109 protein-coding genes, 3 tRNA genes and 1 pseudogene (2 of these 113 running past the window's edge) are annotated in these 113019 nt (G+C 54.4%); 48 read left to right on the top strand and 65 right to left on the bottom strand.

The annotated features are described in order from the left end of the window. The 3 genes in view from MKZ79_RS09550 to MKZ79_RS09540 are tightly spaced (at most 52 nt apart) and all read right to left on the bottom strand, a layout consistent with a single transcriptional unit that may run on beyond the window. Positions 1-1007 carry the 5' portion of an N-acyl-D-amino-acid deacylase family protein gene (locus tag MKZ79_RS09550; RefSeq protein ID WP_336141542.1) on the bottom strand. The gene continues 427 nt to the left of window position 1, outside the view, so only the first 1007 of its 1434 coding nucleotides appear in the window; it begins with the start codon at positions 1005-1007; its stop codon lies off the left edge, out of view. Further along, a complete protein-coding gene (locus MKZ79_RS09545; protein ID WP_336141541.1) occupies positions 1004-1630 on the bottom strand; it encodes a 2-dehydro-3-deoxy-6-phosphogalactonate aldolase in 627 nt (208 codons plus the stop codon). Before MKZ79_RS09545 ends, MKZ79_RS09550 begins: the two co-directional genes overlap by 4 nt. 52 nt (positions 1631-1682) lie before the next feature. Continuing rightward, positions 1683-2669, bottom strand: coding sequence for a 2-dehydro-3-deoxygalactonokinase (locus tag MKZ79_RS09540; RefSeq protein WP_336141540.1), 987 nt, complete (start codon positions 2667-2669; stop codon positions 1683-1685). Positions 2670-2896: 227 nt separating this feature from the next. On the opposite strand from MKZ79_RS09540, the gene MKZ79_RS09535 reads away from it, so the two are divergent. Continuing rightward, a complete protein-coding gene (locus MKZ79_RS09535; RefSeq protein WP_336141539.1) occupies positions 2897-3694 on the top strand; it encodes an IclR family transcriptional regulator in 798 nt (265 codons plus the stop codon). 502 nt (positions 3695-4196) lie between these two features. Then, positions 4197-4505, top strand: a complete 309-nt coding sequence (locus MKZ79_RS09530; protein WP_336141538.1) for a SymE family type I addiction module toxin — start codon at positions 4197-4199, stop codon at positions 4503-4505. A 569-nt stretch (positions 4506-5074) separates the two neighbouring features. Here the strand turns inward: MKZ79_RS09530 and MKZ79_RS09525 are convergent. From MKZ79_RS09525 to MKZ79_RS09510, 4 genes are all read right to left on the bottom strand, one after another. After that, a complete protein-coding gene (locus tag MKZ79_RS09525; RefSeq protein ID WP_336141537.1) occupies positions 5075-5281 on the bottom strand; it encodes a hypothetical protein in 207 nt (68 codons plus the stop codon). Positions 5282-5449: 168 nt separating this feature from the next. Beyond that, positions 5450-7081, bottom strand: coding sequence for a hypothetical protein (locus MKZ79_RS09520; RefSeq protein WP_336141536.1), 1632 nt, complete (start codon positions 7079-7081; stop codon positions 5450-5452). 23 nt (positions 7082-7104) lie between these two features. Continuing rightward, on the bottom strand, positions 7105-7902 hold the full coding sequence (locus MKZ79_RS09515; protein ID WP_336141535.1) for a nucleotidyltransferase domain-containing protein: 798 nt from the start codon (positions 7900-7902) through the stop codon (positions 7105-7107). A gap of 4 nt (positions 7903-7906) precedes the next feature. Continuing rightward, positions 7907-9127 carry an RtcB family protein gene (locus MKZ79_RS09510; RefSeq protein ID WP_336141534.1) on the bottom strand — a complete coding sequence of 407 codons (1221 nt, stop codon included), beginning with the start codon at positions 9125-9127 and terminating at the stop codon, positions 7907-7909. A gap of 184 nt (positions 9128-9311) precedes the next feature. On the opposite strand from MKZ79_RS09510, the gene rtcR reads away from it, so the two are divergent. Then, positions 9312-10898, top strand: coding sequence for an RNA repair transcriptional activator RtcR (rtcR, locus tag MKZ79_RS09505; protein WP_336141533.1), 1587 nt, complete (start codon positions 9312-9314; stop codon positions 10896-10898). Positions 10899-10963: 65 nt separating this feature from the next. Here the strand turns inward: rtcR and MKZ79_RS09500 are convergent, their stop codons facing one another. After that, the gene (locus MKZ79_RS09500; RefSeq protein ID WP_336141532.1) at positions 10964-12685 is read right to left on the bottom strand and encodes a DUF4153 domain-containing protein; all 1722 of its coding nucleotides are present in this window, start codon (positions 12683-12685) and stop codon (positions 10964-10966) included. An 80-nt stretch (positions 12686-12765) separates the two neighbouring features. Then, positions 12766-13011, bottom strand: coding sequence for a hypothetical protein (locus tag MKZ79_RS09495; RefSeq protein ID WP_336141531.1), 246 nt, complete (start codon positions 13009-13011; stop codon positions 12766-12768). A 301-nt stretch (positions 13012-13312) separates the two neighbouring features. Here MKZ79_RS09495 and MKZ79_RS09490 point away from each other — a divergent pair, with 301 nt between their 5' ends. The 7 genes from MKZ79_RS09490 to MKZ79_RS09460 all read left to right on the top strand — a co-directional run bounded on the left by MKZ79_RS09490 (position 13313) and on the right by MKZ79_RS09460 (position 18107). After that, the gene (locus MKZ79_RS09490; protein WP_336141530.1) at positions 13313-14326 is read left to right on the top strand and encodes an HNH endonuclease; all 1014 of its coding nucleotides are present in this window, start codon (positions 13313-13315) and stop codon (positions 14324-14326) included. Next, positions 14326-14976 carry a class I SAM-dependent methyltransferase gene (locus MKZ79_RS09485; RefSeq protein ID WP_336141529.1) on the top strand — a complete coding sequence of 217 codons (651 nt, stop codon included), beginning with the start codon at positions 14326-14328 and terminating at the stop codon, positions 14974-14976. Before MKZ79_RS09490 ends, MKZ79_RS09485 begins: the two co-directional genes overlap by 1 nt. A gap of 219 nt (positions 14977-15195) precedes the next feature. Continuing rightward, positions 15196-15534 (top strand): endoribonuclease SymE, encoded by a 339-nt coding sequence (symE, locus tag MKZ79_RS09480; RefSeq protein ID WP_336141528.1) that lies wholly within the window; start codon positions 15196-15198, stop codon positions 15532-15534. 327 nt (positions 15535-15861) lie between these two features. After that, a complete protein-coding gene (locus MKZ79_RS09475; RefSeq protein WP_336141527.1) occupies positions 15862-16323 on the top strand; it encodes a hypothetical protein in 462 nt (153 codons plus the stop codon). A 10-nt stretch (positions 16324-16333) separates the two neighbouring features. Beyond that, the gene (locus MKZ79_RS09470; protein ID WP_336141526.1) at positions 16334-17467 is read left to right on the top strand and encodes a PAAR domain-containing protein; all 1134 of its coding nucleotides are present in this window, start codon (positions 16334-16336) and stop codon (positions 17465-17467) included. After that, positions 17457-17720: a hypothetical protein gene (locus MKZ79_RS09465; protein ID WP_336141525.1), complete on the top strand. Its 264-nt coding sequence runs from the start codon at positions 17457-17459 to the stop codon at positions 17718-17720. The genes MKZ79_RS09470 and MKZ79_RS09465 overlap by 11 nt, the downstream gene beginning before the upstream one ends. A 93-nt stretch (positions 17721-17813) precedes the next feature. Beyond that, a complete protein-coding gene (locus MKZ79_RS09460; protein WP_336141524.1) occupies positions 17814-18107 on the top strand; it encodes a hypothetical protein in 294 nt (97 codons plus the stop codon). Positions 18108-18452: 345 nt separating this feature from the next. On the opposite strand, the gene MKZ79_RS09455 is transcribed toward MKZ79_RS09460, so the two are convergent. The 7 genes from MKZ79_RS09455 to MKZ79_RS09425 form a co-directional block, all read right to left on the bottom strand. Continuing rightward, positions 18453-21704 (bottom strand): type I restriction endonuclease subunit R, encoded by a 3252-nt coding sequence (locus MKZ79_RS09455; RefSeq protein WP_336141523.1) that lies wholly within the window; start codon positions 21702-21704, stop codon positions 18453-18455. Next, positions 21701-23056, bottom strand: a complete 1356-nt coding sequence (locus MKZ79_RS09450; protein WP_336141522.1) for a restriction endonuclease subunit S — start codon at positions 23054-23056, stop codon at positions 21701-21703. The genes MKZ79_RS09455 and MKZ79_RS09450 overlap by 4 nt, the downstream gene beginning before the upstream one ends. Continuing rightward, a complete protein-coding gene (locus tag MKZ79_RS09445; protein WP_336141521.1) occupies positions 23056-25422 on the bottom strand; it encodes a type I restriction-modification system subunit M in 2367 nt (788 codons plus the stop codon). The genes MKZ79_RS09450 and MKZ79_RS09445 overlap by 1 nt, the downstream gene beginning before the upstream one ends. 192 nt (positions 25423-25614) lie before the next feature. Beyond that, positions 25615-26535, bottom strand: a complete 921-nt coding sequence (locus MKZ79_RS09440; RefSeq protein WP_336141520.1) for a COG2958 family protein — start codon at positions 26533-26535, stop codon at positions 25615-25617. Positions 26536-26646: 111 nt separating this feature from the next. Further along, positions 26647-26970, bottom strand: coding sequence for a helix-turn-helix domain-containing protein (locus tag MKZ79_RS09435; RefSeq protein WP_336141519.1), 324 nt, complete (start codon positions 26968-26970; stop codon positions 26647-26649). Beyond that, the gene (locus MKZ79_RS09430) at positions 26954-27313 is read right to left on the bottom strand and encodes a type II toxin-antitoxin system RelE/ParE family toxin (protein ID WP_336141518.1); all 360 of its coding nucleotides are present in this window, start codon (positions 27311-27313) and stop codon (positions 26954-26956) included. Before MKZ79_RS09430 ends, MKZ79_RS09435 begins: the two co-directional genes overlap by 17 nt. Positions 27314-27941: 628 nt before the next feature. Continuing rightward, a tRNA-Leu gene (locus MKZ79_RS09425) sits at positions 27942-28026 on the bottom strand. A gap of 432 nt (positions 28027-28458) precedes the next feature. On the opposite strand from MKZ79_RS09425, the gene MKZ79_RS09420 reads away from it, so the two are divergent. After that, a complete protein-coding gene (locus MKZ79_RS09420) occupies positions 28459-28968 on the top strand; it encodes a DUF2501 domain-containing protein (protein ID WP_336141517.1) in 510 nt (169 codons plus the stop codon). A 291-nt stretch (positions 28969-29259) separates the two neighbouring features. Here the strand turns inward: MKZ79_RS09420 and MKZ79_RS09415 are convergent, their stop codons facing one another. Further along, complete coding sequence (locus MKZ79_RS09415; RefSeq protein WP_336141516.1) at positions 29260-29883, bottom strand: LysE family translocator; 624 nt, start codon at positions 29881-29883, stop codon at positions 29260-29262. Between the two features lie 163 nt (positions 29884-30046). Here MKZ79_RS09415 and MKZ79_RS09410 point away from each other — a divergent pair, with 163 nt between their 5' ends. From MKZ79_RS09410 to MKZ79_RS09390, 4 genes and pseudogenes are all read left to right on the top strand, one after another. Then, positions 30047-31579, top strand: coding sequence for a hypothetical protein (locus MKZ79_RS09410; RefSeq protein WP_336141515.1), 1533 nt, complete (start codon positions 30047-30049; stop codon positions 31577-31579). A 63-nt stretch (positions 31580-31642) separates the two neighbouring features. Next, a complete protein-coding gene (locus MKZ79_RS09405; protein WP_336141514.1) occupies positions 31643-32920 on the top strand; it encodes a DUF445 domain-containing protein in 1278 nt (425 codons plus the stop codon). A 182-nt stretch (positions 32921-33102) separates the two neighbouring features. Beyond that, positions 33103-33937: pseudogene (locus MKZ79_RS21240) on the top strand (DUF3289 family protein). Next, entirely contained in the window at positions 33927-34397 is a 471-nt protein-coding gene (locus tag MKZ79_RS09390; protein WP_336141511.1) for a DUF943 family protein, read from the top strand. The pseudogene MKZ79_RS21240 and the gene MKZ79_RS09390 overlap by 11 nt, the downstream one beginning before the upstream one ends. Positions 34398-34593: 196 nt before the next feature. On the opposite strand, the gene MKZ79_RS09385 is transcribed toward MKZ79_RS09390, so the two are convergent. The 4 genes from MKZ79_RS09385 to lptF form a co-directional block, all read right to left on the bottom strand. Further along, entirely contained in the window at positions 34594-35661 is a 1068-nt protein-coding gene (locus tag MKZ79_RS09385; protein ID WP_336141510.1) for a YsnF/AvaK domain-containing protein, read from the bottom strand. A 22-nt stretch (positions 35662-35683) separates the two neighbouring features. Further along, positions 35684-36091 carry a YsnF/AvaK domain-containing protein gene (locus tag MKZ79_RS09380; protein ID WP_336141509.1) on the bottom strand — a complete coding sequence of 136 codons (408 nt, stop codon included), beginning with the start codon at positions 36089-36091 and terminating at the stop codon, positions 35684-35686. Positions 36092-36564: 473 nt separating this feature from the next. After that, on the bottom strand, positions 36565-37641 hold the full coding sequence (gene lptG / locus MKZ79_RS09375) for an LPS export ABC transporter permease LptG (RefSeq protein ID WP_336141508.1): 1077 nt from the start codon (positions 37639-37641) through the stop codon (positions 36565-36567). After that, the gene (gene lptF / locus MKZ79_RS09370; protein ID WP_336141507.1) at positions 37641-38741 is read right to left on the bottom strand and encodes an LPS export ABC transporter permease LptF; all 1101 of its coding nucleotides are present in this window, start codon (positions 38739-38741) and stop codon (positions 37641-37643) included. Before lptF ends, lptG begins: the two co-directional genes overlap by 1 nt. A gap of 288 nt (positions 38742-39029) precedes the next feature. Here lptF and pepA point away from each other — a divergent pair, with 288 nt between their 5' ends. From pepA to MKZ79_RS09345, 5 genes are all read left to right on the top strand, one after another. Then, positions 39030-40541, top strand: a complete 1512-nt coding sequence (gene pepA, locus MKZ79_RS09365) for a leucyl aminopeptidase (protein ID WP_336141506.1) — start codon at positions 39030-39032, stop codon at positions 40539-40541. Between the two features lie 3 nt (positions 40542-40544). Beyond that, on the top strand, positions 40545-41003 hold the full coding sequence (locus MKZ79_RS09360; RefSeq protein WP_336141505.1) for a DNA polymerase III subunit chi: 459 nt from the start codon (positions 40545-40547) through the stop codon (positions 41001-41003). A gap of 5 nt (positions 41004-41008) precedes the next feature. Beyond that, positions 41009-43864, top strand: coding sequence for a valine--tRNA ligase (locus MKZ79_RS09355; protein ID WP_336141504.1), 2856 nt, complete (start codon positions 41009-41011; stop codon positions 43862-43864). Positions 43865-44015: 151 nt separating this feature from the next. Then, entirely contained in the window at positions 44016-44555 is a 540-nt protein-coding gene (gene cybB / locus MKZ79_RS09350; protein WP_336141503.1) for a cytochrome b561, read from the top strand. Positions 44556-44704: 149 nt separating this feature from the next. Further along, on the top strand, positions 44705-45208 hold the full coding sequence (locus MKZ79_RS09345) for a GNAT family N-acetyltransferase (RefSeq protein WP_336141502.1): 504 nt from the start codon (positions 44705-44707) through the stop codon (positions 45206-45208). On the opposite strand, the gene MKZ79_RS09340 is transcribed toward MKZ79_RS09345, so the two are convergent. The 4 genes from MKZ79_RS09340 to rraB form a co-directional block, all read right to left on the bottom strand. Then, positions 45203-45952, bottom strand: coding sequence for a histidine phosphatase family protein (locus MKZ79_RS09340; protein WP_336141501.1), 750 nt, complete (start codon positions 45950-45952; stop codon positions 45203-45205). The genes MKZ79_RS09345 and MKZ79_RS09340 overlap by 6 nt on opposite strands. Positions 45953-45967: 15 nt before the next feature. Then, positions 45968-47272 carry a hypothetical protein gene (locus MKZ79_RS09335; protein WP_336141500.1) on the bottom strand — a complete coding sequence of 435 codons (1305 nt, stop codon included), beginning with the start codon at positions 47270-47272 and terminating at the stop codon, positions 45968-45970. A 335-nt stretch (positions 47273-47607) separates the two neighbouring features. Then, positions 47608-48372 (bottom strand): tRNA isopentenyl-2-thiomethyl-A-37 hydroxylase MiaE, encoded by a 765-nt coding sequence (gene miaE / locus MKZ79_RS09330; RefSeq protein WP_336141499.1) that lies wholly within the window; start codon positions 48370-48372, stop codon positions 47608-47610. A gap of 59 nt (positions 48373-48431) precedes the next feature. Further along, complete coding sequence (gene rraB, locus MKZ79_RS09325; protein WP_336141498.1) at positions 48432-48854, bottom strand: ribonuclease E inhibitor RraB; 423 nt, start codon at positions 48852-48854, stop codon at positions 48432-48434. Positions 48855-49011: 157 nt separating this feature from the next. On the opposite strand from rraB, the gene argF reads away from it, so the two are divergent. From argF to treC, 5 genes are all read left to right on the top strand, one after another. Further along, complete coding sequence (gene argF / locus MKZ79_RS09320) at positions 49012-50022, top strand: ornithine carbamoyltransferase (RefSeq protein WP_336141497.1); 1011 nt, start codon at positions 49012-49014, stop codon at positions 50020-50022. A 239-nt stretch (positions 50023-50261) separates the two neighbouring features. Further along, positions 50262-51197, top strand: coding sequence for an aspartate carbamoyltransferase (gene pyrB, locus MKZ79_RS09315; RefSeq protein ID WP_336141496.1), 936 nt, complete (start codon positions 50262-50264; stop codon positions 51195-51197). Between the two features lie 12 nt (positions 51198-51209). Beyond that, positions 51210-51674, top strand: a complete 465-nt coding sequence (pyrI, locus tag MKZ79_RS09310; protein ID WP_336141495.1) for an aspartate carbamoyltransferase regulatory subunit — start codon at positions 51210-51212, stop codon at positions 51672-51674. A gap of 67 nt (positions 51675-51741) precedes the next feature. After that, positions 51742-52128: a 2-iminobutanoate/2-iminopropanoate deaminase gene (gene ridA / locus MKZ79_RS09305; RefSeq protein WP_336141494.1), complete on the top strand. Its 387-nt coding sequence runs from the start codon at positions 51742-51744 to the stop codon at positions 52126-52128. Between the two features lie 207 nt (positions 52129-52335). Beyond that, positions 52336-54036 (top strand): alpha,alpha-phosphotrehalase, encoded by a 1701-nt coding sequence (gene treC, locus MKZ79_RS09300; protein ID WP_336141493.1) that lies wholly within the window; start codon positions 52336-52338, stop codon positions 54034-54036. 47 nt (positions 54037-54083) lie between these two features. Here treC and MKZ79_RS09295 read toward each other — a convergent pair whose 3' ends face one another. Then, positions 54084-54533, bottom strand: a complete 450-nt coding sequence (locus MKZ79_RS09295) for a hypothetical protein (RefSeq protein ID WP_336141492.1) — start codon at positions 54531-54533, stop codon at positions 54084-54086. Further along, a complete protein-coding gene (locus MKZ79_RS09290) occupies positions 54530-54898 on the bottom strand; it encodes a tlde1 domain-containing protein (protein WP_336141491.1) in 369 nt (122 codons plus the stop codon). The genes MKZ79_RS09295 and MKZ79_RS09290 overlap by 4 nt, the downstream gene beginning before the upstream one ends. 297 nt (positions 54899-55195) lie before the next feature. Here MKZ79_RS09290 and MKZ79_RS09285 point away from each other — a divergent pair, with 297 nt between their 5' ends. After that, a complete protein-coding gene (locus tag MKZ79_RS09285) occupies positions 55196-56281 on the top strand; it encodes an alpha/beta hydrolase family protein (RefSeq protein WP_336141490.1) in 1086 nt (361 codons plus the stop codon). Here the strand turns inward: MKZ79_RS09285 and MKZ79_RS09280 are convergent. Then, on the bottom strand, positions 56187-57227 hold the full coding sequence (locus MKZ79_RS09280) for a helix-turn-helix domain-containing protein (RefSeq protein ID WP_336141489.1): 1041 nt from the start codon (positions 57225-57227) through the stop codon (positions 56187-56189). The genes MKZ79_RS09285 and MKZ79_RS09280 overlap by 95 nt on opposite strands. A gap of 11 nt (positions 57228-57238) precedes the next feature. After that, a complete protein-coding gene (locus MKZ79_RS09275; protein WP_336141488.1) occupies positions 57239-59812 on the bottom strand; it encodes a DEAD/DEAH box helicase in 2574 nt (857 codons plus the stop codon). 319 nt (positions 59813-60131) lie between these two features. On the opposite strand from MKZ79_RS09275, the gene nrdD reads away from it, so the two are divergent. Together nrdD and nrdG are read left to right on the top strand one after the other, a co-directional pair. Further along, positions 60132-62267 (top strand): anaerobic ribonucleoside-triphosphate reductase, encoded by a 2136-nt coding sequence (gene nrdD, locus MKZ79_RS09270; RefSeq protein WP_336141487.1) that lies wholly within the window; start codon positions 60132-60134, stop codon positions 62265-62267. Next, positions 62264-62728 (top strand): anaerobic ribonucleoside-triphosphate reductase-activating protein, encoded by a 465-nt coding sequence (nrdG, locus tag MKZ79_RS09265; RefSeq protein WP_336141485.1) that lies wholly within the window; start codon positions 62264-62266, stop codon positions 62726-62728. The genes nrdD and nrdG overlap by 4 nt, the downstream gene beginning before the upstream one ends. Here nrdG and MKZ79_RS09260 read toward each other — a convergent pair. After that, complete coding sequence (locus MKZ79_RS09260) at positions 62716-63357, bottom strand: NAD-dependent epimerase/dehydratase family protein (protein WP_336141484.1); 642 nt, start codon at positions 63355-63357, stop codon at positions 62716-62718. The genes nrdG and MKZ79_RS09260 overlap by 13 nt on opposite strands. Positions 63358-63517: 160 nt before the next feature. Between MKZ79_RS09260 and MKZ79_RS09255 the strand changes: the two genes are divergently transcribed. After that, complete coding sequence (locus MKZ79_RS09255) at positions 63518-64039, top strand: type 1 glutamine amidotransferase domain-containing protein (protein ID WP_336141483.1); 522 nt, start codon at positions 63518-63520, stop codon at positions 64037-64039. Positions 64040-64081: 42 nt separating this feature from the next. Here the strand turns inward: MKZ79_RS09255 and MKZ79_RS09250 are convergent, their stop codons facing one another. Continuing rightward, the gene (locus MKZ79_RS09250) at positions 64082-64522 is read right to left on the bottom strand and encodes a YhbP family protein (RefSeq protein WP_336141482.1); all 441 of its coding nucleotides are present in this window, start codon (positions 64520-64522) and stop codon (positions 64082-64084) included. 94 nt (positions 64523-64616) lie between these two features. Here MKZ79_RS09250 and MKZ79_RS09245 point away from each other — a divergent pair, with 94 nt between their 5' ends. After that, positions 64617-64913: a GIY-YIG nuclease family protein gene (locus MKZ79_RS09245; RefSeq protein ID WP_336141480.1), complete on the top strand. Its 297-nt coding sequence runs from the start codon at positions 64617-64619 to the stop codon at positions 64911-64913. Here the strand turns inward: MKZ79_RS09245 and MKZ79_RS09240 are convergent. Further along, positions 64900-65403, bottom strand: a complete 504-nt coding sequence (locus MKZ79_RS09240) for a GNAT family N-acetyltransferase (RefSeq protein ID WP_336141479.1) — start codon at positions 65401-65403, stop codon at positions 64900-64902. The genes MKZ79_RS09245 and MKZ79_RS09240 overlap by 14 nt on opposite strands. Continuing rightward, the gene (gene ubiT / locus MKZ79_RS09235; protein WP_336141478.1) at positions 65397-65921 is read right to left on the bottom strand and encodes a ubiquinone anaerobic biosynthesis accessory factor UbiT; all 525 of its coding nucleotides are present in this window, start codon (positions 65919-65921) and stop codon (positions 65397-65399) included. Before ubiT ends, MKZ79_RS09240 begins: the two co-directional genes overlap by 7 nt. A gap of 203 nt (positions 65922-66124) precedes the next feature. Between ubiT and ubiU the strand changes: the two genes are divergently transcribed. The 3 genes from ubiU to MKZ79_RS09220 all read left to right on the top strand — a co-directional run bounded on the left by ubiU (position 66125) and on the right by MKZ79_RS09220 (position 69213). Beyond that, a complete protein-coding gene (gene ubiU, locus MKZ79_RS09230) occupies positions 66125-67120 on the top strand; it encodes a ubiquinone anaerobic biosynthesis protein UbiU (RefSeq protein ID WP_336141477.1) in 996 nt (331 codons plus the stop codon). 8 nt (positions 67121-67128) lie between these two features. Beyond that, complete coding sequence (locus MKZ79_RS09225; RefSeq protein ID WP_336141476.1) at positions 67129-68007, top strand: U32 family peptidase; 879 nt, start codon at positions 67129-67131, stop codon at positions 68005-68007. A 198-nt stretch (positions 68008-68205) separates the two neighbouring features. Next, a complete protein-coding gene (locus MKZ79_RS09220) occupies positions 68206-69213 on the top strand; it encodes a luciferase-like monooxygenase (RefSeq protein WP_336141475.1) in 1008 nt (335 codons plus the stop codon). Positions 69214-69282: 69 nt separating this feature from the next. On the opposite strand, the gene MKZ79_RS09215 is transcribed toward MKZ79_RS09220, so the two are convergent. The 17 genes from MKZ79_RS09215 to rlmE form a co-directional block, all read right to left on the bottom strand. Continuing rightward, on the bottom strand, positions 69283-71172 hold the full coding sequence (locus MKZ79_RS09215) for a DEAD/DEAH family ATP-dependent RNA helicase (RefSeq protein WP_336141474.1): 1890 nt from the start codon (positions 71170-71172) through the stop codon (positions 69283-69285). A 16-nt stretch (positions 71173-71188) separates the two neighbouring features. Next, complete coding sequence (gene yrbN / locus MKZ79_RS21235; protein WP_106382000.1) at positions 71189-71245, bottom strand: protein YrbN; 57 nt, start codon at positions 71243-71245, stop codon at positions 71189-71191. A gap of 104 nt (positions 71246-71349) precedes the next feature. Further along, entirely contained in the window at positions 71350-72234 is an 885-nt protein-coding gene (gene nlpI / locus MKZ79_RS09210; protein ID WP_336141473.1) for a lipoprotein NlpI, read from the bottom strand. Positions 72235-72358: 124 nt separating this feature from the next. Further along, positions 72359-74485, bottom strand: coding sequence for a polyribonucleotide nucleotidyltransferase (gene pnp, locus MKZ79_RS09205; RefSeq protein ID WP_336141472.1), 2127 nt, complete (start codon positions 74483-74485; stop codon positions 72359-72361). Between the two features lie 301 nt (positions 74486-74786). Next, positions 74787-75056, bottom strand: coding sequence for a 30S ribosomal protein S15 (rpsO, locus tag MKZ79_RS09200; protein WP_158782091.1), 270 nt, complete (start codon positions 75054-75056; stop codon positions 74787-74789). Positions 75057-75139: 83 nt separating this feature from the next. Continuing rightward, positions 75140-76108: a tRNA pseudouridine(55) synthase TruB gene (gene truB / locus MKZ79_RS09195; RefSeq protein WP_336141471.1), complete on the bottom strand. Its 969-nt coding sequence runs from the start codon at positions 76106-76108 to the stop codon at positions 75140-75142. Continuing rightward, positions 76108-76509 carry a 30S ribosome-binding factor RbfA gene (gene rbfA / locus MKZ79_RS09190; RefSeq protein WP_336141470.1) on the bottom strand — a complete coding sequence of 134 codons (402 nt, stop codon included), beginning with the start codon at positions 76507-76509 and terminating at the stop codon, positions 76108-76110. Before rbfA ends, truB begins: the two co-directional genes overlap by 1 nt. 65 nt (positions 76510-76574) lie before the next feature. Further along, the gene (infB, locus tag MKZ79_RS09185) at positions 76575-79262 is read right to left on the bottom strand and encodes a translation initiation factor IF-2 (RefSeq protein ID WP_336141469.1); all 2688 of its coding nucleotides are present in this window, start codon (positions 79260-79262) and stop codon (positions 76575-76577) included. A 24-nt stretch (positions 79263-79286) separates the two neighbouring features. Beyond that, positions 79287-80774 carry a transcription termination factor NusA gene (gene nusA, locus MKZ79_RS09180; protein WP_336141468.1) on the bottom strand — a complete coding sequence of 496 codons (1488 nt, stop codon included), beginning with the start codon at positions 80772-80774 and terminating at the stop codon, positions 79287-79289. 24 nt (positions 80775-80798) lie between these two features. Next, on the bottom strand, positions 80799-81251 hold the full coding sequence (rimP, locus tag MKZ79_RS09175) for a ribosome maturation factor RimP (RefSeq protein WP_336141467.1): 453 nt from the start codon (positions 81249-81251) through the stop codon (positions 80799-80801). Between the two features lie 211 nt (positions 81252-81462). Further along, a tRNA-Met gene (locus MKZ79_RS09170) sits at positions 81463-81539 on the bottom strand. 59 nt (positions 81540-81598) lie between these two features. Beyond that, positions 81599-81685, bottom strand: a tRNA-Leu gene (locus MKZ79_RS09165). Positions 81686-81724: 39 nt separating this feature from the next. After that, entirely contained in the window at positions 81725-82054 is a 330-nt protein-coding gene (gene secG / locus MKZ79_RS09160; protein WP_336141466.1) for a preprotein translocase subunit SecG, read from the bottom strand. Between the two features lie 224 nt (positions 82055-82278). After that, positions 82279-83613, bottom strand: coding sequence for a phosphoglucosamine mutase (gene glmM, locus MKZ79_RS09155; protein WP_336141465.1), 1335 nt, complete (start codon positions 83611-83613; stop codon positions 82279-82281). 1 nt (position 83614) lies between these two features. Next, a complete protein-coding gene (gene folP / locus MKZ79_RS09150; RefSeq protein ID WP_336141463.1) occupies positions 83615-84451 on the bottom strand; it encodes a dihydropteroate synthase in 837 nt (278 codons plus the stop codon). Between the two features lie 85 nt (positions 84452-84536). Beyond that, entirely contained in the window at positions 84537-86444 is a 1908-nt protein-coding gene (ftsH, locus tag MKZ79_RS09145; RefSeq protein ID WP_336141462.1) for an ATP-dependent zinc metalloprotease FtsH, read from the bottom strand. 55 nt (positions 86445-86499) lie between these two features. Beyond that, on the bottom strand, positions 86500-87129 hold the full coding sequence (rlmE, locus tag MKZ79_RS09140; protein WP_336141461.1) for a 23S rRNA (uridine(2552)-2'-O)-methyltransferase RlmE: 630 nt from the start codon (positions 87127-87129) through the stop codon (positions 86500-86502). Between the two features lie 127 nt (positions 87130-87256). Here rlmE and yhbY point away from each other — a divergent pair, with 127 nt between their 5' ends. After that, complete coding sequence (gene yhbY, locus MKZ79_RS09135) at positions 87257-87550, top strand: ribosome assembly RNA-binding protein YhbY (RefSeq protein ID WP_336141460.1); 294 nt, start codon at positions 87257-87259, stop codon at positions 87548-87550. A 104-nt stretch (positions 87551-87654) separates the two neighbouring features. Here the strand turns inward: yhbY and greA are convergent, their stop codons facing one another. Beyond that, positions 87655-88131 (bottom strand): transcription elongation factor GreA, encoded by a 477-nt coding sequence (greA, locus tag MKZ79_RS09130; protein WP_336141459.1) that lies wholly within the window; start codon positions 88129-88131, stop codon positions 87655-87657. A 247-nt stretch (positions 88132-88378) separates the two neighbouring features. Here greA and dacB point away from each other — a divergent pair, with 247 nt between their 5' ends. Next, on the top strand, positions 88379-89812 hold the full coding sequence (gene dacB / locus MKZ79_RS09125; protein WP_336141458.1) for a serine-type D-Ala-D-Ala carboxypeptidase: 1434 nt from the start codon (positions 88379-88381) through the stop codon (positions 89810-89812). Positions 89813-90553: 741 nt separating this feature from the next. Here dacB and MKZ79_RS09120 read toward each other — a convergent pair. The 5 genes from MKZ79_RS09120 to rplU all read right to left on the bottom strand — a co-directional run bounded on the left by MKZ79_RS09120 (position 90554) and on the right by rplU (position 96242). Continuing rightward, positions 90554-92812 (bottom strand): TonB-dependent siderophore receptor, encoded by a 2259-nt coding sequence (locus MKZ79_RS09120; RefSeq protein WP_336141457.1) that lies wholly within the window; start codon positions 92810-92812, stop codon positions 90554-90556. 274 nt (positions 92813-93086) lie between these two features. Continuing rightward, positions 93087-94055, bottom strand: a complete 969-nt coding sequence (gene fepB / locus MKZ79_RS09115; protein WP_336141456.1) for a Fe2+-enterobactin ABC transporter substrate-binding protein — start codon at positions 94053-94055, stop codon at positions 93087-93089. 153 nt (positions 94056-94208) lie between these two features. Then, positions 94209-95387, bottom strand: a complete 1179-nt coding sequence (gene cgtA, locus MKZ79_RS09110; protein ID WP_336141455.1) for an Obg family GTPase CgtA — start codon at positions 95385-95387, stop codon at positions 94209-94211. A gap of 270 nt (positions 95388-95657) precedes the next feature. After that, positions 95658-95915 (bottom strand): 50S ribosomal protein L27, encoded by a 258-nt coding sequence (rpmA, locus tag MKZ79_RS09105; protein ID WP_012666719.1) that lies wholly within the window; start codon positions 95913-95915, stop codon positions 95658-95660. Between the two features lie 15 nt (positions 95916-95930). After that, positions 95931-96242 (bottom strand): 50S ribosomal protein L21, encoded by a 312-nt coding sequence (gene rplU, locus MKZ79_RS09100; protein ID WP_336141453.1) that lies wholly within the window; start codon positions 96240-96242, stop codon positions 95931-95933. 254 nt (positions 96243-96496) lie between these two features. Here rplU and ispB point away from each other — a divergent pair, with 254 nt between their 5' ends. Together ispB and MKZ79_RS09090 are read left to right on the top strand one after the other, a co-directional pair. Then, the gene (ispB, locus tag MKZ79_RS09095; protein WP_336141452.1) at positions 96497-97468 is read left to right on the top strand and encodes an octaprenyl diphosphate synthase; all 972 of its coding nucleotides are present in this window, start codon (positions 96497-96499) and stop codon (positions 97466-97468) included. A 426-nt stretch (positions 97469-97894) separates the two neighbouring features. Then, positions 97895-98155: a helix-turn-helix domain-containing protein gene (locus MKZ79_RS09090; RefSeq protein WP_336141451.1), complete on the top strand. Its 261-nt coding sequence runs from the start codon at positions 97895-97897 to the stop codon at positions 98153-98155. A 40-nt stretch (positions 98156-98195) separates the two neighbouring features. On the opposite strand, the gene murA is transcribed toward MKZ79_RS09090, so the two are convergent. The 7 genes from murA to mlaF all read right to left on the bottom strand — a co-directional run bounded on the left by murA (position 98196) and on the right by mlaF (position 102992). After that, complete coding sequence (gene murA, locus MKZ79_RS09085) at positions 98196-99458, bottom strand: UDP-N-acetylglucosamine 1-carboxyvinyltransferase (protein WP_336141450.1); 1263 nt, start codon at positions 99456-99458, stop codon at positions 98196-98198. A gap of 70 nt (positions 99459-99528) precedes the next feature. Then, the gene (gene ibaG / locus MKZ79_RS09080; RefSeq protein ID WP_125287098.1) at positions 99529-99783 is read right to left on the bottom strand and encodes a BolA family iron metabolism protein IbaG; all 255 of its coding nucleotides are present in this window, start codon (positions 99781-99783) and stop codon (positions 99529-99531) included. 125 nt (positions 99784-99908) lie between these two features. Further along, positions 99909-100202, bottom strand: a complete 294-nt coding sequence (gene mlaB, locus MKZ79_RS09075) for a lipid asymmetry maintenance protein MlaB (protein ID WP_336141449.1) — start codon at positions 100200-100202, stop codon at positions 99909-99911. Continuing rightward, positions 100202-100837 carry a phospholipid-binding protein MlaC gene (gene mlaC, locus MKZ79_RS09070; RefSeq protein WP_336141448.1) on the bottom strand — a complete coding sequence of 212 codons (636 nt, stop codon included), beginning with the start codon at positions 100835-100837 and terminating at the stop codon, positions 100202-100204. Before mlaC ends, mlaB begins: the two co-directional genes overlap by 1 nt. A gap of 11 nt (positions 100838-100848) precedes the next feature. Continuing rightward, a complete protein-coding gene (gene mlaD, locus MKZ79_RS09065; RefSeq protein WP_336141446.1) occupies positions 100849-101388 on the bottom strand; it encodes an outer membrane lipid asymmetry maintenance protein MlaD in 540 nt (179 codons plus the stop codon). 4 nt (positions 101389-101392) lie between these two features. Continuing rightward, a complete protein-coding gene (gene mlaE / locus MKZ79_RS09060) occupies positions 101393-102175 on the bottom strand; it encodes a lipid asymmetry maintenance ABC transporter permease subunit MlaE (RefSeq protein WP_336141444.1) in 783 nt (260 codons plus the stop codon). Between the two features lie 4 nt (positions 102176-102179). Next, positions 102180-102992 carry a phospholipid ABC transporter ATP-binding protein MlaF gene (mlaF, locus tag MKZ79_RS09055; protein ID WP_336141443.1) on the bottom strand — a complete coding sequence of 271 codons (813 nt, stop codon included), beginning with the start codon at positions 102990-102992 and terminating at the stop codon, positions 102180-102182. Positions 102993-103224: 232 nt separating this feature from the next. Here mlaF and MKZ79_RS09050 point away from each other — a divergent pair, with 232 nt between their 5' ends. The 11 genes from MKZ79_RS09050 to npr all read left to right on the top strand — a co-directional run bounded on the left by MKZ79_RS09050 (position 103225) and on the right by npr (position 111250). Continuing rightward, the gene (locus tag MKZ79_RS09050; RefSeq protein ID WP_336141442.1) at positions 103225-104205 is read left to right on the top strand and encodes a calcium/sodium antiporter; all 981 of its coding nucleotides are present in this window, start codon (positions 103225-103227) and stop codon (positions 104203-104205) included. Between the two features lie 14 nt (positions 104206-104219). Next, complete coding sequence (gene kdsD / locus MKZ79_RS09045) at positions 104220-105206, top strand: arabinose-5-phosphate isomerase KdsD (protein ID WP_336141441.1); 987 nt, start codon at positions 104220-104222, stop codon at positions 105204-105206. Positions 105207-105219: 13 nt separating this feature from the next. Next, on the top strand, positions 105220-105783 hold the full coding sequence (gene kdsC / locus MKZ79_RS09040; RefSeq protein ID WP_336141440.1) for a 3-deoxy-manno-octulosonate-8-phosphatase KdsC: 564 nt from the start codon (positions 105220-105222) through the stop codon (positions 105781-105783). After that, a complete protein-coding gene (lptC, locus tag MKZ79_RS09035; protein WP_336141439.1) occupies positions 105780-106352 on the top strand; it encodes an LPS export ABC transporter periplasmic protein LptC in 573 nt (190 codons plus the stop codon). Before kdsC ends, lptC begins: the two co-directional genes overlap by 4 nt. Beyond that, positions 106324-106866, top strand: coding sequence for a lipopolysaccharide ABC transporter substrate-binding protein LptA (gene lptA / locus MKZ79_RS09030; RefSeq protein ID WP_336141438.1), 543 nt, complete (start codon positions 106324-106326; stop codon positions 106864-106866). Before lptC ends, lptA begins: the two co-directional genes overlap by 29 nt. A gap of 3 nt (positions 106867-106869) precedes the next feature. Next, on the top strand, positions 106870-107595 hold the full coding sequence (gene lptB / locus MKZ79_RS09025) for an LPS export ABC transporter ATP-binding protein (RefSeq protein ID WP_336141437.1): 726 nt from the start codon (positions 106870-106872) through the stop codon (positions 107593-107595). 48 nt (positions 107596-107643) lie between these two features. Continuing rightward, positions 107644-109077, top strand: a complete 1434-nt coding sequence (gene rpoN / locus MKZ79_RS09020; RefSeq protein ID WP_336141436.1) for an RNA polymerase factor sigma-54 — start codon at positions 107644-107646, stop codon at positions 109075-109077. 22 nt (positions 109078-109099) lie between these two features. Then, complete coding sequence (gene hpf, locus MKZ79_RS09015; RefSeq protein WP_336141435.1) at positions 109100-109387, top strand: ribosome hibernation promoting factor; 288 nt, start codon at positions 109100-109102, stop codon at positions 109385-109387. A gap of 193 nt (positions 109388-109580) precedes the next feature. Beyond that, entirely contained in the window at positions 109581-110063 is a 483-nt protein-coding gene (ptsN, locus tag MKZ79_RS09010; RefSeq protein ID WP_336142166.1) for a PTS IIA-like nitrogen regulatory protein PtsN, read from the top strand. 63 nt (positions 110064-110126) lie between these two features. Then, positions 110127-110981 (top strand): RNase adapter RapZ, encoded by an 855-nt coding sequence (gene rapZ, locus MKZ79_RS09005; RefSeq protein ID WP_125287083.1) that lies wholly within the window; start codon positions 110127-110129, stop codon positions 110979-110981. Beyond that, on the top strand, positions 110978-111250 hold the full coding sequence (npr, locus tag MKZ79_RS09000) for a PTS phosphocarrier protein NPr (RefSeq protein WP_336141434.1): 273 nt from the start codon (positions 110978-110980) through the stop codon (positions 111248-111250). The genes rapZ and npr overlap by 4 nt, the downstream gene beginning before the upstream one ends. A 142-nt stretch (positions 111251-111392) precedes the next feature. On the opposite strand, the gene mtgA is transcribed toward npr, so the two are convergent. After that, positions 111393-112112, bottom strand: a complete 720-nt coding sequence (gene mtgA, locus MKZ79_RS08995; protein WP_336141433.1) for a monofunctional biosynthetic peptidoglycan transglycosylase — start codon at positions 112110-112112, stop codon at positions 111393-111395. A gap of 874 nt (positions 112113-112986) precedes the next feature. Beyond that, positions 112987-113019 carry the 3' end of an aerobic respiration two-component sensor histidine kinase ArcB gene (gene arcB / locus MKZ79_RS08990; protein ID WP_336141432.1) on the bottom strand. It continues 2301 nt past the right edge of the window, so 33 of the gene's 2334 nt are visible here — the last part of the coding sequence; the start codon falls outside the window, past its right edge — the gene reads right to left on this strand; it ends in the stop codon at positions 112987-112989.

Genomic DNA, 113019 nt, shown 5'->3' with positions numbered 1-113019 from the left:
GCGGGCAGCAGTCGTGCTGCCGCCTGATGCACGTCCGTATCCCAGCGCGCGGCGATCTCCAGCAGGGTTTTGCCTGCCATCTCCGGATGCGGTGCAGACCAGCTGATCAGAATGTCGTAATCGGTAGTGACCTGCTTCAAATCCAGGTTGGAAGAGCCGGCGCGATACGGGTAAACATCGCAGCTGATATCCTGCTGCTGCTGATATTTTTCGATCAGCCGCAGGGTTTCCGTGGTGCGGCCCCAGTTGGCCGCGCCCGCGCATTTATGGTGGGAGATCTGCACCGGCACCTGTGCCTCGCGGCCAACACGAAAGGCCTCGTGCATCGCCTCAATAATGCCGTCATATTCGGTGCGCATATGGGTGGTATAGATGCCCTGATATGCCGGCAGCAGCGCCGCCAGCGCGCAGATCTCCTCGGTGGAGGCATTGACCGCGTTGCCGTATGAAAGACCTGTGCTTAGTCCCAGCGCGCCCTGCTCCAGCGCCTCGCGCAGCAGGCGGCACATCGCTTTCGTGCTGTCGGCGTCCGCAGGTTCGGCCAGCGAGGCGACGCAGCTATTGCGCAGCGTGGTATGCCCAATCAGCGAGGCGACGTTGACTGAGGGCGCCAGCGCGTCGATGCGGGCACGATAGCTGGCCAGCGTGGGAAAAACGAACTCCTCCCGCTCGCCCAGCAAATTGAGCGGATCGGGCACCTCCTCTTGCAGCACCGCGCAGGCGGCGCTGATACCGCAGTTGCCCACAATCAGGCTGGTGACGCCCTGCGAAGTTTTCTCCGTGTAAGCGGGCCGTTTGATGACCGCCAGATCGTCATGGGTATGCACGTCGATAAAGCCCGGCGCGAGCGCCAAACCACGGCACTCAATAACCCTGTCCGCTTTTTCGCGTATAGCTGGCGCGATACGTATGATGCGGTCGCCGCAGACCGCGACGTCGGCCTGATAATCGGCCTGGCCGGAACCGTCAATGACTCTGGCCTGTTTAAACAGGATGTCGGCTTTCATACCGCCTCCTTTTGATGCCGCCGCCAGGCCTGAACAAAAGCGGCGGCGCGCGCGGCTGTCTGCGTTGCGCTCTGGCCGGCGCGATAGAGATCGCTGCCCAGCCCGACACCTGTGCAGCCGGCCTGCAAAAAGGCCGCCATATTCTCCGGCGTAACGCCGCCCACGGCCCAGATAGCGATATCAGCGGGCAGCACCGACTTCAGCGCCCGTATATAGCCCGGCCCAAAAAGCGCGGCGGGGAAAAGTTTAATTTGGTTTGCGCCTGTTCTGACGGCGGCAAAAACCTCGGTCGCCGTGAAGCAGCCCGGCAATGCCTGCATGTTGTGCCGCAGCGCGGCGCGGATCACTTCCGGACAACAGTTGGGGCTGACAATCAGCCGACAGCCAAGCCCGGCCAGCTTCTCAACTTCGCCGGGATCGATTACCGTGCCGCCGCCGATAATGGCCTTGTTGCCATAGCTGGCGACAGCCCGCGCCAGGCTGAGCGGCCATTGCGGCGAGTTAAGTGGAATTTCGATAGCTTCAAACCCGGCCTCCAGCAGTGGCGGAATATGGCTGTCGATTTCTTCGGCAGTAATGCCACGGAGAATAGCCACAAGCGGCATCTTTATTGACTGGTGCATACAACTTTTCCTTGTTGAACAACGCGTCTTTACGGCGGCGGCTAAAGCGCTCTTAGCGCCGCTTTTCCATGACGGTAAGGGCGCCAAAACCGGCCAACGGTTTTAATTCGCTCTCCGTCGTCAGCGTGACGGAACCGGTAAACCAGGGATCGGCCGCCAGAAGCGTGGCCAGTCCCTTGCTGAAAAGCGGCTGGCCGCTGATAAAAACAGCAAGCTCAGGCTCCAGCCGCAGCGCCCTGCTGCGCCTGATGGCGTGTAGATCGCTCTGCAAAACGATGCCCAGCAGAAAGCTGGCTTTCTGGTCGTGCGTCGCGCCAGCGAAGAGATCGAGCAGGCGTACAGCAAAGCAGCTGCGGGAGAAGCCTACATGCCGGCACAGGGCCGCGCCTTTATGCAGGAAATCGACATCGAGCCGCCCGGCAAATCCTTCCGTCAGTGAACTGGCGAGTAGCGTCTGATGCGTAAGAGCGTCCAGCAGCTCGCCGGCCAGCGTGGTGCAGCTGCTGACAATGCGCTGGCGTTCATCAACGCGAATAAATTTAGAGTGGGAGCCAGGCAGGACGATTAAGGCGGGGCCGCGTATATCCAGCTGCGCAAGCAGACCAAAAGTTTCAACTTCTTCGCCGCGCATCATATCCATTTGATCAAGGTCATCAGGCGTTACTCCGGCGACATTATTCTTTACGCCGGGGATAAACCAGATCGGTTGATTGCTGATGGCCGGCACGGCGAGGCTGCGCGCCGCCCGGGCGAGATCGTCCAGCGCGACAGGCGTGGCAAGATGGGGAATCGGACAGAGCCCGGTATCGGCCGTGATCATACCTGAGGCCACAATCAGGCAGTTTTCAAGGCTGCAGTCAGGCACTTCCGCAAGCGCGCTCTCCAGCATTGCTCTGACGCCGGAGGTTAATATTTTATGGCCTGCGGCGGCTAAATCCCGTAAGCCTACGGCGCGGGATCGACCGGCGGCAAAACTGCCGTTTCGCCATATCTGGACCCTGGTGTTGGTCGTGCCTGAATCGATGGTGATGGTAAACATGCTCTGTCCCTGAGTATGAAAATGGAACTCCGTTCCGGTAGCAACAGAGTTGCAGGCTAAAAACGGAATGTCATTCCGTTTTTTTCACAAACTCGATCCTGTTCACAATTCGAACAGCAGCAAGAACTTACCCGGACGAAGGTGATGTAGCGTAAGCACCTGATAAAAAATCGGTTTTAACCTGTGAACACTCACGCTGATCTAAAAAAATTTACGAGGAAAAAGGGATGCCAAACCCCGGTGATAACAGAAACGCGTCAGGTATTGATAAAGCGCTGACTTTGCTTGAAACAATCAGCGATCATGCCGATGGCATCAGCCTGGCCGAGCTGGTCAAGCAGACCGGTATGGCGAAAACCACGCTGTTCCGAATGCTGGAAGTGCTGAAAGCGCGACAGTATGTGATGCTGGACGACGCCACCGATCGCTATCATCTCGATCTGAAAAGCTTTGAGTTAAGCGTTAAGGGCATGATGAATCTCAGCCTGGTGGAGGTTGCTATTCCCTTTCTTAAAAAGCTCTCGGCGCTGACGCAGGAAACCTGCTTTCTGGGCGTCTACCGCAGCGGCGAGGTAGTCTATCTCTATAAAAGCGAAGGCACGCTGGCCATTCAGACTCACGCTCAGCTTGGTTCGCGCCTGCCCGCGTGGTGTACCGGCGTCGGCAAAGCGCTACTGGCCTTTCAACCTGCGGAAGAGATCGACAGAGTTGTGAGCGAACCGCGCCAGGCATTTACGGAAAAGACGCTGGTCGATCGCGTCGCGCTGTATGACGAACTGGCGCAGATTCGCCTGCGCGGCTTTGCGCTCGACAACGAGGAAAATGAAGAAGGCTTAACCTGCATCGCCCGGCCGATTTTCAACTATTCCGACGGCGTAACCGGCGCGATCAGCGTCGCCGGGCCGACGCATCGTATGCAGCGCAAGCTGAAGGTCGTCGACCTGGCATTGGCGGAGATCGCGCTGACTGTTTCCCGCCGCCTGGGCTATATCGCACCGCTGCGTAACCCCTCAGATCGCTCCTGATTTATCAGGTAAATTTGCGAAATGCAGTGCAGGTTGCCGTATTTATTGGCGATAAGGGCGAAAAGCTATGCGGCAGCTGTAAGGACGTTCACTCTTCGCCTGTTGCCTTCCCGTTACGCTGCCTCCCGATACGATTTTTGCGAGGTAAACAGCATGGAAGCCGGTTAAAGCATCGTTGAGTTTCCTGATAAGGAAAAACTGTAGACGCTGTGAGCACCTTAACGCCACGCCAGTGCTGCTGTTAACGCAGCGCTGGCGATCTTATTGTTTAGCGTGGCGACGATTTATTCAGCCAGAAATAATAAGCGATGGAATCAACAACAACTTTTTCTTTAATCCATTCTCCTTCGTTACATTATTTTTCCGAGCCGCATTCCGTTTTTTAATTTTGCTATTTAAAACAGCTAGCTGACTTATTGAGCCGCACTATAATGGCGCCAGAAGCGAATAATCGCGGCGCTAATTTTAGCTGCCGCTGGCCACAACAATAAAGGAGGTGGTTATGATAGCGATGAAAAATTCTTCTGCGGAAAGCGACTCTACAGAAAGAATCGAGCCCGCTATACGTTATTTAACGGTAAGCGGTGCTGGTAATCCGCCGGAACAGGAGCGCATACCGACGCTGATATTAAGGGGGAAATGGCTGGAAGAAGCAGGTTTTCCCATCGGAACAATGGTGGACGTCTGGGTTCGCTACGGCAGCCTGGTGCTGACCGCCAGAAAGGTACACGAGCAGGAGCTGGAAAAGCTGGCGGCACTGGCGGAGCTGGATGCGTTGGCTTCTGAGGAGCGCGTGCTGATGGTGGAATAGGCTGCAGATGTTTGCGCCATAACGGCGGGCGCGGGAGGCGTTATCTCGCGCCTGCAGGAGGTGTTATCTCGCGCCTGCAGGAGCTTTTTTAGGCGAAGTAGCGCAAAACCAGTAACGTAACCTTTGTTACAAACTGCGCGCCAGTACGGCTGCCGATAGTAAGAAATGTCGATCGTTCAGCGGTGTAAGCATAACCCTGTGGTTATCAGAGCGACGCTTTACTCTGTCGCAAAAGCCTTTCGCACATATCATCATGACGATGAACGGTTGCCAGCAGACGAGATTTCAAAGTGGCTATTTCCGCTATGCTCAAAGGATGGGGTTCACCGCCGCTGGTTTTCGCCGCCTGAATAACCGGCACGGCATGGCCCGGGCAACTTCTGAACATGCTAATCCACGTGTTCTTTTCCCGAGGCGCTTCTTTTGCCTCGTAGCTTTACCAACACCTCATGTAACTTGCCGACCGAAAGATCGCAGACAACAGGATGAGGAGTACCATTTAACCATCGGCAAAAATATCCAATGCCGAAAAAATCAAAACCTTCGCCATTGAAGAGATATTCATTATCCTACAGCGAGAAGAGCGAACGGAAATTCTCCTCTTCTGTCTCAAAGCTGATGCCGAATACTTTTTCCGCCTCCTCCAGCAGCTCTACGCCATCATCGCCGGTAATATGTAAATCTTCCTCTAACAAGGTGTATTTATCGATTTTCTTATTACGCCAGCCCGAAAAGTCGCGCACAAAATCGATAACTTCTTCCAATGTTGGATCCATGTTTATCTCTCCCGCTAAGGCCGCTTATTCTACAGCCTGAGAAAACTTATTTCCCGCATCCCTACTAATGGGTTCGCCGCCTGGAGTGCAGTCGGAAAACCCAATAATTACACCGGCGGCTATAAATATAGCGGCAGCCGACAAGCGCCTGGTTCCTTGAGTTGGCAATCAGCCGCCAGGGTAAACATCGCTGTCAGTGACTGTCTCGGGCTGTTCCGCCAACCGCTCAAGTAGCTGCACTAACCTTTTTTCCACCTCTTCTTCCGGTTCCTGTCTTCTGGCCTGTTCCAGCAGCGCGACGGTTTCCAGCGGCAGCGAAGCTGCGGGCCAGGCTTCTAAAGCATTCAGCGCTATATGACGATTGCGCGTAACCGGGCTTTGTAAACCGGCCTGAATAAGCTCCCAGCCCAATCCTGGAAAACGTTTTAAGTCCTGCAACACGGAATCGAGCGCGTCGTGCTGACGGTATTGCGGCCCCATACCCAGCGATTTTCCCGGCCCGGAGGCGATGGCGGTCAAATCCAGCTCGTTTTCTGCCAGCTCGACGACCTGCGCTATATAGTCCGCGTTGTCGGTCTGCATCATCTGATACCAGAGCCAGTTTTCAGGCTGCGCGCGATAGCGTTGATAAACCGCAGGCCAGGGATCGCCGCCCTGCTCCCGGCAAAGCCTTAAGGCGTGATCGAAGATCGCTACGTCTTCTTCGTACAGGCCAGCCTTGATTAATGCCGGCCATTCCGGCCGCGCCTGAATAGTTGCGCAGAGCGCTTTTAATTTCTGCCGTTCTGCTTCTGTCGCGAACGACTCTTCATCGGCCAGCCGGGCGATCTCGTTGACCACCTGATAGTGCTGCAGATCGCCGGTCGTCGCCGGAATAACATGGGCAAGATAGCGCTCGCAGGCCAGCGCGGCAAAAGCATATTCATCAATACCCGGGCCTGGCTGACCATTGATCATCCCTCGCAAGATTTCCGCTGCGCCCGCAAGCAGTTCCGCATCGACTTCGCCATCCAGCGCTTCGTGCAGGCGGCCATGTTCCGCGCAGTGCCAGGCGGTATATTCCACCATCACGTCATTAGCGTAGCCCGCTCTTAACAGCCACTGACGGAGAGTTTCATCCGGCTCTTCCGGCAGCCGTTCGATCAGCTGGATACGTCCCCAGCCGGTCACGCGCTTGGCCAGTGCCAGCCACTCCTGCTGATACTCCTCCGGCGGCAGAATGGCGCGCATCGCGACCACCGCGTAAAGCGTAAACTCATCGTGGCCTCCCAGCGTCCGCAGGATATTAATGCTTTGCTGATAAGGGAAGAAAGCCTGCAGCGCCATCGCGCATTTTACTACCTGGCGATCCGGCGCTCCTGTCGCCAGAAACAGCGTCAGTGCCCGCAGTCGTCGCGCATCGATAGCGCCGGACTGGCTCAGCCCGCTGAGCAAATCATCAATATAATTAAGCGGCGTCTCTTCGCTCAGCAGCTGATACAACACCCGCATGTTTTTCCTGCTGCTGTGGCGCAGGACGTTGACTATCGCCTGCGTAATCTGAGCCGCTTTTTCTTTGCCGTCGCCGCGCGCCACATGATGGCCAAAAGCGCCATCCAGTGCGCCGGGCGCCCAGCGCAGGCGGTTCTCATCCTCCGCTAAGGCCAACTCGTCCGGCAGCGTCTGCGCCTCTTCCGGTAAGACTTCATCCTGCGGCCACTGCATCAGCCAGTGATAAATGGCCTTCTGCTCTGTCGGCCAGACCACCGGAAAAAGCTGCTCGTCCGGATGGCGGAAAATATTGGCTAGCCACTCTTTCATGATTCTCTCCCTGTTGTGGTTTGCTATGCCGCGTTCATGACGGTGTTCAACAACAGCCTGTCCAGATCGCTACAGTCGCGCCTTTTGCTGTCCGGCAGGCTTTCACTGAGGCGGCTCTCGTCCAGCTGCTGATGGATAAAAGCATGGATATGTTCCAGACGTTCGCCATATTCCGCTTCGCCCGCAAGCTGCTTGCGAGCCAGCAGCCAGTCGATCTCTTCCAGCAGCACGGGATCCGTAACCGTACCCGCCAGCAGATCTTCAAAACGCATCGGCGGCGCGCCTTTGCCCGCTTCTATCCACTGCACCGCCAGCAGCGGCCGCAGCACGTAGAAGTATTTCTTCAGCCGCACGCTGTCGCCCTGTAAGTAGCCGCGAAAATTCTTTTTCGCCATCGACAGATAGTGCCAGCGCGCCCGCAAAGGCGAGAACCAGTCCGGCACGCTTTCACGCAGAGCGGCAATCGCCGCATCCTGCTGCTGATAGACTATCGGCGAGTCCAGCCACTCGATCAGCGTCGGATTGGCCCGCTTCAGCAGGCCCAGCGTTTTGCGCCACTCCCAGCCGCAAACGTCCAGCGTGTCGTCGATCGGCAGCTCTATCACATCCCGCTGCGGCTCTACGCGCAGATACCATTCCGGCTTGTGAACATAGATAAAGCGCACGTCGTAATCGCTGTCCGGCGAGGCGAAGCCCCAACCACGGCTGCCTGATTCACAGGCGTACAGCACTTTTACATCGTGCTTTTCTTCCAGCTGGCGCAGCACTTCACGCACGCGAGCGCGCATTGCGCTGTCCACGCCGTTTAATCCCGTTTTCATTCTTTTATCCTTTTACGCAAACTACCTGCGACAACGTGTGTACCACTTCCACCAGCGACGACTGCGCGGCCATCACGGCGTCGATGTCTTTATAAGCCATGGGAATTTCGTCAATAACGTCTTTATCTTTACGGCACTCGACGTGCGCCGTGGCGCGTTTTTGATCTTCAACGGTAAAGCGGGCTTTTGCCGCTGTCCGACTCATTACGCGTCCGGCGCCGTGGCTACAGGAGCAGAAGCTCTCTTCATTCCCCAAACCTCGCACGATAAAACTTTTCGCGCCCATCGAGCCGGGAATGATGCCCATCTGCCCTTTTTGCGCCGAAACCGCGCCTTTACGTGTTACCAGCACCGACTCGCCAAAGTGGGTTTCGCGCTCCACGTAGTTGTGGTGGCAGTTCACCGCTTCCAGATGCGTGGTGAAAGGCTTGCTGATAACTTTCGCCATCGCCGCCAGCACGCGTTCCATCATCGCCTCGCGGTTATGACGGGCGTAATCCTGCGCCCAGCTCACCGCTTCCACATAGTCATTGAAGTGCTTACTGCCTTCGGCGAAGTAAGCCAGGTTACGATCCGGCAGGTTCGCGATATGCTGCTGCATATCTTTCTGCGCCAGGGTAATAAACAGGTTGCCGATAGCGTTGCCGACGCCGCGAGATCCGCTGTGCAGCATGACCCAGACCTGCTGGCGCTCGTCCAGACAGATTTCGATAAAATGGTTGCCTGTGCCCAGCGTCCCCAGATGCTGATAGTTGTTGGTTTTCAGCAGCGCCGGATACTTGCTGGTTAGTGCCTTAAAGCGCGGCGCCAGTCCTGCCCAGTGACGATCCACTTCCTGCGGCGGCGATTGCCAGGCGCCTTTATCACGGCCAGAACGGTTGTTGGTACGCCCGTGCGGCACGGCCTGTTCGATAGCGCTGCGAATGCCCGTCAGGTTATCGGGCAGATCGCGCGCCATGAGCGAAGTGCGCACCGCAATCATGCCGCAGCCGATATCCACGCCGACCGCCGCCGGAATAATCGCGCCTTTGGTCGGAATAACGGTGCCGATGGTGGAGCCTTTACCCAGATGCACATCCGGCATCACCGCCAGATGACGAAAAATAAACGGCATCTTCGCCGTGTTCAGCAGCTGCTCGCGCGCTTCCGGCTCGACGGGAACGCCTTCCGTCCACATTTTTATCGCCGCACCGTTCTGCTGAAGCGTCTGATAGTGTTTAGTCATTTTTATTCTCCTGTTGCTGTGCCATAACTATTGCGAACGGCGTGCCAGTTTGGCTGTTCACGGGAAAAATAATTTTATTTATTTGATTCAATTAAATTTAATTTTATGCGCTGCGAATAAGACTTGCTCCGTCTTTCCGGCCAAATTATTTTTACAGATAAATTATTTATCTTGCAGGATAAGCATGAAAAAGAACGTGGTGATCGGTGTACTGGGAACAGTACTGGACAGGCGCGGTAAACGCGAGAAGCGCTGGAACAGATGGCGGCCTACCGTCGCGCTTTGCCAGCAGGAAAATATGCGGGTCGACAGGCTGGAGCTGCTACACCAGCCGCAGAGCTTCACGATGGCTCAGCAGGTCGCGGAAGATATCCGCCAGGTTTCGCCGCAGACCGAAGTGGTGCTGCATAGCGTAGCGCAGAACGATCCCTGGGATTTTGAAGAGGTTTACGGCAGCTTTCTCGATTTTGTCAGCCGCTATCCTTTCGATACCGACAGCGAAGAGTATCTGGTGCATATCACCACCGGCACGCACGTAGCGCAGATTTGCTGGTTCCTGCTGACCGAAGCTCGCTATTTGCCTGCCCGTATTCTGCAAACTTCTCCGGCAGGCAAATCACCGGACGCGCCCGGCGCGCTGGGCCACTATTCCATTATCGATCTGGATTTAAGCCGCTACGCGACCCTGACCAGCCGCTTTCAGCGCGAGCAGCAGCACTCCACCTCGTTTTTAAAATCCGGCATCGAGACGCGCAATCCCGGCTTCAACAGCCTGATCGAGCAGATTGAGCGAGTCGCGCTGCGCTCAAATGCGCCGATGCTGCTGACCGGCCCAACCGGCGCGGGCAAATCCTTTCTGGCTGAACGTATCTATCAGCTACGCCATACGCGGCACCGCCTGGCGGGCAAGTTTGTGGCGGTAAACTGCGCCACGCTGCGCGGAGATAACGCCATGTCCACGCTGTTCGGCCATGTGAAAGGCGCTTTTACCGGCGCTCAGCAGGCGCGAAGCGGGCTGCTGCGGGAAGCTGACGGCGGCATGCTGTTTCTGGACGAGATTGCCGAACTGGGACTGGACGAACAGGCAATGCTGCTGCGCGCCATTGAGGAAAAACGCTTCTTTCCTTACGGTTCGGATAAAGAGGTGAGCAGCGATTTCCAGCTGATCGCCGGAACGCACAGGGATATGCCGCAGTGGGTCGCCGAAGGCCGCTTTCGCGAGGATCTGTTCGCCCGAATCAATATGTGGACTTTTCATCTGCCGGGCCTGGCCGAACGCCGCGAAGATATTGAGCCTAACCTGGATTTTGAACTGGCACGCTACGCGCGGGAGCAGCAAACCCAGGTGCGCTTTGATAAAGAAGCCAGAAGCTATTTTCTGCGCTTTGCCTGCTCGCCGGAAGCAAGCTGGCGCGGCAATTTCCGCGAGCTGGGCGCTTCCGTCACGCGTATGGCGACGCTGGCGGATCAGGGCCGGATTTCGCTGGCGCTGGCAGAAGAAGAGATCGGGCGTTTACGTGCCGGCTGGCGAACATCAGCAGCGCCGCAGCCGTCTGCAACAGAGCTGCCTGAAGCAGCGCAGTACGATCTTTTTGATCACTGCCAGCTACAGACGGTGCTGAGCGTTTGCCGCGCGTCGGATTCGCTTTCCGAAGCGGGCCGCAGGCTGTTTGCCGTTTCGCGCCAGAGTAAAAAGCAGCCCAACGACGCCGATCGCCTGCGCAAGTATCTGGCGCGGTTTGGGCTGAGCTGGGAAGAGATTAAAGGATAATGTCACAGATACAGGCGGTCGATGGATGACCGCCTGTGCTCGCCTCGCTTCAAACAAAAAGCGCGCTACTGCCCTTCATAGCCGTAATAGTGCACCGGGAGCTGCTGGCCGTTTACTTCCAGATCGCGCCAGGGCTTCACGGCGGTTGTCGGCATTTTTTCCCGGATAGCCCGATCCAGCCTTTCCGACAGCGTTACGTTGCCAACCTCATTCCAGCCGATGGCCTGATGGGCATAGATAGTGATGCCTGGCTGGCTACGGTCATAGAGCAGCACTTCCGGCGTGCCGTCGTTATTGAGATCCTGCATCCAAACCAGGCAGGAGTCAGCGTTGACCAGACAGGTGCCCGACGCCCGCTCCATATTTTGTGCCTGAGCCTGCCACCAGCTTTCCGGCGGGGCTTCGCTGCCTGCGCGCAACGGAATGCTGCGCTGAAGATCGGCGACTGTTGGCTTTGCCGCTTTCTCCGTGTAGCGCCCAGCCAGGATCTGCGCCAGCATGGCTTTACCCTGGGCAGGCTCGGCGAGCCACTGCGGATGCTCGTTCAACTCCAGCAGCGCCTTTTCGCCACGGCGGCCCGCATGGTTGAGACTGTAAAGATCCATCGTGTCCGCTTTGGCTTTGCCCTGGGCAAAGCGAGCAAGCTGATCTTTGATGGCGATGCGCCACGGATCAACCGTCGGCGTATGCAGTAAAAACCAGCCGCAGGCCATCAGCCCCAGCATCAGGGCAGTAAAAGTATTCATGCTGCGAGCGCCCTGCCTCCAGGCGTGGCGCTGATACCACAGCAGTAGCAGCGAGCCGATAAAGGCAATCAGCGCGATGGCAACGCCGTAAATCCGCTCCACCGTCCAGCCATATTCGGCAATTCGCAGCCAGAGCGCCCAGCCAGCCAGCGCGGCCAACAGCGGCGTAAACGCCTGGGCCACCAGCACCAGCCGGGTCGTGCCTCGCTGCCAGGGCGATTCGCCAGGCGCTTTTTCCCCGATGATGGCGCTAAATATCAGCATCAGCCAGGTCATGGTCAGCAGCAGCGTCGCGGCAGAGAGTGACTTCGGGATAATAGCCAGCCCGGTAAAAGGCAAACAGGCCAGAAACAGCAGCGAGGCGACGGCGTGCAGCGGCAACAGTACGCCAACAGCCAGCGTAATCAGATGGCGATACAGCCCAACAGCGCCTGGCAGACGTCGGCAAAACACAATACCTGCGGCGATAACTGCGCCGGTCGCCATAGCCGGAAAGTAGGCGTTATCGAAAAAGAGCTGCTCAAACAGCAAAATGCCGATGGTGCTGAAGAGTTTGCTCCACAGCAGCAGCACCAGCCAGAACAGCACGGTCATCACGCCGGTAACGGCCAGGGTAAAACTATTGCGCCACAGCGTTTCGGTGACCTGTCTGATCCATGAAGTTTCGCCCTGCAGCCGCAATGCGTGGCAAAAAGCGATCAAAAACGGCAGACTCAGGTTGAGCATAACTATCACGGCGCAGATATTTTTAAAGTGAAACTCACCGAGCGGCTGCAAAGGGAAATTCCAGCGCTGCCAGCCGGTCATGAGCGCGATAAAGGGCAAAGACAGTAATGCACAGAGCCAGGGCCTGATGCTGTTAAGACGATAAAGCGTAAAGGCTAATATGCTGGCCGCGCCCAGCGAAAGCGGCGGCAGATAAAGCGAGTAGCGATCGTGCAGATTGAGAGCATCCGGTAAAGTCCAGAACAGCCCGGCCAGCATACCGATCGCGATAATGGCCCATTTGGTACTGCGGGGGAAAACGTCTTTTTGCAACATAGCGGCTCCTTGCTATTGAAGTAAGTGGAAGCGGTAAAATCTTTATCGTTCTTTGCCGATATCCCGAGGGCAAGCGGCCATTATTTGCCGCGTTTGTGCTTTTTCTCCGCTTTAATTTTGGCTTTTTCCTCGCGGGCGCGCACTTTAATAATTTTTCTCATGCGGAAGGCCAGCTTCATCAGGCGCAGCTCAGTGACCACCGACAGGTTACGCTGTTTCGCATGCCCCACAGCGAGCCTGCAGAGATCACTATGGTGATAACCAGAGGAATTAAAACTCCAATCGGAGTGCTGCCACAAGCATAAAGAGCAGAATGCCTGCGACAAGGATAACAAAGCCTTTCAGGCTGGTGCTGTCCCCCGCCATTTGCGTAATGGCCTCTGGCAGATCGACACCAGCGGTCAGACCGGGATGGTAACGGTTTTTGACGATCTGCATATTGGTTTTAAAAGCGCTGTAATCCCTGCGCGTAGAATTATTTTACTATCAGCTTAGTTGGACATCAGTTCTCATTTTTTATCGCCATTCTCCCTGCCACCAATCTTTTCCGGTTTACAGCTACCCGCTTTTGTTATGTGATCCTGTTACATTAAGTTTTACGAGCTGCCTCACAAAACAGGATTCTGCATGCGTTTTTATCAGGCCGATCCTAAGCCGGAGCAGTACTGGCGTGGGATCATCCTTTTTGGCAATAACTCCGCCTCTTACAAGTTTGCGTTAGCTCAGGCGCTATACGACCTGCGCCAGCCGGATAACGATCTCGTTTCGCTGGAAGCGCTGGCCGTTCCCTTTGTGCGCAATCTCTGCGCGCATCTGAAGCTGGCGCCGCGCCAGGGAACCAGCCCGAGCAGTAAGTTTCTGACTGCGTGCCAACAGTTCAACGATGGCGAAATTACCGAGACGCAGCTGATTGCGATAACGGTAAAACTTGGCTTTTCAGCGGTGATTGACGCTTTTCACCGGGTAAATAAGGCTGAGCTGGATACGCGATTTTTTATCGATGAGCGTAAGGCCAACGGCGGCATTCGGCTTACTGAAACCTTCTATCAGCTCACCGAAAACGCCCAGTTTGCGAACCTGATTCAGGAAACTGATGCCCGCTGGCGTCTGGTGGAGGAAGCCTGGGGGCTGAACCTGCCGACAAAGCTGCTGAATATAGAATATGATGACGATAATCAGCTGCTGTTTACCCGCCAGCGTGATCGGCGTATTAACATCACCAGCTGCCGCAACAGCCTGAATGGTTACCAGAAAGGCTTCTGCTTTTATTGCTTTCGGCCGATCAGCGTAATTAGCGGTGCAGAGGATCTGGCCGATGTGGATCATTTCCTGCCGCTGCGCCTGCATCAGCAAATCAATAACCTGAACGGCGTCTGGAATCTGGTACTGGCCTGCCAGCACTGCAATCGCGGCGTGCTGGGCAAATCTTCGCATATCCCTTCCGCCGATCTGCTGCTGCGCCTGTATAATCGCAACGAGTATTTTATTAACAGCCATCTGCCGCTGCGCGAAACGCTGCTCCGCCAGACGGGCGATACGCCTGCGCAGCGCCATAATTTTTTGAAAAGCAGTTGGGAAACAGCAAGGAATAACCTGTTTCATTTATGGCAGCCAATAGCGCAGGGAGACAGCCTTTTCTAATGAATGAAGCCTATTATCGCCAGCACGCACAGCGTTTCTACGACGAAACGGTAAACGTGGATATGTCCGCGCTGTACCAGCCTTTTGTCACCTGTTTGCCGCCAGGCGCGTGCATTCTGGATGCCGGTTGTGGTTCGGGACGTGACGCTAAGGCTTTCAGCGAAATGGGGTTTGTTGTTGATGCTTTTGATGCTTCGGCAGAACTGGCGGCCCTCGCCCGGCAGCTAACGGGGAAGCCTGTGGAGCAGAGGCGCTTTGAGGATGTTGTCGCGGTTGGGAAGTATGACGGCATCTGGTGCTGCGCTTCGCTGCTGCACGTCCCCGAAGCCGAATTGCCTGAAGTCATGGCAAAGTTGGCAGCAGCGCTGAAGCCTGGCGGCGTATGGTATCTGTCGTTTAAATACGGCAGCGGCGAGCGGGAAAAAGAGGGGCGCAGGTTTACTAATATGGATGAAGCTGGTTTGCGGGAGATTGTGGATGAGCTTAACGAGTCTTTTGCACAGAACTCTATTTTAAAAAAATATGGCAACAGGCCGGAAGAGAATATAGAAATAAAAGAAATATGGCAGACCGGCGATTTACGTAGCGGAAGAGGTGATGAACCTTGGCTAAATACGATTATTAGCAAAACCCGAACTGATATGAGCTGATAATAAAAAATTAGTTATCGATTTAATATAGCGCTAATGAAAGCATGTAACAGGTTACATTATTTATTTGAGGCGAATTCCATTTTTTAATTTAACAGTAAAACAGAGAAAGACAGAGAGCGGTTAAAAGATATAATATCTGGGTAATTTATAGCGCAGGCTGAATGTGCGGGAACACATTCAGCCTGCTGACCACAACAACTAACAGGACTAGTTATCATGGCTGGACAAGATTGTAATGCAGTTGCCGCTGCAAAAGAAGTGACTGAAGCCACGCTGCGCCACTATACGGTGAGTTATGCGAGCACCTTTCCGGATTACGAACGGATTCCGCTGCTCGCCTTCAAGGGCAAATGGCTTGAGGCAGCAGGTTTTGCGACTGGCACACCAGTAGATGTGCGTGTAATGCCGGGCTGTCTGGTGATCACAGCCCGCGAACCAGAGCCGCAGGAATCGTCGCTGATGCAATCGCTGCGCAAGGTCTGCAAATTTTCTGCCCGTAAGCAGAGGCTGGTGATTGATTTTATTGCGACTATTTCGGGTAAGCGGGGTCGTTAAAGTAGTGTCGATGATTAGTACATCCTGATACCAGTGATGTCTTCATGAGCCACATGAGGACATCCTAATGAAGTAATGTTTTTTCCGATCAGCAGTATTCTTCGCGGATTACTCACATTCCATTCTGATTATCAGATGTGGTTTGAGTTTGCGGCCAGCATGAGAAAAAACGATCTTGAGAGCGAAGGATCTGGCATTACTCACTGAGCGCTGCATCTGACACTGGGTCAAGTTACTAGCTTTATTTGCCTCTAATACTTGTTGCTCGCATGGTTATTGTTTGTAAAATAGCCGACGGGACTATTCCCACAACACGTAGAGGGATCTATGAAACAATACACGAATGACCTTACCGCCGACATGCTGACAGCATTTGACCAGTCGCCATTCACAGCTGAACAACTTGCCAAAATGGATACGCAGGCACAGGCACTTATCGCTGAAAGAAATGCCTGGAATCTTGCTCATCCTGTTACAGCCGCTTATTTAATAGCTACCGAAGGTAGCTTAACCCGTAACGGAGGAACGGTATTTAGTAAATATAATGGGCGGCAGATAGAGCTTGAGGACGGTACGCGGCTAAATGTGTCTCTTGTGGGTGATGAGGTTCGTTATCCAGATGGCACCACCGCGAAGATTAGCACTGGTGCCGGGAATACTTCAAAAAAATCAGTCGCGCTTGTTGGAAGTTCACTCGACAACGGCGACAAAATAATCAGTAGCCCTCAAGGCAATATGAGGAGAGTAGTCCGAGCCGGAGAATCGTTACCCGTCAACTTTTTAAAGTAAGGTGGTTGCTATGGTATCGGTAAACAGAGGCTGCACTGTTCACGGTAAGAATGTTGGTCTGAATGGGGATAAGACCTCAACAGGTTCAGAATGTATAGCCAGCCGTCCCGGTTTTACGATTATGGGTAAGCTGAAACTTTATATTGGTGATAAAACCACTCCTTGTCCGAAATGTGGGAAAGTGGGAGTCATTGTTACTGGAGATCACCGACAAACTAACGGTGAAGCTGTCGCCGTAGACGGATCAATTATACAGTGCGGCTGTCCAGTTGGTTCGAACTTTCTCATTGCCCCCGCAACAGTTGAAGTTAATATTCCTTCCAGAATTACACCCCCTGTAGAATCAGTGCAACAAGCATGGGCAATAAAGAAAAATAATAGTTTTGCTGACACCTGTAAGCCAGAAGATAACCAGCTATTGAAAGGCGTTTATATTTGGACTGAAACGATAAGTGCAGGTCACGCTTTCGTTTCGGTGCATGAGAATAACAATATCTACCTGTACACCTACGGACGCTATGGACGCACTGAGAAAAGTACGTTTACTGGGGATGGGATTTTAAAGTTTTTCCAAGATGAAGATGCGCGTAAGTATTACCGTTACGAAATTTATGAAATGGGGGCTCGCGCCTTCCGCATTGATGATGCTGATCCTAAATTAACCCGTGAATTCTTCGAAAACCTTTGGAATAACGGTGTCACACCAATTCAAACACCAAACATGCAAGAGGGTACAAAGCGAAGAGGCCGCACGATTGATAAATATGATGTAACTGGTAGCAACTGTACCACTCACTCAGTTGAGGGAATTAAGTATGCTGGCTCAAAGTTATTCGAACACAGTTACACATCAATGACAACGCAGCTATCGATCGATGTCGAGGAGGATTTTACCATTCCAGTATCATTGCAAAGTTATCTTGAATCAAAGAGTGCGGACTACTCTTCAATGCTCGTTATCGAGATGACAAGTACGTTTAAAAAGCAGTATCCAAATATTGAGAGCAAAAACCTTCAACCAATGGGAGGAAGTGCGAAAATTCAACAAGCGGCTGCTAATTCTGCCGCTATTGCTGGCTCAGCCCCTCCATACTCAGGCGGTACAAAAGGTGGATCATTGGGAAGCACTTACGATGATGAATAAGAAATTCTGGCTCAGGTGGATAAGTATTACGCTAATCTGTGTTGCGCATTACGTTATAGTGTTTTACTTCGATCTTGTCTTCGCTCTTAACTTTTCAGAGACAATAAGCCAGGGTGGAGAATTTACACCTTCTCAATGCATTTGGTTTGCTAAAGAGCTATCGCAAAATCACAACGATTCAGCGTTAGCCTCTATCATGGGTTTCGCTGTCTGTATACCTCTGGTTTTACTAATCTTTAAGAAAGTGCGGTGAGTTTTAAAAGCTGGAGAGATCCAGCTTTTTGAAATAGTAACGTTTTAGCTTTTCCCGTTACAGTTGACAGTATTTGAGCATGGTTATATATCAATGACGACGCAACTATGCATAGAAGCCGAGGAAGATTTTACCGTTCCGATATCTTTGCAAAGATTTCTCGCCGCAAAGAGTAGCGACATGTCCTCAATGCTTGTGATTGAGATGACAAGCGTTTTCAAAGAAAAATATCCCAATTCAGGCAATTTGCAACCATTTGAGGAAACTCGCGGCGGAATGGTTCAGCATGCTGCAGCGGAAAGTGCAGCTACTGGAGATTCATTATCTCCCTATTCCGGCGATACTGTGGGCGGCGTATTAGGTGGATCTTATGAAAATAACGAATAGAGCCAGAACCCTTCTTCGATGGGGCGGAATTGGTATTGTATCGCTATGCTACTTTATCGCACTGGTGCTATCGTCTCTCTCGTTTTCCGCCTTTAGCGAAAATGAAAGTATGCGCTTTACTGGTCCAGTTTCGTTAAAAGAGTATCAGGCATCGATTAATTCGCTTATGCAAGCTACTGATAATGTTTTTAATGTCGCCCTCTTTGGCTTTGCGATCTGCGTCTCTCTAACCCTGCTTATTTTTAAGAAAGTGCGATGATATCCTAAAAACTGGTTAATTAAATAATTTATTTATACGCTTAGAAAATATACTTTATTACGGGGCTGTTACCAGCCCCGTATGATTCAGGCGCCCTTCAACATATCAAACACTACGCGTGCAAAACCTCTGGCAAGCTCAGGATTCGACAGGTACTGCATCATCATCTCCTGATGCGCATCATTGCTGTCCATTACTGCATCATCAATGGCTTTAGGGAAATCTCCTAACATTGCCTGCTCGCGAGTATTGTTCGCAATCTGCGTCATTACTGCTTTATTTTCAGTAAGTTTGTCTCTTACGGTAAAAGCGTAGTTGATCATATCCTTATCGCTAAGATTGTCAGTGATAAACAAATCATTCAGCCGTGCCAGAATATTTGAAAGAAATTCTTCTTTTTTATCTTTTGGTTTTGCCGTACCAATATCGTTACCCGGTGTGATTTTGTAATCCCCGGCATCCTCTTGCAGCTTGAGATGCTGTTCATGAAGTTTTGATAAACGATAATGGCTCATTTCCACGTTACTAAGATCAACTTCATCTTCCGCAATACGCTGTTCATGCAGCATAGGACGCAGGTGCCGGGCAAACAGGCTTAGCTTTTCCAGATCCTTGTCATCATAGTCAACAATCTGCGACATAAACTCATAGAAGCGGACAAAGCTGCCGAGATCCTTTTTGAAGATATCCAGCTTGTCTTTTTCCTGCTTACAGGTTTTGAAGGTATTTTCTGCGTTAGTCAAAAGCACTACTTCATTGGTGCTTTTTTTGGTCAGCTCAAATATCTTTTTAGCCTGCACATAAGCATCAATCGCTGAGATATAACGCTGTTTCCAGCGTTCTACCGCAGGCTTGCAGATATTACTGATCGCCGCGCTGGATTTGTTTTTGGTAAAGAACGCTTCGCAAAACTGCTCGACTTCACTCCACAGAAAAATCCCGCTGGTACGCAGCTTATCGAATAGCTCAAACACCAGCTGTGGATCGCTGACATCAGTAAGTTCTGCCGTCTGATAATAGGGCTGGAAAGCATTCAGGATGTCATCTGGCTCGTTCCAGAAGTCGAGCACAAATGTCCCTGACTCAGCTTTACCGGGATAGGTACGGTTAAGGCGGGAAAGCGTCTGTACGCATTCGACCCCGCCCAGTGCCTTATCAACATACATGGCGCAAAGCTTGGGCTGGTCAAAACCGGTCTGGAATTTGTTTGCCACCAGCATCACCTGATAATCATCGCTATCAAAAGCTTTACGCATATCCCGCCCTTTCAGACCGGGATTCATATTGATTTCAGTGAATTTCTGGTTCAGTAGTGCGAGCGCGTTGTGATCACTTTCGGTAAACTCAACTTCACCGGAGAAGGCGACCATCGCGTTAATTTTCTGGTAATGGTTTTCAGCGATGTATTTATCAAAAGCCAGCTTGTAGCGCACCGCCGCTTTACGTGAGCTGGTGACAACCATCGCTTTCGCCTGTCCGCCCAGCAGATGCATTACGTGCTTGCGATAGTGCTCAACAATGACCTTCACCTTCTGCGAGACATTATGCTCATGCAGCGATACCCACTGCGTCAGCTTTATTTTGGCTTTTTTACTGTCTACTTCGCGGTCCGGATCGTCCAGCTTTTGCAGAAGCTTATAGGCCACCTTGTAGTTAGTATAATTCTTGAGAACATCAAGAATGAAGCCTTCCTCAATGGCCTGGCGCATAGAGTAAACGTGGAATGCTTCCGGATTATTGGTTTTTGAGGCAGGCTCCAGCGGATTAGGACGGCGGCCAAACAGCTCCAGCGTTTTAGCCTTCGGCGTGGCGGTGAATGCATAGTAGTTGAGATTACTACTGCCTTTACGCGCGGCGACGGTAGCATCAAGAATATCTTCTGAAGACATCACGACATCGTCATCCGCTTCTTCAGTCATCAGCACTTCTTTAAGCTGGCGCGCCGTGGATCCACTTTGCGAAGAGTGCGCTTCATCGGCAATCACCGCATATTTACGCTGCTTGAGGCTGACGCTGTTTTCAATCGCCTTCAGGACAAACGGGAAGGTCTGGATGGTGACGATGATTATCGGCTGCGAGTTTTCCAGCGCGCTGGCCAGCTTTTCTGATTTAGAACCGTCGCCTTCTTTGTTATTGATACGCCCGACCACGCCATCCTGATGCTCAAACTGATAGATGGTGTCCTGCAGCTGATCATCCAGCACGGTGCGGTCCGTCACCACAATCACCGAGTGGAACTGCTTCTCGCCATTTTCATCGTACAGGCGGGAAAGCTGGTGGGCCGTCCAGGCGATAGAGTTCGATTTGCCCGACCCCGCGCTGTGCTGAATAAGGTATTTATTACCGGTACCCTCTTCAACCGCAGCCGTGATCAGTTTATTCACCACATCCCACTGGTGATAGCGCGGGAAAATCAGACTCTCTTTTTTATACTTCAGCCCCTGCCAGTCTTCTTTCTCTTCAATTTGTAGATGCACAAAACTGGCAAGAATTTTCAGCAGGTTATCCGGCAGCAGGACTTCATTCCACAGGTAGCTGGTGGCATAGTTATTTTCATTTTCCGGGATATCATTTCCTGCACCACCCTCTTTAGTCCCTTTGTTAAATGGCAGGAAGAAGGTTTTATCGCCGTCAAGCTTAGTCGCCATAAATACTTCATACTGGCTGACGGCAAAATGCACCAGCGCACCGCGCTTGAATGTCAGCAGCGGTTCCGCTTTGTTAGTGCCAGGGTCTTTTGGCAGACGCGTTTTCTTATATTGAGTAATGGCGTTTTGAACTGCCTGCTTGAACTCAGATTTCAGCTCCAGCGTGGCAATGGGCAGACCATTTACAAACAGCACCAGATCGATGCGCCACTTTTTCGCTTTTACGCCTGACTCTTCAAACGCCGCTTTGGAAGCGTGCGGGCTATAGACCAGCTCCGGCACAATACGACAAATGTTTTGTTGGTAGCGCGCCAGCGTGTCCGGGTTAAGGTTATGTTCTGGCTTAAACTGACACAGTGAAAAGCGCGCGCTGTGGCTCTTGATGCCGTGACGCAATACGCCGAGCGTGCCGTAAGTACGCGACAGCATATCGGTGGCGTTGATATCAGCTTTTTTCAGTTGCGCCACCAACGCATCCAGGAAGTGGCGCTCGGTATCGGTGGGATAGATTTTGGCAAACTTCTCCCACTCTCGCGGCTGTGTGGTTTGCACAAAGGTGAGTGCATCCTGCGAGTACAGCGCACGTTCGCGATCGTAGCCGTCGGCTTTGCCACGAACCCAGCCTCTTTCGAGCATCTGAGCGATTATCTCATCCTGAAAAATCAGCTCTTTGGTGCTGTCCATGCTCATGCGGTGCTCTCCTGTGGCTCCTCAACTTCCTGCGTGTCCGGGGCAACCCAATCGCGGACGTCGATTTTTCCGGTGACGGCGGCGGAGATAAGGGCGGTGCGGCGTTCCTGGAGTATGACAATTTCGCGTCGAGATAGATCACTCAGTCTGACAAAAATATCTATCTGATTATTAAAATATTTTATAATTGACTCTGTTTCGTTTTGAGGAGGCAATGCAATTGACATTTCCTTGATTGTATCCTGTCCAATATTTTGCATAGAGTGACTAGCACCGCTCGCAGCCAATTCAATTTGTTGTCGAACTAAAGGTGTCCTCAGAAACTCACAAACAAAATGGGGATTAGCAATCGGCTTAAGCTTCAAACGATATAGTTTGTCGCATATAATTAAATTATCATAATCACTCTCTGCAACAGCTGTACTTCCAACTAGTTCTCTTGTATTTGCTCTTGATATCAACAAATCATTTTTTTTCAATAAATATTGCTTTTGAGGCTCTAAAGTTAAAGGAAGCGCTTTATGTTCAAGAGGATTAAATTTACCAGAGTTAACACAACCTACTTTAAGAACACCGTACTCATTTTTTTCTGCCAGACGCGCTTCACATTGAGGGCTCCAACCTTGCTCAAATGTATTAACAAGATATTTAATTTTAATGATCTGCCAATGCTCTGGCACGTCCCCCAACCACTCAACACCAGAATCTTTCATCGGCACATCAGGGTTTAGCCCTTTGGTGACGGCATGGCTAATCACTGCCTGACGTTTTTCCTTTAGCAGTTCAATGAGTTGTTGTTGCTTCTCGATAAGCTTATCTATTTTTGCAGTTTCGTGATCGAGAAAAGCGGCGATATTATTTTGCTCCGTAAAAGATGGAATTGTAAGCTGAATAATTTTTAATTCATCACCATTTACATGAGGAATGCCCATACCTGTTGCATGTCTGCGCATCTCTGGTTCGATTGTAATACACAAGTACCAGTAGTATTTTATATGTAAAGGATAGTTAAGAGTTGCAGCTGCCATAGTGGACGAGAGAATCCCTTTTCTTCCTAAAATAAACTCTCCCGCATTTGATCCATCCCAAATAATTAATGGCTGACCCTCTACTGAAATACGAACATCAGTAGATACTATTGCATGCTTGTCTACTGAGTTACTCCTCAAACAATCCATCGAAAGATAGGGGAGAGTATTTTCAGCTGGAACATCAAGCAGGACAGCAGGGTTTTTTCCCTTAGTAAAATATGCAATATATTTATGTCGTAGCACTTCCCAATGTTCAGGAATGACTCCCAACCACTCAGCCCCAGATTCCTTATATTCTGGATACGCCTTATACTTAGCCATCAGGAATGCACCTCCTGCAGAAGCTTCAAAATCTCGGCGCTGACAGCATCCAGATCGGCATCAATTTCTTCCAGCGGGCGCGGCGGTTGATAAACGTAGAAATGGCGGTTAAACGGAATCTCATAACCGACAATCCCCACCTCACCATCTTTCGCATCGCGCTTATCAGCATTAATCCACGCATCATCAACATGCGGCAGCACTTCCGCTTTGAAGTAGTTTTCAATCACATCGCTGATAGTAATCTTAGGATTTAGCGGCACATTCTCATTGTCACGCAGCTCGCCATCCTGCTCAAACTCAACCACTTTACCTTTGTACTCAAATGCACCGTATAGCGGCTGAGCATCTTCTTTCAGTACCTTCTTCACTACCGGCTCGGCATCCGGGTTTTTCGTGGTGATGGCATCGATAAACTGCTTGTTCTCTTTCGTATCCAGCTTCACTCCAGCCGTTTTGATGGCCCCTTTCAGGTTCAGCTGGAACTGGTTGAAATCATTGCTCACCAGCGTTTTACCACCCGCCTCAGCACCTAATGCTTGCTGGATTTGCTGTGCTTTATTCATCAACGAGCGTTGCGCCAGCCACAGTTTGCTGTCCAGCAGATCTTTAATCTGCTTCTCTTTCAATTCAGCAAACTCTGCTTTGATAATGACGCGGGCTTCAGCTTCTATCGCTGAAAAATCACCGTAATTATCATCCTGCCACTGTGCAGAAAACTCTTCATATAAACGCTCCATCGGTGCGTTAAACGGCTTTGGTGCAAAGCGCAGAGCGGCAATAGCTTCATCAGTCACCTGCGCAGATAAACGCAGCGGGCGTTCAATGGTCAGGCGGCGATACCCGAAGTCGGTGGTATGAAAGATTTTGCTGGCGAAGGTTTTTGTCGTTTCAGTTTTGGCAGTGGCAGACTGGCGGCCACGGTTGGACTTCTGCTCTGGGGCTTTTTCCATACCAAGCTCTTCCAACGAAGTCGCTTCAACCACCCTAAAATCGCCAAAAGTCTGCGTAATTAGCCGGATATCCTCTTCACTCATCAGGTTGCGCTTGGAGCCCAGCGATTTACGCATTTTACCGCACAGGTTGGTGCCATCAATCAGCTGCACTTTGCCTTTACGTTCTACGGATTTCTTGTTCGACAGGATCCAGACGTAAGTTGCGATACCGGTGTTATAGAACATGTCAGTTGGCAGCGCGACGATGCCTTCCAACAGATCGGCTTCAAGAATATAGCGACGGATTTCACTTTCACCGCTGCCCGCACCGCCAGTAAACAACGGCGAGCCATTGAGGATAATGCCGATGCGTCCGCCGTTGCTTACAGAGCCATCAGCATTATGGATGCCGCGCATTTTGCTAATCAAATGCAGTAAAAACAACAGCGAGCCGTCGGAGACGCGCGGTAGGCCTGGACCAAAACGGCCATTGAAGCCTTTTTGCTGGTGCTCGTCGTTGATCTCACCTTCAATCTTTTTCCAGTCTACACCGAAGGGTGGATTTGACAGCATATAATCGAACTGGTCGGCAGGAAGCTGGTCATTTGATAAGGTATTACCCAGCTTGATGCGGCTGACATCCTGACCTTTGATCAGCATATCCGCTTTACAGATCGCATGAGATTCAGGGTTTAATTCCTGGCCAAAAGCACGCATCACCGCTTCCGGATTGAGGTCGTGTACATACTCCATACCGGAAGACAAAAAGCCGCCGGTTCCGGCGGTGGGATCGTAAATGGTGCGGATGATACCAGGCTTACTTAACGCATCATCGTCTTCCATGAACACTAAGGAGGTAGTCAGACGCACGATGTCACGCGGGGTAAAGTGCTCACCGGCGGTTTCATTTGAGCTTTCCGCGAAGCGGCGAATCAGCTCTTCAAACACTAATCCCATCTCATGGTTAGATATTTTTTTCGGGCTGAGATCGGTGACGGCAAACAACTTAACCACTTTAAACAGCAGATTTGCTTGCTTTAACTCATTTACGTACTCGCTAAATTTGAACTGCTCAAAAATCTGACGCGCATCCGTAGAGAAGCAATCAACATAATTCAGCAGGTTATCTGCAATGTCGTTTTGTCCCATTTTCCCCAGGTCCATGGGAGAAGTATTGAAGAAGGACAGGCCATTGGTTGCACGTAACAAGAATTTTTCCTGTGCTTCCTCTGGCAAGTCTTTAATTGCTTTCAGTTTTTCAGCCTGTGCCAGCACGGCATCTTTGCTCTCTTCAAGCACACACTCCAGCCTGCGCAACAGCGTAAAAGGCAGGATAATACGGCCATAAAGAGATTGCTTGAAATCACCGCGCAGAAGATCGGCTACAGACCAAAGGAATGCAGCGGTTTGAGAAAAGTTATGGTTAGACATAGTTGTTCCAGAAAAACGTTGGACAGTGCATCCATGCCAGCGAGACAACAATCCTGTCAAAACGCAGTAAGCCAAAGATGCAACAAAATAAGTTACGTGAAATCATACCGTCAGTACTCGTAAGCACAAGCGACAAATGCCAGTAACTGAGCACCCTATCGATGGGAAAAGGTAGATTAATAATGAAAAAAACTACCTATTCCACAAAGATTTATGAATCTTTCCGGTCTGATGGTAACCCGTAACAAGCTCGATAAAATATTCAAAATCTCTGTTTTCCACTACCAGCCGGTTAACCGACTGCCAGTCCACGCTGGTACGTTCGCGCGCTGGAATCAACGTCTGGCTATTAGTAAAGTCATACGGATCCAACAAAACGACGCCGATACCATGCAATGCGCATAGCATCTGCAGTTCACGCTCTACGCTACGCTGTTTGTCTTCATTAATTTCAGTGGCAACCAGATAACCGAAATGTGCCCAGCTGGAATTACTGACTGCCTGGAAAAAGCATTCGCGTACGTTGCTACGGTTCAACTGTTTTTTCACTTCAAAAGACCACAGGCGCGTTAAACGTCCTTCACTATGGCGAACGCAGTTTTGCACAACCGCATCCCACTCCTTTCCCAACGGCTCCAGCGCAACAATATCAGGGTAAAGCCAATGGTTACCACCCAATCCTTTATTATTACTGGAACGCTTTTCGTCAATGCGGCGACAGAACAGCCCTTCTTCTTGTGAAAGATACTCGATTAATATCGGATATAAAGAATGTTCGCTAAAGCTGATTGTTTCCACCGTCGGCTCAGGCGTGATATCAATATCTTCATGTTCAACGGCAGGCTCGCCCCAATAAAACAGGCGTGGTCTCGGTTTGTCCCGCGTCATAACCTGAGGGCACAGCATTTTTGCCTGAATAGTTCGACTACCGCCTATTTCAGCCGCGATTTGACTTAAAAAATCTTCATCACTGGTAAATCGAGGATTTTGACGTTTTTCGGCCAGTTCAGCACTATAATGATCAATTATTTTTTGCGCAAGCTGACGGGCCGTAAACTGCTCTTCGGGGTTCGCCTGTAATACATTAATAATCATTTGAGGACGACTGGTCATATTTCTTCTACATGTACGTATATATTGTTATCTCATAACCATACTATGATACACAGGAATTATTGTGAACAATTCCTTTAAAATCATAGGCTATGACGTTTTACTGTTTGGTCAAACCAACACCTTCAACCCATGCTTCTGCACCACGGTAAGCAGTTTCAGCGATAATCCACTTGGACGTTTTACGCCGCTTTCCCATTTCTGCACGGTTGACAAGCTGGTATTCAGATATCGGGCAAAAACCGGCTGACTAATGTTCAGCTTTTCGCGTAATGCTTTAATCTCATTGGGTTGCAAGTCGCTCACGCTATCAAGACAGGTTTCATCAAAACTACGCATCGTCTCCCGTGAGACAGCATTAACGCTAAATAATCCAGAAGCCGCGCTATGGATGGCTTCAAATGCAGGACTTTTGAATTTACTTTTTGCGGTCATGGCAAATCTCCACCAGTTCTTTACTCTTAGTCAGTGCCGTAATCTTTTCATCAGCAAGGGCAGCGTAGTACTTTGCTAACTCGCGGAATCCGGCCAGTTCGCGATTATCAATGTTTGCCATATCCTGTTTGGCATAAAGGAACGTGTAAAACCAGTGCTCCCCACCTTTCGCCAGGATAATGGCGCGATCGCGATTCTGGTTCAGCCGTTTTTTGTAAACGCCCCCACCGAGATCGTCAGCCTTACCTTGCATCGCCGCCTCGATAGCCTGGCATAACTCACTATCTTTAATCGCGTGAGATTTAGCTGCCTTGTTGAACCATTTAGTTTTGAATACGCGCATCAGGCTGACATCCTGTTACCTTAACTATAGCACCTGGTGCTAGGCTACTCCTTTTACTCGCTGATGCAAAGTGCATAAAGCCAACAAAATTTGGCCGTATTTTTAACCGCGCATATCTGCTGTCAACGGACATTCACCAATGTTTCCAGTATCAGGATGATACCAGTGACCTGTGAGAAGCGCCTTCGGGTGGTCACGAGCCAAAGTCATATGGAATGTTTGCGTGTCACGCATGAAAGTGACGCCACAGTACAAAGCTGCCCCAACAGTGGAAGCAAGCAATCTCACTTAGCGACTTATGAATCTGTTACACCAGTTCGGATGCCAAACTGTTCACTTTTACAGAAGATTTGAACCGATACATGGGCAGGCCAGTGGCCTGAGGGGATAATCTGCAATCGCAGTAAGCTGCAAAGAGTGCATTATCGGCGCCCCGCAATACCTCAACAACTGCCCGCTTTGGCGCTCGGGTATCCGTTCAAGACAGGTCAATATGATTATTTCTGTTATTAAGCGTCAGAGAAATGCAGCTCGTTGAAATTGTGAGAGGTTTGCTATGAGTAAATTAAGTCAATGGCAGGCTATGGACATAAAAAAAGCCACCCAAAGGTAGCTTTTGTTGCATACGTGGTGCCGAAGGCCGGAATCGAACCGGCACGCCTTGCGGCGGTTGATTTTGAATCAACTGCGTCTACCGATTTCGCCACTTCGGCACTGAAGGGTATGCGGAAAACGTTGTGGATTATACCTTTACCCCTTGTTTCCGCAACCCCTATCCATAGGCTTAAGTGCAACTGCTGAAAAAACCATCTCTTCCACCGGTATTTACGGCGCTGCCATCGATGCATTCACCGACGGCATTGAGATACTTTGTCGCGTCCATGCACAGCACAACAACTGGCAAAGACGATAAAGAGCCCCACGTGCCCCCTTGTTTCTCCATATGAAAAGCACAAAACCAGCGCCCTGCTACCTTGCTGAAATCCACTCGGCACACCTTCAATCCCAGGACTACTCTTAAAACCGGGTCTGCCGAACCGGGACATCGTCCGGCACGGAACTCCGCATTATTCCCGCAGTCCGACTGTGGAGATCGGCGCGTGTCGGGATTGGGCCGCGCCGGACAATCAATAAAGGGTATAAAAATGAAAGCAGCAACTAAGATAGCTTTGGCATTGACGGTTTCTTCTTCCTTGTTTGCCGGCATGACTTACGCCGCCAGCTGGCAGGATCAGCTGAACAGCGCGGCCAATGCGCTGACACAGAACAACTCCGGCACCTCGACTTCTGGTAACACGCAAGGCAACGCTACTTCGCTTAGCGCGCTGACCGGTCTGCTGAACGGCGGCAACCAGCAGCTCAGCTCTAACAGCATGACCAATGCCGCTGGCGTACTGCAATATTGCGTGAAGAACAACGTGGTGGATAACAACGTCAGTTCGGTGAAAGATCAGCTGCTGAGCAAGCTGGGCCTGACGGATACCACCAAAGCGCAGGAAACCACGGACTACAAACAGGGTCTGATGGGCCTGCTGAATACCGGCAGCGATCAGCAGGTGAATCTGAAAAGCCTGGGCAATACCGAGCTGGGCAAGAAGGTGAAAACCAAAGCCTGCGATCTGGTGCTGAAACAGAGCAAACAGTTTATCTCTTAAAGGTCGGGCGAGGCTGTCCCCTCGCCTGCCTTCCCGCGCCACGGATGGCGCACCTGCCTAATACTCCGCTAGCCCAAATCCTTTTCTGCGCGATAAGTCAAAGTAGCCCACTGGCTTTTCTTACAGGCAATATCAAAAGGAACACGGGCGGTTTAGTAAAGCGGCCTGCGCCATAGACGACACCTTTTGGGTCTTTACGATTCGATCCTGTTTCCGGCACAGACCCCAGACTCACAGAAGAGTTATCCTTTCCCTGCTCTGTTCTCCTGAGCACAGAAGGCTCGCCCTTCCTTACTTCACAATCAGCTTAATCCCCAGCGCGGCCATCACGCTGCCGCCGATCCTGTCGAACGTTGCTTTATAGCGCAGATAGGTATTGCGCGGGCCGCTGGACGAAAGTGCATAAGCTACGAAGGCGTACCACAGGCCGTCCACCAGCATCGACACTATCGGCAGCGCCACGTACATCGCTGGCGTGATAACTTTCGGCAGCAGCGCTGCGAAAATCCCAGCAAAGACCACTGCCGTTTTCGGGTTGCTGATTTGCGTAATAAAGGCGCTTACGAAAGCGCGACGGAAGCTTTTTCCCGTGCCGCCCTTCTTTTCCATCTGCAGCGGTTCTTTCGCATGGCGGAACATTTTAAACGCCATCCACAGCAGATAAAGGCCGCCGCCGGTTTTCAGCACCAGCCACAGCCACGGCACCGCTGCCAGCAGCGTATGCAGGCCCATCAGCGCTATCAGTGAAATAATAATCGAGCCGATACCCATGCCCAGCGCCGCGCCCATACCCGCGCGTCGTGAAGAGGCCACCGCCGTACGCGCTACCAGGATAAAGCTCGGGCCAGGGCTCATCGCGCCCAGCGCCAGCGCGCCGCCAATCGTTGCTACTGCAATAATGCTCGCGTCCATCATTTCCTCGCCGCAAAAATAAATAAACTACAGGATTTTGCGGCGAGCGCCATCTTTGCTGCAATTTGTTATGAGGCTTTCGCCCCGGCTCTGCGGTTTGCATCTTCTCTGGCCAGCCTGCATTATCGTTAGCCGCCGATCCTTCACTTTTCCTTAAGAGAACATCATGCAAATGGATTTAACAACGCTGCTGGCCGAACGTGATGCGCAAAAGCATAAAGCGGAGCTGGAGAAGCTGCGCGAGGAGAATCAACGTTTACTGCAGCAGGTCAGCGACCGTATCGATCTGGCGAAAGCGGAAATTACCGAAAGCGCCATTAATAAGACGATGTCGGTGCTGGATAACACCCGTAAATGGGTTCTGGGCATCATTGTGGTGTTTGCTTCTGTTCTTACGCTGGCGGGCGTGATTGGCATTAGCGGCATGAGCAGCAAAATGACCGAAATCGTTACTGATAAGGTTAACAGCTGGCTGCGTTTTGACGATGGCAGCAGCGGCAGCCATCAGATTATGGATGAGCTGCGCACAAACGCGCTGCTGGATTCGCTAACTCTGCGCTACGCCAGAGACAATGCCAGAGGCGGCGGCAACCAGCCGCATCTTAATACGGCCGAAAAGCAGCGTCTGATGGCGATCATTCTTAATCCGGCTTCCGATAATTTTCAGTTCAGAGACGCGTTAAGTTTGTTAATTGCCAGTCGGGGCGTATTTGGTCTGGTTTATGAGGACGATACCGGTAAAAAAATCGCCGAGATCCTGAGCCGCAACGACTTTAACGATGCAAAGAAAGCCACCGTATGGGAATTAATGGAAAAAGAACGTTCGCTTTACCCGTTCTCTTTGCAGATGCTGAACGATCGCAGCAAAAGCTATGATGAAAATATCCTGATGGACGCCTTCGCTAACGTGCGGCAGTTTGATGAGAATCGGGCACGGCAGTTCGCACAAGCAAACCTTAATACTTTCAAATCAGCTCATAGTCGCGTCGAGCTGGCGAAGTTCCTGATTAATATTGGCGCCGATGGCAAGGATATCGATGCGTTAATGACAGACCTCAGTCAGCAACAGAAGCTACAACAGCAGACTAGCTTTGTCTGGGATGGCTACTATCAGGCGCTGATTTTTGCCCGCATAAAACATGGATTAGCAGCGGCTTCGCCAGATATTCCGGCTTTAACGCAGCTGATCGCTACCCAAATGGATAAGGGTCTACAGCTGACGATTACCAACTTTGGTATCGGCAAGCCCTCGCTCTATTTCTCTCTGGAGAAGAGCAACGATCCCATCTCTCTGCCAGAAAAGCTGCTCGGCAATGCCGCTTTAGTTGATGCCATAGTGAAAGCGCAGCCGCTAACTGCCGATCGCCTGCAAAAAGTCAGCGACTTCTTTCAGACCACAGATCGTGGAACCTGGATTACTACGCTGATGATGACGCCAGCCGCCGAAACCCAACTGACTTTAACCGATGGGCAAAAAGCGCAGGGCGACGAGATCCTTGATTCGGTCTGGCTGCGCGTAGAGGAAAAAGCGGGCCAGCCGACGCTGATGGCAAGCTGGCGCGACAAAACGGGTAAGGTGCACGAAGGGAGTATTGCCGATATCGCCCATGGTCAACAGGCACGCTTCCACGTCGATTTTGACAGCTGGCAGCTGGATACCTATCGCTGGAAACCCGATCTCACTAACCAACTATACTGAAGCCCCGGCGGAGCGACGCCTCGCGCTATTTAGCTGAAATTGACTGGAAGTAGGCAAGCTTTTATGAACAAAGAAACCGAACTGGCGAGAGCCAAACGTCTGCCGCTGCTGCTGCTGTGCGGCGCGGCGCTGCTGTTTATCGCCACCGTACTCTACCCCATCTGGCGGCCAATGAACCTGTGGGTCGGCGCGCTGAAGGCCATCTCGGAAGCTGCGATGGTCGGCGCGCTGGCGGACTGGTTCGCGGTAAGCGCGCTGTTCCGACGCGTGCCGATCCCGCTGGTTGGCCGCCATACCGCCATCGTGCCGCGCAACAAGGATCGCATCGCCGATAATCTGGCGCTGTTCGTACAGGATAAGTTCCTGAATACCGATTCGCTGCTGGCGCTGATCCGCCGTCACGATCCGGCACAGATTATCGCCCGCTGGCTAAGCGAGCCGGCCAATGCCGCGCGCATCAGCGGCTATCTGCTGAAGGTAGTGCGCGGCTTTCTCGATCTGGCCGACGACTCGCGCATTCAGGCGTTTATGCGGCGCGCTATCCATAAGGCGATCGATAAAGTCGATCTCACACAATCCGCGGCGCTGATTCTGGAAAGCCTGACCAAAAATAATCGTCATCAGGCGCTGCTGGATGATGCTATTGCTCAGCTACTGCATCTGATCAACAAGCCGACCACGCACGACTTTATCGCCCAGCAGGTAATGCGCTGGCTGAAGCGCGAACATCCGGTAAAGGAGAAAATTCTGCCTACGGAATGGGTCGGCGAGAAGAGCGCCGAGCTGGCGGCCAACGCGGTGAAGTCGATTCTGAACGATATCGAACAGGACGGCACGCACGAGCTGCGCCAGGGTTTTAATCGTGCGGTGCAGAGGTTGATCGAACGTCTGCGCAACGACCCGGAAATGGAGCTGAAAGCGGAAGAGATCAAAAACTACCTGAAGCAGGATGAAGCGCTGAACAGCTATATCGCGCAGCTATGGGGCGATCTGCGCGGCTGGCTGAAACAGGATCTGGATAAAGAGGACTCCGTGCTGCATGGCAAGGTAAGCGCTTCCGCTCAGTGGTTGGGCGAAACCCTGACGCAGGATGCACAGCTTCGCGCGTCGTTGAACCAGCATATGGAAGAAGCGGCGACGAGCGTGGCGCCGGAGTTCTCAGATTTCTTAAGCCGCCATATCAGCGATACGGTGAAAAGCTGGGACGCAAAGGATATGTCGCATCAGGTGGAACTGAATATCGGCAAGGATTTACAGCGTATCCGCATCAACGGCACCGTGGTTGGCGGCGTCATCGGTCTGATCCTCTGGTTACTGTCACAGTTGCCCGCGCTGCTATAACGTTGTGGATCAAACTAAGGCGTGTGCACAAACTCTGTTTTCACACGCCGGGCCGCCAACACTGAAAACGGTCAGAAATCCGAATTTAAATCAGCGGGCCATGCAGCGTTTACTTTTTGACCTTTCGCTGCGTATTATTTCTGCTGAAGAGCAAAGGACAGTAATACAAGGAATGTATCACGATGGCCGCACTACAGTTTCCCTGCACGATATTTAAAACGCAAAACCGGATGGACGACTACAGCGCCAGCGATATGCGCTGCGGCGATCTAACCGAGTCACAGCTGAAAACCCATTACGGGCTGAATTATATTTCTGATCGAGTCGATCCCTGGAACCTGACCCGGCGCTCCGCCTTTGATAGCCCACGATCCCGGTTTCGCTGTAATACGCGTCCCAATGGTGAGAAAATTACCCGCCAGCAATGCGCCGCTATCCTGTTCGATGAGTTCCGGCAGTTATCGCGTGAGTTCTCACTCTACGGCCCGTATCGACTCACGATCGAAAAGATGATTACCCATATGCAAAATGGTGACGGTTCACCTTTTCGCGATATGACGCTGGACAGAGCATATTCTCAAAGATGATTCTGGAAACAGTAGCTTGTTGCGTATAAAAAATACTATAAGAAGTTATATAGACTGGGAAAATGAAATTTATCCGTCTATTGAGAAGACAAAAATCTACGAGGCCGTATCTGGAGGAAAACTGCCTAAATTTACCAGGTTTAAGGATAACTTAAACGGCCTGGGTATTACTGTTCATGATACCTGGGCAACACATATCATTATAAAATCACTGCATATTAATAATGGTCACTATCGGGCACTATTACATTACAAAGTGCAGGATCACTTTGGGCTGGATGATGAGGATATTTTTAATGGTAAATTCCGGGCCTTTAATTTTTTCCGCATCTGGTTTATTCTCCAGCGGTATAATAAACTTGGGTTTAAGCCATTTATAACGACTATGGAAGCTACAGTAGAGATTACAGGGAGGCGTAATGAAAGTTAAATATAAACGGGTTAGTTTTGCGCTGTTACTGGTTGGCGTAGCCTTAGTGATTTATGTTGTTTGGCTTACTACGCGCCCGGTAGCAATTGTATCGGTTCATCACAGGAGCAGCGGTTTTAGCGATGTTTTAGTAAAATCGTTTCCTCTAACTGATAAAGGTAAAATCAACTGGTGGCTGGAAAATAAAGATACGCTCAGGGGAAACTATCATGTTCCCGCTCCGGATAAAGATGGTTTCTTCTCGGTTACCTTCTGGTCATTCGGAGAAGGCTACAAAGAAACGGATGGCTATGACAGGCTCTGTTTTGACGACAAGAAACCGCCCTTAAACTGCATTGAAAAAGACGCCCTTTTTACCGTAGATAAAAGCCCTAATCTGGGCACCGTATTCACTGTTTATGAAGGTAGCAACTATCGTTTAGACGATAACGGCAACATCGTCGAAATTAAGCGTAATTAACAGAGTTTTCCTTGCACAGAAACATCAGCAGAATCGTCTTTCCTGGCTTATGCCTATGCCGCGCAGGAAATAAGGTGTGGTTTCTGTCGTCAAAATACTCTTCCAGGCCTTTAGTGATATAGCCCATAAAACAAAACCCGCGCCTTTCGGCACGGGTCTGCATGTCTTCCATTAATGCGTTGTCAGAATCAATGGATTACCACTTTTTATCAACATCGGTCAGCTTGTTCGGCGCCACTTTGTCGTCGGTCAGCTCGTTTTCCCGCAGCGCGTTCTCGTTACGAGTCGCGTCGTTTTTCAGGGAATTCGTGCCGGTCAGATCGTTCTGCATACGGTTTTCATTGGTATGCTCAACTTCCACTTCCTGACGACGCACGCTGTCTTTCACGGTTTCTACGCGAGCGGTCTCTTCGCCACGCAGACCAACTTCTTCTTTGATTCGCGCGGTTTTCGACACGGTTGGGATCTCGTGAGATTCCTCAACTTCGATGGTTTTTTCTGACCAGTCTACATCGTTCAGATAGGCTGGCTCATCCACCGCGTGACGGAAAACTTCTGCATGCTGGTCGTACAGGGAAATATCTTCCGATACTTCGTCCTCTACGGTGAAGCGGCGCAGACGCACGGAACCGTCATTTACCTGACGCTTGCCGATATCTACCTGCTCTTCCGCCAGTTTGAGCGAATCGCGGTCAGTTTCTGAAACGGCCAGGTCGGTACGGTCACGGTTAAGCAGAGAATCCTGCTCGTTGCGTAGCGAGTCGCGCTCGTTAATCAGCGTATCGTCTGCCAGCGTGCCGTTTTCCATATCCATAGTGGAGCCGGTGTTATTCAGCGGTGCGGTTGTGGTGTTCATTGCGCCGGTCTGGCTGCCGCTCAGCAGGCTGCGGTCATTGGTTTCCCCGGCGTAATTACGATTAATCGGATCGCGGTCCGTATGGCTCAGTGAAGAGTAGTCAGCAGCAAAGGCGCTCAACTCCTGTTCGATGTGGTCAGCTTCATCTTTCGGTGCGCGAACCGTCAGCAGGACGCCGCCTGAGCGGATCGCTTTGCTGTATTCGCTCGCGTAGTCGTCATCAACGTCATCGCCAAACAGGCGCTGCCAGAAGCTTGGGTGACGGATCTCTTTATCTTCCACGCGTAGCCTTTCACCGGAGATGATATCGATGTTTTTCTCTGCAATACCTTCGACGATCAATTTCTGTTTTGCCGCTTCCGCCTGTGAAACTTCGTTAAATGCGGTGACGATTTTTTCATGTGACATAAATAGATCCTCGTTAATAGGTTTAAAGTTTCTGCTTCGTAATTTTAACTTCCTGATTACGCAGAGTGACTTTCTGCTGAAACTCTTCTTTACTGGTATGCTTATGGATATGAATTTCTTCCTTAAGCACCCGCTTAGTGATTATTTCGACCTGCTCTTCAATCACGGGAATAATAAGCACATCCCCTTCCTGACGAATTTCAGCGGAATAATCATCGGCAACCTGATAATTCTTAGCGACGTGTTCGATATCAACATGCTCATGCGTCAGCTCGGTTTCCAGTAACTTCTCCACCTCCTGGGTAGAGCGAGCCAGACTAATCTTACTGTGAACCTCGCGCTGCTTAGAGATGTTAGCCTGCTCTTCAGCAAGCGGCATCGATACGGCCTCTTTGAATTTTTCAGTAAGCGGCGCGTTTTTATTTCCCATAAAGTTGACCTCTGAGATTTAAAGCCCCACAGACTAAAAAATCTTTATATCCGGCGCCACGTTTTGTTGCACACGCCATTAATAGTAGTAGACTGTTGCAGGACTGCCTCCCCAATTAAGCGGCAAAATGTAACAGATTTTGTAAACGCTTTAATTATATATACATTAAATATTTTTTAATCCCGACGGAACTTTTATAAGTTAATATTGACTTTGGCCGATTAAAGGTAATTTATCTCTGCAACTGTTTAAAAGAAAAAGGAATAAAATCACAGCGAAACGGGTAAGCTTTTTACCGTTTCGCAGTAGCTGATGGCCTTAAAATTTGTCCTGAGAACGTAAAGCGAAACGGGAGCCAGCTCTCTGGCGCTGTATGGCATCACGGTTCACATCGGCTTTGACGCAGAGAGCAGAGAAAGGAACAGCAAGGTGTAGCGGGAATAGCGGCCGCGAGCGAACCCGCGGCCTGGTCGTTAACGGCGCTTCAGCAGCATGTAGACGCTGATCGCCATAAAGGCGGCGCTTGGCAGCAGCGCGCCGAGCACTGGCGGGATATTGTAAACCAGGCTCAGCGGCCCGAAGATCTGATCCAGCACGTAAAACAGGAAGCCAAAGCTGATCCCTGTCACCACGCGCATTCCCATCGAGACGCTACGTAGCGGCCCAAAGATAAACGACAGCGCCATCAGCATCATCACAGCCACCGACAGCGGCTGGAAGATCTTACTCCACATATTCAGCTGGTAGCGGCCGGAAACTTGTCCGCTCTGCTTGAGGTATTTGGTGTAGTTGTAAAGACCGCTAATCGACAGCGCATCCGGGTCCAGCGCCACCACGCCCAGCTTGTCCGGCGTCAGCGAGGTTTTCCACTCGCCGGTCAGCGTCTGGCTGCCTGTCACCTGCTGCGGGTTGGTCAGAATGGACTCGTCCACCTCCGACAGATCCCAAAGCTTTTTCTCGCTGTTGTATTTGGCGGAAGCGGCATAGCGCACCGACTGCAGGCGACGCTCGCCGTTAAAGTTATAGATGCTGATGCCGCCCAGCTCGCTGTTGTCCTTCAGGCGTTCGATAAAGATAAAATTATCGCCATCCTTCGCCCACAGGCCGTTCTGCGTAGAGAGCAGCGAACCGCCTACCAGCTGCTGCGCACGATAGTTACGCGCCATCTGCTCGCCCTGCGGCGCAACAAACTCGCCGATCGCCATCGTCAGCAGCACCAGCGGGATCGCCGTTTTCATTACCGAAGCGGCAATCTGCATACGGGTGAAGCCAGAAGCCTGCATCACCACCAGCTCGCTACGCTGTGCCAGCGCGCCTAAACCCAGCAGCGCCCCCAGCAGCGCCGCCATCGGAAAGAAGATCTCGATATCTTTCGGCACGCTGAGGATGGTGTAAAGGCCGGCGCCGAGCACGGTGTAGTCGCCCTGGCCGGTTTTGCGTAGCTGGTCGACAAACTTGATGATGCCGGAGAGCGACACCAGCATAAACAGCGTCGCCATAATGGTGTTAAAGATCGTTTTACCGATATATCTGTCGAGAACGCCAAACATCAGACCGAGCCTCCCCTGGTGAAACGGGCGCGCAGGCGGCGCATCGGCACCGTATCCCACAGGTTAAGGATAATCGCCAGCGCCAGGTAAGAGAGGTTCACCACCCACATCCAGATAGCCGGATCGAGCCGCCCTTTCGAGCCGCCGGAGCGCAGCGAACTTTGCAGCAGGAAGAACACCAGATAAAGCAGCATCGCCGGCAGCATGGAGAGCACGCGGCCCTGACGCGGGTTGACCACGCTGAGCGGTACGACCATCAGCGCCATCAGCAGCACCGAGAAGACCAGCGTAAAGCGCCAGTGCAGCTCGCTGCGGAACTCAGGCCGATCGGAATGACGCAGCGTATTAAAGCTCATCTGTTCGGCGTCGTTAGGGTCCAGCAGCACTTCCTGATGGCCGACAATAGCCTGGTAGTTCTGGAAGTCGGTGATGCGGAAATCACGCAGCAGCGCCGTGCCTTCAAAGCGCGTTCCTTTATCCAGCGTCACCACCTGCGAGCCATCCGCGCGCTGCGTCATATGGCCTTTATCAGCCAGTACCACTGACGGACGCGCATTGCCTTTAGGCCGCAGCTGCGCCAGAAAGACGTTGCCGAAATTATTGCCTTTGACGTTTTCGATAAACAGCACCGACTGGCCGTCCGCCGACTGCTGGAACTGGCCAGCCGCCAGCGCCGCCGCGCCCGGATTCGCCTTGGCGTTCTTAGTCACCTCGTTCTGATAGCGCGCCGACCACGGGCCGAGCCAGGCGACGTTAGCCGCCGCGACCACCGCGGTAAACAGCATCAGCACCATCGCCGCCTTCACTAATACGGCCTTGCTCAGGCCGCAGGCGTGCATCACGGTGATTTCACTCTCGGTGTACAGACGGCCAAGCGTCATCAAAATGGCTAAAAAGAGACTTAATGGCAGAATCAGCTGCGCCATCTCTGAAACGCCAAGACCCAGCAGGGTCAGAACCAAATTTGTGGGGATTTCGCCATCCGCCGCGGCTCCCAGAATCCTGACTAACTTCTGACAAAAGAAGATCAGTAGCAGAATAAAGAGGATAGCCAGCTGGCTTTTGAGCGTTTCTCTTACCAGATATCTAATGATAATCACGCTGAATACGCCTGTGAAAACTTGTCTTTTTGCAGGAAAATCGATAGTTTCATCGCTTATACGCCATTTTTTCTCATCAATGGCCTCGTCGTAGCTAAACTAGTATGACAATAATCGCGTTCCGGTGATGCAAAAAAAAACGTTTACCCGATTATTCCTAAGGGGCATCACCCGAACAAATCCGACGTCCGTAACACTACACGGCGCGTTGCCCCGGCATGATGCGGTTAACAAGCGCTACATTCTAGCCGCAGCCAGCGCCGTTGTCTTTAAGATTCAGGAGAGTGCATGGAGTTCAGTGTAAAAAGCGGTAGCCCGGAAAAGCAGCGCAGCGCCTGCATTGTGGTGGGCGTGTTTGAGCCGCGCAGGCTCTCACCCATTGCTGAACAGCTGGATAAAATCAGCGATGGCTATATCAGCGCCCTGCTGCGCCGCGGCGAGCTGGAAGGTAAAGTCGGACAGACGCTGCTGCTGCATCATGTGCCGAATATTCTCTCCGAGCGCATTTTACTGATCGGCTGCGGTAAAGAACGCGAGCTGGATGAGCGCCAGTACAAGCAGGTGATCCAGAAAACGATCAATACCCTGAACGACACCGGCTCAATGGAAGCGGTCTGCTTCCTTACCGAACTGCACGTCAAAGGCCGCAATACCTACTGGAAAGTACGTCAGGCGGTAGAAACCTCTAAAGAGACGCTGTACAGCTTCGACCAGCTTAAAAGCAACAAGGTCGAACCGCGCCGTCCGCTGCGCAAAATGGTATTTAACGTCCCGACCCGTCGCGAGCTGACCAGCGGCGAGCGCGCCATTCAGCACGGCCTGGCCGTTGCCGCTGGCGTCAAGGCCGCGAAAGATCTCGGCAATATGCCGCCGAATATCTGCAACGCCGCCTATCTGGCTTCGCAGGCGCGCCAGCTGGCGGACGCTTACAGCAAGAACATTACTACTCGCGTCATCGGCGAACAGCAGATGAAAGAGCTGGGTATGAACGCCTATCTCGCCGTCGGCCAGGGCTCGCAGAACGAGTCGCTGATGTCGGTGATTGAGTACAAAGGCAACCCGGACGCAGAGAGCCGCCCAATCGTGCTGGTCGGCAAAGGCGTGACCTTTGATTCCGGTGGCATCTCCATCAAGCCTGGCGAAGCGATGGACGAGATGAAATACGATATGTGCGGCGCGGCTTCCGTCTATGGCGTGATGCGCATGGTCGCCGAGCTGAACCTGCCGCTGAACGTGGTCGGCGTGCTGGCGGGCTGCGAGAATATGCCTGGCGGTCGCGCCTATCGTCCCGGCGACGTGCTGACCACTATGTCCGGTCAGACCGTGGAAGTGCTGAATACCGACGCGGAAGGTCGCCTGGTGCTGTGCGACGCGCTGACCTATGTCGAGCGTTTCGATCCGGAAGTGGTGATCGACGTGGCGACGCTCACCGGCGCCTGCGTTATCGCGCTGGGCCATCACGTCAGCGGCCTGCTGTCGAATCACAATCCGCTGGCGCACGAGCTGATCGGCGCTTCCGAACAGGCGGGCGACCGCGCCTGGCGTCTGCCGATGGCCGACGAATATCAGGAGCAGCTCGATTCCAACTTTGCGGATATGGCCAATATCGGCGGTCGTCCGGGCGGCGCCATCACCGCGGCCTGCTTCCTGGCCCGCTTTACGCGCAAATACAACTGGGCGCATCTGGATATCGCCGGCACGGCCTGGCGCTCCGGCAAGGCCAAAGGCGCCACCGGCCGTCCGGTCGCCCTACTGTCGCAGTTCCTGCTGAACCGCGCCGGTCTGAACGGCGACGACTAACCGATGAAAAACGCCACCTTCTATTTGCTGGAAAGCGATACGCCGATTGACGGACTGAGCGCGCAGGAAGCGCTGGTCTGCCAGCTGGCGGAAACGCGCTGGCGCGAGGGAAAGCGAGTGCTGGTCGCCTGCGTGGATGAAGCGCAGGCGATCCGCCTGGATGAAGCGCTGTGGCAACGTCCCGCCAGCGCCTTCGTGCCGCACAACCTGGCGGGCGAAGGGCCAAAATATGGCGCGCCGGTCGAGCTGGCCTGGCCGCAGCGGCGCGGCAACGCGCCAAGAGATCTGCTGATCAGCCTGCTGCCGCAGTTCGCAGATTTTGCCACCGCTTTCCAGGAAGTGATAGACTTCGTGCCTTACGAAGAAGAATTGAAACAGCTGGCGCGCGATCGCTACAAAGCCTATCGCAGCGTCGGATTCCACTTGAATACGGCCACGCCGCCCGTGCCCCCAACGACATAGCAGAAATGGAAAAGACATATAACCCGCAAGATATCGAACAGCCGCTTTACGAGCACTGGGAACAGCAGGGCTACTTTAAGCCGAACGGCGACACCAGCCAGGAAAGCTTCTGCATCATGATCCCGCCGCCGAACGTCACCGGTAGCTTGCATATGGGCCATGCGTTCCAGCAAACCATTATGGACACCATGATCCGCTACCAGCGTATGCAGGGTAAAAACACGCTGTGGCAGGCAGGTACGGACCATGCGGGCATCGCCACGCAGATGGTGGTGGAGCGCAAGATCGCCGCTGAAGAAGGCAAAACGCGCAAAGACTACGGTCGCGACGCCTTTATCGAGAAAATCTGGCAGTGGAAGGCGGAATCCGGCGGCACCATTACCCGCCAGATGCGCCGTCTGGGCAACTCCGTGGACTGGGAGCGCGAGCGCTTCACCATGGACGACGGCCTTTCCAACGCGGTAAAAGAAGTTTTCGTGCGCCTCTATAAAGAGAACCTGATTTACCGCGGCAAGCGCCTGGTGAACTGGGACCCGAAACTGCGCACCGCGATCTCCGATCTGGAAGTGGAGAACCGCGAGTCGAAAGGCTCGATGTGGCATATCCGCTATCCGCTGGCCGACGGCGCGAAAACCGCTGACGGTAAAGATTACCTGGTGGTCGCCACCACGCGTCCGGAAACGGTGCTGGGCGATACCGGCGTGGCCGTCAATCCGGAAGATCCGCGCTATAAAGATCTGATCGGCAAATTTGTCGTGCTGCCGCTGGTTAACCGCCGCATTCCGATCGTCGGCGACGAACACGCCGATATGGAAAAAGGCACCGGCTGCGTGAAGATCACGCCGGCGCACGACTTTAACGACTACGAAGTTGGCCGTCGCCATCGCCTGCCGATGATCAATATCCTGACCTTCGACGGCGATATCCGCGAAGAAGCGCAGGTTTACGACACCAACGGCGAAGAGTCCGACGTTTATCCTGCCGATATCCCGGCGGAGTTCCGCAAGCTGGAGCGTTTCGCCGCGCGCAAAGCTATCGTGGCTGCTGTAGACGCGCTGGGCCTGCTGGACGAGATCAAACCGCACGACCTGACCGTGCCTTACGGCGATCGCGGCGGCGTGGTCATCGAGCCGATGCTGACCGATCAGTGGTACGTGCGTACCGCGCCGCTGGCGAAAGTGGCGGTGGAAGCCGTTGAGCAGGGCGAAATCCAGTTCGTGCCGAAACAGTACGAGAACATGTACTTCTCCTGGATGCGCGATATTCAGGACTGGTGTATTTCCCGTCAGCTGTGGTGGGGACACCGCATTCCGGCATGGTACGATGCCGAGGGCAACGTCTACGTCGGCCGTAATGAAGAGGAAGTGCGCGCGGAAAATAACCTGGGCGCGGACGTGACGCTGAGCCAGGACGAAGACGTACTGGACACCTGGTTCTCTTCCGGTCTGTGGACGTTCTCTACGCTGGGCTGGCCGGAAAAGACGCCGGATCTGAGCACCTTCCACCCGACCAGCGTGCTGGTCAGCGGCTTCGATATTATCTTCTTCTGGATCGCGCGCATGATCATGCTGACCATGCACTTTATCAAAGATGAAGACGGCAAGCCGCAGGTGCCGTTCAAGACTGTCTATATGACCGGTCTGATCCGCGACGAAGAAGGCCAGAAGATGTCGAAGTCGAAAGGCAACGTGATCGATCCGCTGGATATGGTCGACGGCATCTCGCTGGAAGATCTGCTGGAGAAACGCACCGGCAACATGATGCAGCCGCAGCTGGCGGAGAAGATCCGCAAGCGCACCGAGAAGCAGTTCCCGAACGGCATCGAGCCGCACGGCACCGATGCCCTGCGTTTTACGCTGGCGGCGCTGGCCTCTACCGGTCGCGACATCAACTGGGATATGAAGCGTCTGGAAGGCTACCGCAACTTCTGCAACAAGCTGTGGAACGCCAGCCGCTTTGTGCTGATGAACACTCAGGATCAGGACTGCGGCTTTAACGGCGGCGAGCTGGCGCTGTCGCTGGCGGATCGCTGGATTATCGCCGAGTTCAACCAGACGGTGAAAGCCTATCGCGGCGCGCTGGACAGCTATCGTTTCGATATCGCGGCGAACATTCTGTATGAGTTCACCTGGAACCAGTTCTGCGACTGGTATCTGGAGCTGGCCAAGCCGGTGATGCAGGGCGGAACGGAGGCTCAGCTGCGCGGCACCCGCAATACGCTGGTCAACGTGCTGGAGGCGCTGCTGCGTCTGGCGCATCCGATTATTCCATTTATCACCGAAACCATCTGGCAGCAGGTGAAAGTGCTGAAAAACATCAGCGACGACACCATTATGCTGCAGCCGATGCCGGCATTTGATGAAGCTAAGGTGGATGAAGCGGCGCTAAGCGATACCGAGTGGCTGAAGCAGGCGATCGTCGCGGTGCGTAATATTCGCGCCGAGATGAACCTGTCGCCATCGAAACCGCTGGAAGTGCTGCTGCGCGGCGCAAGCGCCGACGTGGTGCGCCGCGTCACCGATAACCACAGCTTCCTGAAGACGCTGGCGCGTCTGGAAAGCCTGACCTGCCTGGCGGCAGATGACAAAGGCCCGGTTTCCGTGACCAAGATTATCGACGGCGCGGAGCTGCTGATCCCGATGGCTGGTCTGGTGGATAAAACTGCCGAACTGGAGCGTCTGGCAAAGGAAGTAAGCAAGCTGGAAGTGGAAATCGGCAAGATCGAAGGCAAGCTTTCTAACGAAGGCTTTGTCTCCCGCGCGCCGGAAGCCGTAGTGGCGAAAGAGCGCGAGCGCATGACGGAGTTCGAACAGGCGAAAGCCAAACTGATCGAACAGCAGGCCGTTATCGCCGCGCTGTAAACTTCGACGCGTCGCGATTTTCATAGCCCGATCAAAACGCCCCGTAACTGTTTACGGGGCGTTTTTTTATGGCGACATAAAGCGGCCAAACATAAATTTAAGGAAGTGGTGGTACATTAACGTACTGTTAATTTTTTACGGATAAAAAAACATGTCTGACAAATACGCCAGGCCGCAGATCGCTTTTCACTGGCTGACCGTGCTTTTGCTGACGATCGCCTACGCCGCCATTGAACTGAGAGGCTTCGCCCAGCGCGGCTCCTGGCAGGGATTTGCCATGATTATTACCCATTTCAGCGCAGGCTTTTGCGTGTTGCTGGTGATGCTGACGCGTATATTTCTGCGCTTTCGCCATCGCAGCCCGGCTATTAAGCCACCGATAGCTGGCTGGCAAAAAGGGCTTTCGCATCTGGTTCACGCCGCGCTGTATGCGTTATTTATCGTTCTGCCGATACTGGGACTTTCCTCGCGCTATCTTTCCGGTCGCCAGTGGTGGCTGTTCGGCGCGCAGATGCCGGTTTCCGCCACGCCCGATCCGGAGCTGGCCAGAACGCTGATCCACTGGCATGAAACGCTGGCGCCGCTCGGCTACTGGCTGATTGGGCTGCACGCGCTGGCCGCCCTCTTCCACCACTATTTTCTGAAGGACGACACGCTGCTGCGCATGATGCCTTCGCGGCGCAGGCAGTAAACGCTGTCAAAATCTGTTCGAAGGCAAAACCGCCCGTTTTGCCCTCTCTTCTGTCTGGCTGTCAGCTTTGCCGCACAGCAGAGGATTGCATCCTCAGTCGCCGGATGTTATTAACACAGGCAAACCATTTCAAAGAACGACGTTGTCTTATGACTAACACCTTTTCAGCCGATCTGCAGGTCCGGCTTATTGAGCCTGCTGACAATCCGCATATAGCCGCGGTAATCCGCGCCGTTTCCGCCGAGTTCGGCCTGACCGCCGATAAAGGCTTCACCGTCGCCGATCCTAACCTTGACCACCTCTGCGAACTCTATCGCCAGCCGAACAGCGCCTACTGGGTGGTCGAGCGAAACGGCGTCATTGCCGGCGGCGGCGGCGTTGCGCCTTTACAGGGCGGCGATGCGGACGTCTGCGAGCTGCAAAAAATGTATTTTATGCCCGAGCTGCGCGGCCTGGGAATGGCGAAAGCGCTGGCGCTGCGGGCGATGGCACACGCACGCGAGCTGGGCTTTAAGCGCTGCTATCTGGAAACTACCGCTTCGCTGACCCGCGCCGTGCGTCTCTATGAGCATCTGGGCTTTCAGCATATCGACGGGCCGATGGGCAATACCGGCCACGTCGACTGTGAAGTCACTATGCTGCGCGCGTTATGAGCCGCGCTGCAGATAGCTGACATCGTTGATCGATTCAATAATAAACTTGCCTTCGTCGGTATAGCGTATTTTAGAGACGCTGGCATTGATCAGCGGATAAGAGAGCGATTTGTCGCCCAGCTCATGCATCAGCGTCATAATGGCGATACCGTGCGAAACAATCAGCACGTTGCCGCCACCGCGCCGCTGCGCGTCCTGCGCGATTTCCTTCACGGCTTTCATTACCCGCTGTGCGATTTGTGGATAGCTCTCCGCCTGACCCGATTTATCGGCGGCTTTAATCATGTTGACGATATCCACGACGCTGATGGAGCCATTTTCAAAACCTTTCAGCAGCTCGGCGGCCGAACCGTATCCACCCTCTTTGGCGGCGGCGGCCTGCATATTAACATTCATATCGCCTTCAAACTGGCCGAAGAAAGCTTCGCGCAGCTCCATGCGCTCGCCCACCGGTAACGGGTTGTTGTTGGCGGCCATAATCAGCTTCGCCGTTTCTCTGGCTCTGCCCGAGTCGCTGCTCCAGGCGGTCACAAAGTTAACGGTTTTTAGCCCTTTGCCCAGTTTTTGCACCACCGCCGCGCCTTCCGCCGTTAGCGGCGTATCGCTCCATCCCTGCGCCCGGCGCACCGTATTAAAGAAAGTTTTGCCGTGACGAACAACGTAAAGCTCCACGTCCGCAGCAAAACAGGCGTTGACACTGAACAGCAGCGCAAAAAAGATAAGTACATATTTTATTCCTTTCATTTCATTCTCCTTGATTTATAAAAGGCCAAATTTCCAGGTAATGCCGACTTCGCCGGAAAGGCTTGGTGAACGCATATAGCGTCCTTCATTATTAAGGATCGGCGTGGCGTTATTATTTTTATAAGACCAGCCATAGCCGAACTGCGACGTCACTGCTAAATCTTTCAGGCTATTATCTGAAGGGTTCCAGCGGTTAAGCCAGGTTATTTCCCCGGTGCGCACGGTATTGTCTTTATAATCGAACTGGCCGTAATTAAGCTGAATAGCGCTGGAGAACTCCGGACTGAACTGATATTGCGTAAAGGTAGTCAGCGCCAGTTCGCCATCGCGCATATAATCTTTTCCGGCAGAGGTTAAGGCGCTAAAACGACCGCGCGTATTTTTGCCCATAAAACGATCGTAATAACCTACGCCGTTGGTTTTATCCGCGCGGGTATAAGCCACGCCGAATTTCTGTATCCAGCGGCCTTCCTGCCAGCGCAGCTCGCCCGCATAGTGCCAGGCGTGCTCATCAAACTGTTTTTTGTTCTGCGGCATCGCCTTATATTTTTCCAGCGCCTGGCTGCCGTAGATCTGCGTGGCCAGCGCCCACTGCGGCGCTATCGGCAGAACGGCCTCCAGCACATGCCGGCGCAGATAGTCTTTTGACTCGCCCCAGCCGTAAGAGAGGAAAGCGCCATCGGCTTTATAGGTAAATCCGGCGGTGAAAATGCTGTCGATCTCTTTGTTATCGACGGTGAGGAAATGCACGCGATCCGGCGCGTCATACATAATCGAACGCGTAACCCAGGCCGCGTCCAGCTGTAAGTCCTGCCACGCCAGCGAGCCGCTGTAGCCCAGATAGCTGTTGCGCGAGAGGCGATAAACGTCGGTAATCACGCCGACGTTATGCAGCTGGTGCCAGCCGCCTTTCGCCTTCAGCCCAAAGGCGTCGTCGCCCAGCTTCAGCTTGAGATAGCGCTGGCCGAAGCGGCCAAATCCGCCGGCGTTGCTCTTGTGAAAGCCTTCGCCGTGGTTGTAGAGGATGCCGCGCGTGGCAAAGTAGTCGCTGGCCGCCAGCTTTACGGCACGGGTATAGCTGGCGTCGAAGCCGAGGCTGTCCCACAGCCAGCCGGAACGGAAATCCAGCTCTGCGGCTGCGCCCCAGGCGTTATGCACTTCTTTGGGCTGCGCCTCGTTCTCTTTCAGGTATTTCCAGTGGCTGCGCAACGTAAGATCGAGCTGCGTATCGCTTAAAAAGCGCTGGAAATCGGCGCCCTCTCCAGCATGGACTGTTGTGGCGACAAGCAGCGCCAGTAAAAAAACGTTCCTGTTTTTCATTATCGTCGTCCTTCTCGTCTTTAAAAATAACCCCTTAAAAAAGAAACAAAAAAAACCCGACCGCGCCGCTGTAAATAACAGCCTGGCGCGATCAGGTTTTGCCCGTTGGTAACAATCCTGATAGCTGCGTGAAATATACGCCTGCAGCGCCGGTTCGGCGGAATAAAAATCAGGTTATGTGAGAAAGACCGCAAAAAAAACTTTGATCGAAAAAATCAGAATAATCATTATAACGGGAAAGATAAGCGTTAATTTAACTCACTCAAGTTACCTGCATTATTAAATTAATTTTACCGGCAAGGCCATTATTTTTTTGAGATAAAACGCCCGGAATATTATTTCCAGGCGGGCACGCCGCTATGAAAACGTAACTCATTATCAGGCTCATTAATAAGCTTCGCTTCCGTTTCGCCTATTTTCCGGACGCGAGAAGCGATATCGGTCGGTGATATTGCCGCCGCCAGCGCCAGATAATCCTGATAGTGGCGCGCTTCCGAACGCAGCAGGGAGAGATAGAAAGCGGCCAGCTCTTGATCCAGATAAGGCGCCAGGCTGGCAAAGCGCTCGCAGGAGCGCGCTTCGATATAAGCGCCGCAAATCAGCTTGTCCACCAGCGTCTGCGGCTCGTGCGTGGTCACCTCGCGCAGTAAGCCTTTAGCGTAACGGCTGGCGGTGATTTTTACATAAGGAATATTACGGGCCTGCATAATTTCCAGAACCTGGTAAAAGTGGTGTAGCTCTTCTTTAATCAGCAGCACCATTTTGTCCACCAGCGCGTCACCATAAGGAACGTCTTCACGACTGATAATGGTTTTTGACAGCGCCCTGTGCTGTTCCAGAAAAGCCAGATCGGCGTTTTCGCTGTGCACAAACTGCTCCCACGGCTTCAGCCAGGCCAGCAGCGCGTCGCCGCTCTCTTTATCCGCCACGTATTTACGGATAAGCCACATCGCGGTCTGGGCCGCTTTCAGTTCGCAGACAAGATGATCGGTCAGCAACAGCGCCAGGTTTTCCGGCCTGCGGGCTTCATCAATCCAGCTTTGCGGCGTACGGCAGTGCAGAAAGGCGTGAACGGGAGCGAGGAGAAGATCGGTGGTCATGCAGAAAGGGATCCGTACGGTTAGAAGAAAACGGGCGGCATAGCGTCCGCCCGCAACAATCAGTGACGCGTGCCGTTATCGTCTTCGTCGATGTCGTCGCCCTCTTCGTCATCTTCATCCTCGGCATCAGGATCTTCGAAGTAGGTGCCCCAGCCGTCATAATCGACGTTGTACTTCGCGGCAAGGTCAATCAGCTGCTCAACCTGGGCGTCGATCAGTTCGGCGTTCAGCGCACCTTCGCTCAGGATATCGCAGCACATCACTTTCGTGCCGTCTTCCAGCTCCAGCTCTTCCGGCTCGGTGACCTCGTACCCCAGCTTGAACGCGTCTACCGCCGCCTTTTCCAGCGCGTCGAAGCTGTCGCAGGAGAGGTGGTGTTCGATGGTGTAGAGCGCATCCGGGTCACTGCCGTCGTCCAACAGCTCTTCAATAATCAGCCGCGTTTCTTCACGCTGCTCTTCCAGCAATGCTTCATTTGCCATGATCCGTTCCTCTGTGTGTGGCCATTGTTAAGTATTTTCCCACACTGTCCTTCGCGCCACTACCTTTAAACAAAAGTTTCTGCACGCTGGGGTTGAAAATGCATATTAATACAGTTAAGTTGAATTTAAATTCACAAAATACCCTTTGGAGGGCTGTATGAGCCATTTATATCAACGCCATTTTCTCAGGCTGCTTGATTTTACTCAGGCGGAGATCACCGCCTTGCTGGCGCTGGCCGCCACCCTGAAAACCGCCAAAAAAAACGGTGAGGAAGTTCAGCACCTGAAAGGCAAAAACATCGCGCTCATCTTCGAAAAAGACTCGACCCGCACCCGATGCTCTTTCGAAGTTGCCGCTTACGATCAGGGCGCTAACGTCACCTATCTTGGGCCAAGCGGCAGCCAGATCGGCCATAAGGAGTCGATGAGGGATACCGCACGCGTGCTGGGCCGCATGTACGACGGCATCCAGTATCGCGGCCATGGCCAGCAGCTGGTGGAATCGCTGGCGCAGCACGCGGGCGTTCCTGTCTGGAACGGCCTGACCAACGAGTTTCATCCGACCCAGCTGTTGGCGGATCTGCTGACCATGCAGGAGCATCTGCCGGAGAAGCCGTTCAGCGAGATGGTTTTCACCTATGTGGGCGACGCGCATAACAATATGGGCAACACCATGATGGAAGCCGCCGCGCTGGTGGGACTGGATCTGCGCCTGGTGGCGCCGAAAGCCTGCTGGCCGGACGAGGCGCTGGTCAATGAGTGTCGCCAGGCTGCCCAGGCGAGCGGCGGTAAAATTACGCTGACCGAGGATATTGCCGAAGGCGTCAGGAACGCGGACTTTATCTATACCGATGTGTGGGTATCGATGGGCGAGCCGAAAGAAGTCTGGCAGGAGCGTATCGCGCTGCTGCGCCCTTATCAGGTCAACAGTGCGATGCTGGCGCTGACCGGCAACGCAAAAGTGAAATTCCTGCACTGCCTGCCCGCTTTCCACGACGAGCAGACCACGCTGGGCCAGCAGATGGCCGAGCAGTATGACCTGCATAACGGCATGGAAGTCACCGACGACGTCTTCGAGTCTGAACACAGCGTAGTGTTTGATCAGGCAGAAAACCGGCTGCATACGATTAAAGCGGTGATGGTAGCGACGCTGGCGAAACTGTCGTAGTTTCAGGCCAGGCAAACGATTACTTTTGCTTGCCGCCGCGCAGCGAATGCGTATAATGCCCCCCGTTTGTCTGGAGGATGCATGAAACCGATTACTGCTGACATTGTAAAAATGACGCGCCTGAATGCAGGCGAGCAGTGCCGTTTTTCCTCCTTCCCGATCTGTAGAAAAAGCCCCTCATTGAGGGGCTTTTTTTTGCCCATTTTTCAGCGTACCGGCACGCGTAGAGGAGAGTGAAGATGGCTAATCCGCTGTATCACAAACATATTATCTCGATTAACGATCTCAGCCGCGAAGAGCTGGAGCTGGTGCTGCGCACCGCCGCCAGCCTGAAGGCCACGCCGCAGCCGGAGCTGCTGAAGCATAAGGTGATTGCCAGCTGCTTTTTTGAAGCTTCCACGCGCACGCGTCTCTCCTTCGAGAGCGCCATGCATCGTCTTGGCGCTTCCGTAGTCGGCTTCGCCGACGGCAGCAATACCTCGCTGGGCAAAAAAGGCGAAACGCTGGCGGATACCATTTCCGTTATCGGCACCTATGTGGACGCCATAGTGATGCGCCATCCGCAGGAGGGCGCGGCGCGTCTGGCGACGGAGTTTTCCGGCGGCGTGCCGATCCTTAACGCTGGCGACGGCGCCAATCAGCATCCGACGCAGACGCTGCTGGACCTCTTCACCATTCAGGAGACGCAGAGCCGTCTGAACAATCTCAATATCGCCATGGTCGGCGATCTGAAATATGGCCGAACCGTCCACTCGCTGACGCAGGCGCTGGCGAAGTTCGAAGGCAACCGTTTCCTGTTTATCGCGCCGGACGCGCTGGCGATGCCCGCTTACATCACCGATATGCTGGATGAAAAAGGCATCGCCTGGAGCCGCCACGACAGCATCGAGGATGTGGTGCCGCAGGTGGATATCCTCTATATGACGCGCGTGCAGAAAGAGCGGCTGGACCCGTCGGAATATGCCAACGTCAAGGCGCAGTTCGTACTGCGTGCGGCGGATCTGACCGGCGCGCGCGAGACGATGAAGGTGCTGCATCCGCTGCCGCGTATTGATGAAATCACCACTGACGTCGACGCCACGCCGCACGCGTGGTATTTCCAGCAGGCGGGCAACGGCATTTTCGCTCGCCAGGCGCTGCTGGCGCTGGTGCTGAACAGTGAACTGGCTCTGTAAGAGGAACTGACGATGACGCAAGATAATAAATTACAGGTAGAAGCGATTAAACGCGGCACGGTAATCGATCATATTCCGGCCCATATCGGCTTTAAGCTGCTGTCGCTGTTTCGCCTGACGGAAACCGATCAGCGCATCACCATCGGCCTGAATCTGCCTTCCGGCGAGCTGGGCCGCAAGGATCTGATCAAAATCGAGAACACTTTTCTGACCGACGATCAGATTAACCAGCTGGCGGTCTATGCGCCACACGCCACGGTCAACCGCATCGATAATTATGACGTGGTCGGCAAAATTTCGCCGACGCTGCCGGATCATATCGAGCGCGTGCTGACCTGCCCCAACAGCAACTGCATCAGCCGCAGCGAGCCGGTTCACTCCAGCTTCGCGGTGAAAAAGCGTAATAATAACGTGCAGTTAAAGTGTAAGTACTGCGAGAAAGAGTTTGCTCATCACGTGGTGCTGGCGAGCTGGTAATCACTCCCGGTCGGCTTATAATGAAGCGGTTCCGGGCTATACCGGCCTCGTTTAACAAGGAGAAATTATGTCTCGCGAAATCAGCACTGAAAACGCACCAGCGGCGATCGGCCCTTATGTGCAGGGCGTCGATCTGGGCAGCATGATCTTTACTTCTGGCCAGATCCCGGTCGATCCCAAAACCGGCAGCGTAGCCGAGGACGTGACCGCGCAGGCGCGTCAGTCGCTGGAAAACGTGAAGGCCATTGTGGAAGCCGCAGGCCTGAAGGTAGGCGATATCGTTAAAACCACGGTGTTCGTTAAGGATCTCAACGACTTCGCCACCTTGAACGCGGCTTATGAAGCCTTCTTTAATGAGCATCAGGCCAGCTTCCCGGCGCGTTCCTGCGTGGAAGTGGCTCGTCTGCCGAAAGATGTCAAAATTGAAATCGAAGCGATCGCCGTTCGTCGCTAATTCCCTTTCCTCTCCCGCCGGGAGAGGAAAACTCTTATGTTTTACCCGCTGTTATCTCTGGTTAATCCTGCCCGCTCAACCCTTTGTGCAACACCTGAAAATTTTTCGCTGCGCCTGTATCTCCACCTTGCCAGTTAGTGGCTAACCTTATGGAAGAACAAAAAGGCGATAACAGCGCAAACGGACCTTTTCTATCGGGATTGAGCAATGACTAAAAATCCACTGTGGTGGCAGAACGGCGTAATCTATCAAATTTATCCCAAGAGCTTTCAGGATACGACCGGCAGCGGCACAGGCGATCTGGCTGGCGTGATTGAACATCTGGACTACCTGCAAAAGCTGGGCGTGGACGCCATCTGGCTGACGCCGTTTTATATCTCGCCGCAGGTGGACAACGGCTACGACGTGGCGAACTACACCGCCATCGATCCGCTGTTCGGCACCATGAACGATTTTGATAATCTGGTGGAAGAGACGCACCGGCGCGGCATGCGGCTGATTCTGGATATGGTGTTTAACCACAGCTCCACCCAGCATCACTGGTTCCACGAGGCGCTGAATCCCGACAGTCCTTACCGCTCTTACTATATCTGGCGCGACGGCACGCCGGGCGTGCCGCCAAATAACTGGCTGTCGAAGTTCGGCGGCCACGCCTGGCGCTGGCACCCGGAAAGCAATCAATACTATATGCACCTTTGGGCGCCGGAGCAGGCGGATCTCAACTGGGAGAACGACAATCTGCGCGCTGAACTCAAGCAGATCGTCAACTTCTGGGCGGATCGCGGTATTGACGGGCTGCGGCTGGACGTGGTGAATCTGGTTTCCAAGCATCAGGACTTTCCGGACGATCCCAACGGCGACGGGCTGCGGCTCTATACCGACGGGCCGCGCATCCACGAGTATATGCGTGAAATGAGCCGTGATGTGTTTCGCCCGCGCGAGCTGATGACGGTGGGCGAAATGTCTTCCGCCACGCTTGAGCACTGTCAGCAGTACGGCGCGCTGGATGGCGAAGAGCTGTCGATGGTGTTCAGCTTCGATCATGTCGAGGTCGATTTCTTCAACGGTCAGAAATGGACGCTGACGCCGCTGGATCTGGTGGCGCAGAAAGCCATCTTCACCCACTGGCAGCACGGTATGCACAATAAGGCCTGGAACGCGCTGTTCTGGTGTAATCACGATCAGCCGCGCGTGGTGTCGCGCTGGGGCGACGAAGGACGATATCGCGTGCAGTCGGCGAAGATGCTGGCGCTGGTGCTGCACGGCATGCAGGGCACGCCCTATATTTTCCAGGGCGAAGAGCTGGGGATGACCAATCCGCACTTTACCCGCATTCTCGACTACCGCGATATCGAAAGCCATAACATGTATGCCGAGCTGCGCTCGCAGGGCCGCGACAGCGATAATCTGCTGGAGATCCTCGCCAGCAAGTCGCGCGATAACGGCCGCACGCCGATCCCGTGGCATGCCGGAGAAAACGGCGGTTTTACCACCGGCACGCCGTGGATTGGCATGTGCGACAATATGGATACCATCAATGCGGAAGCCGCGCTGGCCGACGAGAATTCGGTGTTTTACACCTATCAGAAGCTAATCCGGTTAAGGAAGCAGTATCCGATCCTGACGTGGGGCGACTATCTCGATCTGCTGCCGGAACACGCTTATCTCTGGTGCTACTGCCGTCGTTACGGCAAAGAGGTGCTGGTGGTGGCCGCCAACTTCAGCGGCGAAACGCAGGTCTGGCATCCGCCAGCCTACAGCGGCCACTGGGAAGTGCTGATCAGCAACTATCCCGATACGCACGTAACGCCTGGCGAGGTGATGCTGCGCCCGTGGGAAGCGGTCTGGTGGTATCAGAAAGTGTGGGATGGCTCCGGCCAGGGAAGTTCAGCTAAGCAGGCGCTTTAGATACAGGTTTATTGGCCACAGGCCGCCAAAGCGCGGCCTGATTAACGTCAGAACTCACGCTTAACGATAAGGTAACCATTAAAACGTACCGCGCAGTCATCATCATTGACCAGAGCGGAAGCAAGCAGAACATTATGCCGCCGTGCTACGTTTTCAAAGGTGTATTTTACCAGCAGCTGCCTGGCGTTTTTTGCCATAAAGCCTGCGGCATACTCCTTTGCCGTAGTGGGATCGTCGCTGTTTTCACCGCTCAGTTTCTTTTCTGTTTCACCGTAAGTCAGCGCCAGCGAATAAGTTACAGGTTGCAGGCTGATAAGCTCCGTCTCCGTTTTTTCCTTTATGATGCTGTCACGACTAATGCCAAAATCTTCCAGCATAGTGAGCAACATAGCTTTGCCGACATCGTTTCGCAGCGTTATGCACTGTTCAGGCGAGATCAGCGCCCAGACGTTAAAACAAACTAAGATAAATGCAAATGCAATTATTCTAAAAGTCATTGCACTATTAACTCCCGATCGCCTGATTCAAAAATTCGCCGACGAAAATTCAGATGGAGAACAATACAGCCATTAGACGCATTACCAGGATCGCTACCCTTATCGCCATGAATTAAAAAACCGCCGCGGTTACACATAGTATTATCAGGAGAGGGTTCCAGCCTTAACGTATAGCGCCCGGCATGAGGATGAGTAAAGGGGCGCCCGACAACTCTGTATTTACCTCGGGGTAAAGGTCCTTTTCCTTTTACGCACTCATACTCTGGATTATCCTTATATCCTGGCGCTCCAGCATAGAGAGCGCTAAACATATATTGATTATTATGCTTAAAAGTTCTCAAACTCACATTATAAACCCATGCCATTACCGCTCTCCTTGCGTTAATTAAACAATAGTTTCTTGCAACTCTGATTTATTATACCGAATTATCGTAACAGTCAATGATGTTAAATCAGATTTAATCCCCGCAACAACGCTATGTCACTGAAGCTAAGTGAAAGAGCCGCGCTTTTACTTACTAAGCGAGACGGCTGACATCCTGAAAAGAATCGGTAGCTTATCCTTAAAGCGCTGTCGGCTGGTACTCGATCGTGTTTGAGGTCGCCGTTTATACAACTTACTGCTATTTATAGGTTTTTATTTCCTGTGGAGCCTGTTACGCATGTTAAAACGTTTTGCTGTTTTACTCACTGGGTTGCTGTTTTGTAGTCACATTTTCGCCGCTGTAGGCTTTCGTCAGCTTACGCTGAACGGCAGTGGATCGCGTTCCATTGAGGTTGCCGTCTGGTATCCCACACAGCAAACCGACGTGGGTGAAAGTATCGGAGAAAACGCGGCATTCGAAGGCAGTACCGTGCTGCGTAATGCCGCTCCCGTGCCTGGCGCTCACCCGCTTTTATTGTTATCACATGGCCACGGCGGCAGCTGGCGTAATCTCGCCTGGCTGGCGGAAGAGATGGTGTCTCAGGGCTATATCGTCGCCGCGCCCAATCATCCGGGAACCACTTCGCAAAACGCCGATCCAAAGCAGGCGCGTCAGCTTTGGCTGAGGCCAGACGACTTAAAGCTGGCCATGCGTGAACTCATTGTTGATCCGGCTATTGCCGGAGAAGTGGACAGCACGCGGATTGCCGCAGCCGGACACTCGTTAGGCGGCTGGACGGTGATGGAGCTCGCTGGCGCCAAATTCGATGCGCGAAAATTTAACGTCGACTGCGCTAAACATGTTGGGCTTTCCAGCTGTCGGGTTGCCGCTAAGCTGGGGATAAACAGTGATGCCAGCCGTGCGCCACTGGCAGCCGACCGCAGCGAAAAGCGAATCAGGGCGGTTATTCTGCTGGATAGCGGATTAGCCCGAGGCTTTACCCGTGAAAGCCTGGCGAAAATAGCGCTTCCTGTCCTTATCCTTGCCGCCGGAGACGATTCGCCGGAACTGCCTGCGGAACTTGAGTCAGGCTATTTGGTCAGCACGCTGCCTCCGCGATGGGTGACCTTTGCCCGAATCGATGGCGCAACGCATTTTAGTTTTATGCAGCTATGTAAACCGCAGGGAGAAAAACTGATCGAAGAAAGCGCGCCGGGCGAAGGCGTAGTTTGTCAGGATGGCGGAACCTTTAGCAGAAAAGAATTGCATCGCCGGCTGGCAGTCAACATTAGCGGGTTTCTGAATGCGGCTTTACATTTTCAGCCGCAGCCTGGCGAAAAGCCCCTGGCGCCATTCCGCTCAGGCGAAGAAACTCGCGGTTAAAATTAGATTTGGTCAGAAAGCCAGATTCCAGCATAATTTCCGTTATCGGCTTTTGGGTGGTCAATAACAGGTTTTGCGCTCGTTGAATTCTGAAACTGTTAATCCATTGAGAGACGTTACAACCGCGCGCTGTATTCACGGCATTAGAAATATGGCGCGCGGGCATACCGGTTCTGCGTGCCAACAGGTTTAGCGTAAGATTTGCATCAAGGTAATACTCTTTATTTATTAACATTTGCTCAAGCTGCGCGCATCTTTTTTCCTGTTCTGCTCCCGTGCTTTTTTCCATGATATTTTTCGGTTCACTCTGCAGCAGGATTTTTTCTTCCGCGGGAAGCATTCTGTTTGCCAGCAAAATAGCTACACAGATAAATGGCAATATGCAGGCCCGCGCAACGGTAATAACTAAAGGCGCCTGTAGACCCTGATTATAAATAAAGTCCAGGCTAACCATCAGATCGACCAGGGCGGAAAAGCAGAGAAAGCAGCCAGCGAATAGCGTCAGGCGCGAGGCCAACAACGCCTTATTGAGGCGTATCCGAATAAAAGCGTTTTCGCCCTTAGCGGCGACTTTTATCAGGGCAAAGCCGTAGCCGCCATACAGCAGAAATAAAATTGCATCAATGGCTTGCGGAAAACATAAGATGGCAATAATGGCAGCCAGGGTCAGCAACAACGAAAAAGAACGGCGAGGCTTCTCATCTGTAGTCAGGCCGGTAAAGCAGCGCCACGCACAGTGTGGCAGACAGGCCGCAAGCAGGGGCTGTAGCTGCCGAACCGCCTCGTTGTGCCATTCCCAGCGGATAGTACCCGCGATCAGCAGAATGATCCAGGCTGCGATAAAGCTGCCTGTACGCCGATATTCGCTTCTGTTGGAGAGCAAGAGCACGCCCAGCAACATAAAGAGCGCCAAAATAATCAGCGACGAGAAAGGAATGTTGAACATCGTTATTACTGTCACAGCGGCGCGAACAGCGCCGCCAGATCGTCGCTGGTAAAGCTGACCGGCTCGTTCAGATCGTCTTCCAGAATGCCTTTGGCCAGCTCCGCTTTCTGCTGCTGCAGCGAGACGATCTTCTCTTCAATGCTGCCTGCCGCAATCAGCTTGTAGACGAATACCGGTTTGTCCTGGCCCAGGCGATAAGCGCGATCGGTGGCCTGGTTCTCTGCCGCCGGGTTCCACCAGGGATCGTAGTGAATAACCGTATCGGCCGCCGTCAGGTTCAGCCCTACGCCGCCCGCTTTCAGGCTGATTAAAAACACCGGCACTTCGCCATTCTGAAAACGGCGCACCGGCTCGCTGCGATCGCGCGTGCTGCCGGTCAGGATAACGTAGGGAATACGCGCCTTCTCCAGCTCTTCCGCTATCAGCGACAGCATAGTGGTGAACTGCGAGAAGATCAGGATGCGGCGATCCTCCTCCAGCAGATCGCTGAGCATCTCCCGCAGCAGCGTCAGCTTGGCCGACTGTTTAACACGGGCCGCTTTATCATTATCGATCAGTCGCGGATCGCAGCAGATTTGCCGCAGCTTCAGCAGCGCATCCAGCACCAGCAGATGGCTGCGTCCTGCGCCCTGCTGCTCTACCGCCAGCCGCACGCGATCCTGCATCGCGCCGCGGACTTTTTCATACAGCTCCCGCTGCGCGCCTTCCAGCTCCACCGAGCGCACTATCGTCGTTTTCGGCGGCAGCTCTTTCGCCACTTCCTGCTTGCGGCGGCGCAGCATAAAAGGCCGTACGCGCTTAGCCAGCAGCTCGCGCCGCACCCGATCGCCATCCCGCTCCACCGGGATACGCCACTCCTGGGTAAAGGCTTTTTCGCTGCCCAAAAATCCCGGCAGCAGAAAATCGAACTGCGACCAGAGCTCGCCAAGATGGTTTTCCAGCGGCGTGCCGGTCAGGCAGAGTCGATAACGCGATTTCAGCGTGCGGATCACCGAAGCCGCCTTTGAGGCGCTGTTTTTCACGTACTGCGCCTCGTCCAGGATCAATATATGGTAGCTGTGCCCCAGCAGCTGAGGCTGATCGCGCCAGAGCAGCGAATAGGTGGTCAGCACCACATCGTAATGTTCAATACGATCATAAAAAGATTTACGCTGCGGCCCGGTCAGCGCCAGCACCTTTAGCCCTGGCGCAAAACGGCTGGCCTCCTGCGTCCAGTTATAAACCAGCGTAGTAGGCACTACGATCAGCGCCGGACGATCCAGCCTGCCCGCCTCTTTCTCCAGCAGCAGATGCGCCAGCGTCTGGATCGTTTTACCTAACCCCATGTCGTCGGCCAGCACGCCGGACAGGTTGTTGGCCCGCAAAAACTGCATCCAGCCGACGCCCTGCAGCTGATAGTCGCGCAGCCGCGCCTCTAATCCCTGAGGCGGCGTAACGGGCGGAATGCTGTTTCCCGTCTGCAGGCTCTCCGCCAGCTTCAGCACGCCGCTGTCGCCGCTAAACTGCCAGCGGCCCGCTTCGCTTAACGCCGTCAGCCTGCCCGCTTCATAAGGCGCGACACGCAAGGGCGCCTCCTCATGCTGCGCCAGCAGATCCGCCAGGCTGCCTACAACGGTTTTCAGCCGGCCGGCGGCTATTTGCAGACGCTCGTTGCGTTCGCTGCGCAGCTCTATCGTTTCGTCGTCGGCAATCCCTGAAAGATCGCCCGAGAGCCAGCGGCGATCTTTACGGAACAGCCCGGCCAGCAACGGCTGCATATTCACTTTGTGCGAGCCGAGATCGGCTTCTATCTGCAGCGCAAACCAGCCATCCTGCTGCTGGATGGCCTGACCGTCGATGGCGGTGATTTCAGTGATGTTCCAGGTGAAGTCGTCATCCACAGCGGTCTGCCAGCCGCGTTGGCGCAGCGTTGGCAGCGCATACTGGATAACGTTGCGCCATCGTTCGGGCGAATCGGGCGCGAAAATAACAGGCGGCAGCGGCGCCGAACGCGGCGTATAGATATGGCCGGATGGGATAGTTTGCAGCCCGACCTGGTTCAGCTCGCTCAGCCAGCGCTGCTCCTGCTCCGCCTGTCGTCGGATTTGAAAAAGCCTGCCGTGGCGATCGGGAAAAGTATCGCCGCCGCTGCCTGCCGCGACATGGACGCCCGCATAGTCAAAATGCACGGCAGCGAAATCGAGGCGTTTTTGCCGATGGCCATAGCGTCCGAAACCGCTGACGAATTTCGCGCGCGACGTCAGTCGCAGCATCGGCTGCGGCTCGGCCTCGATAAGTTTGGTAGCCGGTGCGGGCGCGGCGGCAGGCTGGCGCTGCAGCCAGGCCAGCATCACCGCGGCGGCATGGCGGCAGTTATTTTTTACCGGACAGGTGCATTCTCCGCTGGCGTGCAGTTTGCCCTGCGGCCTGCTGAAATGCACCATAACCTGAAAGGGTTCGATTTTTCTGCCGGGCACTTCGCCGGTCAACAGATTATTTTGCCACTGCAGATGCTGCGCTTTATCCACCAGCTCTTTTGCTCTGGCCACGGTACGCGCGCCCAGCCAGCGGCTTACCTGTTTTTCATTGTACGTTACAGAAGACATCAGTCTGTATCCCGGGATGGCCTGAGCAGATAACCGCTTTGCATAACAGGCAATAATATGAAGTACGGGCGGGTGATTGCAACTCCGGAACGGCCGTTACGCCGCGAAAATCACTCAATTAAGCGGCCAGACAACAACGCCGGACGCTTTTTGCGCGCCTGGAAAAAGGGCCGATCTCTTAAGTGTCTGACATTTCGTCACCCTTTCAGGATCTTTGTTCCAAATCAAAAACCAGGCAGTTAAAACACAGGAAAACACAACATATAGTCATTATTATGCCACGCTACATCTACATATAGATAGGGTACAGGGATTAGCTATGGCCTCAATAGTCATTAAACGGGACGGCTGCCGCGCGCCTTTTGAAGAAACACGCATTCTGGAGGCGATAAAAGGCGCGGCCAGAGCGGCCAATATTCAGGATGAAGATTATTGCGAGCGGGTTACCGAAAAGATTTGCCTGCAGCTGACGCAGGAAGAAGTCGATATTCACGTTATTCAGAATACCGTTGAGAACGCGCTGATGGCCGGACGCTATCCCGAGCTGGCCCGAACCTATATTGAGTATCGCCACGATCGCGATATCGCACGCGAACTGCGCGGCAAGCTGAACAAAGAGATTCGCGGCCTGATCGAGCAGAGCAATCCGGCGCTGCTGAATGAAAACGCCAACAAAGACAGCAAGGTGATCCCTACCCAGCGCGACCTGCTGGCCGGTATCGTGGCCAAACACTACGCCACCCAGCATATTTTGCCGCGTGACGTAGTCAGAGCGCACGAGCGCGGCGAAATTCACTATCACGATCTCGACTATTCGCCCTTCTTCCCGATGTTCAACTGCATGCTGATCGATCTTAAAGGAATGCTGACCAAAGGCTTTAAGATGGGCAACGCAGAGATAGAGCCGCCCAAATCGATCTCGACCGCCACCGCCGTCACCGCGCAGATTATCGCCCAGGTCGCCAGCCATATTTATGGCGGCACCACCATCAACCGCATTGACGAAGTGCTGGCGCCTTTTGTAGAGGCGAGTCTGGAAAAGCATCGGCAGACGGCGCGCAAATGGCAGATCGCCGACGAAGAAGCCTACGCGCTGAGCTGCACCGAGAAAGAGTGTTTCGACGCTTTCCAGTCGCTGGAGTATGAGGTAAACACGCTGCACACCGCCAACGGCCAGACGCCTTTCGTCACCTTCGGCTTTGGTCTTGGCACCAGCTGGGCCGCGCGGCTGGTACAGCAGTCTATCCTGCGCAACCGTATCGCCGGGCTGGGCAAAAATCATAAAACCGCTGTCTTTCCTAAGCTGGTGTTCGCCATTAAAGAAGGCCTGAACCGCTCGCCGGGCGACGCCAACTACGATATCAAACAGCTGGCGCTGGAGTGCGCCAGCAAGCGCATGTATCCCGATATTCTGAATTACGAGCAGGTGGTCAAAGTGACCGGCTCGTTTAAAACGCCAATGGGCTGCCGCAGCTTCCTGGGCGTATGGGAAGAGAACGGCGAACAGATCCATGAAGGACGCAACAATATCGGCGTGATTAGCCTGAATCTGCCGCGTATCGCGCTGGAAGCGAACGGCAACGAGCCGCGCTTCTGGGATCTGCTGGATCAGCGTCTGCGCCTGGCGAAAAAGGCGCTGATGACCCGTATTGCCCGGCTGGAAAACGTTAAGGCGCGCGTGGCGCCGATCCTCTATATGGAAGGCGCCTGCGGCGTGCGGCTGAAGGCGGATGACAACGTCGCGGAGATTTTCCGCCACGGCCGCGCCTCTATTTCGCTGGGCTATATCGGCATCCATGAAACCATTAATGCGCTGAGCGGCGGCGAAAGGCATCTCTACGATGATGCGGCGCTGCGGCAGAAGGCGCTGGCGATCGTCAGCCGTCTGCGTGAAGCGGTCGACAGCTGGAAAGAGGAAACCGGCTACGGCTTCAGCCTCTACAGCACGCCGAGCGAAAACCTGTGCGATCGCTTCTGCCGTCTTGATCGCGCGACATTCGGCGTGATTAAGGGCGTTACCGATAAAGGCTATTACACCAACAGCTTCCATCTGGACGTGGAGAAGAAGGTAAATCCCTTTGATAAGATCGATTTCGAAGCGGCCTATCCGCCGCTGGCCAACGGCGGTTTTATCTGTTACGGCGAATATCCCAATATCCAGCACAACCTGAAAGCGCTGGAGGATGTCTGGGACTACAGCTATAGCTGCGTGCCTTACTACGGTACCAATACGCCTATCGACGAGTGCTATGAGTGCGGCTATACCGGCGAATTCGACTGCACCAGCAAAGGCTTTGCCTGTCCGAAGTGCGGCAACCACGATCCCGAACGGGTTTCCGTCACCCGCCGCGTTTGCGGCTATCTGGGCAGTCCGGATGCACGCCCTTTCAACGCCGGCAAGCAGGAAGAGGTGAAGCGCCGCGTTAAGCATTTGGGCGCCGGGCAGCTGGGGTGAATATCCATCAATATTACCCGGTCGATATCGTCAACGGGCCGGGGACGCGCTGTACGCTGTTTGTGGCCGGCTGCGAGCATCAGTGCGTCGGCTGCTATAACAAAAGCACCTGGCGGCTGAACTCCGGTCATCCTTTTACGCTGCAGATGGAAGAGCAGCTGATTGCCGATCTCAACGACAGGCGCATTCCGCGCCAGGGCCTGTCGCTGTCGGGCGGCGATCCGCTTCATCCGGCTAACGTTCCCGATATTTTCCGGCTGGTAAAACGGGTGCGCCGCGACTGTCCGGGCAAAGATATCTGGCTCTGGACAGGCTATCGCCTCGCGGAGCTGAGCGACGAGCAGCGGCGCGTGGTGGATCTGCTTGATGTGCTGGTGGATGGCAAATTCGTCCGGGCGCTTAAGGATCCGGCGCTGCTCTGGCGAGGAAGCAGCAACCAGATTATTCACTATCTGCGCTGAGAGCCGCGCGGTATCTCCGCTGATTCGATAATGGTTACTTCACGCTGCGCCGGTGAAAAAGCCTCATGCAGCATCGCTGCGGCAACGTCCTGCGCGGCGACGGCACGCCAGTTGCCCGGCAGCAGGCAAAACAGCGGCGCCGCCAGCGATTCGCCAGCGCGGCTGTGCTCTCTTTCTCCCAGCAGCAGCGACGGCCGAATCAGCGTCAGTCGTGGCCAGCCCTGTTTTTTCAGCGCGTTTTCCATTTCGCCTTTTACCCGGCTGTAGAAAAAAGGCGAATGCACGCCTGCGCCATGCGCGCTGACCACCAGCAAATGCTTCGCGCCGAGCCGCTGCCCGGCAATGGCGGTATCCACCACCAGCGTATAGTCAACGTGGATAAACGCTTCTTTACTGCCCGCTTCGCGTCGCGTGGTGCCCAGGCAGCAGAAGACAATATCCAGCGGCGTTTGCAGCGGGCCAAGCACATCCGTCAGATCGGCTTCCACCAGATTCGTTACCTTGTTCATCTCCGGCAGCTTACGCCTGGTGGGCGCGATGATTTCGCTGACGCGCGGATCCGCGATCAGCAGACGCAGCAGATGTTGGCCAATCAGCCCGGTCGCACCGGTAATCAATACCCGACTCATGCCTCTCTCCTTTTTTACTGAGTTTAGCCTGCACCGCGCGGCGCGGCGGCTTAACTTGCCGTTTAATCAGCGACATGCAGTGCGATAATTTAGCACGCCTTGATTTTTCAGTATTTTCAACCAGGCTTAACTGACTTCACAATAATAACCGGAGGAAAAGATGAGCAAGAAGATTGCAGTCCTGATCACTGATGAATTCGAAGACTCCGAATTTACTTCGCCAGCCGAAGCCTATAGCAAAGCTGGCCACCAGGTTGTGACGATTGATAAAAAAGCGGGCGTGACCGTTACCGGCAAGCAGGGCAAAGTGCAGGTGAAGATTGATAAAGATATCGATCACGTCAGCCCGGATGATTTTGACGCGCTGCTGCTGCCAGGCGGTCATTCGCCGGATAGCCTGCGCGGCGACGATCGCTTCGTGAACTTCACCAAAGCTTTTGTGGAATCCGGCAAGCCGATTTTCGCTATTTGTCACGGCCCGCAGCTGCTGATCAGCGCCAACGCCACGCGAGGCCGTAAGATGACCTCGGTGAAAGCTATTGCGATCGATCTGAAAAACGCGGGTGCCGATTTCTACGACAAAGAAGTGGTCGTGGATAACGATAAGCTGGTAACAAGCCGTACGCCGGACGATTTGCCCGCCTTTAACCGTGAATCACTGCGCATTCTCGAAACCGCTTAACGCGGCGGCATAGTCTGAGGCCAGGTTCGCCTGGCCTTTGTTTTATCTGCTTTCCGGCGATCGCTGCCACACCAGCTTTTTACCGAACCCCAGCGCGTTATCCACCATTTTCAGTTCGCTGACGACAATCTCCCAGATGGGCGCCGAAGCCGCCGCCGCAACCGGGAAGCGTTTGATATAAGCCCTGCGCGCCGCCGCTTCTTCTTCGCCTGCAAGCAGCCTGACTTCACCGGCATACTGTACGCCTTTAATCAGCATGACCGATTTGGGCTGTCCGCTAATGGTGCCCGCTACCCGCGGATCGCTGGCGAACTGGCCGCCGTGACGTGTTTTCTCTTCCGTCATCAGCCAGAAAGCGACTTTTTGAGCATTGAAAACGTAAAAGCAGTTGGCGCACCAGACGGGATCGCCGCCGCAGACGGCGAGCACGTGCTGCTTTTGCAGATAGCGGGAGATAGCCTGGAGCGGCTCCGGTTCAGACATTAAAATTTTCCTGTGGATCCGCGCGGCAAAAAGTCTTTAACGGCGGGTGAGAGCTGATAAACTTCCGGCCATAATCAATCACTCGCAATAGTTTATGACGATCCAGGCCTGGCATCTTTATATTGTGCAGACCGCCAGCGGCGCGCTCTATACCGGCATCACCAACGATGTCGCACGGCGCTTTAAGCAACATCAGGCGGGGACGGGCGCGAAAGCGCTGCGCGGCAAAGGCCCGCTGGCGCTGCTGTTTCACTGCGAGGCCGGCGACCGCTCCAGCGCGTCGAAGCTGGAGTACCGCATCAAGCAGCTGAGAAGGCAGGAGAAAATCAGGCTGGTTGCGCACCAGCCTGTCTCGCTTGAAGCCTGGCTGAACGATCTTAATCGCGGTTAAAGGGCGCCGCGTAGTCGATATAACCTTCCACGCCCTCGAAAGCGTCGTCCGCCAGCTTGTAGACCTGAAAAGCCGCTTCAGAGCCCTGCCAGCGGCAGCGCAGCTGATGGCGAGCGGCCGGTTCGAAGCCGTAGCGTCCGAAATAGGCGGGATCGCCCAATACCACTACGGCGGCGTAGCCAAACTCGTTTAGCGTATCCAGCCCTTCATAGATCAGCTGCTTGCCCAACTGCTGGCCGCGCACGCTTTCATCCACCGCCAGCGGCGCCAGGCCAACCCACTGCTTATCTTCGCCGTTCAGCGTGACCGGGCTGAAGGCCGCATATCCCAATACCTGCCCTTCATCATCAGTGGCGACGACGCCCAGCGTCAGTAAGCCATCCTCGCGAAGCTGCTGCACCAGTTCCGCCTCTGCGGAGCCAGGAAAGCTGCGGCGTAACAGGCTGTCTATGCTGGCCGCATCAACGCCGATTTCCGTACGAATTAACATGATATACCTGCGCGATCTGCTGTGGCAGCCGCGTCCTCTGTCAGTCCTGCCTCAATGAAGTCAGCCAGCTGCATAAGTCCGGCACGCAGCGGCTTCGGCATAGTCTCAAGCTCGATAGCATCCATCAGATTTTTTACCTCCAGCCCCAGCTCGGTGTCGCCTTCGATCACCAGCCGTCGCTGGAAAAACAGCGTATCGGGATCGCGCCGCCGTGCCGCCACCAATACCAGGTCGTTGACGTCGCCGCGAAACCAGACATCCGCTTCCGCCCGATCGGCTACCCGCAGCACGCCCTGCTCTACGGTGGTTGTCCAGCGCAGCCCCAGGTCGCGAATTTCGATCCCTAACCAGTGTCCCTGCAAAAAGTCTAACTCACCTTCCGCCAGAGCATGACGAAATTGCCAGCTCAGCAGCTGCTGCAAAAAATGTTTTTTAACCGCAAAAGGGGCAAATTGCAGCGGCAACTGCAGCCACTGCGGCCCTTTACGAACCAGCTGCGCGCGTAACGGGTTCAGCACTATTATCACTCCTTCAGATAAAATTTCAGCTATTTTGCCATACTGCAGAATTTCATCAGGCAGTTGGATCAACAAAGTGGACGAACTACGGCGCGTTATTAGTAATATTTTTCAGCTTCATTGCGCTTTTCACTGCCCTGCATCAAAAAAACCCGTAGTGGAGGAGACTATATTTATGTGTTCTTTTGCTTACGGGATCCCCTATGGAACTGCTTTGTCCTGCCGGTAATCTGCCGGCGCTAAAGGCGGCCATCGACAGCGGTGCGGATGCTGTCTATGTCGGACTAAAAGATGATACCAACGCCCGCCATTTTGCCGGACTCAACTTCACGGCGAAACGTCTGGAAGAAGCCGCCAGCTACGTTCATCAGCATAGACGTAAACTGCATGTTGCGATCAACACTTTCGCTCATCCCAACGGTTATCAGCGCTGGGAACAGGCGATAGACAGCGCCGCCGGCGCCGGCGTGGACGCGCTGATTCTGGCCGATATCGCTATGCTGGAGTATGCCGCCACCCGCTATCCCCATATTGAGCGACACGTCTCCGTACAGGCTTCGGCCACCAACGCCGAGGCGATAAAATTTTATCAGCGCCATTTCGACGTCGCCCGCGTGGTGCTGCCGCGCGTGCTCTCTGTTCATCAGGTTCGCCAGCTCGCCCGCACCTCAGCCGTGCCGCTGGAGGTTTTCGCCTTTGGCAGCCTATGCATTATGGCTGAAGGCCGCTGCTATCTCTCTTCGTGGCTGACCGGCGAATCGCCCAATACCGTCGGCGCCTGTTCGCCAGCCCGTTTCGTACGCTGGCAGCAAACGCCGCAGGGACTGGAATCGCGGCTGAACGATGTGCTGATCGATCGTTACGAGGCGCACGACAACGCCGGCTATCCGACCTTGTGCAAGGGCCGCTATAAGGTGGAGGAAACCCGCTATCACGCTCTGGAAGAGCCTACCAGCCTGAATACCCTGGCGCTGCTGCCCGAGCTGCTGGCGATGAATATCGCCTCGGTGAAGATCGAAGGTCGCCAGCGCAGCCCGGCCTATGTGCAGCAGGTGACGCAGATCTGGCGGCAGGCTATCGATCGCTGCCTGGCCGATCCGCAAAACTTTGCCGTGCAGCAAAACTGGATGTCCGCGCTCAGCGCGCTTAGCGAAGGCACGCAAACCACGCTGGGCGCCTATCACCGTCAATGGCAGTAGGAAAAACCATGAAGTATGCGTTAGGGCCGGTGCTCTGGTACTGGCCGAAAGAAGATCTGCAGGCGTTTTATCAGGCGGCGGCCAAAAGCCAGGCCGATATTATCTATCTGGGCGAAGCGGTATGCAGTAAACGCCGCGCCACAAAGTTTGCCGACTGGATGGCGCTGGCGAAAGCGCTGGCTGATGCAGGCAAGCAGGTAGCGCTGAGCACGCTGGCGCTGGTCGAGTCGCCTTCAGAGCTCACCGAGCTGAAGCGCTACGTCGATAACGGCGAGTTTCTGATTGAGGCTAATGATATGGGCACGGTCAATATGGCTGCCGAAGCGGGGCTGCCTTTCGTCGCCGGACACGCGCTGAACTGCTATAACGGTATGACGCTGCGCCTGCTGCACAAGCTGGGCATGGTGCGCTGGTGTATGCCGGTAGAGCTGTCGCGCGACTGGCTATGCGCGCTGCTGGAGCAGTGCGAGCAGCTGGGTATTCGTGGCCGCTTTGAGGTTGAAGTGTTAGGTTATGGCTACCTGCCGCTGGCGCTCTCCGCCCGCTGTTTCACCGCCCGCGCCGAAAATCGCAGCAAGGATGAATGCCAGACCTGCTGCATCCACTATCCCCACGGCAGAGCGGTTCGCTCGCAGGAAAATCAGCAGGTGTTCGTGCTCAACGGCATTCAGACCATGAGCGGCTACTGTTATAACCTGGGCAACGATCTGCACGCCATGCACGATATCGTCGATATTGTGCGGCTTTCTCCGCAGGGAGTTGAAACGCTGGCAGTGATTGAGGCCTTCCGCGCTAATGAAGCGGGTCAGGCGCCGCTGTCGCTGCTCGATCGCCAGCACTGCAACGGCTACTGGCGGAAGATGGCTGGCCTGGCGCTGGTGGAGTAAAACGCAGTCGGGCAGGAAGCCCGCTGTTATTGCCGAATAATCGCCGCCAGATTTGTCCTTACAGAGTTATACTTACCTTTCTTTTTCGCATCGCCCGACCGGCGGGTAAAGTGCTGCAAATTGCCAATCCGCTTACCCAAAGATCGCTTAGGCTGTGTATTTGCGCAGGCGCGTAGCCTGGAAATAAAGTGAGCGATTATGTCTGATAAAAAAACTGCCTCTCTGTCCGTGCTCGATCTCGCCCCTATCCCTCAGGGCGCTACCGCGCGTGACGCGTTTCATACTTCGCTGGCGATGGCGCAGCAGGCGGAGAAACTGGGTTTTAACCGTTACTGGCTGGCCGAGCACCACAACATGACCGGCATCGCCAGCGCGGCAACCTCGGTGCTAATCGGCTATCTGGCCGCTAATACGTCGACGCTGCGTCTTGGTTCTGGCGGCGTGATGCTGCCGAATCATGCGCCGCTGGTGATCGCCGAGCAGTTCGGCACGCTGGAATCGCTCTATCCGGGGCGAATCGATTTAGGTCTGGGCCGCGCGCCAGGCTCCGATCAGCGCACTATGATGGCGCTGCGTCGTCATATGGGCGGCCACGTGGATAATTTCCCTTCCGATGTAGCGGAGATGATCGCCTGGTTTGATGCGGAAGCGGGTTCACAGCCTGCCGTCCAGCCGGTGCCGGGACTCGGCCTCAAAATTCCGGTGTGGCTGCTTGGCTCCAGCCTTTACAGCGCGCAGCTCGCCGCTAAGCTTGGCCTGCCCTTCGCTTTCGCCTCGCACTTCGCGCCAGATATGCTGTTCCAGGCGCTGCATCTTTATCGCGAAAACTTTAAGCCTTCGGCCCGACTGGCGCAGCCTCATGCGATGGTGTGCGTCAACGTGGTGGCGGCAGAGAGCGAACGCGACGCCCGCTTCCTGTTTACCTCTATGCAGCAGCAGTTCATTAACCTGCGCCGCGGCCAGCCCGGCCCGCTGCCTGCGCCGGTAGAGAACATGGATAATCTGTGGTCGCCTTCTGAACAGTATGGCGTGCAGCAGGCGTTGAGCATGTCGATTGTCGGCGACGTGGATAAAGTGCGTCATGGCCTGGCCTCGCTGATGCGGGAAACTCAGGCTGATGAGATTATGATCAACGGCCAAATTTTTGATAAAGAAGCACGTCTGCGCTCTTTTGCACTGGCAATGGAAGCTTATCAATCGCTGTAGCAGCCGTTACTGAATCACAGGCATAAAAAAACCAGCCCGAAGGCTGGTTTTTTATTTAGCAGTCAGTGATTAAGCATCACGACGACGGGTTGGCGCAGCGCCGTCTTCACGACGCGGGCCGCGACCGTCACGGCTGAAGCCGCCGCCACGACGCTCACCGCCGCGATCGTTGCTGAAGCGACGACCGCCTTCACGGCCACCTTCGCTACGAGCGCCAGCGAAACCGCCACGACCAGCGCCGCCGCCACGGCGTTCACCGCCGCGATCGTTGCTGCGAGGCTGCGCATCACCGATCAGCTGCATGTTCATCGGCTTGTTCAGAATACGCGTGCGGGTGAAGTGAGACAGAATATCGCCCGGCATGCCTTTTGGCAGCTCAATGGTAGAGTGCGTGCCAAACAGCTTGATGTTGCCGATGTAGCGGCTGCTGATGTCGCCTTCGTTAGCGATAGCGCCAACGATATGACGAACTTCAACGCCATCATCACGACCCACTTCAATGCGGTAAACTTCCATATCGCCAACGTCACGACGTTCACGACGTGGGCGATCGCCATCACGGCTTTCGCGCGGGCCACGATCCGGACGGTCGCCACGGCGGTCGTCACGATCTTTGAACTCACGACGTGGACGTGGAGCCGGATCGGCAGGCACGATCAGCGGACGTTCGCCCTGCGCCATTTTCAGCAGTGCGGCGGCCAGCGTTTCCATATCCAGCTCTTCTTCCGGCTGCAGCTTGTTCAGCAGCGCACGGTAGAGATCCAGATCGCTGCTTTCCAGCTGCTGCTGAACTTTAGCAGCGAACTTAGCCAGGCGACGCTGACCCAGCAGCTCTGCGTTTGGCAGCTCTACTTCAGGAATAGTCAGCTTCATGGTGCGTTCGATGTTGCGCAGCAGACGACGCTCGCGGTTCTCAACGAACAGCAGCGCGCGGCCAGCACGACCAGCACGACCGGTACGACCGATACGGTGAACGTAAGATTCGGCATCCATTGGGATGTCGTAGTTAACAACCAGGCTGATACGCTCAACGTCCAGACCGCGAGCGGCAACGTCGGTGGCAATCAGGATATCCAGACGACCATCTTTCAGGCGTTCCAGAGTCTGCTCACGCAGCGCCTGGTTCATATCGCCGTTCAGTGCCGCGCTGTTATAGCCGCTACGCTCCAGCGCTTCGGCCACTTCCAGCGTCGCGTTTTTGGTACGAACGAAGATAATCGCCGCATCAAAATCTTCCGATTCCAGGAAGCGCACCAGCGCGTCGGTCTTACGACCATAAGCAGTCCAGTAGCTCTGGCTGATGTCAGGACGCGTGGTCAGGCTTGACTGGATACGCACTTCCTGCGGATCTTTCATAAAGCGTTTGGTGATACGGCGAATCGCTTCCGGCATGGTCGCAGAGAACAGCGCGGTCTGATGACCTTCCGGGATCTGCGCCATGATGGTTTCAACGTCTTCGATGAAGCCCATACGCAGCATTTCGTCAGCTTCGTCCAGCACCAGGCCGCGCAGGTTAGAAAGGTCTAACGTGCCGCGCTTCAGGTGGTCCAGCAGACGGCCAGGCGTACCCACAACAACCTGTGGGCCCTGACGCAGGGCGCGCAACTGTACGTCGTAACGCTGGCCGCCGTAAAGGGCCACTACGTTAAGACCACGCATGTGTTTAGAGAATTCAGTTACGGCTTCCGCAACCTGAACCGCCAACTCACGAGTTGGTGCCAGCACCAGAATCTGCGGCGCTTTCAGGTTGCTGTCAATGTTGTTCAGCAGGGGCAGCGAGAACGCTGCGGTTTTGCCACTACCGGTCTGTGCCATACCCAATACATCACGGCCCGCCAGCAGGTGAGGAATACACTCAGCCTGGATCGGAGAAGGCTTTACATAGCCCATGCCGTTAAGTGATTCGAGAATGGATTCGTTCAGACCCAGGTCAGCAAAAGTGGTTTCAATATCAGTCATGTAGTACAAGTGCCTCTTAGATTGCGGCGGCCAGTCTACATAACTCGTCGTGAAAACATTCAGTCATTTTCATCAAAAAGTGTGAACCGGCTCAAATTAGTGGTTTCGACGAACAAGAAAGCCCTCACCCGTGAAGATGATGACATTTCAAAAATCAGGACAAAAAAAGTTCGTCAGCTATTGCTGGTCAGATTCTGATAAATCGTCTTGTGTCTGGCCGAGTAGCGCCAGCTCCAACAATGCGTATCGGTGCTCAACAAAGTTATGGACGTTGTTGGCAACCGTCAGCTTGAACAACGCTTCTGCGTTGTCCTTCTCCCCCAGACTTAGGTAGTGCTTACCTAAATAGAAGTTGGTTTCACTGAGATGTTCAGCGAGCGAGGTGTTATCCGTTGCGTCCGCCTTGAGCCGCTCCATCAGCGTGGATTCGCTGATATGGCCCAGGTAGAACTCGACAATATTCCATCCCCATTGGTCTCTTACCGCCTTATCGTAACGCTGTTTCAGCGCCACTTCTGCCTTGTCGGCGCCGATCTCGCGTTCATCGAGATAGAGCCACAGGCTGCGGAAAGGATCGTTAGGATCGTCTTGATAAAACGCCAGCAGATCATCTTGCGCCAGTTTAAATCTTCCACCGTAGTAGAGTGCGATACCGCGATTTAAACGCGCGTAATTGTAAGTTGGATCAAGCTCAAGTACAGAATCAAACGCTTCGTAAGCGGCATCAAAGTTGCCCGCTTGCGTCAAATATATGCCTAAGTAATTGAATACTTCCGGCATATCCGGTCTGACAGACAGCGCTTGTGAAAAATCATTCCGCGCCAGTGCTCTCAAACCTAAACTATCATACAACACTCCGCGCTCATATAACAGCTGTGCGCGTTCATCATCGGTCAGTGCCCGACTGGCAAGTATTTGTTCCATGCGCGCCAGGATGACTTCCTGCTGCAACGTAGGCTGTAGCGGAACAGCCAAAACCTCGTTGTTACGCCAATTCGGGTTGCTGCATCCTGCCAGCGTAATAGCTGTCGCAACGAAACACCAGCGCAAAAAAGGCTTCATTTCCCACTCCCGAATACAAACAATGGGATGACTATCCTCTCATCCGCCTGCCGTGCACAAGGTGTCGTCCTGTCCTCGCGATGAAACTGCTCTCCGCGTCGCCACGGAGAGCCTGGTATGCTGCTTATTCTGCAGAAGCTTCTGGCGCAGGCGCGGCTGCCGCTTCCGGCTCGACCGCTTCCTTGATGCTCAGGCGCACGCGGCCCTGACGATCAACTTCCAGTACCTTCACCGGCACTTCCTGACCCATCTGCAGATAGTCGGTCACTTTCTCAACGCGCTTGTCGGCGATTTGAGAAATGTGTACCAGACCTTCTTTACCGCCGCCGATAGCCACGAAGGCGCCGAAGTCCACGATGCGGGTCACTTTACCGTTGTAGATACGGCCCACTTCGATTTCCGCGGTGATCTCTTCGATACGACGAATAGCGAATTTCGCTTTATCGCCGTCGGTCGCTGCGATTTTCACGGTACCATCATCTTCGATTTCGATGGTGGTGCCGGTTTCTTCCGTCAGCGCGCGGATCACAGAACCGCCTTTACCGATCACGTCCTTGATTTTATCCTGACTGATCTTAATGGTGTGGATGCGCGGAGCAAACTCGGAGATATCGCCACGCGGCGTGCTGATAGCCTGTTCCATCACGCTCAGGATGTGCAGACGCGCGCCCTTAGCCTGATTCAGCGCTACCTGCATGATTTCGCGGGTGATGCCTTCGATTTTGATGTCCATCTGCAGCGCGGTGATGCCTTCGCGGCTACCGGCTACTTTAAAGTCCATATCGCCCAGGTGATCTTCGTCGCCCAGGATATCGGACAGGACGACAAAGTTCTCTTCGTCCTTAACCAGACCCATCGCGATACCGGCTACGGCCGCTTTAATCGGCACGCCCGCATCCATCAGCGCCAGAGAAGCGCCGCAAACGGAGGCCATTGACGATGAACCGTTGGATTCGGTGATTTCAGACACTACGCGCACGGTGTACGGGAAAGCGTCGCCTTTCGGCATCACGGCCAGCACGCCGCGCTTCGCCAGACGACCGTGACCAATTTCACGACGCTTCGGCGAACCCACCATGCCGGTTTCACCGACAGAGTATGGAGGGAAGTTGTAGTGGAACAGGAAGTTGTCGGTACGTTCGCCCATCAACTCGTCCAGATTCTGCGCGTCACGCGCGGTACCCAGCGTGGCCGTTACCAGCGCCTGAGTTTCACCACGAGTAAACAGCGCGGAACCGTGGGTGCGCGGCAGTACGCCGGTGCGTACGTCCAGACCACGGATCATATCTTTTTCACGACCGTCGATACGCGGTTCGCCACGCAGGATGCGGCTACGCACTACGTTCTTTTCCAGACCGTGCAGGATGTCGCTGATTTCGCCTTCGTCCAGGCTTTCGTCTTCCGCCAGCAGCGCCGCTGTGGTTTCAGATTTGATCACGTCAACCTGAGCGTAACGCTCCTGTTTTTCAGTGATGCGGTACGCGTCGCTCAGGCGGCTTTCTGCCAGCGCAGCGATACGGCTGTGCAGGGCTTCGTTGACCGCTTCTGGCTGCCAGTCCCAGCGCGGTTTGCCGGCTTCAGCGACCAGCGCTTTAATATTTTCGATAACAATCTGCTGCTGCTCATGGCCGAACACCACGGCGCCCAGCATCTGATCTTCGCTCAGCAGTTCCGCTTCGGACTCTACCATCAGCACGGCGCCTTCGGTACCGGCGACAACCAGGTCCAGCTTGCTCTCTTTCAGCTCGTCGGAAGTTGGGTTCAGCACGTACTGGTCATTGATATAACCTACGCGAGCGGAACCGATTGGGCCGTTGAAAGGAATACCTGACAGGCTCAGCGCGGCAGAAGCGCCGATCATCGCAACGATATCCGGGTTAACCTGCGGGTTAACGGAAACTACGGTAGCGATAACCTGTACTTCATTGACGAAGCCTTCCGGGAACAGCGGACGAACCGGGCGGTCAATCAGACGCGCAATCAGGGTTTCGCCTTCGCTTGGACGGCCTTCGCGGCGGAAGAAGCTGCCCGGAATACGACCGGCAGCGTAGGTACGCTCCTGGTAGTTAACGGTCAGTGGGAAGAAGTCCTGGCCTGGCTTGGCTTTTTTCTGGCCTACCACGGTCACGAAGACAGCGGTATCGTCCATGCTGACCATAACGGCAGCGGTAGCCTGACGAGCCATCATACCGGTTTCAAGCGTGACGGTATGCTGACCATACTGGAATTTTTTTACGATCGGATTCAGCAAAATTATGTCCTTTACGTTCCTGGCAAGGTGTGGCCCTGCCGTGAATCACCAATCTTCTTTGCATCCTCGCGACTAATGACAACCCTAATCCCTTATGGGACAAAGCCTCTCATTAGCCGCGCGAATCTCTGCAACTGAAGATCACACTCAGCAACAATACAATAGTTTGGCCTGAATTGCTGCCGCCCGACTGAAAAAAGGGGCCATAGAGGCCCCTTTTTAGCGAAACTCGCACAAATCTGCCTTTTTTCCTGTTTCCAGTGACGCTGGCGCCAGAAGAAAGGAGAGCAGATTGTAAGACTTAGCGACGCAGACCCAGACGCTCGATCAGGCTGGTGTAACGTGCAACATCTTTACGCTTCAGGTAATCCAGCAGCTTACGACGCTGGGAAACCATGCGCAGCAGACCGCGACGGCTGTGGTGGTCCTTTTTGTGCTCAGAGAAGTGACCCTGCAGATGGTTAATCTGTGCGGTCAGCAGAGCAACCTGAACTTCGGTAGAACCACTGTCGTTAGCATCACGGCCGTATTCAGCAACGATCTGCGCTTTAGTTTCAACACTTAGAGACATGTTACCACTCCAAATTTTAAGATAAATGTACAGGCGCCGATCTCTAATTCAGCAGCCCAGTGTAAAGCCGCGCCATTCTACTCTTAGCCTGTGGCTTTCGCAATTGATGCGTCGGAATATTCTACAACCAGCCGGCGCGGCGCCACGCGGCCATCTTCCGCCACTTCCGCCATACCGATAAAGCTGCGAGCTTCGCCTTCGGTAACGCGCACCAGCCCTGAATCAGGCACGTTTGTCGCCTGTACCGGCATCCCTTGCTTAAAATAAGCCGCAGCGCTGACTGTCAGGTTGACTTCAGGATAAGCGGCAGCAGGACTGTCCATCGGCATTAGCAGCGGATCGAGCAGCTCTGAAGCCGGACGACCGCCGCTGGCGGCTTCTTCGCTGAGCGCATGCAGCTGTTCAAGCGTGACCATCGCCGCAATGGGATAGGTCGCTACCTGCAAGCGGCGCAGGAAGATAACGTGCGCGCCGCAGCCCAGCATCTCACCCAAATCGTCGGTGATGGTGCGGATGTAGGTGCCTTTCGAACAGTGGATTTCCAGCTCAAGCTCGTCGCCTTCCAGCCGGATAAACTGCAGTTCGTAAACGGTGATGCTGCGCGCCTCGCGCGGCACCTCGATTCCTTCGCGCGCGTATTCATAGAGCTTACGCCCCTGATACTTCAGCGCCGAATACATCGACGGTACCTGCTGCGTTTCCCCGCGGAAGCTCTCCAGCGCGGTTTCCAGCTGTTCCCGGGTAAAGTTCACCGGCCGCTCGCTGATGACCTGGCCATCCGCGTCCGACGTATCGGTGCGCTGGCCAAGACGCGCGATAACGCGGTAGCGCTTGTCTGAGTCGAGCAGATAGCGGGAAAACTTGGTCGCTTCGCCCAGGCAGATGGGCAACATGCCGGTCGCCAGCGGATCCAGCGCGCCGGTATGGCCCGCGCGATTGGCGTTAAACAGCCGCTTTACTTTCTGCAGCGCGTCGTTGGACGACAGGCCGCCAGGCTTGTCCAGCAGCAGCACGCCGTGAATATCGCGTCCGCGACGACGAGGACGGCTCATTACTCCTCCTTGTCGTCTTCCGCAGGGCCACGGCGCTCGGCGTCGTTGCGTACCACGTTAGTGACAAGGTTAGACATGCGCATCCCTTCAACCAGCGAGTTATCGTAGAAGAAGGTCAGCTCGGGTACGATACGCAGGCGCATCGCTTTGCCCAGCAGCGTGCGAATATAGCCGGAAGCGTCGCCCAGCGCGCGCAGGCCGCCTTTGATGGCGTCTTCGTCTTTGTCGTTCAGGAAGGTAACGAATACTTTCGCATAGGCCAGATCGCGGGAAACCTCGACGCCGGACACGGTTACCATCATGCCCAGGCGCGGATCTTTAATCTCGCGCTGTAAAATAATCGCGATCTCTTTCTGCAGTTCCTGGGAGACGCGCTGCGGGCGACCGAATTCTTTCGCCATAATTATTCTCTCCAAATAAATACGGGAGGCGCAAAGGCCTCCCGAACAGGTTGATCAGGCAACCATTAAGCGATGGTACGCTGGATTTCGATAATCTCGAACACTTCGATCATATCGCCAACGCGCACATCGTTGTAGTTCTTCACGCCGATACCACACTCCATGCCGTTACGGACTTCGTTGACGTCATCTTTAAAGCGACGCAGGGATTCCAGCTCGCCTTCATAGATAACCACGTTGTCGCGCAGTACGCGGATTGGGTTGTGACGTTTGATGTTGCCTTCAGTCACCATACAGCCGGCAACCGCGCCGAACTTAGGTGATTTGAACACGTCGCGCACTTCGGCCAGGCCGGTGATCTGGTGCTTGTACTCTGGCGCCAGCATACCGCTCATCGCCTGCTTCACTTCGTCGATCAGGTTATAGATCACGGAGTAGTAGCGCAGATCCAGGTTTTCTGAATCGATCACGCGGCGCGCCGAAGCGTCAGCACGGACGTTAAAGCCAACCAGAATGGCGTTGGAAGCCGCAGCCAGCGTGGCGTCGGTTTCGGTGATGCCACCTACGCCAGAGCCGACAATCTTCACCTTCACTTCGTCGGTGGAGAGCTTCATCAGCGAGTCGGCGATAGCTTCGACAGAACCCTGTACGTCCGCTTTCAGCACGATGTTCAGCTCGGACACTTCGCCTTCGGTCATGTTGGCGAACATATTTTCCAGCTTGGACTTCTGCTGACGCGCCAGTTTGACTTCGCGGAACTTGCCCTGACGATAGAGCGCTACTTCACGCGCTTTCTTCTCGTCACGTACCACGGTCGCTTCATCACCCGCCGCAGGCACGCCTGACAGGCCCAGGATTTCTACAGGAATAGAAGGGCCTGCAGTCAGAACTTCGCGTCCCAGCTCGTCACGCATCGCACGCACACGGCCATATTCGAAGCCGCACAGCACGATATCGCCTTTGTTCAGCGTACCTTCGCGCACAAGTACGGTAGCAACCGGGCCACGACCTTTATCCAGGAAGGATTCGATCACTACGCCGCTTGCCATACCCTGACGCACTGCGGTCAGCTCCAGCACTTCCGCCTGCAGCAGGATAGCGTTCAGCAGGTCGTCGATACCCGTACCCGCTTTCGCAGACACGTTGACGAACATGTTTTCGCCGCCCCACTCTTCCGGGATGATGCCGTACTGGGTCAGTTCGTTTTTAACACGATCCGGATCCGCTTCTGGCTTATCGCACTTGTTCACCGCAACCACAACCGGCACTTTCGCCGCTTTGGCGTGCTGAATAGCTTCGATAGTCTGTGGCATCACGCCGTCGTCGGCCGCCACAACCAGGATAACGATATCCGTCGCCTGAGCACCACGGGCACGCATCGCGGTAAACGCGGCGTGGCCTGGGGTATCCAGGAAGGTCACCATACCGTTGTCAGTTTCGACATGGTAAGCACCGATGTGCTGAGTAATGCCGCCCGCTTCGCCAGAGGCGACTTTGGTCGAGCGGATATAGTCCAGCAGCGAGGTTTTACCGTGGTCGACGTGACCCATGATGGTCACGACCGGCGCGCGGGATTCCATCGCCGCATCGGTGTCACGATCGCTCATTACCGCTTCTTCCAGCTCGTTCTCGCGGCGCAGCGTCACTTTGTGACCCATCTCTTCCGCGACCAGCTGGGCAGTTTCCTGATCGATAACCTGGTTGATGGTCGCCATCGCGCCCATCTTCATCATCACCTTGATGACCTGCGAGCCTTTCACCGCCATTTTGTTAGCCAGTTCCGCTACGGTGATGGTTTCACCGATAACGACATCACGGTTAACAGCCTGGACCGGCTTGTTAAAGCCCTGCTGCAGCGTGCTCTTACGCTTGCCGCCTTTACCGCCACGGAACTGCGCGCGCGCTTCTTCACGGTCGGTTTTGGCTTCAGAGTGCTTGTTGCCTTTTTTACGCTGGGTGGCTTTCGCCGGACGCGCCGCACGAGTGCGACGATCGCCTTCAACCTGCGCATCGTTTTCATCTTCCGCCGCACGGGCGTGAGTGGAGGTGGTTACGTGATAGTCAGAAGTGTCGTCCACTTCTTTCTCCGCTTCCGCCCACTCTGAACCTTTTTCTTCCGCCATTTTACGGGCCTCTTCCGCTACGCGCTTCGCTTCTTCTTCGATCTTGCGACGCGCTTCTTCTTCGGCTTTACGCTTCAGTTCTGCGGCTTCCGCTTCACGCCGGGCTTTTTCAGACTGCTGGTTGCGAGTCATATCGTCGGTTTGTTGGTTGCTCACTTTGTCTTTTTCCGCTGCTTCACGCCTGGCTTTTTCGGCAGCCTCACGCTTGGCCTGCTCCTCGGCTTCGCGTTGCGCTTTTTCTTGAGCTTCGCGCTGGGCTTTTTCTTCAGCCTCGCGACGAGCCAGTTCTTCCGCTTCGCGCTGTGCCTGCTCTTCTGCTTCCGCCTGAGCGGCTTCTGCAGGATCGCCTTTTACATAGGTGCGTTTTTTGCGGACTTCGATTTGCACCGATTTACTTTTACCGCCGGTGCCCGGAATGTTCAAGGTGCTGCGCGTTTTGCGCTGTAATGTCAGTTTACCAGAACCGCCATTGTTCATGCGGTTCAGGTGAGTCAGGAGCGTCTCTTTTTCCTGCTGGGTCACAGAGTCTGTTTCAGACTTACGGATCCCTGCATCAGCAAATTGCTGTACCAGGCGTTCTACCGGTGTCTGTATCTCTGCGGCCAGCGATTTTACGGTTACATCTGTCATGCTGTTCCTTCCTGCTACAGTTTATTACGCGTCGTCGCCGAACCAGCAGATATTTCGTGCAGCCATAATCAGCTCGCCAGCCTGTTCGTCGCTCAGGCCTTCAATATCTGACAGGTCGTCAACACCCTGCTCGGCAAGATCTTCCAGCGTGCAAACGCCTTTCGCTGCCAGCTTATAGGCCAGTTCACGGTCAAGACCTTCCAGGTTCAGCAGATCGTCCGCTGGCTGGCTGCCGCCCTGACTCTCAGCTTTTTCCAGAGCAAGGGTGGTTAACGCATTTTTCGCACGATCGCGCAGCGCTTCTACTGTCTCTTCATCCAGACCGTCGATTTCCAGCAGCTCGTTGATAGGCACGTATGCCAGCTCTTCCAGAGAAGAGAAGCCTTCTTCAACCAGTACGGTTGCGAAATCTTCATCAATATCGAGATGTTTGGTAAAGACGTCGATGGCAGCGTGGGCTTCAGCCTGGTGCTTGGCCTGCAGATCGTCGACCGTCATCACGTTCAGCTCCCAGCCGCTCAGCTGCGAAGCCAGACGCACGTTTTGGCCGTTACGGCCAATCGCCTGAGCCAGGTTTCCGGCTTCTACGGCGATATCCATGGTGTGATTGTCTTCATCCACCACGATAGAGGCGACATCCGCCGGGGCCATCGCGTTGATAACGAACTGCGCGGGATTGTCATCCCACAGTACGATATCAATACGTTCGCCACCCAGCTCGCTGGATACCGCCTGAACACGCGCGCCGCGCATACCCACGCAGGCGCCGACCGGGTCGATACGCTTGTCGTTGGTTTTCACCGCGATCTTGGCACGGGAGCCTGGATCGCGCGCGGCGGCTTTAATTTCGATCACTTCTTCGCCGATTTCCGGTACTTCGATGCGGAACAGTTCAATCAGCATCTCCGGTTTGGAACGGCTAACGAACAGCTGCGCGCCGCGCGCTTCAGGGCGCACAGCATAAAGTACGCCGCGAATACGGTCGCCTGGACGGAAGTTTTCACGCGGCAGCATGTCTTCGCGGATAATGACCGCTTCAGCATTGTTGCCCAGATCCAGAGAGATATTGTCGCGGTTAACTTTCTTCACCACGCCGGTGATAATCTCGCCTTCCTGCTCGCGGAACTGGTCAACGACCATCGCGCGCTCCGCTTCGCGCACTTTCTGCACGATTACCTGTTTAGCCGTCTGCGTGGTAATACGGTCGAAGGTAACAGATTCGATCTGATCTTCCACGTAGTCGCCCAGATTCAGCGATTCATCTTCGAATCGCGCGGCATCCAGGGTGATTTCACGCGTTGGCATGGTGACTTCGTCAACAATGACCCAGCGGCGGAACGTGTCAAAATCGCCGCTTTTGCGATCGATGCTGACGCGGACGTCGATTTCCTGCTCATATTTTTTCTTGGTAGCCGTGGACAGCGCGCTCTCCAGCGCTTCGAAAATCTTCTCGCGCGGGAGGGATTTCTCGTTCGATACTGCCTCGACTACAGCTAAGATTTCTTTGTTCATCCTGGTATGCCTCAATCCGGACTTTTAAAAGTGGGGAACCAGGTTCGCCTTCTGGATGTTGCTCAGCGCGAACACTTCGTCGTTACCCTCAACGGCAACGGTTACCATTTCGCCCTCGACGGATTTAATGATTCCCTGCCATTTGCGGCGGTTCTGTACGGCCATACGCAGCACCAGGCTTACTTCCTCGCCGATGAATCGCGCGTAGTGCTCTGCGGTAAAGAGTGGGCGCTCAAGGCCTGGCGAGGAGACTTCAAGGTTATAAGCAACGGTGATGGGATCTTCAACATCAAATACCGCGCTAACCTGGTGGCTGACATCAGCGCAATCATCAACATTGATGCCATCTTCACTATCAATATAGATGCGCAGCGTAGATGTGCGACCGCGAACGAACTCAATGCCAACCAGCTCGTAGCCCAGCGCTTCTACCGGTGCCGTAATCAGCTCTGTTAATTTTTGCTCTAATGTGGACAATCCCACCCCCAAGACATAAAAAAAGGGCTTAATAGCCCAGTATGCTGTTTCCTGATAACAAAAAACCCCGATAAATCGGGGCTTTATGCGACTGGACCCTGTACGCCAAAGAATGGCGGTTCGGCACAATCCAGATAGAATTTTTTTCAAAATTCGCTGTTAGCGCCGTACGATGCATACAGTATATTTGAAAAAGAACTCTAAGGGAAAGTGGTTGCGGGGGCCGGATTTGAACCGACGACCTTCGGGTTATGAGCCCGACGAGCTACCAGGCTGCTCCACCCCGCGTCCGAAAACGTGGCTAATACTACGCCGATCTTGCATAAAATGCAAGCAAAACTGAGATTTGGTACCGAGGACGGGACTTGAACCCGTAAGCCCATGCGGGCACTACCACCTCAAGGTAGCGTGTCTACCAATTCCACCACCACGGCACTACAGTTGCGACTTTTTCATTTCTGTCGCGTCGAAATTTACTGCGGGATATCGCTACCCGGCGCGGCCGGTTTAGCTGGCTGACTCTGCTGCTGTGCAGGCTGAGACAGATTTTCCCACTCGCTTCCTTTCTGCGTTTTGTTGCTGTTGAGGTTACCCAGGATCAGGCTGATCACAAAGAACAGCGTCGCCAGCACTGCGGTCATACGGGTCATAAAGTTGCCAGAACCGTTAGAGCCGAACAGCGTTGCTGAAGAACCTGCACCAAATGACGCGCCCATATCAGCGCCTTTACCTTGCTGCAGCATGATCAGACCAACAAGGCCGAGTGCCACAATAAGGAAAACTACCAAAAGAGCTTCGTACATAATCAACCTGTTTCCTTGCACATTAATGCGCATTTAAGCTTCAAAACCAGTGAAGGGGAGCTTATCGCTACCCATCAGAAGCGGGTGTGAATACTAACCAAAGCCGCACGATAGCGCAAGACCATTTTAACGCATCGTCGCCGATTGCGGAAAAAAGCGGCAGCCGCCCCGAAGGCGCTGAAAAAAGCGCCAAAAATCACGCGGCTACGCTCTTTTCTCTATGGTCAGACAGCTTTAACCGCGTCGGCAATCCGATGCGCCAGCGCCGTCACCTGCGCTTCGTCTTCGCCTTCCACCATCACGCGGATCAGCGGTTCGGTGCCCGATTTGCGCAGCAGAACCCGACCACGACCATGCAGCTCTTTTTCCACTTCAGCCGTTACGGCTTTCACCTGTGCATCTTCCAGCGGATCGTTCGCGCCGCTAAAGCGCACGTTTACCAGAATCTGCGGCAGCAGCTTCATGCCGCTGCAGAGATCGTGCAGGCTCATATGGTTGCGCACCATCGCAGTAAGTACCTGCAAACCTGCCACAATGCCGTCGCCGGTAGTGGTTTTATCCAGCAGAATCACGTGGCCGGAGTTTTCTGCGCCCAGTCGCCAGCCTTTTTCCTGCAGTTTCTCGAGCACGTAGCGGTCGCCCACTTTGGCGCGCGCAAAAGGTATGCCCAGCTGCTTCAGCGCCAGCTCAAGACCCATATTGCTCATTAGCGTCCCGACCACGCCGCCGCGCAGCTGGCCCTGACGCAGCCCTTCCCGCGCGACGATATAGAGGATCTGATCGCCATCGACCTTTTCGCCTAAGTGATCGACCATCATAATGCGGTCGCCGTCGCCGTCATAGGCCAGGCCGATATCCGCTTTTTCCGCCAGCACGCGCGCCTGCAGCTGACGCACATCGGTCGCGCCGCACTCTTTATTAATATTCATGCCATCGGGATTGACGCCCAACGTTATAACCTCTGCGCCAAGCTCGCGCAGCACGTTTGGCGCGATGTGGTACGTCGCGCCGTTGGCGCAGTCCACCACGATTTTCAGGCCGTTGAGGCTCAGCTCGCTTGGAAAGGTACCTTTACAGAATTCGATATAGCGTCCGGCAGCATCAACAATACGGCTGGCGCGGCCCAGTTCGGCGGATTCGACGCAGGTGATAGGTTTTTCCATTTCGGCTTCAATCGCCTCTTCCACCTCGTCCGGCAGCTTGGTGCCTTCTATGGAGAAGAATTTGATACCGTTATCGTCGAAGGGATTATGCGAAGCGGAGATAACGATGCCGGCTTCCGCGCGGAAAGTGCGGGTCAGATAGGCAATGGCAGGCGTCGGCATCGGCCCGGTGAAGGCCGCCGACAGGCCAGCCGCAGCCAGGCCAGCTTCCAGCGCGGACTCCAGCATATAGCCGGAAATACGCGTGTCTTTACCGATGATGATCTTTCGCGAGCCGTTACGCGCCAGCACTTTGCCCGCGGCCCAGCCCAGCTTGAGTACGAAATCAGGCGTGATTGGCGTTTCGCCAACCTTGCCGCGGATGCCATCGGTGCCAAAATATTTACGGTTGCTCATACTACTTTCCCTTCGCTGACAGTGTTGCCTCGACGACGCGCATCGCCTCAACGGTTTCTTTAACATCGTGAACGCGCAGAATGTGCGCGCCCTGCATAGCGGCGATAACCGCGCAGGCCAGGCTGCCGGTCAGGCGTTGCGACGGCCCAACGTTCAGCAGCTGCCCGATCATGCTTTTACGCGACATGCCAACCAGCAGCGGCAGCCCAAAACGGTGAAAATCGGCCAGGTGCGCCAGCAGCTGATAATTATGGGAGAGATTCTTACCGAAACCGAATCCGGGGTCGAGCAGCAGCTGCGATTTTTTGATCCCGGCCGCTTCGCAACGGGCGATCTGGTCGACAAAGAAGTCGTCCACTTCCTGCAGGAAGTTTTGATACTGCGGCGATTGCTGCATGGTTTTAGGCTCGCCCTGCATATGCATCAAACAGACCGGCAGTCCCGTTTCCGCCGCCGCTTCCAGCGCACCCGGTTCCTGTAACGATCGAATATCGTTGATAAGGTGCGCGCCGGCGTTCGCCGCTTCGCGGATCACTTCCGGTTTGGAAGTATCGACGGAAATCCACACCTCAAAACGCTGCGAAATCGCTTCCACTACCGGAATCACGCGCTCCAGCTCCTGTTCGACGCTAACATCGTCCGCGCCCGGACGAGTGGACTCGCCGCCAATATCGATAATGGTGGCGCCGGCGTTAATCATGCTGTTGGCATGCGTCAGCGCCTGCACCAGGTCATTATGTTTGCCGCCGTCCGAAAACGAATCCGGGGTTACGTTCAGTATGCCCATTACGTGAGGATGAGTCAGATCGAGCACGGCATCTCTGGCGTACAGCTTCATGGCGGCGGTTCTCCTTCAGGTTCTTAATCGTCTCAGATAAAAAAAACCCCGGACATCGCCGGGGTTTGCTGTTGCTTAGCTGCGCTTACATTGTGTTGCCAGGGTTCGGCGTGCGCGGCTCGTCGACCGGACGCGGCGCCTTCGGCGTACCGTTGTCGGAGCTGTTGCTGCCCGGATCTTCCCAACCCGCTGGCGGACGCACTTCACGACGTGCCATCAGGTCGTCGATCTGCGGCGCATCAATGGTTTCATACTTCATCAGCGCGTCTTTCATCGCGTGAAGGATGTCCATATTCTCGTTCAGAATACGACGAGCACGCTGGTAGTTGCTCTCGATCAGCGCTTTCACTTCCTGATCGATGATGCGTGCGGTTTCATCGGACATATGCTTCGCTTTCGCGACGGAACGTCCCAGGAACACTTCGCCTTCTTCTTCCGCATAGAGCAGTGGCCCCAGCTTCTCAGAGAAGCCCCATTGCGTAACCATGTTGCGGGCAATAGAGGTCGCTACCTTGATGTCGTTGGAAGCACCGGTGGAAACATGTTCCACACCGTAGATAATCTCTTCCGCCAGACGACCGCCGTACAGCGTGGAGATTTGGCTTTCCAGCTTCTGACGGCTGGCGCTGATCGCATCGCCTTCCGGCAGGAAGAAGGTCACGCCCAGCGCGCGGCCACGTGGAATAATCGTTACCTTGTGCACCGGATCGTGTTCCGGTACCAGGCGGCCGATAATAGCATGGCCCGCTTCATGGTAAGCGGTGGACTCTTTCTGCGCTTCCGTCATCACCATGGAGCGACGTTCCGCACCCATCATGATTTTGTCTTTGGCTTTTTCAAACTCAACCATAGAAACGACGCGTTTGTTACCGCGCGCGGCGAACAGTGCCGCTTCGTTCACCAGGTTAGCCAGATCGGCACCGGAGAAGCCTGGCGTACCGCGGGCGATTACCAGCGCGTCAATGTCGGTAGCCAGCGGCACGCGACGCATATGCACTTTCAGGATCTGCTCGCGACCGCGGACATCCGGCAGACCGACTACAACCTGACGGTCGAAGCGGCCCGGACGCAGCAGCGCGGGGTCAAGCACGTCAGGACGGTTGGTCGCGGCGATAACAATAATGCCTTCGTTACCCTCAAAACCATCCATCTCAACCAGCATCTGGTTCAGCGTCTGCTCACGTTCGTCGTGACCGCCACCCAGACCGGCACCGCGCTGACGACCCACCGCATCGATCTCATCGATAAAGATAATGCAGGGCGCCGCTTTCTTGGCCTGTTCAAACATATCGCGTACGCGGGACGCGCCCACGCCGACGAACATTTCAACAAAGTCAGAACCGGAAATCGTAAAGAATGGCACTTTGGCTTCGCCAGCGATGGCTTTCGCCAGCAGGGTTTTACCGGTACCCGGCGGGCCGACCATCAGTACGCCTTTAGGAATTTTACCGCCCAATTTCTGGAAACGGCTCGGCTCGCGCAGATATTCCACCAGCTCGCCTACTTCCTCTTTAGCCTCGTCACAGCCAGCCACATCAGCAAAAGTGGTTTTGATCTGATCTTCCGTCAGCATGCGGGCTTTGCTTTTTCCGAAGGACATCGCGCCCTTGCCGCCGCCGCCCTGCATCTGGCGCATAAAGAAGATCCAGACACCAATCAGTAACAGCATTGGGAACCACGAAATGAAGATAGAAGCCAGCAGGCTTGGCTCTTCAGGCGGTTCGCCAACCACTTTTACATTTTTGGTCAACAGGTTATCGAGCAACTTGGGATCGTTGACGGGGATGTAGGTGGTGTATTTGTTGCTGTCTTTTTTGACAACGTTGATTTCACGCCCGTTAATACGTGCCTCGCGGACCTGATCCTGGTTCACTTCCGACAGGAAGGTTGAGTAATCAACCCTACGGCCATTTGACTCGCTGGGCCCAAAGCTCTGGAAGACAGACATCAGCACGACTGCGATGACTAACCAGAGAATCAGGTTTTTCGCCATGTCACTCAAGGGATTAACCTCTTATTACAACTGTGTTAACAGACAGCGTAGGGTACTATAGTTTGCGCCCTGTCGCTACAATGTACACTTCACGCGAACGAGAGCGTGAAGCGTCCGGCTTACGAATTTTCACTTTCGTAAACAGGGAGCGAATTTCCTTAAGATATTCTTCAAAGCCATCTCCCTGAAACACTTTCACTAAAAAACTGCCGCCAGGCGCCAGAACATCCCGACACATATCCAGTGCTAACTCAACCAGATACATCGACCTGGGAATATCCACTGCCGGCGTTCCCGTCATGTTAGGCGCCATGTCGGACATGACCACCTGCACTTTAGCGTCGCCGACGCGATCCATCAGGGCTTTAAGCACAAGTTCATCACGAAAATCGCCCTGAAGGAAATCGACGCCGACGATAGGATCCATCGGCAGGATATCACAGGCGATAACGCGACCTTTTGCACCGATCTGCGTCACTACATACTGTGACCAGCCGCCTGGCGCCGCGCCGAGATCGACTACCGTCATTCCCGGCTTAAACAGCTTGTCACTCTGCTGTATTTCATCAAGTTTAAACCAGGCGCGCGAGCGCAGCCCTTTTTTCTGCGCCTGCAGCACATATTTATCGCTAAAGTGTTCCTGAAGCCAGCGGCTGGAACTGGCCGAACGCTTTTTACCAGTCATACAATTTCCAACTATGATTCACCGTATGCGATAAATAAACCGCGCAAATCAGCATGCCGATTTGGTGATATACCCGAGATGGCGGTAGAATGACCCGTTTTCAATCCCAATGTAAGTAAAAAATACGATGAATCTGAGTACCAAACAAAAACAGCACCTGAAAGGACTGGCCCATCCGCTGAAGCCCGTCGTGATGTTAGGCAACAATGGTTTGACCGAAGGGGTGCTGGCCGAAATCGAACAGGCACTGGAGCACCACGAGCTCATCAAGGTAAAAATCGCTACGGAAGACCGTGAGACGAAGACCCTGATGGTAGAAGCTATCGTGCGCGAAACCAAAGCCGCAAACGTGCAGGTTATCGGCAAGACGCTGGTGCTGTACCGTCCGACGAAGGAACGTAAAATCTCCCTTCCTCGCTAAACGCCAGGCGAAAGAAAGTGACACGCCCGGGATGTCAGGAAAAGGCCGCAAAGCGGCCTTTTTCTTTTCTTTACACTATGTCTGAAAAATTGCTTAAGAGTAAATCAGATATACTCTATTTTCAGAATTTCGTACTCGACGTCGCCGCCCGGCGTTTTGATGATGGCGACGTCATCCACTTCCTTACCGATTAAACCACGCGCCATCGGCGAATTGACAGAAATCAGATTTTGCTTAAAGTCCGCTTCGTCATCGCCCACGATACGGTAGGTCGACTCTTCATCCGTCTCCAGGTTCAGGACGGTCACGGTAGCGCCGAAGATGACGCGACCGTTGGCGTTCATTTTAGTGACGTCAATCACCTGAGCATTGGAGAGCTTGGCTTCGATCTCCTGAATACGACCTTCGCAGAAGCCCTGCTCTTCGCGAGCGGCGTGATACTCTGCGTTCTCTTTCAGGTCGCCATGCTCGCGGGCTTCCGCGATCGAGGCAATAATTCTGGGACGTTTTACGGTTTTCAGCTCTTCAAGCTCTTCGCGCAGTCTCTCGGCGCCCCTTAGCGTCATCGGAATCTGATTCATCTCAATACCTCGTCAACTGATCCTGTGCAAAATTTTTGTCATCCTGACAGGCAAATGCAGAAAAAGCGTTCTGCGGCGCTTGCCACTGATTTACAAACGAAAGGAACCCGACCCGGAGGAATCCCAGGGCCCGGTGGTTTTGCATTTTGATACGTATTTTAACCCAGAGTTCCCTATGGGTCATCGTTTACTTTCCACCATAATGCACCGTAGTATGGCAACATCACCTGCCAGTAAACGCGAGATTATGCGATTTTCACGAATTGTTACCGGCTTAGCCTGCGCATTTATGCTGAATGCCCACGCGGCCACGGTTGAAGACTATACGCAGTACCTGCCCGATGGCGCAAACCTGGCGTTGATTGTGCAAAAAATTGGCGCGGACACGCCTTCAATTGATTACCACAGCAAGCAGATGGCGTTGCCTGCCAGCACCATGAAAGTGATCACCGCGCTGGCGGCGTTGCTGCAGCTTGGCCCGGACTACCGCTTCCATACCCAGCTTGAGAGCAAAGGCTCCATTAGCGGCGATACGCTAAAGGGCGATTTAGTGGCGCGATTTGGCGGCGATCCGACGTTAACGCGTCAGGATTTACGCAATATGGTGACGGCGCTGAAAAAACAGGGCGTGCAGCATATTCAGGGCAATCTGGTGGTCGATACCTCCGTGTTCGCCAGCCATGATAAAGCGCCCGGCTGGCCGTGGAACGATATGACGCAGTGCTTCAGCGCGCCGCCGGCCGCCGCTATCGTGGATCGCAACTGTTTCTCCGTGTCGCTCTACAGCGCGCAGACGCCAGGCGAAAAAGCCTTTATCCGCGTTGCTTCTTTCTACCCGGTCAATATGTTCAGCCAGGTACGCACGCTGGCGCGCGGTTCATCGGAAGCGCAGTACTGCGAGCTGGACGTGGTGCCGGGCGAACTGAACCGCTTTACGCTAACAGGCTGTATGACCCAGCGCGCCGAACCGCTGCCGTTAGCTTTCGCCATTCAGGACGGCGCAAGCTATGCCGGCGCGATTTTAAAAGGCGAGCTGCAGCAGGCGGGCATCGACTATTCCGGGCATCTGGTGCGTCAGACGCTGCCGACGCCGCCAGCGACCGTGCTGGCCGAAACGCAGTCCGCGCCGCTGCACGATCTGCTGCGGATTATGCTGAAGAAGTCGGACAATATGATCGCCGATACGGTATTTCGCACTATCGGGCATGAGCGTTTTGGCGTGCCGGGTACCTGGCGCGCCGGTTCCGATGCGGTACGTCAGATTTTGCGGCAGAAAGCCAATATCGATCTTGGCAACAGCATTCAGGTGGACGGCTCCGGTCTGTCGCGCCACGATCTCATCGCTCCTGACACCATGATGCAGGTGCTGCAATATATCGCGCAGAACGACCAGCAGCTTAACTACATTTCCATGTTGCCGCTGGCGGGCTACGACGGCACGCTGCGCTATCGCGGCGGTTTGCATGAAGCGGGCGTGGACGGCAAGGTTTCCGCGAAAACGGGATCGCTGCAGGGCGTTTATAACCTGGCCGGTTTTATCACCACGGCCAGCGGTAAGCGGGTTGCCTTCGTGCAGTATCTTTCCGGCTACGCGGTGCCGCCGAAGAACTACAACCAGCGACGGATCCCACTGGTGCGTTTTGAGAGTCGGCTTTATAAAGATATTTATCAGAATTATTAGTCATCCCAAAGGAAAGCGGGCGCCAGAAAATTTTATGGCGCCCGCGGTACCAGCGTTATCATGCTGCCTTTTGTAATCAATAAAAGTTTATATCTTTATAACCTGGCGCGTTTTCCAGAATGATAATGCCGACAGAATAATCTTCCGTCGCCAGCTCAACGTTTTCATGGGGCTTCGCGAGGAGATCCGCCGTTCGACCTGTTCGGTCTGCCAGCGATTATTCTCTGCTATTTTTTGTGGTGATGGTATTTTGACCTTTTTTTTATACGCAAGACGACAGGCGCACCCTCGTGATTTTTTATTAAATTTCAGTAATTTATATTAGCCACACCATTCAATTACGGTAAGGCATTTCATTGAATGATATTTTCTCGAACCCTTGCTGTATAGAGTAGAACTTAAAAATTCGATATCGAAGTTTATAAATATCGCCATTATCAACGGTCATTAAGCAATCCTGATATTTGTTTAATGGAGCGCAATTTATTTATCTTTCAGGAATATAGCTGGTTTATATGCCATGGTATTTTATTGAATCACTTTCTGTTCAGATAGGAACATTCCGTGCATATCAATTTTAGCTTTTCTATTGCTATCTTATTAAAATAAACGACACGGCAAATATGCTTACTGCTAATTTCCTGCATCATTTATAAAAAATTATCTACTGTGTTCGGATGAGCGGCCAGCGCGTTTCAGGCAGGTAGTGGCCCAATTGCTGGGCCACTTTGAAGCTTAAAATCAGAAGTGAGTATTCAAACTCATATAGTAAGTGCGTCCTGATTCGTTATAGGTATTCGCTCCTGCGCCATACATATAGGCGCCGGTAGCGGCATTACCTGTGGTTTGTGCGTTGCCCTGCCGGAAGTGACGCTTATCGAACAGGTTATCTATGCCCAGCGTGACGCTGGCGTACTTGTTCACCTCATAAGTGCCGCTCAGGCCTAAAATCGAGTATGGGCTTACCGTCGCCTTCTCGCTGCCGCTAACCGCTTCTCCCTTGTAGTTATACTTCTTCGGCGTCTGACGGCCATACCAGGTAAAAGTCGTCTGTAGCGACAGATCCTGCGTAGCCTGCCATGCCAGCGTCGAGTTCAGCGTGTACTGTGGGATAACCGACAGGCGATCGCCCGTGGTTTTGTTTTTGCTTTGCAGCATCCAGGTCAGGTTGTTGTTCCAGGTAACCGCTTCCGTTACCGGAAGGTTCACTGTACCTTCCAGCCCTTCCACTACCGCTTTCGGCACGTTTTCCCATTGGTAGATATCGGTGCTGCCGGTCGCGCCGCTCGGCTCGTAGCCCGACTCGATTTTATTGCGATAGTCGTTGCGGAACCAGGTCAGGCCAGCCTGATAGCCTTCGTGCTTATACTCCACGCCCACTTCTTTATTGATGCTGGTTTCCGCTTTAAGATCTTCATTCCCCATCAGATAGCAGGCGCCCGCGCTGTCCGCGCAGCCCTGGCCACGGCTATAGAGCACGTAGTTCGGGTTGGTTTGATAGAGGCTTGGGGCTTTATAAGCTCTGGCGATGCCCAGCTTCAGCGTAAAATCGTCGGCCAGTATCTGCGACAGATTCAGCGACGGGCTCCAGTTGTTGCCAACGATGCTGTGATGATCGAAACGCAGGCCCGGTACCAGGGTGGTGGTGTCGGTCAGCTCCATATTGTCTTCGGCAAACAGCGAGAAAATTTCCGCCGACGAATAAGGGCTGCGGTTGGTGCTGCTGATGCCATCAATAGCACCGCCAGAAAGCGCCTGGGTATTGGATGCGCCATCCTTCATGCGCTGCTGATTCCACTCCGTGCCGAACGTCGCGGTTTGATTGACCAGAAACTCGAAAGGCACGCTGATTTCGCTGTGCAGCAGCACGTCATTGAGTTCAATGGTGGAGAAGCCGCTGTCGGAGAAGATGCCTTCCGTACCGCCTGCCAGCCCTTCATTCATACGCGAATTGCGCGTGTTTTCATACTGGGCGTAGCTGCGGGTACTGACGCCATTGTCCCAGACGCCGGTCCAGGTTACCGCGTAGTCCTGGCGGTAGAGGCGATTAGTCTCGTCGCCATATTTGCTCTGCACCAGCGCGCTGGTGTTGGTGTTCTGCGTATCGCCCGCGTAAAGATTGCCCTGACGGCTGTAGCCGGCGCTGAACTCCAGGTTCTGGTTTGGCGCGAATTCCCAACGCAGCTTACCGTGGATATCCTTATTTACCACGCCCTCGCGCCCTGCCGGCACAGTATCGGCATAGCTGCCGGTTCGTAGCGACTGGTGACCCTCGTTAATGTACTGCGCATCCGCCTGGGTTTTGCTCAGATTGCCCCATAGCGAGAAACTGACATCATCGCCCATTGGGCCGCTGAGAGAGAAGTTGGAGCGCTTAGTGGAGCCTTCTGACTTGTGCTCCGGCATATTCAAATAGGTATTCCAGGAGCCGTGCCACTCATTACCGGTTTGTTTGGTGATGATGTTAACTACGCCGCCAGCCGCGCCGTTACCGTAGCGCGCCGCTGCCGGGCCTCGGATCACTTCGATATGGTCAACCATTTCCGGCGGCACCCAGTTGGTATCGCCGCGCGTGTCGCGTTCGCCGCGCCAGCCCAAACGCACCGAATTGCGGCTGGCGACCGGCATGCCGTCGATTAAAATCAGCGTGTTCTCCGGGCCCATACCGCGAATATCAATCTGACGGTTATTGCCGCGCTGGCCGCTGGTGGAGTTGCCTGTCAGGTTAACGCCGGGCATGGTGCGGATGATTTCGGAAAGATCGCGGGAAGGCGGCCGTTTTTTAATCTCTTCGGCGGTAATGGTGGAAACGCCGGGCGCCTGCAGATTCTGCTGTTCCGCCGTTACCATCAGGGTGCCGCCGTCCGCATCGACATGCTGGCCTGACGCGGCGGCTTTAGTGCTGGCCGCCGCGTCCGTTGCGGCGTCGTCCGCCGTCGCTGCCGCCATCATTCCCAGTTCAAGCAAAATCGCTAAGGATAGTTTTGATAGTCTGTTCAACGTTCTCATTCCCTGTCACTCCGCCCCGCGTCTTTCCTCAGGGGGAAATAATGAATAAAAGGACGGAACCAGCTTGAGTCCGCCCACGCCTGATTAGCCCCATGCACGCGCATTCCCGATCAGGCGGGCATACATTATTTCAAATGAAAACAATTATCAATTCGATTATTTGTCGTATTCTTGTTTATGCGACAGGTGAGACAGCTTAGTGAAGCAGGCGGTGGGGAGTACGCGGATAAAGCTGCGCCTCTGCAAATACAGAGACGCGTATAAACTACTTTTTGGCAAAAAGTTCTTCCAGACGCGTCAGCACATTGTTGGCGCTGTAGTAGTCCAGACGAAAGCTATCCTCGCCCAGCGTATAGACCTGCTGATTTTTTATCGCCGGAGAGTTCGCTACCAGCGGTTCCGCCAGCAGCGCTTTCTTTCCCTCATCACCTGCGGCAAAGATCAGGGCGCTGTTCCCCGTCAGGGCCGTTACCAGGTTTTCTCCCTGTACAGGAATAATGTCCCGGCGCCTGAGGCGCTGACTGGCCTGCAGCACCACGGCAGGCGGCTCAGCCAGCGTAAAACCCAGCGACTCCAGCAATTTTCCCTGCGCGGATTTGGGCGTCCAGAGATTCACCAGATGATTATGGGGATTGTAGACCAGCGCGGAAACGGGCTGCGGCGGCAGTTGCAGCTTCGCTTTCACCTCTTGTTCACGCTGCGCGTAGCGCTGAATCGATTGCTCCGCTTCGGCCTCTTTCCCGCTAGCCTGTGCCAGCACACGTTCGACTTCCTGCCAGCTCTTATCGTCGTAGTTCACGACCAGCGTTGGCGCCAACGCGGCCAGGCGATCGTAGAAAGGCAGTGCGGAATCATTTCCCGTCGCGCTGACGATAATCAGATCGGGCTTTTCCGCCGCAATAGTTTCAAGGTTGGGCTCGCCGCTATAGAGCCTTTTGACGCCCTTAGCCGCCGCCACTTTACTCCACTGCCGGAAAAAGCCCTGTTCATCAGAGATACGGTGGCCTGGCATAGTAGCGCCGCTGGCGACTATCGGTGCGTCAATTGCCAGCAAAGAGCCGGTCAGGGTGACGCTGGTTGAAATAATACGTTTGGGCTGTTGTTTAAGCACCACATCGCCTTTTACGCTGGCAATATGGCGCGGCCAGCCTTCTTCAGCGTAAGTGGGATTAACCGACAGCAGCGAGAAAGCCAACAAAAGCAGAGGAAAAATTCGCAGAAGGGAAGTACGCATGCTCGATCAACTCTATCAGCCAGGGCGAAGCGCGGAGCGTCGCAAAATTCAGATAGAGAAATGATAATGATTATCTTTACTGCCGGGAAGCGCTAATTAGCAGCCGCGCCATTTTACCAAAAGAAAAGGGACGCCTTACGGCGTCCCTCAGACTTAGCGCTGATAGATGATTTCGACGCCTTCGTCGTCTTCATCGTCCCAGTCTTCGTCCCAGTCGTCATCCTCTTCCACCGCCGTCTCAGCTTCTTCCAGCTGCTGACGATGATAGTCGTCCCACATAAACTCGACTTTCTCAGGCTGCTTCTCTTCCACTTCCGCCTCTTTTGGATTGGCGTTCAGGAAGGACATGACATCCCAGCAAAGCGGCGTGACGCCGACGCGGTTGGCCGCAGAGATCAGGTAGTATTTGTCCGTCCAGCCCAGCGCTTCGGCAATCGCCTTCGCACGGGATTCGGCTTCTTCCGCATCCAGCAGGTCGACCTTGTTGAATACCAGCCAGCGCGGCTTGTTGAAAAGCTTCTCGCTGTATTTTTCCAGCTCGCCCAGGATGATGCGGGCGTTCTCTACCGGATCGGATTCATCGATCGGCGCCAGATCGATGGTGTGCAGCAGCACGCGACAGCGCTCCAGGTGCTTCAGGAAGCGGATGCCCAGTCCTGCGCCGTCGGAGGCGCCTTCGATCAGGCCAGGGATATCGGCAACCACAAAGCTCTGCTCGCTATCCATACGCACTACGCCGAGGCTTGGCACCAGCGTGGTAAACGGATAGTCGGCCACTTTAGGTTTGGCGGCGGATACGGCGCGGATAAAGGTGGATTTACCGGCGTTCGGCAGGCCCAGCATACCGACGTCGGCCAGCAGCATCAGCTCCAGCTGCAAATCACGCTTCTCGCCCGGCGTGCCCATCGTTTTCTGACGAGGCGTACGGTTTACGGAAGATTTAAAACGGGTATTGCCCAGACCGTGCCAGCCGCCTTTGGCGACCATCTGCAGCTGACCGTGCTTCATCATATCGCCCAGCGTTTCGCCGGTGCCCTGATCGATGATGCGGGTGCCGACAGGCACTTTGATAATAATATCTTTGCCGCGTTTGCCGGTGCAGTCGCGGCTCTGGCCGTTCTGCCCACGCTCGGCGCGGAAGGACTTTTCAAAGCGATAGTCGATCAGGGTATTCAGGTTTTCATCGGCCTGCATATAGACGTCGCCGCCGTCGCCGCCGTCGCCGCCGTCCGGGCCGCCTTTAGGAATATATTTTTCACGACGGAAGCTGACGCAGCCATTGCCGCCATCGCCCGCAGCAACGAGGATCGTCGCTTCATCAACAAACTTCATTTTACTTCTCCGTCAATCATTTGCCCGCTGCTGGCAGGATGATCCGTCGTGGCTCGCTGGCCTTAAAACGGATGCCGCAGACCGCGTGTCTTTTTCAGACTGGGATCCGCTTAAGACATCATGCAGCTGAATATAAAGTGTACAGCAAAGGGTGTTACTGGCAACCCGCGCGCTGCGGATCGCAGAATGTAAAAAGCCCCGCAATCATAGCGGGGCTTTTTGATTCGCTGCTAAAAGCGGTATCAGGTACCGCCTTCAGGCACGAAAACCTTACTCAGCAACGATGCTGATGTATTTACGGTTGTTCGGGCCTTTCACTTCGAACAGGACCTTGCCGTTTGCAGTAGCAAACAGGGTGTGGTCACGGCCGCAGCCTACGTTGGTGCCCGCGTGGAATTTAGTGCCACGCTGACGAACGATGATGCTGCCTGCCAGAACGCTTTCACCGCCGAAACGCTTAACGCCCAGACGTTTTGCGTTGGAATCGCGGCCATTTCGAGTGGAACCGCCAGCCTTTTTATGTGCCATTTGTCAGATCTCCTCTTAGGCGCTGATGCCAGTGATCTTCACATCAGTGAACCACTGACGGTGACCCTGCTGCTTACGGTAGTGTTTACGACGACGAAACTTAACGATCTTAATTTTGTCGCCACGACCGTGAGCAATGATTTCTGCTTTGATCACGCCGCCTGAAACTAAAGGCGCGCCAATCGTCACTTCTTCGCCGTTGGCAATCATCAGAACCTGGTCGAATTCAACTGTTTCGCCGGTTGCGATGTCCAGCTTTTCCAGGCGAACGGTCTGACCTTCGCTCACTCGGTGTTGTTTACCACCACTTTGGAAAACCGCGTACATATAAACTCCGCTCTCGCGCTTGCCGTCTTGATTTCAGGCTGCGCTATAAATATTCACAATAGGGCGCGAATTCTACGCAACTTCGCAAGCGATGACAAGTGCCTGGTAGCGGGTATTGCAGAAAAAAAACGCAAAGCACAGGCAAATGTTTCACAGCCGTCATTTTCAAGTACAATCTGTTATACATTACTTGCCGCAGGCACGGGTAAAGACGCTTATCATAGCCGCATAGTGGGCCATAGCTGAAAAGACTGATGAACTTAGAACAGATAAACGAACTCACCGCGCAGGACATGGCGGACGTCAATGCAACCATACTCGAGCAGTTGAATTCTGAGGTTTCCCTCATCAATCAGCTGGGTTATTACATCATTAGCGGCGGCGGCAAACGCATCCGTCCGATGATTGCCGTTCTGGCCGCGCGCGCCCTGAACTATACGGGAAAACAGCATGTTACCGTGGCCGCCCTGATCGAATTCATCCATACGGCGACGCTGCTGCATGATGACGTGGTCGATGAGTCGGACATGCGCCGCGGCAAAGCGACCGCCAACGCCGCCTTTGGCAACGCCGCCAGCGTGCTGGTTGGCGATTTTATTTATACGCGGGCTTTCCAGATGATGACCAGCATCGGCTCGCTGCGCGTGCTGGAGCTGATGTCGGAAGCGGTCAACGTGATAGCGGAAGGCGAAGTGCTGCAGCTGATGAACTGCAACGATCCCGATATCACGGAAGAGAGCTACATGCGGGTGATCTACAGCAAAACCGCGCGCCTGTTTGAAGCCGCCGCGCAATCCTCAGCCATTCTTGCGGAAGCTTCGCCGGAACAGGAAAAGGCGTTGCAGGATTATGGCCGCTATATCGGTACCGCTTTCCAACTGATCGACGATCTTCTTGATTACAGCGCCGACGGCAAAACGCTGGGTAAAAACGTGGGCGACGACCTGAGCGAAGGCAAACCTACCCTGCCGCTGCTGCACGCGATGCGTAACGGCACGCCAGAACAGGCAGCGATGATCCGCAGCGCCATCGAACAGGGCAACGGTCGCCATCTGCTGGAGCCCGTGCTGGAAACCATGCAGCAGTGCGGTTCGCTGGCCTGGACGCGCGAGTCGGCTGAGCGTGAAGCGGACAAAGCTATCGACGCCCTGAAAATCCTGCCGGAGTCGCCGTGGCGCAGCGCGCTGGAAGCGCTGGCCCATATGTCGGTACAGCGCGAATTCTAAGCTGAGCGCGCGGCCTGCCGCGCTGCTCATTCAGCGTGCTAACCTCAGGCGCCAGATCGGGCGCAAAAACGTTACAGGCCACTGACGCTTTAAGTCGCCACGGATGGCGCTTCTCCTGTTTTATGAACCCGCTTTTCCCTTGTTTTTCCGCTGCAGCCTGCCGCGCTCTTATTCCCGCCTGCAGCCTCGCCTCTCCCGATGTAACACACCTTTCTGTTGCATAACTTTGCGTAGCGCTACTCAAAAACGTCATGTCACCTGAAAACTATTGGAAATATAGTTACCATTATTGCTATAAAAAGCGTCCATAAATAACTATAGCTATCAGCTAACTATTTTCGTCACATCCGCAATTTTTGTCACACAGCAGTGCCATTGCACCCGGATGTTTCCAAAAAAGGTGATACTTACAAGGAGGAAAGAGAGATGCCGAAGGAGAAGAAAGACTGGCACAACGCGGATATCGTTGCAGCACTTAAAAAAAGAGGCACTACGCTGGCTGAGGTGTCCCGACAGGCAGGATTAAGTTCAACGACGCTGGCTAACGCGCTTTTCAGACCCTGGCCGAAGGGCGAATGGCTTATCGCGGAAGCTCTCCAGATTCATCCGGCAGAGATCTGGCCCAGCCGTTATTACGATCCCGTCACTCACGCGTTGCGCAATCGCAAAAAGCCTGTTCGTTCCTGAGCAAAGGCGGTAGAGCGCTACCGCCTTCACCTGGCGGCGATTATTCGCTGCCGCTCACGCGTTCGATATTCGCGCCCAGCGCTTTCAGCTTGTCTTCAATGTGCTCATAGCCGCGATCGATATGGTAGATACGATCCACAATTGTGGTGCCTTCCGCGATGCAGCCCGCCAGCACCAGGCTTGCCGAAGCGCGCAGATCGGTCGCCATTACCTGAGCGCCCGACAGCTTTTCCACGCCGTGGCAAATAGCCGTGTTGCTTTCGATCTCCGCGTGAGCGCCCATGCGGATCAGCTCCGGCACGTGCATAAAGCGGTTTTCGAAAATGGTTTCGGTGATCACGCCCGTTCCTTCCGCCACCAGATTCAGCAGGCTAAACTGCGCCTGCATATCGGTAGGAAAGCCCGGATGCGGCGCCGTGCGGAAGTTGACCGCTTTCGGGCGCTTGCCGTGCATATCAAGGCTGATCCAGTTGTCGCCGGTTTCGATATCGGCGCCCGCTTCGCGCAGCTTGGCCAATACGGCGTCCAGCGTGTCCGGCTGCGTATCGCGGCAGACGACTTTCCCGCCGGAGATCGCCGCAGCGATCAGGAAGGTGCCGGTTTCAATACGATCCGGCAGCACGCGGTACACGCCGCCGCCCAGACGCTCCACGCCTTCGATAGTGATGCGATCGCTGCCCGCGCCGGTGATTTTAGCGCCCAGCGTGTTCAGGAAGTTCGCCGTATCGACGATTTCCGGCTCGCGAGCGGCGTTTTCAATCACCGTGGTGCCGGTGGCCAGCGTAGCGGCGCTCATGATGGTGACGGTAGCGCCAACGCTAACTTTGTCCATCACGATGTGCGCGCCCTTCAGGCGGCCATCTACGGAAGCTTTGACATAGCCCTCTTCCAGGCGGATCTCAGCGCCAAGCTGCTCCAGGCCGGTAATATGCAGATCGACCGGACGAGCGCCGATTGCACAGCCGCCCGGCAGGGAAACCTGGCCCTGGCCGAAACGCGCTACCAGCGGGCCAAGCGCCCAGATAGAAGCGCGCATGGTTTTCACCAGATCGTAAGGCGCGCAGTAAATATTGACGTTACTGGCATCCAGATGTACTGACCCGTTGCGCTCTGCTTTCACGCCCAGCTGGCTCAGCAGCTTCATCGTAGTGTCGATGTCCTTGAGTTTAGGGACATTCTGGATTTCTACCGGATCGGACGCCAGCAGAGCAGCAAAAAGAATCGGCAACGCGGCGTTTTTAGCCCCGGAAATGGTCACTTCCCCGCTTAGACGGGTTGGGCCCTGCACACGAAATTTATCCATTAAACCTGCTCTCAATTAATCAGCTATAGAGTGCGGCCTCTTCATCGCCAGGCGCGATGAGGACGGCGACTTAAAAACCGTTCAGTTTACGGTCGCGTGCCCATTCTTCCGGAGTATAGGTTTTGATGGACAGCGCATGAATACGGTTGTCGGCCAGATAGGCCGCCAGCGGCGCGTAAATCGCCTGCTGTTTTTTAACTCGGCTCAGTTCGCCGAACATTTCGCCGACGGCGATAACCTGAAAGTGGCTGCCGTCGCCGGTCACGATGGCTTCCTGCAGCGGCAGCGCGGCCATCAGCACGGATTGAATTTCACTAGTTTCCATGGGATTTTCTAAATTCGCTTGAGGATAAACAGGCACACATAGTAGTGGAAAGCGGAGCTATCTTAAACAGGCAAAAAAGCCTCCGCGATTGCAGAGGCTTTTCAGGAGGGATCGTTATCGCTCGATCAGCGTACGGCGGTAATAAACTGCTGCAGATTATAGAGCGCGATCAGCGAGCGCAGCTTGTCCGTAATGCCCGTAAATCCCGGCGCTTTTCCCTGTTGCAGCGCAATCTGCCGCAGATGCACCAGCAGCGCCAGGCCAGCGGAATCGACCCTTTCCAGCGCGGAGACGTCAATGGTATCAATCTGTTTCATTACCGTCTCCCGTTGCTGCCATAAGGCGGCCAGCGTTTCGCGCTCCAGTTCACCGGCCAGATGCAGCCGGTTCGCTTCAATGCGCCAGTTGAGCTGGTCCATTACTGCTGCTTATCCAGCGTGATAGGCTGGCTGGCGGCGTTTTTCAGCACCTCGGTCAGGCCGTCGACGCCTTTCTGACGCAGGATGCCCGCCCATTCGTTCTGCTTGGTGGAGATCATGCTGACGCCTTCCGCAATCATATCGTAAGCCTGCCAGTCGCCGGTGCGGCTGTTTTTACGCCACTGGAAGTCCAGGCGAACCGGTGGACGGCCGTTGGGATCGATAATGGAGACGCGGATAGCGATGATGTTCGCGTCAGCATAGGGCTGCTCCGGCGCGATCTGGTAAGTCTGGCCGTGATAGAGCGCCAGCGCCTGACCATAGGCCTGCGCCAGATAGTCGCTGAAAGCTTTAAAATAGGCTTCGCGCTGCGCCGGCGTCGCTTCCTTGTAGTAGCGACCCAGCACTAACGCGCCGGCGTATTTAATCTGCACATAGGGCAGCAGCTCTTCACGCACGATTTGACGCAGGTAGTTAGGATCCTGCTTGATTTTCGGCTGCTCGTTTTTAAGACGGGTAAAGGTCTTTTCCGCCGCCTCGTTCATCAGCTTGTAGGGATTAGTCTGGTCAGCGGCGGCGTTGGCCGCGACCGGGGCAATGATCAGCATTGCCACCATCAGAAAACGTTTAAACATTACTGCTCCTCTTAAGGTTTAGTCGCTGCAGCTGGCGCCGGCGCGCCGCTATTTTCCGGCGCGGCGTTTTTGCTCTCGTCGCCGCTGCCGCTCTTGTACAGGAACTGACCAATCAGGTCTTCCAGCACCATTGCCGATTTGGTGTCCTGAATAGTGCTGCCGTCTTTAAGCATAGCCGTTCCCATCTCGGGATCGTCAAAACCGACGTTCAGCGCAAGATACTGCTCTCCCAGCAGGCCGGAAGTCCTGACCGCCAGCGAGCTGGTATCCGGCAGCTGGTTATATTTTTCCTCGATATCCATCGAGACGCGCGGCAGATAGGTCTTCTCATCCAGGCCGATCTCCGTTACGCGTCCTACTACCACGCCGCCGATTTTCACCGGCGAACCGCTCTTCAGCCCGCCGATATTGTCGAAGGTGGCGTAAAGCCGCCAGGTTGGCTCGCTGCCTAAAGATTTCAGATCCGCCACCCGCAGGCAGAGGAACAGCGCCGCGCAGAGCGCCAACAGTAAAAAGACCCCTACCCAAATTTCGCTTTTTTTCGTTTGCATCGAATCAGTTCCCAAACATCAGTGCTGTCAGCACAAAATCCAAACCGAGCACAGCCAGAGAAGCATGTACCACAGTGCGCGTTGTCGCCCGGCTAATCCCTTCCGAAGTCGGCACGGCGTCGTAACCGTTAAACAGGGCGATCCAGGTAACGGTAAAGGCGAAAACGGCGCTTTTTATCACGCAGTTGACGATATCGGTACGGATATCCACGGCGTTCTGCATCGCTGACCAGAAAAAGCCGCTGTCGATGCCTTTCCAGCTAACGCCGACAATGGCGCCGCCCAAAATGCCTACCGCGACGAAAATCAGCGCCAGCAGCGGCATACTGATAAAGCCAGCCCAGAAGCGCGGAGAGATAATCCTGCGCAGCGGATCGACCGCCATCATTTCCATGCTGGAGAGCTGTTCAGTAGCCTTCATCAGGCCGATTTCAGCGGTCAGCGCCGACCCCGCCCTGCCCGCAAACAGCAGCGCGGTGACAACCGGCCCCAGCTCGCGCAGCAGCGACAGCGCCACCAGCATGCCAAGACTGCTGTCGGCGCCGTAAGTATTCAACACCAGATAGCCCTGCAGACCGAGCACCATGCCGATAAACAGGCCGGAAACCACGATAATCAACAGCGACAGCACGCCAATGCTGTAGAGCTGTCTGATCACCAGCGGCGCATGCTTGCGAAAGCGCGGCACGCCGATCAGCGCATGAAACAGCATCAGTCCGGCGCGACCGAAAGAGGCGCAGATATTGATTCCCTGACGCCCGACGGACGCCAGTGCACGTTGTAACATCAGATTAACTCCCTGAGCCGGTTAAATCCTGCAGATAGTCGCCTGCGGGAAAGCGAAAAGGAACCGGGCCGTCGGCGATGCCGTCGATAAACTGGCGAACCCGGGCGTCTTCATTTTCACGCAGCGCGCTGGCCGTTCCGTGAGCGATAACTTTCTGTCCGGCGATGATATAGGCGTAGTCCGCGATGCTGAGTACTTCCGGCACGTCGTGCGACACCACGATGCAGGTCATACCCAGCGAATGGTTCAGCTCGTCGATCAGCTTGACCAGCACGCCCATGGTAATCGGATCCTGTCCGACGAAAGGCTCGTCGAACATAATCAGATCCGGCTCCAGCGCGATAGCCCTGGCAAGCGCGGCGCGCCTCGCCATGCCGCCCGACAGCTCGGAGGGTTTAAGCTGCGCCGCGCCGCGCAGGCCGACCGCTTCCAGCTTCATCATCACCGTACTGTGCAGCAGTTCCGGCGGCAGCCGGGTATGCTCGCGCAGCGGCCAGGCGACGTTGTCGAACACCGTTAAATCGGTGAACAGCGCGCCGGACTGGAATAGCATGCTCATTTTTTTGCGCGCTTCATAAAGCCGCGAGCGCGAAAGCGCGGGAATATTCTCCCCGTTAAACCAGATTTCGCCGGCGTCAGGGCGCAACTGACCGCCAATCAAACGCAGCAGCGTGGTTTTACCAATGCCTGAAGGGCCCATAATGGCTGTGACTTTCCCTTTTGGCACCGTAAGCGAGATGTTATCGAAAACCGGGCGATCGCCGCGGGCGAAGCTGACGCCCCGAACGTCCACCAAATTCGTCTCCGTCTGGCTCATTGTGACCTCTTATCCTCTTTTCCAGGCATTTCATCCTCTACCGATGGTAACTTATAACCCGCGCGACTGGACACTTTTACAGAAACTTACCCGTCAGACGTGGCTAAAGCTGGCATAAGTTTTACTTTTTGCTTGCAGATCGTCAAAATCAGCGCGTTCGCGGCCGTTCTCCAGGCCTGTTTTATCCGTCGTGCGAGGCAGCCGACGATTATACCCGATCAAAGGACATTTCATGCTTGTAGCTACCGCACTATTGATTATCGGCCTGGTCCTGCTGGTATATGGTGCAGATCGTCTGGTATTCAGCGCGGCTATTCTGTGCCGCGCGGCAGGTATTCCCCCGCTGATTATTGGCATGACCGTAGTCGGTATTGGCACCTCGCTGCCTGAACTGATCGTCTCTTCCTCTGCCGCGATGCACGGACAAATGGATATGGCGGTCGGCACCGCAATCGGTTCCAATATTACCAATATTCTGCTGCTGCTCGGCGGCGCGGCGCTGCTGCATCCCTTAAGGTTATACTCCCGGCTGCTGGCGCGCGAACTGCCGCTGATGCTGCTGGTGACGCTTATTTGCGGCCTGCTGCTGTTTGACAATATGCTTAGCCGCAACGACGGTCTGATCCTGATTGCCTTTGCGGCAGGCTATCTGTTGTTTATTATCAATATTGCCCGCAAAGCGGAACGCGACAACGTGGATTCGCTAACGCGGGAACAGCTCGCCGAGCTGCCGCGCGAGGATACGGGCAACACGGTGGCTTTCCTGTGGCTGGGCGTAGCGCTGATTATTTTGCCGATGTCGACCCGTATGGTGATCGACAACGCCGCGGTGATCGCCAACTTTTTCGGCGTCAGCCAGCTGGTGATCGGCCTGACGATTATTTCCGTCGGCACCAGCCTGCCGGAGCTGGCTACTCTCGTTGCCGGCGCGCTGAAAGGCGAAGATGATATCGCCATCGGCAACCTGATCGGCTCTAACATCTACAATATCGCCATCGTGCTCGGCATCCCGGCACTGCTGCATCCGGGAGCGGTCGATACCCACGCTTTCGCCCGCGACTATTGGGTAATGCTGGGCGTCAGCGCGCTGTTTACGCTTATCTGCCTGCGGCGAAGCCGCTGTATCGGCCGAACGGCGGGCGCGCTGCTGCTGAGCGGCTTTATCGCCTGGCTGGCGGTACTTTACTGGCTCCCTGAAACCACTTTCTGGTAAAAGGATTGGAACTTATGTCACCTGTCACCCTACAGCCCGACTTCGATTTTCAGCAGGCGGGAAAAGACGTTCTCGCCATTGAGCGTCAGGGGCTGGAGCAGCTCGATCAGTATATCAACGACGATTTCTCTCTGGCCTGCGAGCGTATCTATCACTGCATGGGCAAAGTGGTGGTTATGGGCATGGGCAAATCGGGCCATATCGGCAAGAAAATGGCGGCCACCTTCGCCAGCACCGGCACGCCGGCTTTTTTTGTTCATCCGGCGGAAGCGAGCCACGGCGATCTCGGTATGGTCAGCGCCGGCGACATTGTTATCGCTATCTCCAACTCGGGCGAGTCCTCTGAAATTCTGGCGCTGATTCCCGTCCTGAAACGCCTGCGCGTCCAGCTGATCTGCATGACCAGCCGACCCGACAGCGCGATGGGACGCGCGGCGGATATCCATCTCTGTGTTAAAGTACCGCAGGAAGCCTGTCCGCTGGGACTGGCGCCAACCAGCAGCACCACGGCGACGCTGGTAATGGGCGACGCGCTGGCGGTAGCGCTACTAAAAGCGCGCGGCTTTACGGCGGAAGATTTCGCGCTCTCTCATCCTGGCGGCGCGCTGGGAAGAAAACTGCTGCTGACCGTTGACGATATCATGCACAGCGGCGATGAAATCCCCTGGGTCAGTCGCGACGCCTCGCTGCGCGACGCCCTGCTGGAGATCACGCGTAAAAATTTAGGTATGACGGTAATCTGTGACGATCTGATGAAGATCGAGGGAATTTTTACCGATGGCGATCTGCGACGGGTGTTCGATATGGGCATCGATATTCAGCACGCCAGCATCAATAGCGTGATGACCGCCGGCGGTATCCGGGTACGGCCCAATACGCTGGCGGTCGACGCTTTGAATCTGATGCAGAGCCGCAATATCACCGTTTTAATGGTAGCCGACGGCGATCGGCTTCTGGGCGTAGTTCATATGCATGACATGCTGCGTGCCGGCGTGGTTTAACAAGGAATAAAAAATGGCTGGCGCAAGCTGGGTAGAAACCTGTTATGGCGACGTAAGCGAGGCCGTTATGGCCCGCGCGCGTACTATTAAGTTATTGATTTGCGACGTAGACGGCGTGATGTCCGACGGTAATATCTATCAGGGCAACAGCGGCGAAGAGCTGAAAGCTTTTAACGTGCGCGACGGCTACGGCATCCGCTGCCTGCTGACCTCGGCGGTGGAAGTCGCTATTATCACAGGCCGCAAGGCGAAATTGCTGGAAGATCGCTGCGCCACGTTGGGCATCACGCATCTTTATCAGGGCCAGTCCGATAAGCTTTTGGCCTTCCGCGAACTTCTGGATAAACTGTCGCTTCGGCCGGACCAGGTCGCCTACATCGGCGACGATCTGATCGACTGGCCGGTGATGGCGGAAGTGGGCCTGAGCGTAACCGTGGCCGATGCGCATCCGGCGCTGCTTCCCCGCGCCGACTACGTTACCCGCATCGCGGGCGGACGCGGCGCCGTCCGTGAAATTTGCGATCTGATTTTAATCGCGCAGGATAAGTTTGATAAGGCCAAAGGGCAGTCCGTATGAGTAAAACAAGGCGTTGGATCACGCTGCTGCTGGCGCTGGTGGCGATCGTGCTGATTGGCTGGAACCTGGCCGATAGCGATAAGCCTGCGCCCACGACCGGCAACGAGCTGGAGCCGACCTACACCAGCCAGTCGTCCAGTACGGTGGTCTATAACCCGGAAGGCGCGCTGAGCTATAAGTTGGTTTCCGACAAGGTCACCTATTTTTCCGCCGACGCGGTAAGCTGGTTCGATAATCCGGTGATGACTACCTACGACGAAAATAAGATCCCAACCTGGTCAGTGCGCGCGGACAAGGCCAAACTGACTAACGACCGCATGCTCTATCTGTATGGTCACGTCGAGGTCAACAGCCTGACCCGGGAAGCCCAGCTGCAACGAATTAAAACCGATAACGCCGTAGTGAACCTCGTCACGCAGGATGTTACCTCAGAAGATCAGGTAACCTTGTACGGCACCAGCTTCACCTCTACCGGCATGAAGATGCGCGGCAATTTACGGAAGAAAACCGCCGAGTTGATTGAAAAGGTCAAAACCTCCTATGAAATTCAGAATGCGAACCAACCTTAAGTTTTTGACGCTCGGCCTGCTGCTGGCGGCCAGCCTGCCCGCTTTCGCCCTGACGGGCGACTCGGATAAGCCGGTTAACGTAGACTCCGAAAATCAGGCGCTGGACATGCAGGGCAACGTGGCGACCTTCACCGGCAACGTCATCGTCACCCAGGGTTCGATCAAAATCACCGCGGATAAGGTCGTGGTTACGCGTCCCGGCGGCGACAGCAACAAGACCATCGTGGACGCCTGGGGCAATCCGGCAACCTTTTACCAGATGCAGGACAACGGCAAGCCGGTAAAAGGCCACGCGCTGAAAATGCATTACGAGCTGGCGAAAGATTTTGTCGAGCTGACGGGTAACGCTTACCTGGAGCAGCTGGACAGCAACGTCAAGGGCGACCGCATCACCTATTTGGTCAAAGAGCAGAAGATGCAGGCTTACGGCAACACGGGCAAACGCGTGACGACCGTACTGGTGCCTTCGCAGCTGCAGGATAAAGGCACCCAGTCCAACAAGAAGAGTAACTAAGCCATGGCGACTTTGATTGCGCAAAATCTGGCGAAAGCCTACAAAGGCCGCCGCGTGGTGGAAGATGTCAGCCTGGAGGTGAAATCCGGCGAGATCGTCGGCCTGTTGGGCCCGAACGGCGCGGGCAAGACCACTACGTTCTATATGGTGGTCGGCATCGTGCCTCGCGACGCGGGCCGCATCGTGATCGACGATGAAGATATCAGTATTCTGCCGCTGCACGCGCGCGCGCGACGCGGCATCGGCTATTTGCCGCAGGAAGCCTCTATCTTCCGCCGCCTGAGCGTGTTCGATAACCTGATGGCGGTGCTGCAGATCCGCGATGACCTGACGGCGGAACAGCGTACCGATCGCGCCAATGAGCTGATGGAAGAGTTTCATATCTCCCATCTGCGCGACAGCATGGGACAGGCGCTCTCCGGCGGCGAGCGCCGTCGCGTAGAGATCGCCCGCGCGCTGGCGGCCAATCCTAAATTTATCCTGCTGGATGAGCCTTTCGCCGGCGTCGATCCGATCTCCGTTATCGATATTAAAAAGATTATCGAACACCTGCGCGACAGCGGGCTAGGCGTGCTGATCACCGACCACAACGTTCGTGAGACGCTGGCCGTTTGCGAACGCGCCTATATCGTCAGCCAGGGACATTTGATCGCGCACGGATCCCCTGAGCAAATCCTCGAAGATGAACAAGTTAAACGCGTCTATTTGGGTGAAGAGTTCAGACTCTGATAAGGTGTTCAGACCGGTCGAGATTTTTGAGGAATAAGTATCCTGAATATGAAGCAAGGTTTGCAGCTCAGGCTTAGCCAACAGCTTGCCATGACGCCACAACTGCAGCAGGCTATCCGTCTGCTGCAACTCTCTACGCTCGAACTCCAGCAGGAAATTCAGCTGGCGCTGGAAAGCAATCCGCTGCTTGAACAAACCGATCTTCATGAAGAAGTGGACAGCCGCGAATATCAGGAAAAAGAGGCGCTGGACACCCGCGAGGCGCTGGAACAGAAAGATATGCCGGAAGAGCTGCCGCTCGACGCCACCTGGGACGAGATCTACACCGCCGGCACGCCTTCAGGCACGGGTACTGACTATCACGATGACGAGCTGCCCGTTTATCAGGGCGAAACCACCCAGACGCTGCAGGATTACCTGATGTGGCAGGTGGAGCTGACGCCTTTCACCGATACCGATCGCGCTATCGCTACTGCGATTATCGACGCCGTAGACCCTACGGGTTATCTGACCGCGCCGCTGCAGGAGATTCAGGAAAGCATCGGCGACGAGGAGCTTACCGCCGAGGAAGTCGAAGCCGTCCTGAAGCGCGTGCAGCGATTTGATCCGATCGGCGTCTGCGCTCGCGATCTGCGCGACTGCCTGCTGGTTCAGCTGTCGCAGTTCGTGGATGAGACGCCTTGGCTGAAAGAGGCGCGGCTGATCGTCAGCGAGCATCTTGATCTGCTGGCTAACCATGATTTCCGCAGCCTGATGCGCGTCACTCGTCTGAAAGAGGACGTGCTGAAAAACGCCATGCAGCTGATTCAGTCGCTGGATCCGCGTCCCGGCCAGTCAATCAATACCGGCGAGCCGGAATATGTCATCCCCGACGTGCTGGTGCGCAAAGTCGGCGCCCGCTGGACGGTCGAGCTTAACGCCGACAGCGTGCCGCGCCTGAAGATAAACCAGCACTACGCTTCGCTGGGCGGTTCGGCGCGCAGCGACAGCGACAGCCAGTTTATCCGCAGCAATCTGCAGGAAGCCCGCTGGCTGATTAAAAGCCTGGAAAGCCGTAACGACACGCTGCTGAAGGTGACGCGCTGCATCGTCGACCAGCAGCAGGCTTTCTTTGAACAGGGTGAAGAGTTTATGCGTCCTATGGTGCTGGCGGATATCGCCGCCGCCGTGGAGATGCACGAGTCGACCATTTCACGAGTCACCACGCAGAAATACCTGCACAGCCCACGCGGTATTTTTGAACTGAAATATTTCTTCTCCAGCCATGTGAATACCGAAGGCGGCGGCGAAGCTTCCTCCACGGCGATACGCGCGCTGGTGAAGAAATTGATCTCGGCGGAGAATCCCGCCAAGCCTCTTAGCGACAGCAAGCTGACCACACTGCTTTCCGATCAGGGGATCATGGTGGCCCGCCGCACCGTCGCGAAGTACCGAGAGTCTTTATCCATCCCGCCCTCAAACCAGCGCAAACAGCTGGTCTGAACGAACAGATAAGGAAGAGCCTATGCAACTCAATATTACCGGGCAGAATGTTGAAATTACCGAGCCTTTACGCGAATTCGTTACGGCTAAGTTCGCCAAACTGGAGCAATACTTTGACCGTATCAGCCAGGTCTATATTGTTCTCAAGGTAGAGAAGGTGACGCAGATAGCCGATGCGACGCTACACGTTAGCGGTGGTGAGTTGCACGCCACCTCGGAAGAAAAAGATATGTACGCGGCGATTGATGGCCTGATCGACAAGCTGACTCGCCAGCTAAATAAACATAAAGACAAGTTGAAGCAGCATTAATTGTCCTGCAGGCATTGATTATTTTTCCGCCACGCTTACCTGATGGCGTAAACTATCCCGGCTCGTCTTCTGGTTGCAGAAGACGAGCCGTTAATCAACGGGCATAATGCAGTCGACTGATGGCCTGCCGACAGGCTTAACTGCCGGCAGCGCCGTTTTGCCAGGCGGAAGTGAAGACCTAAGTGAACCTATGATGAACAATGACCTGACACTGGAACTGAGCTCGGTACTGAGCCTTTCCTGCACCCGCAACGGCGTCCACTGCCAGAGCAAAAAGCGGGCGCTGGAGATTATCAGCGAGCTGGCGGCCAAACAGCTTAATTTGCCGCATCAGACGATCTTTGAAGCGATCCTGACGCGTGAACGCATGGGCAGCACCGGCATAGGTAACGGCATCGCCATTCCGCACGGCAAGCTGGTGGAAGATACGCTGCGCGCGGTGGCCGTGTTTATTCGCCTCGATCAGCCCGTGGCCTTCGACGCTATCGATAATCAGCCGGTAGACCTGCTGTTCGCCCTGCTGGTGCCTGCCGACCAGTGCAAAACGCACCTGCATACGCTTTCGCTGGTGGCGAAGCGCCTGGCCGATAAAACGGTTTGCCGTCGTCTGCGAGCGGCGCAAAGCGATGAAGAGCTTTTTGAGATTATGGCGGAAAACCCGGAAGCCACCTCTTAAGCCTTACCGGGCCGACTTGCCGGCCCGTCCTTTTGATAAGGCTTCAAATCAGGAGAAAAAGTCATGGTGCTGATGATCGTCAGCGGGCGTTCTGGTTCCGGCAAGTCCGTCGCGTTAAGGGCGCTGGAGGATATGGGCTTCTACTGCGTGGACAATCTGCCCGTAGTGCTGCTGCCGGAGCTGGCCAGATCGCTGGCGGACCGCAATATTTCGGCAGCCGTCAGCATTGACGTGCGCAATATGCCGGAGTCGCCGGAAATCTTCGAAAAAGCGCTGACCGGCCTGCCCGACAGTTTTTCGCCTCAGCTACTCTTTCTTGATGCCGATCGCAATACGCTGATCCGGCGCTATAGCGACACCCGCCGTCTGCATCCGCTTTCCAGTAAAAACCTTTCGCTGGAGAGCGCTATCGACGAAGAGAGCGATCTGCTGGAGCCGCTTCGCTCACGGGCGGATCTGATCGTCGATACTTCAGAGATGTCGGTGCACGAACTGGCCGAAATGCTGCGCACGCGCCTGCTGGGCAAACGCGAACGCGAGCTGACGATGGTGTTCGAATCCTTCGGCTTCAAGCACGGCATTCCAATCGACGCCGACTACGTGTTTGACGTACGCTTTTTGCCGAATCCGCACTGGGATCCTAAACTTCGCCCCATGACCGGACTGGATCGACCGGTGGCCGCCTTCCTGGATCGCCATACCGAAGTGCATAATTTTATCTACCAGACGCGCAGTTACCTGGAACTCTGGCTGCCGATGCTGGAAACCAACAACCGCAGCTATCTTACCGTGGCTATCGGCTGTACCGGCGGCAAGCATCGTTCGGTCTATATAGCGGAACAGCTGGCCGACTATTTCCGCTCGCGAGGAAAAAACGTGCAGTCCCGCCATCGCACTCTGGAAAAGCGTAAATCATGACCGTTAAACAAGTGGTTGAAATCAAAAACAAGCTGGGTATGCACGCCAGGCCCGCCATGAAGCTGTTTGAACTGGTACAGAGTTTCGATGCCGAGGTGCTGCTGCGTAACGAGAGCGGTACGGAAGCGGAAGCCAGCAGCGTGATCGCGCTGCTGATGCTGGATTCCGCCAAAGGCGGCCAGATTGAGATCGAAGCCAGCGGGCCGGAAGAGACTCAGGCGCTGGCGGCGGTAATCGAGCTGTTCAACGCCGGTTTTGACGAAGAGTAGGTTTGCCGCCTGCAGATCCTCAGCGGCGTCGGGCAGGATTATTCAGCTCGGGCCGCCGATACTTCCGGCGCTTGCGACAGGCGCGCTCTGTCTTCCTCACGCGCCCTCACTTTTCACTAGCCGTCCTGGCTCAGTGGCGCTCTTAATGCAGCTCGTGCGCTTTCAGGAAGCCTTCTCCGCCCAGCTGTCGCATCTGCCTCAGGATCCATTGCTGTCGCTGCCGTACCCAGGCCGATGGCGCATCGGCGCGAAAGCGAATCGGATTAGGCAGTACGGCGGCAAGCAAAGCCGCTTCCTCCATGGTCAGCTGACTGGCCGGCTTGTGGAAGTAGCGCTGCGATGCCTCCTCCACGCCAAATACGCCTTCGCCGAACTCTGCCACGTTCAGATAGACCGTCAGGATGCGGCGCTTAGTCCAGACGGTTTCAATCGCCACCGTCAGCCCGGCTTCCAGCCCTTTACGTATCCAGCTACGACCATCCCACAAAAAAACGTTTTTCGCCGTCTGCTGCGACAGCGTGGAGGCGCCACGCATTCTGCCGCCTTCGCTATCCAGTACGGATTGAATCGCCTGCACGTCGAATCCCCAATGCTCAGGAAATTTCTGGTCTTCCGAGGCGATGACCGCCAGCGGCATCCAGGGCGAGATATCTTTCATCTCTACCCAGTCGGAATGAGCGACATAGTGAAAGTCGCCGCTTAGCCAGGCGCCGAGCTGACGCTCCGCCATCACCGCTGAAAAAGGCAGCGGTAAAAAAGAAAAAAGCAGGATCCCGCCGATCCAGAAAACCGCAAGCGCGATCGTCGCCCGTAGCGCCCAGGATTTTAAGCGTTGCCAGCCGTTTTTTTTGCGTTGCCTCATAAAAATTTATCCATGATGATCTTATGAATTCCAGTAACAGACATCGTTACTCAGACGTCAGAAAGCGGTTAAAAGCGTCCGGAAAGCGCCAGAATGTAACCGTTTGCATTAATTTACAACCTGTAGCATTTTGTAAATGTCTTAACTGCTTCAATCACTTCCGCACATCAGGAATCGGTTCCATTGGCGAAACGAACCTGAAGCGTGGTACAATTAACCATGCCGTTTGGCGCAGCAGCTGCCAAAAAATCCATTCACAATACTTATAAATACCATGAGTTACCTTCTGCTAACCTAATCATATAGCGCCTCTGGTATGCCTCCTGGAACCGTCTGCGCTTTTTTCTTTTTACTCACGCTGCCTGACCGTTTATTAAAAAATACGTTACTTAAAATGGTTATCAATCGGCGTTTCCTTTCACAGAGAGTTTCTCTGCTGCCGTTCCGCCTCGTTTTCTTATGGAGACCACCATCTCATAAAAAAAACAGGCTTTACAGAGAGTTAAATATTTGCCAATTGCGGTGAATTTCTTTTAGCATAAGTGCTAGCGATTGATGGAACCGGTTACTGTGAGGCGTCAATCTAAACCGCACAAAAAGTGGTGTAATTGTGCAAAATTCGAGCAACAATGCGAATAAATTCATTCCGTGCTTGACTGTATCACCAAATTAATGTTTTCTGTCTGGAAACGCTGCTCAGCATCACATATTTTAATGAATCTTGTAACATGTGATGCGAGTTTTGCTAAGGTAGTTGCTGAGCGTTTTACCCAATACCGCGCCTGCGCTTTTATACTCTTACTTTAAGAATAGCGTGGGTGTTTGATTTCCCTGGTGTTGGCGCAGTATTCGCGCACCCCGGCCTCGGTCGGGGTCATTTTTTTTGGGCCTTTGTTACCCATTCCCG

The sequence above is a fragment of the Erwinia sp. CGal63 genome, assembly GCF_037026505.1.
Lineage (GTDB): Bacteria > Pseudomonadota > Gammaproteobacteria > Enterobacterales > Enterobacteriaceae > Erwinia.
This window is presented reverse-complemented; position numbering and strand designations above follow the sequence as displayed.

Bases quoted from the DNA above. Each gene is read 5' to 3' on its own strand.
- MKZ79_RS09545 (WP_336141541.1), bottom strand. From the start codon at position 1,630: ATGCACCAGTCAATAAAGATGCCGCTTGTGGCTATTCTCCGTGGCATT.
- MKZ79_RS09540 (WP_336141540.1), bottom strand. From the start codon at position 2,669: ATGTTTACCATCACCATCGATTCAGGCACGACCAACACCAGGGTCCAG.
- MKZ79_RS09535 (WP_336141539.1), top strand. From the start codon at position 2,897: ATGCCAAACCCCGGTGATAACAGAAACGCGTCAGGTATTGATAAAGCG.
- MKZ79_RS09530 (WP_336141538.1), top strand. From the start codon at position 4,197: ATGATAGCGATGAAAAATTCTTCTGCGGAAAGCGACTCTACAGAAAGA.
- MKZ79_RS09525 (WP_336141537.1), bottom strand. From the start codon at position 5,281: ATGGATCCAACATTGGAAGAAGTTATCGATTTTGTGCGCGACTTTTCG.
- MKZ79_RS09520 (WP_336141536.1), bottom strand. From the start codon at position 7,081: ATGAAAGAGTGGCTAGCCAATATTTTCCGCCATCCGGACGAGCAGCTT.
- MKZ79_RS09515 (WP_336141535.1), bottom strand. From the start codon at position 7,902: ATGAAAACGGGATTAAACGGCGTGGACAGCGCAATGCGCGCTCGCGTG.
- MKZ79_RS09510 (WP_336141534.1), bottom strand. From the start codon at position 9,127: ATGACTAAACACTATCAGACGCTTCAGCAGAACGGTGCGGCGATAAAA.
- rtcR (WP_336141533.1), top strand. From the start codon at position 9,312: ATGAAAAAGAACGTGGTGATCGGTGTACTGGGAACAGTACTGGACAGG.
- MKZ79_RS09500 (WP_336141532.1), bottom strand. From the start codon at position 12,685: ATGTTGCAAAAAGACGTTTTCCCCCGCAGTACCAAATGGGCCATTATC.
- MKZ79_RS09490 (WP_336141530.1), top strand. From the start codon at position 13,313: ATGCGTTTTTATCAGGCCGATCCTAAGCCGGAGCAGTACTGGCGTGGG.
- MKZ79_RS09485 (WP_336141529.1), top strand. From the start codon at position 14,326: ATGAATGAAGCCTATTATCGCCAGCACGCACAGCGTTTCTACGACGAA.
- symE (WP_336141528.1), top strand. From the start codon at position 15,196: ATGGCTGGACAAGATTGTAATGCAGTTGCCGCTGCAAAAGAAGTGACT.
- MKZ79_RS09475 (WP_336141527.1), top strand. From the start codon at position 15,862: ATGAAACAATACACGAATGACCTTACCGCCGACATGCTGACAGCATTT.
- MKZ79_RS09470 (WP_336141526.1), top strand. From the start codon at position 16,334: ATGGTATCGGTAAACAGAGGCTGCACTGTTCACGGTAAGAATGTTGGT.
- MKZ79_RS09465 (WP_336141525.1), top strand. From the start codon at position 17,457: ATGATGAATAAGAAATTCTGGCTCAGGTGGATAAGTATTACGCTAATC.
- MKZ79_RS09460 (WP_336141524.1), top strand. From the start codon at position 17,814: ATGACGACGCAACTATGCATAGAAGCCGAGGAAGATTTTACCGTTCCG.
- MKZ79_RS09455 (WP_336141523.1), bottom strand. From the start codon at position 21,704: ATGAGCATGGACAGCACCAAAGAGCTGATTTTTCAGGATGAGATAATC.
- MKZ79_RS09450 (WP_336141522.1), bottom strand. From the start codon at position 23,056: ATGGCTAAGTATAAGGCGTATCCAGAATATAAGGAATCTGGGGCTGAG.
- MKZ79_RS09445 (WP_336141521.1), bottom strand. From the start codon at position 25,422: ATGTCTAACCATAACTTTTCTCAAACCGCTGCATTCCTTTGGTCTGTA.
- MKZ79_RS09440 (WP_336141520.1), bottom strand. From the start codon at position 26,535: ATGACCAGTCGTCCTCAAATGATTATTAATGTATTACAGGCGAACCCC.
- MKZ79_RS09435 (WP_336141519.1), bottom strand. From the start codon at position 26,970: ATGACCGCAAAAAGTAAATTCAAAAGTCCTGCATTTGAAGCCATCCAT.
- MKZ79_RS09430 (WP_336141518.1), bottom strand. From the start codon at position 27,313: ATGCGCGTATTCAAAACTAAATGGTTCAACAAGGCAGCTAAATCTCAC.
- MKZ79_RS09420 (WP_336141517.1), top strand. From the start codon at position 28,459: ATGAAAGCAGCAACTAAGATAGCTTTGGCATTGACGGTTTCTTCTTCC.
- MKZ79_RS09415 (WP_336141516.1), bottom strand. From the start codon at position 29,883: ATGATGGACGCGAGCATTATTGCAGTAGCAACGATTGGCGGCGCGCTG.
- MKZ79_RS09410 (WP_336141515.1), top strand. From the start codon at position 30,047: ATGCAAATGGATTTAACAACGCTGCTGGCCGAACGTGATGCGCAAAAG.
- MKZ79_RS09405 (WP_336141514.1), top strand. From the start codon at position 31,643: ATGAACAAAGAAACCGAACTGGCGAGAGCCAAACGTCTGCCGCTGCTG.
- MKZ79_RS09390 (WP_336141511.1), top strand. From the start codon at position 33,927: ATGAAAGTTAAATATAAACGGGTTAGTTTTGCGCTGTTACTGGTTGGC.
- MKZ79_RS09385 (WP_336141510.1), bottom strand. From the start codon at position 35,661: ATGTCACATGAAAAAATCGTCACCGCATTTAACGAAGTTTCACAGGCG.
- MKZ79_RS09380 (WP_336141509.1), bottom strand. From the start codon at position 36,091: ATGGGAAATAAAAACGCGCCGCTTACTGAAAAATTCAAAGAGGCCGTA.
- lptG (WP_336141508.1), bottom strand. From the start codon at position 37,641: ATGTTTGGCGTTCTCGACAGATATATCGGTAAAACGATCTTTAACACC.
- pepA (WP_336141506.1), top strand. From the start codon at position 39,030: ATGGAGTTCAGTGTAAAAAGCGGTAGCCCGGAAAAGCAGCGCAGCGCC.
- MKZ79_RS09360 (WP_336141505.1), top strand. From the start codon at position 40,545: ATGAAAAACGCCACCTTCTATTTGCTGGAAAGCGATACGCCGATTGAC.
- MKZ79_RS09355 (WP_336141504.1), top strand. From the start codon at position 41,009: ATGGAAAAGACATATAACCCGCAAGATATCGAACAGCCGCTTTACGAG.
- cybB (WP_336141503.1), top strand. From the start codon at position 44,016: ATGTCTGACAAATACGCCAGGCCGCAGATCGCTTTTCACTGGCTGACC.
- MKZ79_RS09345 (WP_336141502.1), top strand. From the start codon at position 44,705: ATGACTAACACCTTTTCAGCCGATCTGCAGGTCCGGCTTATTGAGCCT.
- MKZ79_RS09340 (WP_336141501.1), bottom strand. From the start codon at position 45,952: ATGAAAGGAATAAAATATGTACTTATCTTTTTTGCGCTGCTGTTCAGT.
- MKZ79_RS09335 (WP_336141500.1), bottom strand. From the start codon at position 47,272: ATGAAAAACAGGAACGTTTTTTTACTGGCGCTGCTTGTCGCCACAACA.
- miaE (WP_336141499.1), bottom strand. From the start codon at position 48,372: ATGACCACCGATCTTCTCCTCGCTCCCGTTCACGCCTTTCTGCACTGC.
- rraB (WP_336141498.1), bottom strand. From the start codon at position 48,854: ATGGCAAATGAAGCATTGCTGGAAGAGCAGCGTGAAGAAACGCGGCTG.
- argF (WP_336141497.1), top strand. From the start codon at position 49,012: ATGAGCCATTTATATCAACGCCATTTTCTCAGGCTGCTTGATTTTACT.
- pyrB (WP_336141496.1), top strand. From the start codon at position 50,262: ATGGCTAATCCGCTGTATCACAAACATATTATCTCGATTAACGATCTC.
- pyrI (WP_336141495.1), top strand. From the start codon at position 51,210: ATGACGCAAGATAATAAATTACAGGTAGAAGCGATTAAACGCGGCACG.
- ridA (WP_336141494.1), top strand. From the start codon at position 51,742: ATGTCTCGCGAAATCAGCACTGAAAACGCACCAGCGGCGATCGGCCCT.
- treC (WP_336141493.1), top strand. From the start codon at position 52,336: ATGACTAAAAATCCACTGTGGTGGCAGAACGGCGTAATCTATCAAATT.
- MKZ79_RS09295 (WP_336141492.1), bottom strand. From the start codon at position 54,533: ATGACTTTTAGAATAATTGCATTTGCATTTATCTTAGTTTGTTTTAAC.
- MKZ79_RS09290 (WP_336141491.1), bottom strand. From the start codon at position 54,898: ATGGCATGGGTTTATAATGTGAGTTTGAGAACTTTTAAGCATAATAAT.
- MKZ79_RS09285 (WP_336141490.1), top strand. From the start codon at position 55,196: ATGTTAAAACGTTTTGCTGTTTTACTCACTGGGTTGCTGTTTTGTAGT.
- MKZ79_RS09280 (WP_336141489.1), bottom strand. From the start codon at position 57,227: ATGTTCAACATTCCTTTCTCGTCGCTGATTATTTTGGCGCTCTTTATG.
- MKZ79_RS09275 (WP_336141488.1), bottom strand. From the start codon at position 59,812: ATGTCTTCTGTAACGTACAATGAAAAACAGGTAAGCCGCTGGCTGGGC.
- nrdD (WP_336141487.1), top strand. From the start codon at position 60,132: ATGGCCTCAATAGTCATTAAACGGGACGGCTGCCGCGCGCCTTTTGAA.
- MKZ79_RS09260 (WP_336141484.1), bottom strand. From the start codon at position 63,357: ATGAGTCGGGTATTGATTACCGGTGCGACCGGGCTGATTGGCCAACAT.
- MKZ79_RS09255 (WP_336141483.1), top strand. From the start codon at position 63,518: ATGAGCAAGAAGATTGCAGTCCTGATCACTGATGAATTCGAAGACTCC.
- MKZ79_RS09250 (WP_336141482.1), bottom strand. From the start codon at position 64,522: ATGTCTGAACCGGAGCCGCTCCAGGCTATCTCCCGCTATCTGCAAAAG.
- MKZ79_RS09245 (WP_336141480.1), top strand. From the start codon at position 64,617: ATGACGATCCAGGCCTGGCATCTTTATATTGTGCAGACCGCCAGCGGC.
- MKZ79_RS09240 (WP_336141479.1), bottom strand. From the start codon at position 65,403: ATGTTAATTCGTACGGAAATCGGCGTTGATGCGGCCAGCATAGACAGC.
- ubiU (WP_336141477.1), top strand. From the start codon at position 66,125: ATGGAACTGCTTTGTCCTGCCGGTAATCTGCCGGCGCTAAAGGCGGCC.
- MKZ79_RS09225 (WP_336141476.1), top strand. From the start codon at position 67,129: ATGAAGTATGCGTTAGGGCCGGTGCTCTGGTACTGGCCGAAAGAAGAT.
- MKZ79_RS09220 (WP_336141475.1), top strand. From the start codon at position 68,206: ATGTCTGATAAAAAAACTGCCTCTCTGTCCGTGCTCGATCTCGCCCCT.
- MKZ79_RS09215 (WP_336141474.1), bottom strand. From the start codon at position 71,172: ATGACTGATATTGAAACCACTTTTGCTGACCTGGGTCTGAACGAATCC.
- nlpI (WP_336141473.1), bottom strand. From the start codon at position 72,234: ATGAAGCCTTTTTTGCGCTGGTGTTTCGTTGCGACAGCTATTACGCTG.
- rpsO (WP_158782091.1), bottom strand. From the start codon at position 75,056: ATGTCTCTAAGTGTTGAAACTAAAGCGCAGATCGTTGCTGAATACGGC.
- truB (WP_336141471.1), bottom strand. From the start codon at position 76,108: ATGAGCCGTCCTCGTCGTCGCGGACGCGATATTCACGGCGTGCTGCTG.
- rbfA (WP_336141470.1), bottom strand. From the start codon at position 76,509: ATGGCGAAAGAATTCGGTCGCCCGCAGCGCGTCTCCCAGGAACTGCAG.
- infB (WP_336141469.1), bottom strand. From the start codon at position 79,262: ATGACAGATGTAACCGTAAAATCGCTGGCCGCAGAGATACAGACACCG.
- nusA (WP_336141468.1), bottom strand. From the start codon at position 80,774: ATGAACAAAGAAATCTTAGCTGTAGTCGAGGCAGTATCGAACGAGAAA.
- secG (WP_336141466.1), bottom strand. From the start codon at position 82,054: ATGTACGAAGCTCTTTTGGTAGTTTTCCTTATTGTGGCACTCGGCCTT.
- glmM (WP_336141465.1), bottom strand. From the start codon at position 83,613: ATGAGCAACCGTAAATATTTTGGCACCGATGGCATCCGCGGCAAGGTT.
- folP (WP_336141463.1), bottom strand. From the start codon at position 84,451: ATGAAGCTGTACGCCAGAGATGCCGTGCTCGATCTGACTCATCCTCAC.
- ftsH (WP_336141462.1), bottom strand. From the start codon at position 86,444: ATGGCGAAAAACCTGATTCTCTGGTTAGTCATCGCAGTCGTGCTGATG.
- rlmE (WP_336141461.1), bottom strand. From the start codon at position 87,129: ATGACTGGTAAAAAGCGTTCGGCCAGTTCCAGCCGCTGGCTTCAGGAA.
- yhbY (WP_336141460.1), top strand. From the start codon at position 87,257: ATGAATCTGAGTACCAAACAAAAACAGCACCTGAAAGGACTGGCCCAT.
- greA (WP_336141459.1), bottom strand. From the start codon at position 88,131: ATGAATCAGATTCCGATGACGCTAAGGGGCGCCGAGAGACTGCGCGAA.
- dacB (WP_336141458.1), top strand. From the start codon at position 88,379: ATGCGATTTTCACGAATTGTTACCGGCTTAGCCTGCGCATTTATGCTG.
- fepB (WP_336141456.1), bottom strand. From the start codon at position 94,055: ATGCGTACTTCCCTTCTGCGAATTTTTCCTCTGCTTTTGTTGGCTTTC.
- cgtA (WP_336141455.1), bottom strand. From the start codon at position 95,387: ATGAAGTTTGTTGATGAAGCGACGATCCTCGTTGCTGCGGGCGATGGC.
- rpmA (WP_012666719.1), bottom strand. From the start codon at position 95,915: ATGGCACATAAAAAGGCTGGCGGTTCCACTCGAAATGGCCGCGATTCC.
- rplU (WP_336141453.1), bottom strand. From the start codon at position 96,242: ATGTACGCGGTTTTCCAAAGTGGTGGTAAACAACACCGAGTGAGCGAA.
- ispB (WP_336141452.1), top strand. From the start codon at position 96,497: ATGAACTTAGAACAGATAAACGAACTCACCGCGCAGGACATGGCGGAC.
- MKZ79_RS09090 (WP_336141451.1), top strand. From the start codon at position 97,895: ATGCCGAAGGAGAAGAAAGACTGGCACAACGCGGATATCGTTGCAGCA.
- murA (WP_336141450.1), bottom strand. From the start codon at position 99,458: ATGGATAAATTTCGTGTGCAGGGCCCAACCCGTCTAAGCGGGGAAGTG.
- ibaG (WP_125287098.1), bottom strand. From the start codon at position 99,783: ATGGAAACTAGTGAAATTCAATCCGTGCTGATGGCCGCGCTGCCGCTG.
- mlaB (WP_336141449.1), bottom strand. From the start codon at position 100,202: ATGGACCAGCTCAACTGGCGCATTGAAGCGAACCGGCTGCATCTGGCC.
- mlaC (WP_336141448.1), bottom strand. From the start codon at position 100,837: ATGTTTAAACGTTTTCTGATGGTGGCAATGCTGATCATTGCCCCGGTC.
- mlaD (WP_336141446.1), bottom strand. From the start codon at position 101,388: ATGCAAACGAAAAAAAGCGAAATTTGGGTAGGGGTCTTTTTACTGTTG.
- mlaE (WP_336141444.1), bottom strand. From the start codon at position 102,175: ATGTTACAACGTGCACTGGCGTCCGTCGGGCGTCAGGGAATCAATATC.
- mlaF (WP_336141443.1), bottom strand. From the start codon at position 102,992: ATGAGCCAGACGGAGACGAATTTGGTGGACGTTCGGGGCGTCAGCTTC.
- MKZ79_RS09050 (WP_336141442.1), top strand. From the start codon at position 103,225: ATGCTTGTAGCTACCGCACTATTGATTATCGGCCTGGTCCTGCTGGTA.
- kdsD (WP_336141441.1), top strand. From the start codon at position 104,220: ATGTCACCTGTCACCCTACAGCCCGACTTCGATTTTCAGCAGGCGGGA.
- kdsC (WP_336141440.1), top strand. From the start codon at position 105,220: ATGGCTGGCGCAAGCTGGGTAGAAACCTGTTATGGCGACGTAAGCGAG.
- lptC (WP_336141439.1), top strand. From the start codon at position 105,780: ATGAGTAAAACAAGGCGTTGGATCACGCTGCTGCTGGCGCTGGTGGCG.
- lptA (WP_336141438.1), top strand. From the start codon at position 106,324: ATGAAATTCAGAATGCGAACCAACCTTAAGTTTTTGACGCTCGGCCTG.
- lptB (WP_336141437.1), top strand. From the start codon at position 106,870: ATGGCGACTTTGATTGCGCAAAATCTGGCGAAAGCCTACAAAGGCCGC.
- rpoN (WP_336141436.1), top strand. From the start codon at position 107,644: ATGAAGCAAGGTTTGCAGCTCAGGCTTAGCCAACAGCTTGCCATGACG.
- hpf (WP_336141435.1), top strand. From the start codon at position 109,100: ATGCAACTCAATATTACCGGGCAGAATGTTGAAATTACCGAGCCTTTA.
- ptsN (WP_336142166.1), top strand. From the start codon at position 109,581: ATGAACAATGACCTGACACTGGAACTGAGCTCGGTACTGAGCCTTTCC.
- rapZ (WP_125287083.1), top strand. From the start codon at position 110,127: ATGGTGCTGATGATCGTCAGCGGGCGTTCTGGTTCCGGCAAGTCCGTC.
- npr (WP_336141434.1), top strand. From the start codon at position 110,978: ATGACCGTTAAACAAGTGGTTGAAATCAAAAACAAGCTGGGTATGCAC.
- mtgA (WP_336141433.1), bottom strand. From the start codon at position 112,112: ATGAGGCAACGCAAAAAAAACGGCTGGCAACGCTTAAAATCCTGGGCG.